The sequence below is a fragment of the Paenibacillus sp. sgz302191 genome (genome assembly GCF_057749925.1).
Window position 1 is genome coordinate 1 of record NZ_JBYLHY010000019.1, and the last position, 115343, is coordinate 115343.

86 protein-coding genes, 2 pseudogenes and 9 CRISPR repeat arrays (1 of these 97 running past the window's edge) are annotated in these 115343 nt (G+C 50.5%); of the genes and pseudogenes, 68 read left to right on the forward strand and 20 right to left on the reverse strand.

Features of this window, described 5'->3' with window-relative positions:
- The coding region (locus tag AC3G2T_RS24030) for a hypothetical protein (protein WP_488437156.1) at positions 1-180 on the forward strand (180 nt) is incomplete at its 5' end.
- Between the two features lie 162 nt (positions 181-342).
- On the opposite strand, the gene AC3G2T_RS24035 is transcribed toward AC3G2T_RS24030, so the two are convergent.
- Positions 343-666, reverse strand: a complete 324-nt coding sequence (locus tag AC3G2T_RS24035) for a transporter (protein WP_488437157.1) — start codon at positions 664-666, stop codon at positions 343-345.
- A gap of 201 nt (positions 667-867) precedes the next feature.
- A complete protein-coding gene (locus AC3G2T_RS24040) occupies positions 868-1665 on the reverse strand; it encodes a VCBS repeat-containing protein (RefSeq protein WP_488437158.1) in 798 nt (265 codons plus the stop codon).
- Between the two features lie 287 nt (positions 1666-1952).
- On the opposite strand from AC3G2T_RS24040, the pseudogene AC3G2T_RS24045 reads away from it, so the two are divergent.
- The 8 genes and pseudogenes from AC3G2T_RS24045 to AC3G2T_RS24080 all read left to right on the forward strand — a co-directional run.
- Positions 1953-2798: pseudogene (locus AC3G2T_RS24045) on the forward strand (aminotransferase class V-fold PLP-dependent enzyme); the annotation flags it as partial.
- A gap of 667 nt (positions 2799-3465) precedes the next feature.
- Positions 3466-4524 carry an ABC transporter substrate-binding protein gene (locus AC3G2T_RS24050; RefSeq protein WP_488437159.1) on the forward strand — a complete coding sequence of 353 codons (1059 nt, stop codon included), beginning with the start codon at positions 3466-3468 and terminating at the stop codon, positions 4522-4524.
- Complete coding sequence (locus tag AC3G2T_RS24055) at positions 4521-5297, forward strand: ABC transporter permease subunit (protein WP_488437160.1); 777 nt, start codon at positions 4521-4523, stop codon at positions 5295-5297. Before AC3G2T_RS24050 ends, AC3G2T_RS24055 begins: the two co-directional genes overlap by 4 nt.
- A gap of 22 nt (positions 5298-5319) precedes the next feature.
- Positions 5320-6102, forward strand: a complete 783-nt coding sequence (locus AC3G2T_RS24060; RefSeq protein ID WP_488437161.1) for an ATP-binding cassette domain-containing protein — start codon at positions 5320-5322, stop codon at positions 6100-6102.
- Between the two features lie 392 nt (positions 6103-6494).
- Positions 6495-8075 (forward strand): spore germination protein, encoded by a 1581-nt coding sequence (locus AC3G2T_RS24065; protein ID WP_488437162.1) that lies wholly within the window; start codon positions 6495-6497, stop codon positions 8073-8075.
- Positions 8072-9298: a Ger(x)C family spore germination protein gene (locus AC3G2T_RS24070; RefSeq protein ID WP_488437163.1), complete on the forward strand. Its 1227-nt coding sequence runs from the start codon at positions 8072-8074 to the stop codon at positions 9296-9298. The genes AC3G2T_RS24065 and AC3G2T_RS24070 overlap by 4 nt, the downstream gene beginning before the upstream one ends.
- Complete coding sequence (locus AC3G2T_RS24075) at positions 9295-9519, forward strand: hypothetical protein (RefSeq protein ID WP_474684744.1); 225 nt, start codon at positions 9295-9297, stop codon at positions 9517-9519. Before AC3G2T_RS24070 ends, AC3G2T_RS24075 begins: the two co-directional genes overlap by 4 nt.
- Before the next feature lie 14 nt (positions 9520-9533).
- The gene (locus AC3G2T_RS24080) at positions 9534-10613 is read left to right on the forward strand and encodes a GerAB/ArcD/ProY family transporter (RefSeq protein WP_474684745.1); all 1080 of its coding nucleotides are present in this window, start codon (positions 9534-9536) and stop codon (positions 10611-10613) included.
- Between the two features lie 256 nt (positions 10614-10869).
- On the opposite strand, the gene AC3G2T_RS24085 is transcribed toward AC3G2T_RS24080, so the two are convergent.
- Entirely contained in the window at positions 10870-11844 is a 975-nt protein-coding gene (locus AC3G2T_RS24085; RefSeq protein ID WP_488437164.1) for an aldo/keto reductase family protein, read from the reverse strand.
- Between the two features lie 251 nt (positions 11845-12095).
- Here AC3G2T_RS24085 and AC3G2T_RS24090 point away from each other — a divergent pair, with 251 nt between their 5' ends.
- From AC3G2T_RS24090 to AC3G2T_RS24115, 6 genes are all read left to right on the forward strand, one after another.
- Complete coding sequence (locus tag AC3G2T_RS24090) at positions 12096-13106, forward strand: endo-1,4-beta-xylanase (RefSeq protein WP_488437165.1); 1011 nt, start codon at positions 12096-12098, stop codon at positions 13104-13106.
- A 133-nt stretch (positions 13107-13239) separates the two neighbouring features.
- A complete protein-coding gene (locus AC3G2T_RS24095; protein ID WP_488437166.1) occupies positions 13240-14856 on the forward strand; it encodes a response regulator in 1617 nt (538 codons plus the stop codon).
- The gene (locus AC3G2T_RS24100) at positions 14831-16618 is read left to right on the forward strand and encodes a sensor histidine kinase (RefSeq protein ID WP_488437167.1); all 1788 of its coding nucleotides are present in this window, start codon (positions 14831-14833) and stop codon (positions 16616-16618) included. Before AC3G2T_RS24095 ends, AC3G2T_RS24100 begins: the two co-directional genes overlap by 26 nt.
- A gap of 96 nt (positions 16619-16714) precedes the next feature.
- Positions 16715-18406, forward strand: a complete 1692-nt coding sequence (locus tag AC3G2T_RS24105) for an ABC transporter substrate-binding protein (protein WP_488437168.1) — start codon at positions 16715-16717, stop codon at positions 18404-18406.
- Positions 18407-18526: 120 nt separating this feature from the next.
- Positions 18527-19477: an ABC transporter permease gene (locus tag AC3G2T_RS24110; protein WP_488437243.1), complete on the forward strand. Its 951-nt coding sequence runs from the start codon at positions 18527-18529 to the stop codon at positions 19475-19477.
- Between the two features lie 30 nt (positions 19478-19507).
- The gene (locus AC3G2T_RS24115) at positions 19508-20428 is read left to right on the forward strand and encodes a carbohydrate ABC transporter permease (RefSeq protein ID WP_474684765.1); all 921 of its coding nucleotides are present in this window, start codon (positions 19508-19510) and stop codon (positions 20426-20428) included.
- Between the two features lie 19 nt (positions 20429-20447).
- Here the strand turns inward: AC3G2T_RS24115 and AC3G2T_RS24120 are convergent, their stop codons facing one another.
- Entirely contained in the window at positions 20448-20960 is a 513-nt protein-coding gene (locus AC3G2T_RS24120; RefSeq protein WP_488437169.1) for a hypothetical protein, read from the reverse strand.
- 133 nt (positions 20961-21093) lie between these two features.
- Here AC3G2T_RS24120 and AC3G2T_RS24125 point away from each other — a divergent pair, with 133 nt between their 5' ends.
- The 5 genes from AC3G2T_RS24125 to AC3G2T_RS24145 all read left to right on the forward strand — a co-directional run bounded on the left by AC3G2T_RS24125 (position 21094) and on the right by AC3G2T_RS24145 (position 25152).
- Positions 21094-22251, forward strand: a complete 1158-nt coding sequence (locus AC3G2T_RS24125) for a type II asparaginase (protein ID WP_488437170.1) — start codon at positions 21094-21096, stop codon at positions 22249-22251.
- Positions 22252-22527: 276 nt separating this feature from the next.
- Complete coding sequence (locus tag AC3G2T_RS24130) at positions 22528-23373, forward strand: carbohydrate ABC transporter permease (RefSeq protein ID WP_488437171.1); 846 nt, start codon at positions 22528-22530, stop codon at positions 23371-23373.
- The gene (locus AC3G2T_RS24135; RefSeq protein WP_488437172.1) at positions 23370-24203 is read left to right on the forward strand and encodes a carbohydrate ABC transporter permease; all 834 of its coding nucleotides are present in this window, start codon (positions 23370-23372) and stop codon (positions 24201-24203) included. Before AC3G2T_RS24130 ends, AC3G2T_RS24135 begins: the two co-directional genes overlap by 4 nt.
- Before the next feature lie 213 nt (positions 24204-24416).
- The gene (locus AC3G2T_RS24140) at positions 24417-24974 is read left to right on the forward strand and encodes a hypothetical protein (RefSeq protein WP_474684755.1); all 558 of its coding nucleotides are present in this window, start codon (positions 24417-24419) and stop codon (positions 24972-24974) included.
- Complete coding sequence (locus AC3G2T_RS24145; RefSeq protein WP_474684756.1) at positions 24967-25152, forward strand: hypothetical protein; 186 nt, start codon at positions 24967-24969, stop codon at positions 25150-25152. The genes AC3G2T_RS24140 and AC3G2T_RS24145 overlap by 8 nt, the downstream gene beginning before the upstream one ends.
- 48 nt (positions 25153-25200) lie before the next feature.
- Here the strand turns inward: AC3G2T_RS24145 and AC3G2T_RS24150 are convergent, their stop codons facing one another.
- A complete protein-coding gene (locus tag AC3G2T_RS24150) occupies positions 25201-25824 on the reverse strand; it encodes a hypothetical protein (RefSeq protein ID WP_488437173.1) in 624 nt (207 codons plus the stop codon).
- A gap of 426 nt (positions 25825-26250) precedes the next feature.
- Between AC3G2T_RS24150 and AC3G2T_RS24155 the strand changes: the two genes are divergently transcribed.
- Genes AC3G2T_RS24155 through AC3G2T_RS24185 form a run of 7 tightly spaced genes read left to right on the forward strand, consistent with a single transcriptional unit; the run spans position 26251 to position 33737 of the window.
- Positions 26251-27246 carry a beta-ketoacyl-ACP synthase III gene (locus tag AC3G2T_RS24155; RefSeq protein ID WP_488437174.1) on the forward strand — a complete coding sequence of 332 codons (996 nt, stop codon included), beginning with the start codon at positions 26251-26253 and terminating at the stop codon, positions 27244-27246.
- Complete coding sequence (locus AC3G2T_RS24160) at positions 27236-28534, forward strand: ATP-grasp domain-containing protein (RefSeq protein ID WP_488437175.1); 1299 nt, start codon at positions 27236-27238, stop codon at positions 28532-28534. The genes AC3G2T_RS24155 and AC3G2T_RS24160 overlap by 11 nt, the downstream gene beginning before the upstream one ends.
- Positions 28531-29535 (forward strand): NAD-dependent epimerase/dehydratase family protein, encoded by a 1005-nt coding sequence (locus AC3G2T_RS24165; protein ID WP_488437176.1) that lies wholly within the window; start codon positions 28531-28533, stop codon positions 29533-29535. Before AC3G2T_RS24160 ends, AC3G2T_RS24165 begins: the two co-directional genes overlap by 4 nt.
- Positions 29525-30391 (forward strand): MBL fold metallo-hydrolase, encoded by an 867-nt coding sequence (locus AC3G2T_RS24170; RefSeq protein WP_488437177.1) that lies wholly within the window; start codon positions 29525-29527, stop codon positions 30389-30391. Before AC3G2T_RS24165 ends, AC3G2T_RS24170 begins: the two co-directional genes overlap by 11 nt.
- Positions 30391-31740, forward strand: a complete 1350-nt coding sequence (locus AC3G2T_RS24175) for a F390 synthetase-related protein (RefSeq protein ID WP_488437178.1) — start codon at positions 30391-30393, stop codon at positions 31738-31740. Before AC3G2T_RS24170 ends, AC3G2T_RS24175 begins: the two co-directional genes overlap by 1 nt.
- Complete coding sequence (locus AC3G2T_RS24180) at positions 31715-32875, forward strand: GNAT family N-acetyltransferase (RefSeq protein WP_488437179.1); 1161 nt, start codon at positions 31715-31717, stop codon at positions 32873-32875. Before AC3G2T_RS24175 ends, AC3G2T_RS24180 begins: the two co-directional genes overlap by 26 nt.
- A 16-nt stretch (positions 32876-32891) precedes the next feature.
- Positions 32892-33737 (forward strand): SDR family oxidoreductase, encoded by an 846-nt coding sequence (locus tag AC3G2T_RS24185; protein WP_488437180.1) that lies wholly within the window; start codon positions 32892-32894, stop codon positions 33735-33737.
- A 43-nt stretch (positions 33738-33780) separates the two neighbouring features.
- On the opposite strand, the gene AC3G2T_RS24190 is transcribed toward AC3G2T_RS24185, so the two are convergent.
- The gene (locus tag AC3G2T_RS24190; RefSeq protein WP_488437181.1) at positions 33781-34770 is read right to left on the reverse strand and encodes an ABC transporter substrate-binding protein; all 990 of its coding nucleotides are present in this window, start codon (positions 34768-34770) and stop codon (positions 33781-33783) included.
- Between the two features lie 153 nt (positions 34771-34923).
- On the opposite strand from AC3G2T_RS24190, the gene AC3G2T_RS24195 reads away from it, so the two are divergent.
- Positions 34924-36480, forward strand: a complete 1557-nt coding sequence (locus tag AC3G2T_RS24195; RefSeq protein WP_488437182.1) for an AraC family transcriptional regulator — start codon at positions 34924-34926, stop codon at positions 36478-36480.
- 524 nt (positions 36481-37004) lie between these two features.
- Positions 37005-38024, forward strand: a complete 1020-nt coding sequence (locus AC3G2T_RS24200) for an S-layer homology domain-containing protein (protein ID WP_488437183.1) — start codon at positions 37005-37007, stop codon at positions 38022-38024.
- Between the two features lie 1020 nt (positions 38025-39044).
- Here the strand turns inward: AC3G2T_RS24200 and AC3G2T_RS24205 are convergent.
- Positions 39045-40100, reverse strand: coding sequence for a glycoside hydrolase family 53 protein (locus tag AC3G2T_RS24205; protein WP_488437184.1), 1056 nt, complete (start codon positions 40098-40100; stop codon positions 39045-39047).
- Positions 40101-40347: 247 nt separating this feature from the next.
- On the opposite strand from AC3G2T_RS24205, the gene AC3G2T_RS24210 reads away from it, so the two are divergent.
- Together AC3G2T_RS24210 and AC3G2T_RS24215 are read left to right on the forward strand one after the other, a co-directional pair.
- The gene (locus tag AC3G2T_RS24210; protein WP_488437185.1) at positions 40348-43992 is read left to right on the forward strand and encodes a glycosyl hydrolase 53 family protein; all 3645 of its coding nucleotides are present in this window, start codon (positions 40348-40350) and stop codon (positions 43990-43992) included.
- 21 nt (positions 43993-44013) lie between these two features.
- Positions 44014-44982 carry an Ig-like domain-containing protein gene (locus tag AC3G2T_RS24215; protein ID WP_488437186.1) on the forward strand — a complete coding sequence of 323 codons (969 nt, stop codon included), beginning with the start codon at positions 44014-44016 and terminating at the stop codon, positions 44980-44982.
- 698 nt (positions 44983-45680) lie between these two features.
- Here the strand turns inward: AC3G2T_RS24215 and AC3G2T_RS24220 are convergent.
- Together AC3G2T_RS24220 and AC3G2T_RS24225 are read right to left on the reverse strand one after the other, a co-directional pair.
- Positions 45681-47492: a cache domain-containing sensor histidine kinase gene (locus tag AC3G2T_RS24220; RefSeq protein WP_488437187.1), complete on the reverse strand. Its 1812-nt coding sequence runs from the start codon at positions 47490-47492 to the stop codon at positions 45681-45683.
- Entirely contained in the window at positions 47489-49090 is a 1602-nt protein-coding gene (locus AC3G2T_RS24225; protein WP_488437188.1) for a response regulator, read from the reverse strand. The genes AC3G2T_RS24220 and AC3G2T_RS24225 overlap by 4 nt, the downstream gene beginning before the upstream one ends.
- A 207-nt stretch (positions 49091-49297) precedes the next feature.
- On the opposite strand from AC3G2T_RS24225, the gene AC3G2T_RS24230 reads away from it, so the two are divergent.
- The 7 genes and pseudogenes from AC3G2T_RS24230 (at position 49298) to AC3G2T_RS24260 (ending at position 57382) form a co-directional block, all read left to right on the forward strand.
- Positions 49298-50224, forward strand: coding sequence for an ABC transporter permease (locus AC3G2T_RS24230; protein WP_474683284.1), 927 nt, complete (start codon positions 49298-49300; stop codon positions 50222-50224).
- Positions 50225-50236: 12 nt separating this feature from the next.
- Complete coding sequence (locus tag AC3G2T_RS24235; RefSeq protein ID WP_488437189.1) at positions 50237-51121, forward strand: carbohydrate ABC transporter permease; 885 nt, start codon at positions 50237-50239, stop codon at positions 51119-51121.
- Between the two features lie 54 nt (positions 51122-51175).
- Positions 51176-52774, forward strand: a complete 1599-nt coding sequence (locus AC3G2T_RS24240) for an ABC transporter substrate-binding protein (RefSeq protein WP_488437190.1) — start codon at positions 51176-51178, stop codon at positions 52772-52774.
- 291 nt (positions 52775-53065) lie between these two features.
- Positions 53066-53866: pseudogene (locus AC3G2T_RS24245) on the forward strand (extracellular solute-binding protein); the annotation flags it as partial.
- A gap of 198 nt (positions 53867-54064) precedes the next feature.
- On the forward strand, positions 54065-54883 hold the full coding sequence (locus AC3G2T_RS24250; RefSeq protein WP_488437191.1) for a polysaccharide deacetylase family protein: 819 nt from the start codon (positions 54065-54067) through the stop codon (positions 54881-54883).
- Positions 54884-54906: 23 nt separating this feature from the next.
- Positions 54907-55959, forward strand: a complete 1053-nt coding sequence (bglB, locus tag AC3G2T_RS24255) for a beta-galactosidase BglB (protein ID WP_488437192.1) — start codon at positions 54907-54909, stop codon at positions 55957-55959.
- A gap of 316 nt (positions 55960-56275) precedes the next feature.
- Positions 56276-57382, forward strand: coding sequence for a helix-turn-helix domain-containing protein (locus AC3G2T_RS24260; protein ID WP_488437193.1), 1107 nt, complete (start codon positions 56276-56278; stop codon positions 57380-57382).
- A gap of 301 nt (positions 57383-57683) precedes the next feature.
- Here AC3G2T_RS24260 and AC3G2T_RS24265 read toward each other — a convergent pair whose 3' ends face one another.
- Together AC3G2T_RS24265 and AC3G2T_RS24270 are read right to left on the reverse strand one after the other, a co-directional pair.
- Positions 57684-58568: an IS1595 family transposase gene (locus AC3G2T_RS24265; RefSeq protein WP_488437194.1), complete on the reverse strand. Its 885-nt coding sequence runs from the start codon at positions 58566-58568 to the stop codon at positions 57684-57686.
- A 509-nt stretch (positions 58569-59077) separates the two neighbouring features.
- Positions 59078-59944, reverse strand: coding sequence for an RraA family protein (locus AC3G2T_RS24270; protein WP_474683291.1), 867 nt, complete (start codon positions 59942-59944; stop codon positions 59078-59080).
- 204 nt (positions 59945-60148) lie between these two features.
- Here AC3G2T_RS24270 and AC3G2T_RS24275 point away from each other — a divergent pair, with 204 nt between their 5' ends.
- Positions 60149-61123, forward strand: coding sequence for a mannonate dehydratase (locus AC3G2T_RS24275; protein WP_488437244.1), 975 nt, complete (start codon positions 60149-60151; stop codon positions 61121-61123).
- A 65-nt stretch (positions 61124-61188) separates the two neighbouring features.
- On the opposite strand, the gene AC3G2T_RS24280 is transcribed toward AC3G2T_RS24275, so the two are convergent.
- Positions 61189-62085, reverse strand: coding sequence for an AraC family transcriptional regulator (locus AC3G2T_RS24280; protein WP_474683292.1), 897 nt, complete (start codon positions 62083-62085; stop codon positions 61189-61191).
- A gap of 119 nt (positions 62086-62204) precedes the next feature.
- On the opposite strand from AC3G2T_RS24280, the gene AC3G2T_RS24285 reads away from it, so the two are divergent.
- From AC3G2T_RS24285 to AC3G2T_RS24345, 13 genes are all read left to right on the forward strand, one after another.
- Positions 62205-64130, forward strand: coding sequence for a glycoside hydrolase family 127 protein (locus AC3G2T_RS24285; protein ID WP_488437195.1), 1926 nt, complete (start codon positions 62205-62207; stop codon positions 64128-64130).
- Between the two features lie 88 nt (positions 64131-64218).
- The gene (locus tag AC3G2T_RS24290; protein ID WP_474683294.1) at positions 64219-65646 is read left to right on the forward strand and encodes an ABC transporter substrate-binding protein; all 1428 of its coding nucleotides are present in this window, start codon (positions 64219-64221) and stop codon (positions 65644-65646) included.
- Positions 65647-65781: 135 nt separating this feature from the next.
- The gene (locus tag AC3G2T_RS24295; protein ID WP_474683295.1) at positions 65782-66696 is read left to right on the forward strand and encodes a carbohydrate ABC transporter permease; all 915 of its coding nucleotides are present in this window, start codon (positions 65782-65784) and stop codon (positions 66694-66696) included.
- Positions 66696-67526: a carbohydrate ABC transporter permease gene (locus AC3G2T_RS24300; protein WP_488437196.1), complete on the forward strand. Its 831-nt coding sequence runs from the start codon at positions 66696-66698 to the stop codon at positions 67524-67526. Before AC3G2T_RS24295 ends, AC3G2T_RS24300 begins: the two co-directional genes overlap by 1 nt.
- Before the next feature lie 257 nt (positions 67527-67783).
- Positions 67784-68480: direct repeats of the CRISPR family, unit length 30 nt; unit sequence GTTTCAATTCCTCATAGGTACGATAAAAAC.
- Between the two features lie 437 nt (positions 68481-68917).
- A complete protein-coding gene (gene cas6 / locus AC3G2T_RS24305) occupies positions 68918-69595 on the forward strand; it encodes a CRISPR-associated endoribonuclease Cas6 (RefSeq protein WP_488437197.1) in 678 nt (225 codons plus the stop codon).
- 39 nt (positions 69596-69634) lie between these two features.
- Positions 69635-71458, forward strand: a complete 1824-nt coding sequence (locus AC3G2T_RS24310; protein WP_488437198.1) for a TIGR02556 family CRISPR-associated protein — start codon at positions 69635-69637, stop codon at positions 71456-71458.
- Entirely contained in the window at positions 71439-72419 is a 981-nt protein-coding gene (gene cas7b, locus AC3G2T_RS24315) for a type I-B CRISPR-associated protein Cas7/Csh2 (protein WP_488437199.1), read from the forward strand. The genes AC3G2T_RS24310 and cas7b overlap by 20 nt, the downstream gene beginning before the upstream one ends.
- Positions 72420-72431: 12 nt before the next feature.
- Positions 72432-73160, forward strand: coding sequence for a type I-B CRISPR-associated protein Cas5b (gene cas5b / locus AC3G2T_RS24320; protein ID WP_474683300.1), 729 nt, complete (start codon positions 72432-72434; stop codon positions 73158-73160).
- A gap of 27 nt (positions 73161-73187) precedes the next feature.
- On the forward strand, positions 73188-75614 hold the full coding sequence (gene cas3 / locus AC3G2T_RS24325) for a CRISPR-associated helicase Cas3' (RefSeq protein ID WP_488437200.1): 2427 nt from the start codon (positions 73188-73190) through the stop codon (positions 75612-75614).
- A gap of 13 nt (positions 75615-75627) precedes the next feature.
- Positions 75628-76152, forward strand: coding sequence for a CRISPR-associated protein Cas4 (gene cas4, locus AC3G2T_RS24330; RefSeq protein WP_488437201.1), 525 nt, complete (start codon positions 75628-75630; stop codon positions 76150-76152).
- 37 nt (positions 76153-76189) lie between these two features.
- Entirely contained in the window at positions 76190-77182 is a 993-nt protein-coding gene (gene cas1b / locus AC3G2T_RS24335; protein ID WP_474683303.1) for a type I-B CRISPR-associated endonuclease Cas1b, read from the forward strand.
- Positions 77183-77197: 15 nt separating this feature from the next.
- Complete coding sequence (gene cas2 / locus AC3G2T_RS24340) at positions 77198-77461, forward strand: CRISPR-associated endonuclease Cas2 (RefSeq protein ID WP_474683304.1); 264 nt, start codon at positions 77198-77200, stop codon at positions 77459-77461.
- Positions 77462-77643: 182 nt separating this feature from the next.
- A CRISPR array of direct repeats spans positions 77644-79481; the repeat unit is 30 nt; unit sequence GTTTATATCGTACCTATGAGGAATTGAAAC.
- A gap of 598 nt (positions 79482-80079) precedes the next feature.
- Positions 80080-80268 (forward strand): DUF4177 domain-containing protein, encoded by a 189-nt coding sequence (locus AC3G2T_RS24345; RefSeq protein ID WP_488437202.1) that lies wholly within the window; start codon positions 80080-80082, stop codon positions 80266-80268.
- A gap of 250 nt (positions 80269-80518) precedes the next feature.
- Positions 80519-81820: direct repeats of the CRISPR family, unit length 30 nt.
- Between the two features lie 494 nt (positions 81821-82314).
- Here AC3G2T_RS24345 and AC3G2T_RS24350 read toward each other — a convergent pair.
- Genes AC3G2T_RS24350 through AC3G2T_RS24360 form a run of 3 tightly spaced genes read right to left on the reverse strand, consistent with a single transcriptional unit; the run spans position 82315 to position 84501 of the window.
- On the reverse strand, positions 82315-82869 hold the full coding sequence (locus AC3G2T_RS24350) for a DedA family protein (RefSeq protein ID WP_488437245.1): 555 nt from the start codon (positions 82867-82869) through the stop codon (positions 82315-82317).
- A 59-nt stretch (positions 82870-82928) separates the two neighbouring features.
- The gene (gene pssA / locus AC3G2T_RS24355) at positions 82929-83459 is read right to left on the reverse strand and encodes a CDP-diacylglycerol--serine O-phosphatidyltransferase (protein ID WP_474683309.1); all 531 of its coding nucleotides are present in this window, start codon (positions 83457-83459) and stop codon (positions 82929-82931) included.
- Between the two features lie 16 nt (positions 83460-83475).
- Positions 83476-84501 carry an AI-2E family transporter gene (locus AC3G2T_RS24360; RefSeq protein ID WP_474683310.1) on the reverse strand — a complete coding sequence of 342 codons (1026 nt, stop codon included), beginning with the start codon at positions 84499-84501 and terminating at the stop codon, positions 83476-83478.
- Positions 84502-84691: 190 nt separating this feature from the next.
- Here AC3G2T_RS24360 and AC3G2T_RS24365 point away from each other — a divergent pair, with 190 nt between their 5' ends.
- Positions 84692-85372: a response regulator transcription factor gene (locus AC3G2T_RS24365; protein WP_474683311.1), complete on the forward strand. Its 681-nt coding sequence runs from the start codon at positions 84692-84694 to the stop codon at positions 85370-85372.
- Positions 85369-87120: a sensor histidine kinase gene (locus AC3G2T_RS24370; protein WP_488437203.1), complete on the forward strand. Its 1752-nt coding sequence runs from the start codon at positions 85369-85371 to the stop codon at positions 87118-87120. Before AC3G2T_RS24365 ends, AC3G2T_RS24370 begins: the two co-directional genes overlap by 4 nt.
- A 343-nt stretch (positions 87121-87463) precedes the next feature.
- Positions 87464-88435: a CRISPR direct-repeat array (repeat unit 30 nt).
- Between the two features lie 404 nt (positions 88436-88839).
- A CRISPR array of direct repeats spans positions 88840-89672; the repeat unit is 30 nt; unit sequence GTTTGTATCGTACCTATAAGGAATTGAAAC.
- A 420-nt stretch (positions 89673-90092) separates the two neighbouring features.
- Here AC3G2T_RS24370 and AC3G2T_RS24375 read toward each other — a convergent pair.
- From AC3G2T_RS24375 to AC3G2T_RS24385, 3 genes are all read right to left on the reverse strand, one after another.
- Positions 90093-90503, reverse strand: a complete 411-nt coding sequence (locus AC3G2T_RS24375) for a hypothetical protein (RefSeq protein ID WP_474683313.1) — start codon at positions 90501-90503, stop codon at positions 90093-90095.
- 567 nt (positions 90504-91070) lie between these two features.
- Positions 91071-92236: direct repeats of the CRISPR family, unit length 30 nt.
- A gap of 551 nt (positions 92237-92787) precedes the next feature.
- Positions 92788-93021, reverse strand: a complete 234-nt coding sequence (locus AC3G2T_RS24380) for a hypothetical protein (protein ID WP_474683314.1) — start codon at positions 93019-93021, stop codon at positions 92788-92790.
- A gap of 304 nt (positions 93022-93325) precedes the next feature.
- Positions 93326-93493 (reverse strand): hypothetical protein, encoded by a 168-nt coding sequence (locus AC3G2T_RS24385; protein WP_488437204.1) that lies wholly within the window; start codon positions 93491-93493, stop codon positions 93326-93328.
- 518 nt (positions 93494-94011) lie between these two features.
- Between AC3G2T_RS24385 and AC3G2T_RS24390 the strand changes: the two genes are divergently transcribed.
- On the forward strand, positions 94012-94257 hold the full coding sequence (locus AC3G2T_RS24390; RefSeq protein ID WP_474683316.1) for a hypothetical protein: 246 nt from the start codon (positions 94012-94014) through the stop codon (positions 94255-94257).
- A 227-nt stretch (positions 94258-94484) separates the two neighbouring features.
- The gene (locus tag AC3G2T_RS24395) at positions 94485-96089 is read left to right on the forward strand and encodes a cohesin domain-containing protein (protein WP_474683317.1); all 1605 of its coding nucleotides are present in this window, start codon (positions 94485-94487) and stop codon (positions 96087-96089) included.
- Positions 96090-96487: 398 nt separating this feature from the next.
- On the opposite strand, the gene AC3G2T_RS24400 is transcribed toward AC3G2T_RS24395, so the two are convergent.
- Positions 96488-96601 (reverse strand): putative holin-like toxin, encoded by a 114-nt coding sequence (locus AC3G2T_RS24400; RefSeq protein ID WP_474683459.1) that lies wholly within the window; start codon positions 96599-96601, stop codon positions 96488-96490.
- 694 nt (positions 96602-97295) lie between these two features.
- Positions 97296-99004: a CRISPR direct-repeat array (repeat unit 30 nt).
- Positions 99005-99045: 41 nt separating this feature from the next.
- On the opposite strand from AC3G2T_RS24400, the gene AC3G2T_RS24405 reads away from it, so the two are divergent.
- From AC3G2T_RS24405 to AC3G2T_RS24430, 6 genes are all read left to right on the forward strand, one after another.
- Positions 99046-99561 carry a hypothetical protein gene (locus AC3G2T_RS24405; protein ID WP_474683318.1) on the forward strand — a complete coding sequence of 172 codons (516 nt, stop codon included), beginning with the start codon at positions 99046-99048 and terminating at the stop codon, positions 99559-99561.
- Positions 99562-100142: 581 nt separating this feature from the next.
- Positions 100143-101432: direct repeats of the CRISPR family, unit length 30 nt; unit sequence GTTTATATCGTACCTATGAGGAATTGAAAC.
- A gap of 639 nt (positions 101433-102071) precedes the next feature.
- Positions 102072-102507: direct repeats of the CRISPR family, unit length 30 nt.
- A 237-nt stretch (positions 102508-102744) separates the two neighbouring features.
- Positions 102745-104403, forward strand: coding sequence for a hypothetical protein (locus AC3G2T_RS24410; RefSeq protein WP_488437205.1), 1659 nt, complete (start codon positions 102745-102747; stop codon positions 104401-104403).
- Positions 104404-104436: 33 nt separating this feature from the next.
- On the forward strand, positions 104437-105396 hold the full coding sequence (locus AC3G2T_RS24415) for an acetylxylan esterase (protein ID WP_488437206.1): 960 nt from the start codon (positions 104437-104439) through the stop codon (positions 105394-105396).
- Positions 105397-105414: 18 nt separating this feature from the next.
- Positions 105415-106371 (forward strand): acetylxylan esterase, encoded by a 957-nt coding sequence (locus AC3G2T_RS24420; protein WP_488437207.1) that lies wholly within the window; start codon positions 105415-105417, stop codon positions 106369-106371.
- 79 nt (positions 106372-106450) lie between these two features.
- The gene (locus tag AC3G2T_RS24425) at positions 106451-107368 is read left to right on the forward strand and encodes a hypothetical protein (protein ID WP_488437208.1); all 918 of its coding nucleotides are present in this window, start codon (positions 106451-106453) and stop codon (positions 107366-107368) included.
- A gap of 387 nt (positions 107369-107755) precedes the next feature.
- Positions 107756-108514, forward strand: a complete 759-nt coding sequence (locus AC3G2T_RS24430; RefSeq protein ID WP_488437209.1) for a hypothetical protein — start codon at positions 107756-107758, stop codon at positions 108512-108514.
- Between the two features lie 1099 nt (positions 108515-109613).
- Here the strand turns inward: AC3G2T_RS24430 and AC3G2T_RS24435 are convergent.
- On the reverse strand, positions 109614-110291 hold the full coding sequence (locus AC3G2T_RS24435) for a DUF1232 domain-containing protein (protein WP_488437210.1): 678 nt from the start codon (positions 110289-110291) through the stop codon (positions 109614-109616).
- A 123-nt stretch (positions 110292-110414) separates the two neighbouring features.
- Here AC3G2T_RS24435 and ytaF point away from each other — a divergent pair, with 123 nt between their 5' ends.
- From ytaF to AC3G2T_RS24465, 6 genes are all read left to right on the forward strand, one after another.
- Positions 110415-111056 carry a sporulation membrane protein YtaF gene (gene ytaF / locus AC3G2T_RS24440; protein WP_488437211.1) on the forward strand — a complete coding sequence of 214 codons (642 nt, stop codon included), beginning with the start codon at positions 110415-110417 and terminating at the stop codon, positions 111054-111056.
- A 232-nt stretch (positions 111057-111288) separates the two neighbouring features.
- Positions 111289-111996 carry a response regulator transcription factor gene (locus AC3G2T_RS24445; RefSeq protein ID WP_474683326.1) on the forward strand — a complete coding sequence of 236 codons (708 nt, stop codon included), beginning with the start codon at positions 111289-111291 and terminating at the stop codon, positions 111994-111996.
- A gap of 4 nt (positions 111997-112000) precedes the next feature.
- Positions 112001-113383, forward strand: coding sequence for a sensor histidine kinase (locus AC3G2T_RS24450; protein ID WP_488437212.1), 1383 nt, complete (start codon positions 112001-112003; stop codon positions 113381-113383).
- 90 nt (positions 113384-113473) lie between these two features.
- On the forward strand, positions 113474-114028 hold the full coding sequence (locus tag AC3G2T_RS24455) for a hypothetical protein (protein ID WP_474683328.1): 555 nt from the start codon (positions 113474-113476) through the stop codon (positions 114026-114028).
- A gap of 31 nt (positions 114029-114059) precedes the next feature.
- Positions 114060-115199 (forward strand): putative lipid II flippase FtsW, encoded by a 1140-nt coding sequence (ftsW, locus tag AC3G2T_RS24460; RefSeq protein WP_474683329.1) that lies wholly within the window; start codon positions 114060-114062, stop codon positions 115197-115199.
- A 23-nt stretch (positions 115200-115222) separates the two neighbouring features.
- Positions 115223-115343, forward strand: partial view of an undecaprenyl-diphosphate phosphatase gene (locus tag AC3G2T_RS24465; protein ID WP_474683330.1) — the 5' end (the start) only. Its footprint extends 701 nt past the window's final position; only the first 121 of its 822 coding nucleotides appear in the window; it begins with the start codon at positions 115223-115225; the stop codon falls past the right edge of the window.

The window sequence follows — 115343 nt, forward strand, 5'->3', positions numbered from 1 at the left end:
ATGTTTTCTGTTATAGTTGCCATGAGTAGGGTTCCTTTCTTGGTGACTTTAGCCATCCCGAGAATACCCTACTTTTTTGCTGTCTGGAAGACTCCAGATCTTGGTACACAAACTATTGTACGCCATCCTTCTGGGGCAGAAAGAGATGAAGCTGCTGGAGGAATAGCACATAAATGGTGAGTATGCGGATAGATGGTGACGACGAGGCGGTTGCAACTTGGGTGAAGCGTATGGGGACGGCAGTTTGAATAGGCAGGGGGAGGATATGCGCCTAACGGGCAGCGAAAATGTGCTCAAAAAAATGCCTTGTGATCATAACTGCAATCACAAGGCATTTTTACGTCAAAAACATGTAAATGAACTGATTCGGCGCAAATCAATACCGAAGAACATCCAAAACCTGCCGTTCCATCTAAACCCGGAAACCGATGTTCGTCCTACAAAGGTAGGGAAAAACCAGAATTGCTCTCCATTGTTGAGCCAGACGTACGTATTGCGAAACAGGCAACCGGAGATAGCTCCCGGGTCGACTGCAAAAGGCATAACCTGCGGCTCGAATGACGGGGGAGGGGCTGTCGGAGCCTGCATTCCCTGTGGGCTTTGCGGTCCTTGCGGTCCGAAAGGTCCGAATTGGCCCGGCGGTCCTGGAGGCGGCATAAATCCCATCGATATTCACTCCTTTTCATGTTTCTCCCACATAGTATGCTGAATTAGCGGAGAAGTGCCTGTTAAAGCGCAATTAGCTACTGTCAAATACCTACAGCGGGGCAATTTTCGCCAATGCCGTTGAATCGATGTCTGCATCGCCCCGAGCAGGCCGTAACGATGATTGCGACATCCGAACACGCATCCGGCCGACAAAGGCCGTCAAAGATGTACGGAACGATGAATTTCATCGTTCCAGTCAGCAGCGCCATCCGGCGGCCCGTCGCCGGCGCGATGGTTTAGCTTGGTGCCCGGAACCGATACGGATAGCGCTGCGGACACAAAGGACTGGCCTTTCCAGGACAAAAGATTTTCGACGTAGCCCAGCGTGTCCGCGTTCGTTGTGCCAATGATGCGCTGGAAGGCGAGCAGGTCGTAGCTCAAGCTTTTTTCGTTGGTCACGATCGGCTGTAAGGCGCCTATTGCCAACGCTTCGCCTTGGACAGGCATTTTCAATTTGCCGTGCCCGTCGTACATTTGCGACAAATAATCGGCGCTTTTGGTGCTGATGTCGATCATAAACTGCACGCCAAGGCGCGGGCTGGCCACGCTCACTTTGTACCCATCCTCGTAATTCACGCGGAACGCGTACTCCTCGTTGTAGCTTTCAAAATCGAACAGCTGGCGCAGCAGGCTGTGCCTGAACGAGTACACATAGAAGATGCCGTACCCGCCGCTTCCTCCCGAATCGATGCCGATCCAAATATCGGCGATCCGGTCCTGGTCAAAATCCCCGAGAAACAGTCTGGCGTTATAGCCGGCGCCGCTCGGAAGTTTCACTGCCGTCCGGTAATTCGTGTACCCGTCCTCGATGACGAGCGTGATGTGGTCGGCAAAAAGCTCCGACGACCCTTCTGGCCTATGGCCGAGCAAGTACACGGTATCGAGAATTCCGTCTCCGGTCACGTCGCTCTGCATCGAATCCAGCACAACCATGGCGGCATGGAAAGGTCCGTGCAAAATAAACCCCTCCTGTTCTAAAATCAATCCTGCTTTGGTCTATCTTATGTGGGCAAGAATCCATTTGCCTGTGCAGCGGCCCAGCCCATTCGGCCCAAACGGCGGGCCTTTTATGCTAGGGTCAGCGGGTTGAAAATAATATTTGACGCAGAAAAGATTTGCTGATATGATGGCTTATATAATTCCGATAGGAAAAGTAAGATTTGTTGATCGGTTCACCGAAAACACAGCTCCTCTTTTTGAGTTGTGTTTTTTTGCATTCATTTTATTTTAGGAGGTCATGCTTGATGACAGAAAGACAATTATCTCCGGAAACTTTGGCTATCCATGCGGGGCAGCAAATCGATCCCGCCACGCAATCGCGCGCCGTTCCGATTTACCAAACGACTTCGTACGGGTTCCGGGATACGGAGCATGCGGCCAATTTGTTCGCCCTCAAGGAATTCGGCAACATCTACTCGCGAATTATGAATCCGACGACGGACGTGTTCGAACAAAGGATTGCCGCCCTGGAAAACGGGGCCGGAGCGCTCGGCGTAGCTTCAGGCCAAGCTGCCATCACCTATTCGATTTTGAATATCGCGGGAGCGGGAGACGAGATCGTATCGGCAACGAGCCTGTACGGGGGCACTTTTAATTTGTTCGCCACCACTCTGCCTAAGCTTGGGATTACGGTGAAATTCGTCGATCCGGGCAATCCGGAAAATTTCCGCAAAGCGGTTACGGACAAAACGAAAGCTCTCTACGCCGAAACGATCGGCAACCCGAAAGGGGACGTCCTCGACATTGAAGCGGTCGCCGCCATCGCCCACGAGAACGGCATTCCGCTTATTGTGGATAATACGTTTCCGAGTCCGTTCCTGCTGCGTCCCATCGATTTTGGCGCGGATATCGTCGTCCATTCGGCCACGAAATTTATCGGCGGGCATGGCACGTCGATCGGCGGCGTCATCGTGGACGGCGGCAAGGCGCTGGATTTGTCCAAAGCGGTCGGCGACAAGCTCGACCTGCCTGTCGTGACGGTCCCGACCATTGCGGCCACCTGCGCCGCCTGGTCGGCGCTTACGGTGCTGTACGACGCGGAGGGCCGCTCCACAGGCTACTTGCCGCTCAGGCGCTCGCCGGCGTTGGTGCTGGCCGACACGCGCGTTTTGGCGCTCGCGCCCAAGCGCTACCTCGCATCGGGCATAGGCGACACGATCGTCAAATGGTACGAAGTCGGCGTCAACGTGAAGGACGCGCCTGAAGCACTGGACGTCCGGATCGGGACGCAGACGGCCAAGCTGGCGCTCGATCTGCTGCTGCAGCACGCGCCCCGGGCTTACGAAACGGCGGGCAGCGGAGAAGTGACTCCGGCATTCGTCGAAACGACGAACGCCGTGCTGCTGCTGGCCGGTCTGGTCGGCAGCTTGAGCGGGGGAGCGGCCCGGGCCGGAATCGCCCACGCGATCCACTCCAGCCTGACCTATTTGCCGGAAACGCGCGGTACGCTGCACGGAGAGAAAGTCGCCTACGGACTGCTCGCGCAAGTTATTCTCGAAGGGAAGCCCCGGGAAGAAATCGAGCGGTTAGGGGCATTGCTGCACGGCTTCGGACTGCCGATTACGCTGAAAGCGCTCGGCATCGGCAAGGACGCGGCTGAGGTGGCGGCCGAAGTTGCGGGAGGCGTGCAGCTTCCGGAGGCGGCGGTCAGCGGGCTGCCGTTTCGGGTAAACGAAGAAACGTTGGCTCAGGCCATTTATCGAACGAATGAGGTAGGACAACAAATTGAACTGGCATACGAAAGGGCGAATCCGAACTATGAAACGATCCAAACATAAATTGTTTTCCGGCACCGCATTTTTGCTTGTTCTCGCTCTGCTGGAGGGCTGCGCGAGCAGCGCCTCGACGGGAGGAACCGCGTCCCGAAGCTCCGCATCCCCGTCTGCAGCCGTTTCGGCGTCGGGAGCCAAAGTCGATTTGAGCAAAGTGACTTTGCGGATCGGCCAGACGGGATGGGCGAACCTGGATATCGGGTTCAAAGCCGCCGGGCTGCGCGATACCCCGTACAAAATCGAATTCAGCGTGTTCCAGGGCGGCAACCTGCAGCTGGAGGCGATGGCGGCCAGCCATCTGGACGTGGCGCTGACGAGCGAAATTCCGCCGATTTTTGCTTCGCAGGCTGCGGGCGGCGGCAATTTTAAAATTGTTGCGGTTCAGGAGGCGAACACTTTAAATCAGGAGCTGGTCGTGCCCAAGGGCTCGCCGATCAAAAGCGTCGCCGATCTGAAAGGCAAGCAGGTGGCCTATGTCGGCAGCACGACCGCGCATTATTTTCTGCTCAAAATGCTGCAGCAAAACGGCCTGAAATGGGAAGATATCAAGCCCGTTCAACTGTCGACTTCCGACGGATTGGGCGCGCTCGTCGGCGGCAAAGTCGATGCGCTGGCCAGCTACGGGAATGCGATTATCTCGGCCCGCCAGAATGGGGCCACGACTTTGGCCAGCGCGAAAGATATTTTATCCGGCAACTTCCTGATCGAAGCGCTCCCCGAGGCGATTGACGATCCTGGCCGGCATGCGGCGATTGTGGATTTTTTGCAGCGCCTGAACAAATTTTACGAGTGGACACGCAATAACCAGACGAAGTGGGCCGAAATTACGGCGGACAATACGAAGCAGGCCGTGGACCAGGCACTCGCTACTCTGAAAGAGGGCGAAGCGCATCGCCCGTCGCGCATCGTCGCGATTTCCGACAAGGCGATCGCTTCCGAACAAGACGTAGCCGACGTGCTTCAAAGCGTGAATCTGCTCAAACAAAAAGTGAATGTCAGCACAACCTGGAGTCATGCGTTTGACGGGGAGCTAAAGAACCCATGAAGCGAAACGGCTTGTTTGACAAAATCGCCCCGTGGATCGTTCCCGTCGTGATTTTGCTGGCGTGGCACGTGCTGACGACCGGCGGGGCGCTGGCGACGAATATTTTGCCGCAGCCGCTAAAGGTATTGAGTACCTTCTGGAAGCTCGTCCAGAGCGGCGACCTGCTGAAACATATCGGCGTCAGTTCCAAAAGAGCGCTTAGCGGCTTTGTGATCGGCGGCGGGATTGGTTTCCTGCTGGGGCTTGTTAACGCCGTTTTTTATACGGCGGACAAATTGGTCGATTCGTCGATCCAGATGGTCCGCAATATTCCCCACCTGGCGCTCATTCCGCTGGTCATCATCTGGTTCGGCATCGGTGAGGAAGTCAAGCTGGTGCTTGTGTCTCTGGGCGTATTTTTTCCGGTCTACTTGAATACGTTCCACGGCATCCGCTCCATTGACCCCGGGCTGATCGAAATGGGCAAAGTGTACGGGTTAAAACGGTTTTCGCTGTACGCGCACGTCATTTTGCCTGGCGCACTGCCGTCCATTCTCGTCGGCGTCCGTTATTCGCTGGGCATCACCTGGCTGACCCTGATCGTCGCCGAGACGGTCGCTGCGGATTCCGGCATCGGGTATATGGCGATGCAGGCGAGAGAGCATTTGCAGATGGACATCATCGTGCTCAGCATTTTGATCTATGCGCTCCTCGGAAAGCTGTCGGATACGATCGCCAAGCTGCTGGAGCGGAGGTTTTTACGGTGGAATCCAAATTTCCAAAAAGCATCCTGATGAAGATGGAAGGAGAAGCAGCATGAGCAAAATATCGACCGGAACGCGCATCCAGATCCAAAAGCTGCGTAAACAGTTCGGGAGCAAGCCGATCTTAAGCGATCTCGACATCGCGATCGGGCATGGCGAATTTATTGCGATCGTCGGCCGCAGCGGATGCGGCAAAAGCACGCTGCTGCGTCTGATCGCCGGGCTGGATCAACCGACGGGGGGCACGCTTCTGCTGAGCAATGACAGGGGCGCTGCGGCGCATTCCGATACGCGCTTCCTGTTCCAGGAAGCCCGGCTGCTGCCGTGGAGAACCGTGCTCGACAACGTGCGCGTCGGCGCTCCGCGCAAGGACAGGGCGCTGGCCGCCCAGGCGCTCGGGCAAGTCGGCCTGGCGGAACGCGCAGGCGAGTGGCCGAGCGTGCTCTCCGGCGGGCAAAAGCAGCGCGTCGCGTTGGCCCGCGCGCTCGCCAGTCATCCGCGCCTGCTGCTGCTGGATGAACCGCTCGGCGCGCTGGACGCCTTGACGCGCATCGAGATGCAGAGCCTGATCGAGCGGCTCTGGCTGGAGCAGGGCTTCACTGTCATCCTCGTTACACACGATGTCAGCGAAGCGGTGGCGCTGGCTGATCGGGTGCTCCTGATCGATCAGGGCAAAATCTCCCTCGACACGCGCATCACGCTAGCCCGGCCGAGGGAGCGGGACAGCGGTTTCGCTTATTTCGAAAACCTGATCCTCAACCGGGTCATGGACAGAGAAGAAAATTTGGCTGCCGCCCCCGTCCCCGAGGAGAAAAAGCTGGCTTATTCCATATAAGCCGAAACGGGCCGGCGAGTGCCGTGAAATAAATAAGCAATAGAATTAAATCATAATAGGCTCGGTTCTATTGAAATAGAATCAGGCCTATTTTTGTGGAAGATTTTACGATGGGTATTACGGATTTGGAAAAGTACATCTGCATGCTTCCGGAGTTCTTCACGAAGTGCATTTGCCCATTTCGGAATGTTGCCATGAATCACAATCCGGTCGTAGCAAGTACCCCGGCAAAATCCTATTGCTTGGGCAATGTTGAGTGGAGTTTCTTCGGAGGGAGCAGAGTCATAAATCCTTGCGGGGAATATTATCGTTGGATAATCGAACTGCGGATTGGGAATAAAATAGAAGTAAACGTGTGGATTAGATAACCAATCGAGGAAAGGGATGCGTGCATGACATTTCAAATTTCACGTCTTCTTAGACGTCCAAAACCGAAACGTACGCCCGACATCTCGTGGTTGGATGATCAATCGCTGTACGATCAGGGTCCGCTTCCCGTAAGCTTTGACGAAGCCTGCAGCTTGTTCCGGTCGATATGGGCAAACTGCGGCGATGTTGAATACCGCGAAATCCGCGTCGGCGAAACAAGAGTAACCGTCATTTGGATTGGCACGTTGATCGATAAGCAATTAGTGCAGTCAGGCATTGTGGAGCCGCTTGTCCATTGTCGGGAGCCTAGGCTCGACATGTCTACACTCGAGCAGCTATTGCCCGCACCCTCGTACCAGAGATTGGGGACGATTCAGGAGGTCAATCAAGCCATCGGGAACGGCATGGCAGCGGTTATCGCCGAAGGCATCGGGCAAGGATTGGTTATCGATGCCGCTGGATTTAATGAGCGTTCTCTCGGGAAGTCAGATCTGGAACCGGCTGTGATTGGACCTCAAGTGGCTTTTGCAGAACATTTGACAAAGAATATTGGGCTGATTCGCCGCAGGCTGAACAGTCCACGCGTCAAAATAGAGTTTATGACGATCGGAAAAGTTTCGCACACGCAAATTGCTATTCTTTACGTTGACGGTATTACGAAACCGGGCTTTGTAGAAGAAACGCGGAAGCGGCTAAAGCACATCCAAGTCGACGGCATTTTGGATGCAAATTATTTGGACGAGCTGATCAGGGACGCCCCTTTCTCCCTTTTCCCGACCGCACAGTCGACAGAGCGGCCTGACCGTATGGCAGCCGCTCTTTTGGAAGGGCGCGTCTCGATCATGACGGACGGAAGCCCGCTTGTCATGCTCGCACCGACAACATTTTTCAGCTTGCTACAGGCGGATGAAGATTATTACCAAAACTACATTACCGCATCGGCTATCAGAATGCTGCGGCATTGCGCGTTTTGGCTGTCCTTATTAACGCCGTCATTATACGTGGCATTGGTTACTTATCATCAGGAAATGGTTCCGACTGTCTTGCTCATTACGCTGGTCAAAAGTCGGGAGGGAGTTCCTTTTCCCGCTTTTGTCGAAATGCTGATTATGGAATTCTCGTTCGAAATTTTGCGCGAAGCCGGAATTCGGTTACCTCGCGGGATCGGTCAGTCCGTAAGTATCGTCGGAGCGCTCGTCGTGGGAGAGGCTGCTGTCAGCGCGGGGCTCGTGTCCCCGTTAGTGGTTATTGTCGAGGCATTAACCGGAATTGCCTCCTTTACCGTTCCTTCCTATTACCTCGGCACGTCTATCCGTTTCCTGCGATTCCCTTTTGTCGTGATGGCAAGCACATTCGGTTTGTATGGCATCGTTGTTTCTTTATTGATGCTGCTTACCCATTTGGTGTCGTTGCGTTCTTTCGGCGTGCCCTATTTGTCCCCCGTTGCGCCATATATCCGTGCTGACATGAAGGATGTGTTTATTCGTGCGCCGTGGTGGAAGATGAAAGAGAGACCGCAAATGTTCGAAACGAAGAACACAGTACGGGGACGAAGTCGCTCGATCATCCTCCAGGACACCGGCCAAGAGGATGATCGGGCATGAAGAAACTTTGGCTTCCACACAAGTTATTGCGTGGGATCATCATCGTATTGTCGTGCTTGATTGCCTCAGGCTGCTGGGATCGGATCGAATTGCAGGAAATGTCCATTATTATGGGCATGGGTATCGATCGGTCAGAGAACGGGGCAACGCGCGTTACAGTGCAAATCATCGATACCTCGGGTGCCGGCGCGGGAAAAGCGGGAAAAGTTCAAAAGGGCAAAGCGCAAGAGGGCGGAAATGGGTATTTAACACTCGAAGAGCAAGCCCCTTCCCTGGAAGAAGCAATGCAAAAGTTTTTTCAGAAATCGGGGCGGCGTATGTTTTTTTCCCATATCGCCATCATCGTGTTCGGCAACGGTTTTGCGGAACAAGGGATCGGACAAACCCTGGAATACTTTGAAAGAAGCCGCGATTTTCGCCGTATCCAGCTGCTTGCGGTTACAAGCGGAACAGCGGCCGAGGTGCTGAACGGTTTTACAGGGGTGGAACCGGTCACCGCAAAAGGAATTCAGGAGCTTATTTTCAACCAAATCAACACGTCGATTGCCTTGGAAAGCAGCGAGCTTCAGTTTGATCAACTGTTTCTTGCTTCCTCCCATTCGTCAATCCTTACCTGGGTAGATAACAATTCGACAGGCGAAGTGGTATTAAAAGGAATTGGGGTATTTCAAGGCGGGCGTTTGACCGGATTGATTCCGGGAACGAAATCCAGAGGGGTTCTCTGGTTTCTGAACAAAGTCAAGAGGGCGCAGTTGGAACTGCCGTGTGAGAAAGACAATGAACGTACCATGATCGAAGTACAGCAAGCAAAAGTCAAGGTAAAGCCTGTTCTTACGGAAGCAGCCCCCCTCTTTCAGGTGAGCGTCAAGGGAGAAGGGGTAATCAGAAAGCTTTGTACCCAGAAAGATTTGACGGCGGAGACCATACATTCGTTGGAGAAGAAATTATCGGAAGCGATTCAAAAGGAAATGGAAAGCTCGCTTTCTGTTCTTCGGAAAAATCAAACGGACGCCGTAGAGTTCGGCACGAAACTGTTTATAAAAGATCCGCGGGCGTGGCGGAAAATCGCCACCGAGTGGCCGAGTATTTTTCCGAATTGTAGGGTGGAATATTCGATTCTGATTGAGATTAAGCGGCCGGGTATGAATACAAAACCGGTTCAGAAAGTATTTACCCCGGGAAATAATCCGCCGACATTAAATTTGAAGGGATCCGGCGAATGATCTATTTCAGTATTCTCTTTATCTTGGGACTCTTATTCGAATGGCGTGTCCTGTGGCACACCGGGGAGCGGCGGGAATGGGTCATCCAATCATGCCTGATCGTGCTTGGATCGACTATGGCCGCTATGGTTCACTGGCGGTTGAATCAATTGTTTGACCCGTTAAGATGGATCAACGGCATCTTTCGACCTTTAACAAAGTGGCTGTATCAAATCTTGTAAAGGGAGGATCCGAGGTGCAGCAGCAAATTTCGCAAAGGCAGCTGGGTTTTATTCTTTATTTCCAGATCCTTGGCCTTGGCATTCTGATTTATCCATTTGCGATCGGCCAATCTGTTGTTCGAGACGCCTGGATGATCGGGCTTACTTTTATACTTAGCGTCGTTGCTATTACGGCGGTCATCGTTTGCTTCATGAAGACGTTTCCGAATCTAACCTTGATCGAAGGTCTCCACACGGCTTTCGGCCGGTGGTTGGGATCGACCATCGCGATGTGGATCCTATTTTGGATTTACATGATAACGTGCATTGATACGTTGGAAACGATGCTTTTTTTGAACAACACCCTTTTTCCGAATACCCCGAACTATGTCATTACGGCGTTGTTTATCTTTCCCGTCTCCTATGCCGTCTATATGGGGTTGGAAGTGCTTGGGCGGCTGGCGGAAATCGTGTCTCCCGTCACAGTCGCACTGACGATTTTTTTGTTTCTGATGGCCATGAGAAACGCGAATATCACCAATATCCAACCCGTACTTGCGGACGGATTAGGTCCTGTCCTGCGGGGATCCATGGTTCCATGGGCAGCGGGTATGAAGTTCATCGTGACCTTATTTTTAGCACCGTCTTTGCAAAAAGGGTTCCGGGTCGGGCGCACTCTCCTGATAATCGGGACGCTCGTCGGTTTAACGGGCTTATTCACCGAATTGTCAACGACTCTGATACTGGGACAAACCCGTACCTACTCGGGCTATCCCATTTTGGAAGTTGTTCGGACGATCCGGATCGGCACCTTTGTCGAACGGTTGGATACAATTTATGTAACGGTGCTGATCGCTACGACCTTTATCGATATCATCGTGCTGCATTACTGTATCGCCTCTGGGCTCAAACAGCTGTTCCAACTAAAACAGTACCGGCCGCTCGTATGGAGTACGGGAATGCTTATCTGGGCCGGCAGCATGTTTTTTTTACGCGATAGCCAAACAGAAAAAAACTTTGTTTTATTAACAGCCCCTTCGTATTTTTATTTTAACGGCATCGTCATCCCTGTGCTGGCTATCGCCATTCACCTCTTTCGACGAAGGAAGCCTTGACCGGAAGAGCACCGGAAAATCTGTGTTTTTTAATTGATTTATAGCGTGAATAAATGGCACCAAGATGCGTTCATTGGAAATTCCAGTTACAAATTCTTCGAGGGGCAACGATTATTTTCAGCATTAATCAGCATAGATAAAATAAAACCTAACTTCATACAGGTCATGCAGCATTAGGAGTGCGCGCCTGGCCTGATAAAAACAGGGACCTGACTCCCGGCAGATAATGCTGCTTGGAGCCGGTCCCTTGTTCGGTTTAGCGGGCCGGGGCGAAGCCCTCCACCTGCTTGAGAATCCGCTCGATGTGTTCGAGCGTCTCCGGTGCAAGCGTGATGTCCACGGCTTGTACGTTTTCCTCGATCTGCTGCGGATTGGTTGCGCCGATCAGGGCGGAGCTGACGCCCGGCTCTCTCAGCACCCATGCCAGCGCAAGCTGCGACAGCTTGATGCCGAGATCGCCGGCCAACCGCTCGAGCTCCTGCACGCAGCCCAGCACCTGATCGTTCAAATAGCTGCCGATGACGCCGTTGATCGAGCTGTTCGCCGCTCGGCTGTTCGCAGGGAGCGCTTGTCCGGGCTTGTATTTTCCGGTCAGAATGCCTTGGGCGAGCGGCGAAAAGACGATTTGCCCGATGCCTTCCCGAACGGACACGGGGATTACCTCGCGCTCGATATAGCGCTCGAACATGTTGTAAATCGGCTGGTTGGAAATGAGCGGCCGCAAGTTGAGTCTTTTGCCGATGCCTGCAGCATCCGCGATTTGGGCGGCGCTCCATTCGCTGACGGCGGCATATAGGATTTTGCCCTGCGCCGTCAAATCGTCCAGAGCGCGCAGTGTTTCTTCCGGAGGCGTGTTCGGATCGTACCTGTGGCAAAAATAAATGTCGATGTAGTCGGTGCCCAGCCGCTTTAAGCTGGCTTCGCATTGCTCCATGATGTGCTTGCGGGAAAGTCCGCGGTCGTTCGGGCCTGTACCCATCGGGAAATACACTTTGGTCGACAGCACGTAGCTGGACCTTTCATACGGCTTGAGCGCGGCTCCGATCGCTTTTTCGCCTTCGCCGGTGTTGTAGGCGTTGGCCGTATCGAAGAAGTTGATTCCGCTTTCAAACGCGTTGCGAACGCACGCGTCGGCAGCCTGCTGCTCGGCCGCAGTACCGTAAGTAAGCCAGCTGCCGAGGCCGATTTCGCTCACTTTGAGTCCGCTTTTTCCTACATTTCTATATTTCACTGGTGCTCATCCTTTCTTAAACCGGGTTGTGAAAATTATATATGCAAGCGGGCATTCTGCAAAGTACGCAAAAGGTTTTCATTAAGTATCCTTGATGAAAGTAACTCAACTAAACTTTTCAAAGCAAGGCATTTAATTTGTCGGGTAACCGGATGCGGCGCGCAGCGGTATACTTGAAGAAATGCAAGCGTTTTCCAAACGCGCGGAAGGCGCTGCCGGACATTTTGTACGTTTCAGGAGGAGTCAACCGTATGGATCATCGCAAGGAGCCAGTTCCGTCATTATACCGGCTGTTCGCAGGCAGCTTCGATATCGGGGCGGCCGTGAGCCCGCAGACGCTGCAGACGCAAGCCGATTTGCTTGTGACGCACTACAACAGTCTGACCGCAGAAAATCATATGAAATTTAGCGAGATTCATCCTGAGCCTGGCCGCTACACGTTTGAGCGTGCCGATGCGATTGTCGATTTTGCGGCGCAGCACGGCAAAAAGATGCGCGGCCATACGCTGGTCTGGCACAACCAGACGCCGGATTGGGTTTTTGCCGGCGCTGACGGGAAGCCCGCGGCTAGGGACGTGCTGCTGGAGCGGATGCGGGAGCACATCGACTGCGTCGTGAAGCGGTACCGCGGCGCGGTATACGCGTGGGACGTCGTCAACGAAGCGATTGACGACGGCGAGGGCGGGACGCTCCGCAAGTCCGGGTGGCTGGAGTCGATCGGCGAGGACTATATCGCGAAAGCGTTCGAATACGCGCATCGGGCGGACCCGGACGCGTTGTTGTTTTACAACGATTACAACGAGACCGACCCGGTGAAGCGGGAGAAAATATTTGGCCTGGTCCAGTCGCTGCTCCGTCAGGGCGTGCCGATCCACGGTGTCGGCCTGCAGGGGCACTGGAACATTTACGGCCCGCCGCTGGACGAAATCCGCGAAGCCATCGAGCGCTACGCGGCGCTCGGCTTGCAGCTGCAAATTACGGAGCTGGATTTGTCCGTTTTTGAATTTAACGACCGCCGCACGGACATCGTGCATCCGACGGAAGCGATGATGGAGCTGCAGCAGCGCCGGTACGAAGACATTTTCAGGTTGTTCAACGAATACAAGGGCGTCATAACAGCCGTGACGTTCTGGGGCGCAGCGGACGACTATACGTGGCTCGACAATTTTCCGGCGCAAGGCAGAAAAAATTGGCCTTTCCTGTTTGATGCCGGGCATGCCCCGAAAGGCTCGTTTTACCGGGTTGCGCAGCTGCGGGCGTAAAAATTCCTTTGCGAATCGGCCGATATCCCGTACAATATGAGCCAGACGCCGATACTTACATAACGAACGCGAGCCCGGTACATGCTGCCGGGCTCGCTTTGCCATCTTTTTCAGGAAAGGAACGGATGCTCCTATGTACAAAGTTTTGCTGGTTGACGATGAGCCTTACGTGCGCATGGGTCTGCTCGGCATGATCGACTGGGAAGGGCTCGGCTACAGCGTCTGCTATGAAGCGGACAACGGACAAGACGCCCTTGACATCATCGCCAAGGAACAGCCGGATGTGGTCATCACGGATATTCGAATGCCTGTTTTTGACGGCCTGCAGCTCATCGAGCAGGTGCAAACGCGCGGCATAAGCACTTGCAAGTTTATTATTTTAAGCGGTTACAACGATTTTGCGTATGCACAAACCGCGCTTCGGCACGGCGTAAGCGACTATATGCTGAAGCCGATCGAGGAAGAGGATCTGGAGGAAATGCTGCGCAAGCTGGCGCAGCAAATCGGCGCCGAGCGCCGGCGCCGCGAATTGCTGAGCCGGCAGGCCCTGGCAAGCCTGTTCGAGCAGCTGTCCTGCGGCAGCAATGCGGATGCCGCGCTGCGGGAGCTGGCGCCTCTTGTCTGCGTCCCCAAAGGCGCGCTCGTGCGCTGCGGCATTGTGGAAATCAACCGCGGCGTCGGCGCGGAGGGCGGGGTGCCCGCAGGCCGGGAGGCCGACGACCCGTTGACCGTTGCGGAAGCGCTTCGCTCGCTGACGGGGCGTTCCTCCGGGCTCGCGTATGCTCTGCGCCGCAACCACTGCGCTTTCATCGTCGGCAGCGACATGCTGCAGCAGCATGGAGGGAGCGCGGAGCGGTTCGCGGGAGCGCTGCAAAACGAGCTGGAGCGGCGTCTTCGCCACCCGGTCTGCGTGTACGTCGGCATCGGCGTGGAAGATTTACAGTCGCTCGGACAATCGGTCCGGACCGCCAATGAGGCGTTTCAGTACAAGTATGTGCAGAGCTTGAAAGGGGTGATCGTTCACGAGACGGCGAAGGTGGTTCCCCTTGTCTACGCAGAGCCGGATGACAGCTTGTTTCATGCGATCGTCGAAGCGGCCGAAGAGCGCGATACGGACCGGCTCAGCGCGGGGGTGCAGCGGCTGTTTGCGGAACTCGCGGCAAAGCCGATGGCCAAAGACGCGATTCGCGCGATTTTGAACCGTTACGTGCATAAAGCGGTCGGCATCCTGCAGAGCATGGAGGGCCCGGTTGAGCGGCTGGCTGCGTTAAGGCCGATGCTGGAGTGGGACCGCCACTCGCTTACCCTGCAGCAGCTTGGCGAGCTGTTCCGGGCGTTCATGCTGGAAAGCGCCGAATGGATGGACCGGCTGCGCGGCGAGCAGACGAAAGGCAGCATCCACAAAATCAAAGCTTACATCGAAAAGCATTATCAAGAAAACATCAATCTCAAAAGCATCGCCGCCGAATTTTTTATGAATCCCGTATATGTCGGCCAATTGTTCAAGAAGAAATACGGCATGTATTTCAACGAGTTTCTGCTGTCGATCCGCATCGGGGAGGCCAAGCAGCTGCTCAGGCAAACGGACCTGCGCATTTACGAAATTGCCGAAAAGGTCGGCTTCAACAATGCGGACTACTTCGTGACCCAATTCGAAAAAACTGAAGGACTCCCTCCATCCGAGTACCGGAAAAAACTTTTGACCAAACGAGGCGGCTGCTCAGATGAAAAAACGGTTCTTTCAACTTGACAATGTAAGGCTGCGGAACAAGCTGCTGATGCTGTATGTGCTGTGCGTGTTCATTCCGATTTTGCTGACAAATCTCATTTTTTACAGCATTACGACGCATAACGTGAAGAGGCAAAAAATGGAAGATATTTCATTGAATCTGGAAAAGCTGAGAAACGATTTCCGCGCCAAAATCGACAACGCCGTCGGGATATCGTCCGTTTTTTATACCGATAATTTGTTGAACGAGGCTTTGGAGCAAAAGTATACCGAGGCGATCGGCTTCGTCCGCCAGTACAATTCGCAGATCGCGGGAGTGCTCAGCAAATATACGCCGATTTACAAGGAAATCTCGTCGATTGAGCTGTATACCGACAATCCGACGATTATCGATTCGGGCGGCGTGCATCCGATTACGGACGTTACGCGGACGGAGGCGTGGTACCGCAGCTTGCAGCAATCGCTCCGCGCCGGGCAAACGTATCCGCTCGTCATTCGCGCCGGCTCTCGGGAGGACTCGTTCAGCGGGCTTACGCTCATCCGGTATATGAATTATTTTGCCTCCCAGAATACATACAACAAATATTTGAAAATCGACCTGAGCCCCGACGCCATCAAGCAGTTGTTCGGCAGCCAGACATTGCAGGGACGCCTCTACCTGCTGGACGACAGGGGGGACATCCAGTATTCGACCGATACGGGCCTGGACTGGAGCCGGGGGCAGATCAACTTCAATACGCTGCCAGTGCCGAAAGATGCGATCGTGCTGGAGGAAAAGTACACCGTCAATTACTTGAACGGGTGGCGCATCGTGCTCATCTCCGATTCGCACGTCCTCGACGCGGTGCGCAAGTCGCGGGAATTCGTCATTTACTTGGCGCTCGCCAACATTTTGCTGCCGACGCTCCTCATTATTTGGATCAGCCGCTCGCTGCACGTCCGCCTCGTCCGCATTGTGCAGCATATGAAAAAAGTGAAAAACCAACATTTCGAGCTGATCGGCGAAAATGAATCCAAGGACGAAATCGGCCAGCTGACGCGCGAATTCAACCGGATGACCGTCCAGATCAAAAGCCTGATCGATGACGTCTATATCGCCGATATCCAGAAGAAGGACCTGGAGCTGAAGCGACGCCAATCGCAGCTGCACGCCCTGCAAAGCCAGATCAACCCGCATTTTCTGTTCAACGCCCTTGAAACGATCCGCATGCGCAGCATCATCAAAGAGGAAAACGAAACGGCCAAAATTATTAAAAATATGGCGAAAATGTTCCGCCGTTCCCTGGAATGGGGCGGGGATTGGGTCACGTTCCGGGATGAGATGGACCTGATCCTGTGTTTTCTGGAAATTCAGCGGTACCGGTTCGGCGACAAGCTGAGCTACCGCTTCGATGTGGACGAATCGGTCTACGACTGCACGATTCCGAAAATGACGCTGCTGCCGTTCATCGAGAATGCCAGCATTCACGGCATCGAGCCGCAGCAGGGCGAGGGCATGATCGAGTTGAAGGCGCAGCGCAGCGCCGAACGGCTGCTGTTCACGCTGTCGGACAGCGGGATCGGCATGCCTCCGGAGAAGCTCGCTTCCTTGCACGCATACATGATGAGCGGCGAAGAGGTCAAGGAGCACGTCGGCATGAAGAACGCTTATTTGCGATTGAAGCTGTATTACGGCAGCAGCGCTCAAGTCGCTATTTCCAGCGAATACGGCCGTGGGACGGCCGTTACGATCTCGATTCCGGCTGACCGCGACTGCGCGGATGCGGCATCTATGCTTTCCTAAGAAGATGCTAAAGTTTGCCGGGTAATCAAAATAATAGCGATTCTTTATAATGAAAGTGCTTACAGCGAATCGTTTGAAAGGGGAGTTTCAACCAGGATGAAGAAGTTAAAATGGTTTACGGCCGGCTTGCTGCTGACGCTTTCGTTAAGCGCTTGCGGCAGTGCGGATACGGCCAAGCCCGGCGCTTCGGGCGCGGCGGCCGGCCCCGGCGGCACGGCTGCTTCGGCGGACGACAAGGCGCCGGTTACATTTTCGATGTTTATTTTTAATGCAGGCAAGAACATCAATACGAACGAGACGCCGATCGGCAAAGAGCTGGAGAAGCAGACGGGGGTCAATTTCAAGCTGGAGAAGCTGGTCGGCGAATCGAAGACCAAAGCCGGCGTCATGATCGCCAGCAACGAATACCCGGACGTTATTCAGCCGGAGGGCGAAATCGACAAGTTTTTAGACGCCGGAGCGTTCATAGCGCTGGACGACCTGATTGAGAAATACGGTCCGAACATCAAGCGCGTGTATGGCCCGTATTTTAACAAAATGAAGCAAAAAGACGGTAAAATTTATCATCTTCCTTTCAGCGCGAATCAGGGCTACATCGCCAACCCGAACGTCGATCAAGGGGCGTTCTGGATTCAGCGCGGCGTCCTCAAGGAAATGGGCTATCCGAAGGTGACGACGCTTGACGAATACTTCGATTTGATCAAGCAGTACAAGGACAAGCATCCGCAGGTCGACGGCAAGGATACGATCGGGTTCTCGATGCTGACCTATGACACGAACTTTTTTACGATTACGAATCCGCCGATGCATCTGGCCGGCTATCCGAACGACGGCGACGTGATCGTCGACATGAAGTCGCGCGAAGCGAAAGTGTACGCCGTGGACGACATCACCAAGCGTTGGGTGAAAAAGCTGAACGACATGAACGCCGCAGGCTTGTTCGACAAAGAGTCGTTCACGATGAATAAAGATCAATATTTGGCCAAATTGACTTCCGGCCGTGTGATCGGCTACTTCGCATACGACTGGCAGGTGGGCGACGCCCGCAACAATCTGAAAAGAGCCGGTATCGACGACAAGCGCTACATGCCGCTGCCGATCGTGTTCGATAAAGGCACGAAGGACCAGTACCTCGATCCCCCGGGCTTCGTGAACAACCGCGGCGTCGCGATTACCAAAAGCGCGAAGGACCCGGTTCGCATCGTCAAGTTTTGGGACAACCTACTGAAAGAAGACAACCAGGTGCTGATGCAGTGGGGCATCAAAGGCCAAACCTATGAAGTCGACGACAAAGGGAAGTTTTACCGCACGGACGAGCAAATCGCCAAAGTCGCCGATCCCAAGTTTTATGAGGATTTCGGGCTTAAGGATTTCGCCTGGAACTGGCCGCGCTACGGCAATTCCTCCGTGCTCAAGGACGGCAATGCGTTCGATCCGAACAAGCAGCCTTCGGTAGCCGAGAAAAATTTCACCGACGGCGACAAAACGATATTGAAAGCTTACAACGCGAAAGTGTTTACCGATTTGTTGAGCACGCCGGACGAACGCCCTTGGTATCCCGCATGGAGCATCAACAAAGGCCAGGGCACGCCGGAACAAATTTTCGGGCAAAAAAGCAGCGATGTCCAGAAAAAATATTACCCGGAAATGATTCTCGCCGCGCCTGACAAATTCGACAAATTGTGGGGCGATTACACGGCGCAAATGAACAAATTGGACGTAAAAGGATACGAAACGTTCGTCACCAAAATCGTGCAGGCCCGCGCGGCAGGCGATTGGTCCAAATAGCGTCACGGGGCGCCGGGCACGGGCGGGTGTGGCAAGTGCCCGGCGTCTTTTTACCGGAAAAAGACAAGCAAGTCTTGGAGGAGCGAGTGATTTTCTATGGAGAGCCCTACTGCAAATAAGATGGCTGGCCAAACAAAGCTGTCCGGGAAATCGACGGGAATTGCGCTGTTTTGGCACAAGCTCGGCAGGCAAAAAGCGTTGTTCGCCATGTCGGTTCCGTTTCTGATCTGGCTGTTCATGTTCAAATATGTCCCGCTGTGGGGCTGGACGATGGCGTTTCAAAACTACCGGCCGGCCAAAAAGTTCGCGGAGCAAACCTGGGTCGGGTTGGATCAGTTCAAGTTTTTGTTTCAGGATGAAGCATTTCTTCGCGTCCTGCGCAATACGTTTGCGATGAGTGTGATCAATCTTGTTCTCGGCTTCGCTACGGCGATCGCGCTGGCGATTTTGCTCAACGAGCTTCGGCAAGTTTTCTTTAAAAGAGTCGTGCAGACGATCAGCTATTTGCCTCACTTTATTTCCTGGGTTGTCGCGGCAAGTATTATTTCAGGCGCCTTGTCGACGGACGGCGGTATCATCAACGTGATCCTGCTGCAATTGCATCTGATTGACGAACCGATTCTGTGGCTTGGCAAAGGCGAATATTTCTGGGGCATTCTCGGAGCTTCCGAGGTATGGAAAAACGTCGGCTGGAACACGATCATTTATTTGGCGGCGATGACGACGATCGATCCGGCGCTTTACGAATCCGCGGAAATGGACGGAGCGGGCAGGCTCCAACGCATTTTGCACATTACGCTGCCAAGTTTAAAACCGGTTTTTATCATACTGCTCATTATGAATTTGGGAAACATTCTGGAGTCCGGCTTTGAGCCGCAATATTTGCTCGGCAACGGAATGACCGTCGACTATTCGGAAAACCTCGATATTTTCGTGCTGAAATACGGGATTTCGTTAGGGAATTTCTCGCTGGCGACGGCGGCGGGCATTTTCAAGACGGTGGTCAGCTTCGTGTTTTTGATCAGCGCCAATCAGATTGCCAAACGGGCCGGAGAAGCCCGGTTGTTCTAGACGGAAGGAGGGCGTTCGGCTTTGGAAACCGTGCGCGTTAAACGTTCGAACAGACGCTATTCTTCCCCGGGAGACCGTTTGTTCGACATATTCAATATCGGGTTTATGCTTTGTCTGGTCATCGTGACGCTGTATCCGTTTCTGAACACGTTGGCCGTAGCCTTGAACGATGCGAACGACGCGGTTCGCGGAGGCATTTATTTGTGGCCGAGAGTGTGGACCGGGAAAAATTTTCAATACGTATTCAGCGAGGCGCTCATTATTCATTCGACGTTCATTTCGATTCTGCGGACGGTGATCGGCACCGTCGTGACGGTGTTCTGCTCGGCGATGGTCGCCTACACGATTTCCCGCCGGGAGTACGTGCTGCGCAAATTCGTCTCGGTCGCTTTCATCTTCACGATGTATTTCAGCGGCGGCCTCATTCCGGGATATTTGCTTATCCGCGATCTCGGCATGGTCGGCAGCTTCTGGGTATACATCATTCCCGGCCTGATCGGCGTATTCAACCTGATCGTCATCCGCTCGTTTATCGACGGGCTGCCCGACGGCATTCTGGAAGCGGCGCGGATCGACGGAGCAGGGGACTTCGCGATGTTCATCCGGGTCGTACTGCCGCTCATCGTGCCGGTACTAGCTACCGTTGCACTGTTCAGCGCGGTCGGGCAGTGGAACTCGTGGTTCGACGTATTTTTGTACAACTCGTCCAAAGATAATCTAAGCACGCTGCAATACGAACTGATGAAAATATTGCAAAATACGAACACGACGACGTCCCAGTCGGCAGCCGACGTATTCGCCAGCAGCGGCAACACCGGCGCGCTGACCGTAACGCCGACGACGATCCGCGCGACGATGACGATTGTGGCCAGCGTCCCGATCATCCTCGTCTACCCGTTCCTGCAAAAGTACTTTGTCAAAGGAATGACTGTCGGCGGTGTGAAGGGCTGATGTGCCGGCGATGAGGCGGCTATTCGGGGAGTAAGCCTGCGCAAAAGTCAGGCTGCCCGGAAACCCCTGCGTCAGTGGCGATAGCTACAACCTGCCTGGCTGCACGAAGAAAACCTGCAAAAATACATGAATTTGCTTCCTTGATCGCTGGATACGGAGAATTCCTGCAATTGTGCAGGCTTTTCAGCGGGGACATAGGATCAGGTTCACTTTCAGCGAAAATTCCTGCACTTTTGCAGGTTTTTCGCCAAAACAAGCCGATTTCAGAGGGAAAACCTGCACATTTGCAGGTTTTTTCTGCATCCCGTGCAGCTCCCAGCGCGCGGTGCTGCGCTGCATGACGGCGGTCAGTCGACCGCATTCCTGCCAAGCTGTTTTCTGCCCAGTTGCGCAGTTCCACGGCCTGCGCCGGGTGAGGCGCAAGTTGGGAAAAAGCGGTCTCACGGGTTCCCCTAGCCCTGAATAGTGCCGCGACTTTCTCGGGCTGCCTGGAAAGTGCAAGCTTTTTTACCCCCAAAACAGCTTGCGTCAATTCGTGAGAAGTACTCGAACCGGTTTTGTAGGTTCGTGTAGATTTTTATAGTTGAGGGTTTAGACTGAATAATGTAAGCGGTTTAATATCAATCTAAAGTTGAGCCAAATGTCTTTAAGGGGGAATTTTTCAAGTGAAGAAATTAACCGGGAAGAAAGTCGCGGCTATCGCTGTACTGACATTATCTCTCATATCTTCAGGGTGTGCGGTGAAAAACCAAACGGAAGCACAAACAAAAAATACGGCCCCAAATGACCCGGCTCCCGTTACAAATTCGAGCAATGCCGTCAAATCCAATTTGCCCAACATTCAAATTTTGGCAATGGGCGGCACGATCGCCGGAACCGGCTCTGTTGCCACGCAAACTACCGGTTATCAAGCGGGGGTTCTGACTCCGGATCAGCTTATTGAAGCGGTGCCATCGCTAAAAGATATTGCCAACCTGTCCGCTGCCCAAGTGGCGAAAATCGATTCAGGCACATCCAATACCGATGCCATCATGATCAAGCTGGCGAAGGAAGTCCAAAAGACATTGGATGATCCGAAGTATGACGGCGTTGTCATCAGCCACGGTACCGATACATTGGAGGAGACTGCCTATTTCCTCGATTTGACCGTTCATTCCGACAAACCGGTCGTGATCGTCGGTTCCATGCGTCCCTCTACGGCCATATCGGCTGACGGCCCGTTAAACCTGTACAACGCTGTAGCGTTAGCCGGTTCTAAAGAAGCCCAGGGCAAGGGTGTCCTGATTTCCTTGAACGACAAGATCGGAAACGCTCGCGATACTTTTAAAACCAGCACTACCGGCGTTGATACTTTCAAAAATCCGGAACTGGGTTACCTTGGATATATGCAGGGAGGTAAACCTTACTTTTACAACTTGCCGGTTAAAAAACATACAAGCCAGTCCGAATTTGACATTCGCAACATGACTGAAGATAGTTTGAAGCGCGTAGATATCGTCTACTCTCATGCCAATGACGACCGTATATTGGTTGACGCCGCGGTTTCAGCCGGAGCAAAGGGCATTATCCACGCCGGTACAGGCGACGGCTCCATTCATGAGAAAACGCTTCCGGGTCTGCAGGATGCTGTAAAAAAAGGTGTTGCCGTTGTTCGCGGTACCCGCGTGCCTGAAGGTATAGTTACCAGAGAAAAAATGGATGACGACAATAAATTTATCACTTCCGACAATCTCAGCCCGCAAAAAGCACGCATCTTGTTGATGTTGGCGCTCGCCAAAACCCAAGATCCGCAAAAGATTCAAGCGTATTTCAACCAATACTGAGAGATTATTCGAGTGCGCCGCTCCGTTCAGGGGCGGCGTTTTTATTTGTGAAGCCAGGGGTGTGCATATGTTGGATTAGTGGACATTTATTAGAAAACCAAGTTTAGTCCACCAAAACAAAATCATTCGAATTTCCGTTTGAAAGCGCGAACATTATAATCGGTTTACATAGGCGCTGCGAATGTGCATCTGCGGCAAGGAGGCTGATATGTCATTGTTTTCGTAAAAAAGAGAGCAACCAGGGAGTGGATAGCCGGACTGTTATTTGCGTCGCCGGTGCTGCTGGGATTTCTGATTTTTGTAGTCGGACCGCTGGCGTATACGTTCATTTTGAGCTTTACCGAGTACAATGTAGTTTCGGCTCCCCGTTTTATCGGTTTGGTGAATTACAGGGACCTTTTGGGGGGCAAGGACACCTTTTTCTTTCCTGCCGTGCGGGCCACTGCGTACTATGTGCTGATCAGCGTGCCGGCCGGAGTCGTGTTTGCGTTTGCGATGGCGATTCTTTTGAACCGGCGGATTAAAGGCAGGAGTGTGTTTCGGGCGATTTTTTATTTGCCGGTCATCATTCCCGCTGCCGCCGCCTCCATGATTTGGCTGTGGCTGCTGCAGCCGGATTTTGGCGTCGTGAACTATGTGCTGGACAGTCTGCATCTGCCGACCTCGCTTTGGCTGTCGTCCGACAGCACGGTGATGCCGACGTTCATTTTGTTGAGCTTGTGGACGACGGGCAACATGATCGTCATTTTTTTGGCCGGACTGCAATATATTCCGTCCCACCTGTACGAAGCCATCGAGGTCGACGGCGGCAGCGCGCTGCATAAGCTTGCGTATATTACCGTTCCGATGAGCTCGCCGATTGTTTTTTTCAACACGGTTATCGGCTTTATCAACGGGTTTCAAACGTTCGTGCAGCCGCATGTCATGACGCAGGGCGGGCCGAACAAGGCCAGCTATTTGTACGTGTATTATTTGTTCAAGGAAAGCTTCCAGTTTTCCAGGTTCGGCACTTCAAGCGCCAGCGCGGTGCTGCTGTTTCTCGTCATGCTGCTGATCACCGGCGTATGCTTCAAGCTTTCCAACTCGCTCGTCTATTACGAAGACCAGGAGCGGCGCCAATGAAGACTAAACATATGCTTTCGCAGGCAGCGATTTATGCCATTTTGCTCATGGGCAGCATCATTTGTTTGTTTCCCATTTATTGGATTTTTCGTACGACTTTAATCGATATGGGCCAAATTTTTCAGAAACCGCCGCAGTTTATTCCGGCAGCTTTGCAATGGAGCAATTTTGCTACTGCTTTGGGCAATTATCCTTTCGGCACTTACTTTTTGAACAGTGTGCTGGTGACCGGGCTTTCCGTGCTGGGCGTGCTGCTGACCGCTTCCATGTGCGCCTACAGTTTCTCGAAAATTCAGTGGCCGGGGAGGAACCGCGTGTTCGGAGTCATTTTGACGGGGATGATGCTGCCTTTTTTCGCCGTCATGATCCCGCATTTCATCGGCTGGAAAATGCTTGGGCTCACCGACACGCTCGTGCCGCTTATTGCTCCGTCCTGGTTTGGATGCGGCGTGTTTCATATTTTTTTGCTCAGGCAGTTTTTCCTGTCGATTCCGCGCGATCTGGATGAAGCGGCCAAAATGGACGGCGCCGGGCACGCCCAAATTTATTGGACCATCATCGTGCCGCTCGGCAAGCAGGCGATGACCGTCGTCGGTTTGCTGGCGTTTTTGGCCAGTTGGAACGATTTTCTCGGTCCGCTCGTGTTCATCACGTCCGAGAAGCACTACACGCTTATGCTCGGCTTGACGCTGTTTCAAGGCTCGTACTCGGCGCAGTGGAATTACATGATGGCCGCCACTTCGATCATCGTGCTGCCGTCGCTGCTGCTGTTTTTGTTCGCGCAGAGGGCGCTGATAGAAGGCATCACCATGACCGGCATCAAAGGCTAGGCAAGGAGGTTAAAAAAGCCGACTTTGATAACGAAGCGAATCGGGGAAGCGTACTCGGCGTCGAATCTTGAGCGAGCCTGGGAAGTCCGGTACTCACGTAGCCACACCTACGCTCCGTTCCTCCTTCACCAGGCAGCGCCCAACCTTCTCGGTTCTGAAAGCCGGCTTTGATCATGTTGATTCTGCTCATAGACGAGCGCAAGGAGGTATGACATGCCAACCGATGCAAAGGGTTTCAAAAAAGTGCTTGCCGTTTTGACCGTTTGTATTCCCGTTCTGACGCTGCTTGCCAGTCCGAGTCCGGCGCTTGCGGCTAACGACCCGGGAATGCCCGTATTTGGCGGGGCGGCGAATCCGGTGCCTGCCGAACCTGTGTCTTATACCGTGAACAGCATGATGCAAGCGATGTACGATACGGAGAAGGGCGGGACCGATTTCTGGATGGACCGCATGCTGTCCAGACCCGGCAACGATCCGGAAGGCTCCGATTTGATGACGAGGGGCAGGAGCGCCTATATGAAGGTGCACAATCCGGGCGTCCTCGGCTTTGCGGGTTCTTTTGCGTATCAGGACAATTTGAACGATAGGGACGCCTACACCGTTGCCGTTTCACCGGGAAGCTTCAGCGAGAATGTGTCCAAACGGCTGCAGACGCCGAGTTACTGGCAGAGCGAATTCAATGCAAGCGGCGTGCAAATTACGCAAAAGAAATTCATTACGCAAAACAATGTTTTCGTCACTTTGCTGTACATAACAAATCTTCATGCATAACCTGCTGAACAACGGAAAAGCAAGCCCCGGATACTACCTGGTCAATTTCGGAAAAGTGACGGACATGAGCTTCTCGGCGCTGGACCCGGTCTGGCTCGGCAAAGAAACAGCCGAACAGGCCATGAAAGCACTAGCGCCCAAAATCCAGCCGGAAATCAAAGGAAGATACGGCAAGTAATAAACACCAACGATGCGTGCCGAAACCGCGCCCTCCTTCAATTGAACTTCATTGAAGGAGGACGGTTTCGGCGACTTCCGTCGGTCGCCGGATACAAACCAAAGCCGCCGTCGTCCGCTCGCCGCTGCATACAAAGCAGATCCGCCGCGCCCTGCCCGCCGTCCGCATACAAACCAGACCCGCCGCCATCCGTCTGCCGCCCGCGTACAAAGCAGATCCGCCGCGCCCTGCCAGCCGCCCGCGTACAAACCAGACCTGACGCCACCTGCCCGCCGCCTGCGAACAAACCAGACCTGCCGCGCCCTGCCAGCCGCCCGCGTACAAACCAGATCCGCCGCGCCCTGCTCGCCGCTCGCCGACAAACCAGTGCCGCCGCGCCCTGCTCGCCGCTCGCCGACAAACCAGATCCGCCGCGCCCTGCTCGCCGCTCGCCGACAAACCAGTGCCGCCGCGCCCTGCTCGCCGCTCGCCGACAAACCAGTGCCGCCGCGCCCTGCTCGCCGCTCGCATACAAACCAGACCTGCCGCGCCCTGCCCGCCGTCCGCCGACAAACCAGATCTACCGCCATCCGTATACCGCCCGCGTACAAACCAGATCTGCCGCCATCTGTCCGCCGTCCGCCGACAAACCAGATCTACCGTCGCCCATCCCCCACAATCCAGTGCTCTCATCTGTCCCCAGCCTAAAAAGCCTGCAAAAGTGCATCTTTTTCCCCGACAGTACGCCTGCAGCGCAATATTCCTGCAAAAATACAGGCTTTTCAGCGTATATATGAGCTCAAAGCGGTTTGAGCCGGGAATTCCTGCACAATTGCAGGCTTTTCCTCAAAACGAACCACATATGCGGAAAAAGCCTGCACTTTTGCAGGTTTTTGGCGCATGGCCGGTGACGTATTCGTCATCCGGCTTTTCTGCATCGCTTTTCCTGCAAGTGACTACTCCTGGCGATTATTGCTATGGTACCCGCGGAGGAATTGCCGCCGGTTTTGTCGAAATAAGTTTTGTCGAATTAAGGTACTAGTCGAACTTAGTACTATGAATTATGCTGCGTTCCCTTACAATAGGAACAAGGAGAACGTCACATCGTTGGAGGGCAGCATGATGCTAAAAGTGAAAATAACGGGAACAGGGGTCTATTTGCCGGGGCGCCGGATTACGGCTGCGGAAATGGACCGCAAATTGAACGTTGCACAGGGCTGGGTGAGCAAAAAGACGAATGTGCTGACCCGGCATTTTATCGATAAAGAGACTGCTTCCGAAATGGGAGCGAGGGCGGCGCAGCGGGCGCTTGAAGCTGCCGGACGGGATTTTGCGGAAATCGATTGCCTCGTTTGCGTCAGCGGCACGATGGAACAGCCGATCCCGTGTACGGCTGCTCTGATTCAGAGAGCGATGGGGCAGGAGCAATCGGGTGTGCCTTCGTTCGACATCAATTCCACCTGCCTCAGTTTTGTGGCCGGGCTGGATATCATGTCGTACATGGTTCACGCCGGGCGCTACAAAAGGGTGCTGTTGGTATCGACGGAAGTGGCGTCCAAAGGACTGAACTGGCAGCACAAGGAGAGCGCCGCCCTGTTCGGGGATGGGGCGGCAGCGGCTGTTATCGAACAGGCGGGGTCGGAAGAGCGCTCAGGCATCGTGTTTGCGGCGATGGAGACGTACAGCGGCGGTGCGCATTATTCGGAAATACGCGGCGGCGGAAGCGCCCGGCATGCCAAGGAGTACGGTGAAGAATCCGCAGCGGACTACTTGTTCGACATGAACGGAGAGGCGATTTTCTGGATGGCTTCGAGGCTGCTTCCGGACTTTTTGCGGCGGATTTTGTCCGCAAGCGGCAGCGATATCCGGGATTACCGGCTCGTCATCCCGCACCAGGGCAGCGCGATGGCGATGCGGCTGCTGCGCCGCAAGCTGGGCATATCGGAGGAGCAGCTGATGTACATTACCCCGGACCACGGCAATACGATCGCCGCCTCGATTCCGATGGGGCTGCACGAGGCAATCCGGCAGGGGCGGATCGGGCGCGGCGACCGGGTGCTTTTGCTCGGAACGTCGGCGGGCTTCTCGTTGGGAGGCGTCGATTTTGTGTACTGAAGGGACGCCGGGGCAGCGGCCGGTCCGCAGGGTGCTGATCACGGGGGGCCGGGCTCCGGCCGCCCTGGAACTGGCCCGCCTGCTCGCTGCGGCGGGCTGCGAAGTGTACGCAGCGGAGAGCGCTGCGCATCATTTGTGCCGCGTTTCATCGGCCGTGAAACGAAACTTTGCGGTGCCGAGTCCGGCCCGGCATACGGCCGATTTTATTTCCGCGCTGGAGGACATCGCCCGGCGCGAGGGCATTGATCTGCTGCTTCCGACCTGCGAGGAAGTGTTTTATGTGGCTTCGGCGCGGGAGCGGCTCAGCCGCAGCTGCCGCGTGTTTGCGCCTCCGCTCGGGCAGCTGCGCACCCTGCACAGCAAGTGGGCGTTCATCCGCCGGGCGGAAGCGCTGGGCTTCGCCGTGCCGGAGACACGGCTGCTGCGCACCGCCGGGGAGCTCTCCGATTACGCGGGAGCGGGCGGCGGTGGCGCAGCGGCGGCTTCCGCGTTCCCGGAAGGGTACGTGCTGAAGCCGGAATATTCGCGGTTCGCCGCCAAGGTTCGGATCGTGAAGCCGTCCGGTACCTTCGGCGGTCGTTCGACGTCGGAACAGGCGCAAGCGTCAGCTCGGGCGCAAGCGTCGGCACAAGCACAGATGCCGGCGGCAAACCCGGAGGCGTTCGGCTGCCCCTGGGTGGCGCAGCAGTATATTGCCGGCCGCAGCGTCTGCACGTACAGCGTCGCGCTCGAGGGGCGCCTGACCGCCCATGCGGCCTACGGCTCGCAGTACGCTTTCGGCGGCGGCGCGAGCATTTACTTCGAGCCGCTTGCTCATCAGGCGGCGCTGGAGTGGGTTCGCAAGTTTGTGAGCTTGGAAAATTTCAGCGGACAAATCGCTTTTGATTTTATAGAAACGGCGGACGGGCGGTTGTTTCCGATCGAATGCAACCCGCGGACGACCAGCGGCATTCATCTGCTTGCGGCGGAGCCCGGCATGGCGGATGCTTTTGTGCAGCCGGAAGCTTTGCAGGGCCGCATCGTCGAGCCGTCGCCTCACGTGCGGAGAATGCTCGGACTGCCGATGCTGGCTTACGGCTTGTCCGGGCAGAGCGCCTGGCGCAGCCTGCCGGAATGGCTGCGCAAGCTGGCGGCGGCCAAGGACGTCATTTTCAGACGGTCGGATCCGAGGCCGTATCTGGAGCAGCTGCCGATGCTGGCCGATATGCGAAAAATCGCCTCCGCGCAGGGCATTTCGCTCATCGAAGCATCGACATCCGATCTGGAATGGAACGGTGATGAGCTATGAGAGCTTTGGTAACCGGCGGGACCGGTTTTTTGGGGCGGCGTCTGGCTGTCCGGCTTTGCCGGTCGGGTTGGGACGTCACCGCCATGGGAAGAAGGGCGGATGCAGGCCGCGAGCTGGAAGCTCTCGGCATCCGGTTCGCGCAGGCCGATTTGCGCAGCGCAGAGCAGACGGCCACCGCTTGCGCCGGGCAGGACGCCGTGTTTCACTGCGGCGCTTTATCTGCATCGTGGGGGGCTTACGGGCTTTTTTACGACGCCAACGTCAAAGGGACGGAACATCTGCTTGCCGGCTGCTTCCGGCACGGGGTCGGCCGGTTCATCCACGTATCCACGCCGAGCGTGTACTTCGGCGCGGCGCACAGGATGAACGTCAGCGAGGCCGACCCGCTGCCGGCGCGCCAGGCGAGCGCCTATGCCGCGACGAAGCGGCTTGCGGAAGCCGCCGTGGAACGCGCCTGCGCTGCCGGTCTGCCGGCCGTGATCGTGCGGCCGAGGGCGATTTTCGGGCCCGGCGATGCGTCGATCCTGCCCCGGATTATTGCGGCGAACGCCACGAGGGGCGTTCCGATGATTGACGGCGGCCGGGCGCTGATCGACCTCACTTACGTAGACAACGTCGTCGATGCGCTCCTTTTGTGCCAGAGCGCTCCAGCCGCCGATGTATTGGGCCGCGTCTACAACATCACGAACGGGGAGCCCCTGCCGTTCGCGGAGGCGGCCGCAAGGCTGTTCGCCAAGCTTGGCGTGCCGCTGCGACCGAAAAAGCTGCCGTTCGCAGCCGCCTATGCGGCAGCGGCGGCGATGGAGCTGGCGGCGCTGTGGCTGCCGGGATCGCGCGAGCCGCTGCTGACGCGGGCGATGGCGGGGATGCTCGGCCGCAGCCAGACGCTCGACATCAGCGCGGCGCGCCGCGATTTGGGCTATGTGCCCCGCATCGGCGTGGACGAGGGGCTGGACGCTTTTGCAGCCTGGTGGAAGGAGCGGGAAGGCTATGGCAAGTAAGCTGCCGACAACGGCAAAAGTGAAGCTGCAGCTGTTCGCTGCCGGCTACTGCAAACACCCGGAATGGGTAACGATTCGCGGAGGAAAGCCGGGCGTCTGCCGCATTCCGGCGCTGTTCGCGCTGATCGGACATCCGCAGGCCGGCTTCCTGCTGTGGGACACCGGCTATGCCGGGCGGTTTCTCGCGGAGACGGAGCGCCTGCCGAACCGGCTGTACCGGATGACGACGCCGGTCGTGTTTCGTGAGCCGGACAGCGCCGTCAGGCAGCTGCTTGCTTGCGGCGTCCGCCCGGAGCAGGTGAACGGCGTCATCATTTCGCATTTTCATGCCGACCATGTGGCAGGATTGAAAGATTTTCCGCACGCGGCATTTTGGTACGCGCCCGAAGCGTATGATGCCGTGCGGCATCTGCGCGGCATGGCCGCTCTGCGCAGAGCTTTTTTGCCGGGACTGCTGCCGGACGATTTCCTGCAGCGGTCCCGCTTTATCGAGCGCAGCTCGCAGGTCGCGCTGCCGCCCGAGTTCGGGTTCCCCTGCGCGATGGACGTGCTCGGCGACGGCAGCCTGCTGGCGGTTGAGCTGCCGGGCCACGCCGAGGGGCAGATCGGCCTGTTCCTGTCGACGGAACGGCACGATTATTTGCTCTGCGCGGATGCGGCCTGGTCGAGCCGGGCGTACCGGGAGAACCGCCCGCCGCACCCTTTGACCGGGCTGATCATGCCGGACAAGCGCCAATACGGCGAGAGCTTCGAGCGCTTGGTCCGCCTGCACCGGGAAATCCCCGAGCTTCGCATCGTTCCGTCGCACTGTCCCGAGATTTGGGATAACTGGATCCAGGGAGGCGTTCCGCTCTAATGCCGACCGATACTCTGCAAATCGCATATTGCTACGCGGCCGCCCGGATGAGACAGCGGTGGACCGACCGCGGCCAGCTCGAACGCTGGCAGGAGGAGAAAGTGCGCCGCCATCTGGAACGGGTGCGGCAAGCGTCGGCGTTTTACCGCGAGCTTTGGGGAGATGCGCCGGTGGCGGAGTGGCGCCGGTTTCCCGTCATCGACAAGCAGATGATGATGGATCATTTCGACGCGCTCAATACGGCGGGCATCCGCAAAGCTTCGGCGTTCGAGCTCGCTCTGGAGGCGGAGCGGACGCGGGAGTTTACGCCGATGATCGGCGGGATTACCGTCGGCCTGTCCTCCGGCACTTCGGGCAACCGCGGGCTCTTTCTGGTCAGCCGGCGGGAACGGCTTGCGTGGGCCGGAACCGTGCTGGCCAAAATCTTGCCCGGCTCGCTGCTCGGCCGTCACCGGATCGCCTTTTTTCTGCGGGCGAACAGCAATTTATACGGCTCGGTAGGCAGCCGCAGGCTGCAGTTCCGGTTTTATGATATGCTCGATTCCCCAGAAGAGCATTTGGAGCAGCTTAACATGCAAAAGCCTACGCTGCTCGTTGCCCCGCCGTCCATGCTGCGGCTGCTCGCCGACGCGAAGCGGGAGGGCCGCTTGCATATCGAGCCGAAGCGCATCGTCTCCGTCGCCGAGGTGCTCGACCCGCTGGACCGGCGAATCATGGAAGCGGCTTTCCGCCAGACGGCGCATCAGGTATACCAATGCACCGAGGGGTTTTTGGCCGCCACTTGTCCGCATGGAACGCTGCACCTCAACGAAGACGTCGTCTGCGTGCAAAAGGAGTACGTGGACCGCGGACTGCGCAAATTCGTGCCCATCGTGACCGACTTTTCCAGATTCACGCAGCCGATCGTCCGTTATCGTCTTAACGATTTGCTGACAGAGCGGGCGGAGCCGTGTCCTTGCGGCTCGCCCTTTACCGCGATCGAGCGGATTGAGGGCCGGTGCGACGATCTGTTTTATTTGCCCGCCTTGGAGGGGGGGCGGCTGGTGCCGGTATTTCCCGATTTTATTTCCCGATGCATCATCGGCGCATCTGAGCAAGTCAGCGCCTACCGCGCGATTCTCCATGCGCCGGAGCGGCTGGAAATTTCGCTGCAGGTGGACGATAGGCGGGGGGAGACCGGGGCTCGGGTTCAAGCCGCTGTCCGCAGCTCGCTTGAAGCTTTATGCTGCCGGATCGGCTGCCGGATGCCCGAAATCTTTTTTTCCAGCTTCCATCATGTACCCGGAGACCGCAAGCTGCGCCGCGTGGAAAGGAGATTTACGCATGTCGACGGACATTCGCTTTTATGACAAAAACACGATAAAAAGCATGAATTGGCCGAAAACGGAAGACGGCTTGTATGCGAAACGGTTTTTGCTCCCGTTCTTCGAGCAGCCGGCTGAAACGCTTATTCCCAACGTGCGGACGAAGCTGCATGCGCTGAAGTTGGACGAACACGTGCTGCCCGTTACCGAGAACGACGGCGAATACGGGAACTCTTACGTCTGCTCGCCTTATACGCACTATATCAGCTACGCCAGACAGGAATTGTATTTGCTCAAATCGCGCGCCGCCCGGCTGCTGCTTCCGGCGCTGCTCGGCGGTCTGGGGCTGCTGCTGAAAGCAGGTAGTTTCAACCGGACCGTTCATGTCAACAATTGGCTGCTGTCGACGAACTTATATCCCAACCTGTCCGACAGGCATATCGACGAAGCGGTTGCGCTATTGCTGGACACATTTCCTCGGCATACGCTGGTGTTCCGCTCTTTGAACCGCACGACGAACGGCGCACTGATGGACGCTTTGCAGCGGCGCGGATTCCGCCTTGTGCCAAGCAGGCAAATTTATTTTCTCCGGCCTTCGGAGGAAGCGGGAACGAACGCGAAAGCGCGCTGGCTCCTGAAGCGGGACTACGGGCTTCTGGAGGCGCACCGCTACGAGGTGTTGGGTCCCGAGCAGCTGTCGGAAAAGGACGTTCCGCGGCTGTCCGCCCTGTACAAGTCGCTTTACCTGGATAAATATTCGTATCATAATCCGCAGTTCGGCGACCGTTTTTTTGCGCTTGCGCTGAAGGAAAAGCTCCTGCAGTTCCATGCGCTGCGCAGCCGGAATACGGGGAGCATCGATGCGGTTTTGGGCTATTTTTGCCGCAATGGCGTCATGACGACTCCGGTGTTCGGCTACGATACGTCGCTGCCGCAGGAGCTCGGGCTGTACCGTATGCTCTCGGCGGTGCTGCTTGACATTGCCCGCCGCAGCGGGCATCTGCTTCATGAAAGCTCCGGCGCGGCGCAGTTCAAACGCAATCGCGGAGCCGTCTCCGATATGGAGTACAGCGCGGTATACGGCGCGCATCTCCCGGCCTACAGGCAGGCCGGATGGGCGTTTCTCCAGAACGTCCTGGACAAAATCGGCGTACCGCTAATGCGAAAATATAAGCTGTAAAAGGAGGCTCTGTCCGATGGGAAACGAACCGAAGGTCGCGCTGGTTACCGGAGCGTCAGGGGGCTTCGGGCTGCGAACGTCCGTCGCTCTGGCGGGCAGCGGATACCGCGTCATCGCGGCCATGCGCAATTTGCAGAAGCGGGAACTGGTGCTTAAGCACGCAGAGCAGGCGGGCGTTTCGGCGGAAAATCTTGAAATCGTTCGCATGGATGTAACCGATCATGTTGCGGTAGAGGCGGTTGTGGCGGACATTATGCGCACCTATGGGCGAATCGATGTGCTGGTCAACAATGCGGGCTTTGCCGCGGGCGGATTTGTCGAGGATGTGCCGATGGACGTGTGGAGGGCGCAAATGGAGACGAATCTGTTCGGCGTCATCGCCGTCGCCAAGTCGGTTCTCCCTTACATGCGGAAACAGCGCTCCGGCGTTATCATCAACGTGAGCAGCGTGAGCGGACGCTCGGGATATCCGGGCTACGGGCCTTACTGCACGTCCAAATTCGCCGTGGAGGGCTTCAGCGAGTCGCTGCGGCTGGAAATGAAGCCTTACGGAGTCGACGTCGTGCTCGTCGAACCGGGGGCGTACCGGACTGACATTTGGCAAAAAGGGTTTGATGCCATCAGCGCCCCGGAGCAGTCGGCATACCGGAAACCGCTGCATAAAGTGCTCGAATTTTCGCGCCGGACGGCCGCAACCGCTTCCGACCCGGAGGAAGTGGCCGATACGATCGTGAAAATCGCCGGCTCGGCCAAACCGCGGCTGCGGTATCCTCTGGGACGCGGCGTCATCGCCGGCTTGTGGGGCAAAGCGCTGCTGCCGTGGAAATGGTACGAAGCCGTCCTGCTGCGCTTCCTCAAATAAAAAACGCGACAGCTGCGCATATCCGCATAGCTGCCGCGTTTCCTCATTTAACCAAATATTTGACGAGATCGTCGAGCATGAGATTGGCCGAAATGATGCCGCCGGACGAGTTCCAAATGCCGTCATTCACTTTGTGCACGTTGCCCGCTTTGACCACGTTCAAATTTTTCCAGAGCGCTTCCTCCTGCCATGCTTTCTCGTTCTTCGTCGTTTCGCCCTTGTCGTCTTCCAGCGTGAAGTAGAACAGGACGTCGCCTTCCAGCTCGGGGATGCGCTCTTTCGGAATAATGTCGGCGAACGTATCTTTGTTTTGAACGGCAGGTCGCTTCAGGCCAACGGTTTTCAAAATATTGCCGGCAAACGTATCGTTATAATAAATACGGACTTTATCCCCTACGTAAAAGCGGGCGAGCGAGACTTGCGAGTTCACCTTGTCTCCGAGCTTTTGCTTGACTTCGGCGAGATGCTTGTCAAATTCGGCCAGCTTTTTGCCGCCTTCCTCTTTTTTGTTCAAAGCTTCGGCAAACAGCATGAAGTTGATTTTCCAGTCTGCCTGCAGACGCTCGGACAAGACGGTCGGAGCAATCGCAGACAACTGATCGTAAATTTTTTCCTGGCGGATCTTGTTGCCGATAATCAGGTCGGGCTTCAGCGATGTGATAAGCTCCAGATTCGGCTGCTGCTCGTCTCCGACGATTTGCACGCCTTGCAGATCGTTTTTCAGGTGCGGGTAGTAGGGCTCAACGCCCCATGCCCGGACCATGCCGACAGGCTTGACGCCGAGAGCCAAAATGTCCTCGACACCGTCGTTGACCAGGACGACGACGCGTTCCGGCTGCTTTTTGATCGTTGTCGTGCCCATGGCATGCTTGACGGTGTATTCCACCGCAGCTGCCGGAGCGGCAGTGGCCGGCGCTGTGGCGGGAGGCGGCGAGCCTGCGGCGGGTTTGCCGCTGCCGCAGCCTGAGAGCGCGAGGGCCAGCGAAAGCAGCAAAGTTGCTGCGATAAATGCAAATTTTGTACGTTGAAACATGGTGTCTGTTCTCCCCTTTTACAATGATAATGAGAATTGTTATCATAAAATAGTGTAAAGTTTGCATGCCGATTCGTCCATGCCTTCAAGTATCCCGGTTTTGCCCGATTGTCACATCGGCTGCCGGATGAATAGAGGAGTTAGCTGCCTGCTATGGAACATACGCTGTATTTGTTTTCATCCGTGCGTACTTACAAAAGGACCGGAGAAGCCGTGGTTCGCCTTCGCCGTGTGCCGTTTCCGATGCTTTGCCTTGTCGTGAGAGGAAAGGCGGAAGTGCTGCTGGACGGCGCCGTCTATGAGGCGGAGCCGTACCGGCTGTTTTTCCTGCATCCGGGCATGTCGGTTGACGTTGCCGTGCTGTCCGACGAGCTGGAGTGCCAGATCGTCTTCATGCGCGCCGTTACGGTTTCCAGGCATAGAGGCGCATGGAATTTAAGCGGCGGCGATGGCGCGGGGCCGCCGGAGCATATGCCGCAGGGCTGCATCCCGATCGGCGACGAGCGGCTGCTGCCGGAGCGGTTTCAGCGGCTGGCCCAATCGGCCATGGAGCGCCCCGGGCTGCGCGATCCGAACATGCAGCTGCAGGAGCTGCTGCATGTCATCGCGAGGGAAGCGGCGGCGCAGAGCGAGGTGCGCACGGGGAACGAAGCAATCGATCGAAGCATCGCTTATATGCACAAGCAATATGAGCGGAAGCTGAGCCGCGATATGCTGGCCCAAATAGCCCGGCTGTCGCCGAATTCCTTTTGCCGCAGCTTCAAAAAAGCGACCGGCGTGTCGCCGACCGACTACGTGAACCAAATCCGGCTGCAGCATGCGAAGCAGCGGCTTAGTTCGGGTGGCTCCGTCAAGGAGGTGTCGGCGTCCGTCGGTTTTGACAGCGAGTATTACTTCAGCCGTCTGTTTAAGCGGCATTCCGGCATTCCGCCTGCCCTTTACATAAAGCGGCATCAGTTGAGAGTCGCCTCCGCTTCACGTTTTGGCTACCATGACAACTTGGCTGCGATTGGCGTCGAACCTGTTGCGACGATCGATTGCCATCCATATCCAGGGATGAGCGATGCCGAGCACAGGCGCTTGTGCAGCGTGCAGCTGGAGGAGTTGAAGCGTTCGAAGCCGGATCTGATCGTGGCGGATTTTTCGCATCAGGCTTTGTACGATACATTCAAAAGCATCGCGCCGACGGTGCTGATGAAGTTCCATATGGATTGGCGCGTCACGCTCCTGAAGCTGGGGGAAATGTTCGACAGGGACAGCGAGGCCCGGCGGACGGTGCGGCAGTTGGAAGAGCGGACCGCCAAGGTGCGGAAAATGCTTGCTCCCGCCTTCCGGGACGAGGGCGTGACCTACATGCAGGTCATTCACTCGCAGTTTCGCGTTCAAGGGACGACGAACCATCCGCTGAACGATTTGCTGTATGCGGAGCTCGGCTTCAACCCGGGAAGCGGCGTGCCCCGCGAGGCGATGAGGGAGCATTTTACGCCGGAGCAATTTCCCGACCTTGACGCCGATCATTTGTTCATTGAAAAGTTTTCCAGCCACCCGGAGATCGAGGAGACTTTCTCACAAATCCAGCGCCAGCGCCGCTGGCAATCGATCCGCGCTGTCCGGAACGGCCAGGCCCGGATTATTCCGAATTGGCTGACGATGAGCTGGACGCCGCAGGGCCGGCACCGGATTATCGACGAGCTCGTCTCGGTTTTCTGAAAAAGGTTTGGCCCGGCGTCGCCCGCCGAGAGTCATGATTCGTTCCCTGCGAAAAGCAGGGAATTGTTTTTTTACAATTATGATGATACAATTTGTATCGTAAGAGGCGGTTGTGCTGCATCGCGGCAAAAGCAGCACCCAACGCGCGCGAATCCCGGGCGTGCGTTGTGTCGCCGACGCATGGCGGCGGTCAGAACCCCGGCGTTGTTAGGAGCCGCGGAATTAGGAGCTTCGCGCGCGAGGGGCTTCGCGGGTGGGGAGCTTCGCAGGTAAGGAGCCGCATTCGCAAGGAGCTTCGGATGCGAGGAGCTTGGCAAGTAAGGAGCTGCACTCGCGAGGAGCTTAGCATGTGGGGAGCTATACTCGCGAGGAGATTCGCATACCGGGAGCTGTGCGCACGGCTGCCGGCCAGGCGCCGACCGGCCTTTTTGAAAGCGTGTTCAAATCGGACGGACGCAGCGGGCCTCGCGCGATTTTGATCCGGCAGTATATTTACTTTTACACTCGAAAGGACGGACTAGTACATGTTGAAAAGACTGCTTGTTGTTTGCACCACGTTGTTTGTATGCATCGCTTTGCTGCCGTTTGCGATTGCAGCCGCAGAAAGTCCCGCGTATTCTTTATCGGTCAGCGGCGATCAGGCCGGTTCCGATATTCGCGTCACGGTTAAAGGGGAGCACATCGAGGATATGTACAGCTATGAAATCAATATAACATACGATACGAGCAAGCTCCGCTTCAAAAAAGCGGTCAGCTCGGTTACGGGATTTTCCGTTCCGGCGATTGTGAAGGACGGTAAAGTGACTTTTGCGCACACGAAAGTGGGGCCGAAATCGGGCGAAAACGGCTCGGTCGAGTTGGCCGTTTTGACGTTTGAGAGCATCGGCGAGGGGGAAGCGGCCATCAAGCTGACGAGCGTCAAGAACGTCAACAGCCAATTGGCGGCAGCCGACTACACGCCGAATGTGCAGCTGAATGTGAAGCCGCACGTCAGCAACAAGCCGGTCACGTTCGCCGACATTGCCGGCCATTGGGCAAAGAGCGGCATCGAACGAGCTGCAGGCCTCGGCATTGTGAACGGCTATGCGGACGGCACGTTCCGTCCGGAAGGGCAAGTGACGAGAGCGGAGTTTACGGCGATGCTGGTCAGAGCCGTCGACGTTCCGGTGAACGGCGGGGTAACGCTGGCTTTCGCCGACGTGGACAGCATTCCCGAATGGGGCAAGTCATTCGTGTCGGAAGCGGTGTCGGCGGGCATTGTGGCCGGCTACGACGACAACACGTTCCGCTCGGACAAGCTGATTTCCCGCGCCGAAATGGCCGTGATGGTCATGCGCGCAGCCGGCATCCGGGTGCCGGAAGGGGCGAAGTCCTCCTTCGCGGACGCCGATCAAATACCGGATTGGGCCCACGCCTACGTTGCGTCGGCTTTCAAAGAAGGGCTTGTTCACGGCCGTGACGGCAATGCGTTCGTGCCTTTCGATAACGCCACCCGCGCGGAAGCCGTGACGATGATCATCGCGCTGCTCGATCATAAAAAGTAGCCGCGCACCGGCTTCCGCTCCCTGGGGCGTTGCCGACCGGTGCAAAAACCGGCTGCGCCTTCGCACCGCGCGCAGCTCCCAGCGCTGCGCTGCATGACGGCGGTCGGTCAGCCAAGCCGGAACGTGAGCGGCCTAGGAGTCTGGCGGGTGACCCACGTAGAAGGTATATGGATGCAAAATGACAGTCATTATGCCGCGTAAGCGGCAATATATGCAGTCATAATTCACCCGGTATGCACAAAAGTATCTCCGCTCGCCAGACTCCAAGTGCAAAAAACCTGCAAAAGTGCAGTTTTTGCCCGATGGATACGCTAGCCACGACAAATTCCTGCAATTGTGCAGGCTTTACGCCGCAAACATAGGCTCAGACTCATTTTCTCCGAAAATTCCTGCACTTCCGCAGGCTTTTCGCTTAAATGAACCATTTTTAAGGAAGAAGCCTGCACTTTTGCAGGTTTTTTCCTTGCCAAGCCGCCTTGTCCCCCACTTCAACTCCCCAATCCGTGTAGGAGAGGCATAGGTCGGGGAAGAGTGGCTGGCTGTGCCCTACGGTTCCTCTAACCCGGCACTTTATCATTTTTTCGCAGGTTTTCCCACTTCAGCTCCCAAACCAATGTAGGAGAGACATCGATAGGGGAAGAGTAGCTGACTGTGCCTCTCTTGTTCCTCTAACCCGGTACTTTATCAATTTTTCGCAGGTTTCCCCACTTCAGCTCCCCAATCCGATGTAGGAGAGGCATCGGTCGGGGAAGAGCGGCTACGACTCTCCAATGCACGTTGTCTCCACAGCCTGACTTTTGCCGGTTTTTGCGCAGCACGGCCTCGCAACAGCGTAACGCGCGCCGGGGATACGCTCGCGCGTACCACCGAAGCGCCTGAGATACGCTCGCGCGCAGTCGAAGCGCTCGGGGTACGCTTGCATGTACAGCCGAAGCGCCCGAGATACGCTCGCGCTTGGGCAGCAGAAGCGTGCAAAAAGACTACCCGAAGCGGGAAACTACGGAGTAGTCTTTTTGCCGTTCAGTTCTGGAGGAAGCCTTCCAGAGCGGCGGTCGGCTTGCCGTCGCTGCCCCATGCGCCCAATTTGTAGCCGCCGTTGTAATTCGGGAACGCTTCCGGTTCCCAGTAAAAGACGCCCAGCCCTTTGCCGTTTGGCAGCGATTTCGTTTTGCTGACCATATCGGCGACAAAGCTTTTGGCCTCGGCGGGACGGTCGTAGCTCATGCCGATTTCGGAGACCATGATTTCTTTGCCGAATTTGGCAATCATGTCGTTCATGGTCGTCAGCGTCTTGCTAGTTTGGGTCGACCAGTCGCTGTAAGAAGGATAAAGTGACATCGCGATCACGTCAAAGTTGGCGCCATTGTTGATAAGCCCGCTGATGTTCCACTGAAAGACGGCGTTGTCGGCGCCGTTCGCCAGATGGACGACCGTTTTCGTCGAGCTGCTGACGGATTTTACCGCATTGTGGCCGGTGTTGACCAGCCATGCGTAATTTTTCATGTTTTTGGACGCTCTGCCGTCCTCCCACAGCATCCCGTCATTCGTTTCGTTGCCCACCTGCACCCATTCCGGCGTGACGCCTTTGGCTTGCATCGCGAACATCACATCGCGGGTATAGCTGTACACGTTGTCCATCAACTGCTGAAACGTGAAATTTTTCCAGGCGGCAGGTTTGCTCTGCGCTCCGGGGTCCGCCCAGGTGTCGCTGTAGTGCAGGGTCAGCATGATCCGGAATCCCAGCTTTTTGGCGCGCTCGGCGAGCAGGGCGGCCCGTTCCTTGTTCATGTAACCGTTGCCATAATCGGACGACGGATTGACGAACACGCGGATGCGGACGGAATTGATTTGGTAGTCATCTTTCAAAATTTGTAAAATGTCGCGCTGGACGCCTTTTTTATCCTTCCATACGTAACCTTGGGCTTCCATGCCCGGAACCCAGCTGATGTCCGCGCCTTTTGCGAAGGCGGCAGCCGCCTCCACACGGGCCGGCCCGGCGAAGTTCCCCGAACCAGCCGCAAGCAAAGTCAGGCAAATGGCCCAGATGAACATGAGACGAAAGCTTTTTCTCAACATTGCGATTCTCCTCCATTTTGTTCAAATGCAATTCATATCCAAACCGCAAGCGCTTGCAAAACTGTGAGCCTCCTTTCCGCGACCGGGATAGTATACATCCTACTTTTTTCCTGGAGAGATAAAACCGTAGAAAACTATAATATCAGGGAAAATACTATCCACTTCGCCGAAATGGATTGAATTCTGTCATGAAGCGCTTACAATGAGGGGGAGTTTGCACAAAGCCGACAAAAAGGAGGAGAAGATCGTGAAAATCAGAAAGAGGCTGGCCATTGTGCTGATGGCGGCGGCTTTGTTCCAGGCGATGCCGGTTCCCGGTTCATATGCCGCGGTTCAGCCGGAGACGCCGATCCGGGTGAATCCGATCCCGGGGATCAGCCCTGATTTTATCAAGGGTGCGGATATTTCGATGTTAAAGCAGATTGAGGATCACGGGGGCGTCTATTACGACAACGGCGTGCGCAAAGACGCTTTGCAAATTTTCAAAGACCATGGGGTGAACTGGGTTCGCCTGCGCATTTGGAACAATCCGGATGACGCCGTCCGCATCGATAGCGGGGGCGGGGAGGCGATCACGCCGGCCGGAGGCCGCAACGACGAAGCGACGACCATAGCGCTTGCCAAAAGAGCGAAAGAACTGGGCCTCAAGGTGCTGCTCGATTTCCATTACAGCGATTATTGGGCTGATCCCGGCAAGCAGTACAAGCCATATGCGTGGAGGGATTTGTCGGGAAAGGTTCTAGAGCAGGCCGTATACGATTATACGAATCAGGTGATGAGCGATCTCACCGCGCAAAATGCGGCGCCGGACATGGTCCAGATCGGCAATGAGACGAACGGCGGCATGATTTGGCCGGACGGGAAGACGTGGCGGCAAAATGCCGGCGAAACGATCGGCGGCTATGACGGTTTTGCCCGCTTGCTGGAGCAGGGGGCGAAAGCGGTGCGGGACAACGATCCGAACCGGAACGATGCCGACCGGAAGATCAAAATCATGATCCATCTCGCCGACGGCGGGGACAATGAGCTGTACCACCGGGTCTTCGACCAGTTGAAGCAAAGAAATGTCGATTATGACGTCATCGGGTTTTCTTTTTATCCTTATTGGCACGGAACGATGGAGCAGCTGCAAAAAAACATGAACGACATTAGCGCCACGTACAACAAGGAAGTGCTTGTCGCCGAAACGGCTTACGCGTACACGCTGGACAATGCCGACAGCCAGAACAACAATTTTGGCGAAAACGAGGAAAATACCGGCGGCTACAAAGCTACTGTGCAGGGACAAGCCTCGGCCGTCCGCGACGTCATGAACGTTGTGGCGCAGGTGCCTGGCGGCAAAGGACTCGGCGTTTTTTATTGGGAGCCGGACTGGATTCCGGTGAAGGGTGCGGGCTGGACGGAAGGAGCGGACAGCGGCTGGGAAAACCAGGCGATGTTCGATTTTCAGGGCAACGTTTTGCTTTCTCTGGACGTGTTCAACCGCGTTTCCGCCGGCGGCGCAGTCGTTCCGCCTGTGTTAACAGGGCTTCGCCCGGTGAATATGACCGTGACTGTAGGCTCCTCCGCAGCGCTTCCGCTGACGGTAAAAGCCGATTATTCGGACGACTCGGTCAGGAAGCTTCCCGTCGAATGGGAAGCCGTAGATGCGGAGCTGCTGAACAAGCCGGGAACTTTCACCGTGTACGGAACGATTGCGGGTGTTTCCGAAAAAGCGTCTGCCATCGTCACGGTAGAAGGCTTAACCAACTATGTGAGCAATCCCGGCTTTGAAACGGGGAATTTTGACGGTTGGACGATTGCCGGAGATACGTCCAAATTCAGAGTGAAGAACGAGCCGTCCAACGCCCACAGCGGCGATTACTCCGTTCATTACTATGCCGATCAAGCATTTCAATTTACCGTCTCGCAGACGATTACGGGCTTGAAGAACGGAACTTACACGTTGAGCGCCAGAACGCAGGGCGGCGGCGGGGAAAAAAGCATGCGCCTGTTCGCCTCGGACTTCGGCGGCTCGACGATGACGGCGGACATTCACAATACGAAATGGCACGATTGGCAGGAGCCTGTTTTGTCCGGAATCGAGGTTACGAACGGGCAAATCACGATCGGTATCGAGGCTGATGCCGAGACGGGAAATTGGGGCAATATCGACGATTTTGTCCTTGTGACGGACCATTCGGCGGCAGCTTTGACGGCACCGGCCCAGGTGACGCCGGGTGCCGAATTTACGGTGCAAGCCGGCGTCAGCGGCCTGGCCTACAAGGTGTACGCACAGGATCTGACGATCAACTACGACAGCGACCGGTTCGAATTCGTGAAGGCGGAAGCTGCGGCCGAGGGCACATCGCTTGTCGACATCGACAGCAGCACGCCGGGCGTGATCAAGCTGTTGGCGGCGTCCGGCAGCGGGCTCGCGGAGCCTGCGAATGTGGCGAAGCTCACTTTTAAGGCGAAAGCGGAGGGAGCGGGCAAAATTGCCATCGGGCACGCGGAGTGGGGCACGGCCCCTCAAGGGCTCGTCATCGTGCCGGCCGCGCTCGGAAGCGCGCTGGTCACCGCAAAGAGCGGGGATACCGGAGGTTCCCCGGGGGACGGCGGCAGCAATGGAGGCAGCGGTGGCAATAGCGGTGGTAACGGTAGCGACAATGGCAGCAACGGTAACAACGACGGCAGTAGCGGTAGCGCTGGAAGCAGCAGTAGCGGCGGCTCGGCGAGTTCGGATAAGCCGGAGCGACGCGCCGACGGCTCGATCAAGCTGAAGCAAACGGCGGTGTATGACGCCGTTCAAAAGAAAGCGGCCGCGTCACTGGACCGCGAAACGATGAAGCAGCTGCTGAGCGAAGCCAAGAGCGTCAGCGGCAAGAAGCGTATTGCGCTGGAAATTTCCCAAGCGGAGGGCGCACAGACATACGCGCAGGAACTTCCTGCGGAGCTGTTGACGTCGGCCGCAGCCGACGTATCGGTCGAGCTGGCAACTCCGCTCGGCAGGATGACCTTGCCGGGCAGCATGCTCCAAGGAGCCGGCGTCGGAAGCGGCAATGTCACCGTCCGGATCGGCCTTGCGGACGCTGCAAAATTCGGCGGCAAGCCCGTATGGGAGCTGACGCTGCTGTCCGCGGACGGGAAAATCGTCCCGTGGCACAATCCTGATGCGCCGGTTGCCGTGTCGCTTCCGTATAAGCCGAGCGCTGAGGAAGCCGGCAGCACGGAACATCTGGTCGTCCGGTATTTGAACGCAGACGGCGAGGCGGTTCCCGTGCCGAATGCGAGATACAACCCCAAAACGCAGGAAATCTCATTTACGACAGCTCATTTCAGTCTTTACACCGTGGCACACGTCCGCCAAACTTTCGCCGATCTGGATAGCGTACAATGGGCAAGACCGGCGATCGACGTTCTCGCGTCCAAAGGCGTCGTCACAGGCACGGGCGCGCAGAGTTTCTCTCCGCAAGCGCAAGTAACCCGGGCGGATTTCCTCATGATGCTCGTCTGCGCGCTCGGTCTTTCGGCGAAAGCGGACGCCAATTTCAGCGACGTGCGCCAAGCCGATTACTACTTTGAGGCCGTCAGCATCGCCAAAAAACTCGGAATCGCCGGCGGGGCGGGCGATAACGCATTTCATCCCGGTGAGCTTATTACGCGGCAGGACATGATGACGCTGACGCAGAGAGCGCTTCATGCGGCTAGAGCCGTGCAGGCCGGAACATCCGATGCCGCCGTTTTAAGCAAATTCGAAGATCGCTCATCGATCTCCGCGTATGCCGAGGCGCCGATAGCCGAATTGCTGCGGCAGGGCATCGTGCAAGGCGGCGGTGACCGGATAGCGCCGCAGGACGCGGCAACAAGAGCGGAAGCGGCGGTTCTCATATACCGCGCTATGCACCAATAAAACGAAGAGGAGGAAACCATCGTGCAGGTTCATAAAATGATCGGCGCAGCGGCATTGTTCGCAAGCCTGCTGTTCTCCGCCTTCATGCCGGGCTCGGCGGCTTTGGCCGATGCCCCGGCCAACCTCGTGCAAAACCCCGGCTTTGAAGCCGGGTGGAGCCCGGACCCTTGGGAAGTTGCAGGCGATGCGTCCGCCGTATCCGTAAGTGATGAAGGATCGGGCAATGCGCACACAGGTTCCAAATATTTGAAATATTACAAAGGAACCGGCTTTTCTTTTTCCGTTACGCAAACGGTGTACGGCGTGCCTGACGGCATTTATACGCTGACGGCGGCGGTGCAGGGCAACGCAGGGGCCAGCCTGTCGCAAATTTTTGCCAAAGATTACGGAGATATCGAGCTGACGCAAAACTTTGCGAATACCGGATGGGGACACTGGTCCGAGCCGGCCATCGCGAATTTCAAAGTAACCGGCGGCAAAGTGACAATCGGGATGAGAATCCAGTCCCCCGGCGAACTGTGGGGCGTGCTGGACGATGTCGCGCTGGTCAAAGTCGGGGACATCTCCGCGGAGGCGCCTGTGGTCGCTGCGATCACTCCGGTTCAGGTCACCTCCATCGTCCATGATTTGCCGCTATTGCCGACCGTCGTCACCGCCGTGTACAGCGACAAAACGGCCAAAAGCCTCCCGGTCGTCTGGGAGCCGGTCGATCCGGCCAAGCTTCAACAGCCGGGCAGCTTTGAAGTGCGCGGTTCGGTGCAGGGCACGGACGTTCCTGCAACAGCATCGATTACCGTGACGTACAAATCGATCGATGTAAACAACGATCAAGCCATGAACGTCGGCGACCTTGCAGTAGCCGTGTACTATAAAGGCTTCCGTTCGGACAATGCCGGCTGGGCCCAGGCCAAAGCGGCCGATGTGAACAACGACGGAACAGTCGATGCGGCGGACATCCAACTGATCGCCCGCAAAATCCGCAATCCGTAAGCATCGCACGGATGCGAAAATAAGCCAAGCGAAGAAGCCTCCAAACCCACTGTTAAAGCGGGGTTGGAGGCTTCAGTCTGCCCGGGAAAGCGGCGGCACTCTGCTGGGCTTGGAGGAACTAGAGGACGCGCTTAAAGTAACCGCGTCCTAACGCGCGCGCTTCTCCTGGCGCGGATAACGCCTCGACCGACCGCCATAATGCAGCGCAACACCACGCGCAGGGAGCTGAGCGTGGTGTTGCGCTGCATGCCGTGCGATCAAGAGCCGGTTTGGCAAGACAGGACAGGAGAAAACCTGCAAAAGTGCAGTTTTTTTCTGCGGAAATGGTTCATTTTGGCGAAAAACCTGCGAAAGTGCAGGAATTTTCGGCGATAATGAACCTGAGCCCCTGTGTGCGGCGAAAAGCCTGCACAATTGCAGGAATTGTTCGCGGCCAGCGCATCAAGGGCACAAATTCATGTATTTTTGCAGGTTTTCTTCGCACCCGCCACCACCCCCTGACAGATTATGGCTATCGGCTCAGGTGTGGCGTGGTGCGGCGCGGGGGGCAACAGTTGGTCAGCCTCCAAACCACTGCTAAAGTGGAGTTGAGGAACAGCTTGCTAAGCTGTTTTCCCGCCACTTGCGGGAAATGCCTGAGCCGCTTCTTGCTCCGGCAAAAGGATCGCCCCTTAGCTGCCAAGCCAGGGGCGATCCTTTTATTTCACCGGCATCGCTTGCGCCTCGTCTTGGGCGAGCGGCATGATCGGCAGCCGAATCTCGACGGTTGTGCCTTGGCCCGGGCTGCTGCGGTAATGGAGGCCGTATTGCTCGCCGTAGTACAGCTTAATGCGGCGGTTAATGTTTTTGATGCCGTAGCCGTCTTTTTTATCGTGAACATCGTTCGCGTTCAGGCGGCTCACAAGCTCGTCCGGCATGCCGACGCCATTGTCCTCGACGCACAGCACCATATCCCCATTGTCCGTATAGGAGTGGATGACAATTTCCCCATGCCGTGAATCGCCCTCCATAATCCCGTGCAAAATGGCGTTTTCCACGATAGGCTGTAGCGTGATCTTGAGCATCGTGCAGTCGTACAAGCTTTCGTCGACATCAATGTGGAACGTAATCGCGTTGCCGTAGCGCTTGTTTTGAATCTCGACGTAAAGCTGCACGTGCTTCAGCTCGTTTTCCACCGAAATGATCTCGTCGCCCTTGTTCAGGCTGATTTTGTAAAACTGGCTGAGCGCCTGCACAATTTCCGGAATATCGGGCACGTTGTGGCGGATCGCCGTCCAATTGATCAAATCGAGCGTGTTGTACAAAAAGTGCGGATTGATTTGCGACTGCAGCGCCTTCAGCTCGGCATTTTTCGCCTCCTGCCCCAGCTTGTACTGCTCGCTTATAAAAAACTTCATCCGCCCGACCATAAAGTTGAAGTTCTCCACAAGCTCCCCGACCTCGTCGCGGGTCGTCTCCACTTTGACGGTGTCCAGCTCGCCGCTCTGCACTTTGCGCATTTTGCGGATCACGATGCCGATGCGGTTCGTAATGGAACTGGAGATGAAATACAAACAAATGTTGGCTACTATGACCAGCACGGACATGACGATGATCGTCTGCTGCCGCAGCTTCTTGCTGGTCGAGTACATCTCTTCCAGGGGAACGACGGTGACGAGCTGCCAGTCGGTGCCTTTGATCGTTTTCGCCCCGACGAGCACGCTCTCGCCGCTGCGGGTCAGCGTCTGCCAAGGGTCGTCCTGATTGGCGATGCTTTGGGTGACGGGGGCTTCGAGCAGCCACCGCTTCAACTGCCGCTCGTTGGAGCTGACGATTATGGAGCCGCTGGAATTTTGCAAATAAGCGACCCCATTTTGCGTCGTATTCGCCCGTTTCACGATATCTTTCAGCATTTCCTCGCGGATATCGATGCTCAGCACGCCGACATTGTCGTCCAGGGCGCTGAAATTTTTGATGTAGCGGATCGAATGAATCGCTTTCTGCTCGGGATCTCGGAGCGCCGGAACCGCTTCCTCGTCGGAAATCCACTTCATTTTGCCCGTAGCTTGTTTAAGCAGCTGTTCCGTCGGGGAGCCGGCAAACAAGCTGATCGGATAAAACATCGTCTGCTCGTTCGAATAAATCAGCCCGTCTTTAATAAAAAGCCGGATTTTGACGATATCGTCCACCTTTTGAAAGGAGGAAAGATTCAGCGACAAGTTCTGAAAATCGCGCAGCTGATCGGATAGCGTATACGTCGCGACCGGGCGCGACAGCATGTCGTTCATATGGCTGTCGACTACGATGCTGTCGGAAATTTCGATAATTTTGCCTAACTTGTAGTTGAGGAACGAATCGGTTTGCTCCAGCACCTGTTTGGTCGAGAACAGCACTTCCGAATTGACGGTTTCCGAGCTTTGCTTGTAGGACATATAGGATAAAATGCTGAGCGTGATCATGATGAGCAGCGAATTGAAAATCATCAATTTTTGCTTGAGCTTCAAGTTGCGCAGCAGCTGCCACATGCTCATGAGTATTTCTCCTTATATTCCGTCGGCGTCATACCCGTCAGTTTTTTGAACGTTTTGGCAAAATAATTGGCATCCTGGAAGCCGACGAGGGCGGCGATTTCATAAAGCTTGCGCTTGCGGTCGCGCAGCAGCTCCTGCGCCCGCTCGATGCGCAATTCGGTTATATACTGGTTGATGGTCGAGCCCGTCTCTTTTTTAAATTGCAGGCTCAAATAGTTCGGCGTCAAATACAGCGCATCGGAAATCGATTTAATCGACAAATCCGGCTCGTCGACATGTTTGAGCACATGCTTTTGAATGCTGAGCGCGATGGAGCCGCCCTGTTCTCTTTGCTCCAAATACCCGAAAAACCGCTCCAGCTTGCCCAAGACGTACTGCTCTACCTCAGCCAACGTATGGAGCTGGACGATGATGTTCCACAAAAACTGCTCCCCGGCGCCCTCCTCCGACAGCGGCACATTTTTTTTGTCCCCTGCCCGGTAAATGGCCAACAGCATTTTGAAGAAAAAGTTTTTGGCGCTGTTGACCAGCGTGTCTTCGTTGTCGGCGATTTCTCCGGCTGCCTGCTTGACAACGGACATCGCCTGTTCCTTCTGCTCGGCCGCAAGGTGGGCGGAGAACTGTTCGATCCAGTGATCGTCGAGCGGGTGGGAGCGCTTGTGCGATTCAAACTCGCGGTAAACGGTCACCTGGTTGTAGCCCAGAAAAAATTGGCGCTGCACCGCGACGATCGCCGTTTGGTAAGACTCCAGCGCGCGGTGGGCGCGGTATACGATTTGCCCGATCCCGATGAACGTCTTCACGGGTTCGTTCAACAAGGCCTGCAGCTCTCCGCGGATGCGGCCCAGCGGAATGACGAGCTGGTTGGCGTCGGCCAGCCGCTTGCTGTACGCGTGAATGACGATATGCTGCAAGTCCTTGAAGCCGCAAAAGCATTCCAGCTCGTAGTCCGCGCACACCGCTTCGATCCGCTCGAAGAGCGTCTTCTTGCTGGCCTGAAGCAGGTGCAGGGCGGCGTCCTCCAGCCCGAGCAGCTTGACGACGACCGAGGTGAGTGCCGCACCGGGCGGAATGTCCTTGCCGGTGAGCAGCAGGGCTTCGGCCAGTTCCTCCGGGGTGAGCGGCTTGCTGGCGAGCTGCAGGGCGAACTCCTCCCGGAGCAAAGTCATGCTCATGCTCAGCTTGTGCTCCATCGTCGATTCCTTCAAGCGGCGGGACTGCTCTTCCTGCAGCAGCGCTGCGGCTTCGCGGATATGCTTTTTGATCTCTTCCAGGTTGACCGGCTTTTCCAAATAATCAAGCGCTTGCAGTTGTATCGCCGATTTTAAATACGCTTTGTCCGCGTAGCTGCTCAAAAAGATGATTTTGCAATGAGGAAGCGCCTCTCTAAGCTTCGTCGCGAACTGAATGCCGTCCATCCGCGGCATCTTCACATCGGTAAGCACGATGTCGGGCTTGTACTGCATGCTGAGCTGGAGCGCTTGCAGGCCGTCCTCGGCGTCTTTGACCATATCGATGCCGAGCTCGCGCCAAGGAATGAAATGCATAAGCCCGTCACGAGTCATCTTTTCATCATCGACAATAAGTAATTTTAACAACGGTGATGCCCCCTAAAACTGCAGAAAATTTCAGATGATGGTATTCATCATATAGGCTGGTTCTTGTTAAATCAAGCCCGTGTGCGTCCGGCAAACCGTGTTGAATATTCCTTACTTTTATAGTTTTATTCTATTTTTTTCGCGTTCCCGCAGCCCTATGATAGAACTATGAAAAGCACAGACAGCCAGAAAGAGGGGACAATAAGGATGAACGCAATCGGACGGGGATTTTTCGGAGAAATACGCAAAAACAAAGTGAAGTTTTTGATGATTTTGCCCGCTGTCCTGTTTTTCTTTGTCATGGCGTACCTGCCGATGGCGGGGATTGTCATTGCATTTAAACAGTATAACTACACGGAAGGCATTTTCGGCAGCCCCTGGGTCGGGCTGGACAATTTCAAGTACTTTTTCGAATCGGGCCAGCTTTACCGGGTGACGATCAACACGGTTTTGTATAATACGGCCTTTATCATCATCAACAACGGGCTGGAGATTTTGTTTGCGATTATTCTCGCGGAGATGGCCGGCAAGCGCCTCCGCAAATTGCTGCAGTCGGCCGTATTTTTGCCTTACTTCATCTCGTGGGTTGTGGTAGGCGCGTTTGTCTACAACTTCTTCAACTACGAATTCGGCTCGGTGAACACGTTTCTCAAATCCATCGGCATGGAACCGATCGACGTGTACTCGAACCCGACGGCCTGGGTGTTTATTCTGATCTTCTTCTCAGCGTGGAAATCCGTCGGATACGGCACCGTCTTTTACCTGGCGGCGATTATGAACATCGACAATGAGACGTACGAAGCCGCCGAGATTGACGGCGCGAACATTTTTCAACGCATCCGCCTTATTACGCTGCCTGCGCTTGTGCCGACGATCATTATTTTGCTGCTGCTTTCGGTCGGCAATATCGTCAGAGGAGACTTCCAGCTGTTCTTCCAGGTTGTCGGCGACAACGGGCTCGTTTTTGACGCAACGGATGTGATCGACACGTTCGTCGTCCGCTCGCTCCTCAACATTCAGGAATTCGGGATGTCGTCTGCTGCAGGCGTATATCAATCCGTCATCTCGTTCATCATCATTATGACAGTCAATACCATCGTGCGAAAAGTGGAAAAAGATTACGCTTTATTTTAGGGGGGGAAACCGATGCGAAAAATACAAGCAGACAGACTATGGTTTAACCTTGTCGGTTATGTGCTCATTGGCAGTTTTGCCATTCTCTGTATTCTGCCGTTTATCATGGTGGTGACGGGCTCGTTCACGCCGCAGGAATTGATCGTGACCGACGGATACCGGCTCATTCCGCGATCGTTCTCGCTGGCCGCCTACGATATTTTATTCGAGTCGTCGGGCAAATTGTTCAGAGCCTACGGGGTTACGATCTTCGTCACGGCCGTCGGAACGGCTGTCGGGCTCTTATTGACCGCGATGACCGCCTACGTGCTGAACTGCCAGGATTTCAAGTACCGGAACCATTTCGCGTTTTACTTTTATTTCACGACGTTGTTCAGCGGCGGACTCGTTCCGTGGTATATTCTGATCGTCAAATATTTGCATTTGAAAAATAATCTGCTAGCATTAATTATTCCGCTCCTGCTGAACGTGTTCTATATCCTGATCATGCGCAGTTTCGTCAGCGCGATTCCGGAGGCGATCAAGGAATCCGCCAAAATCGACGGCGCCGGCGATTTCACCATTTTCACGCGGCTTATTTTGCCGCTTCTGCAATCGGCGCTGGCGACCATCGGTCTGTTCATCGCGCTGAATTACTGGAACGACTGGTTCAACTCGATGCTTTTCATCGACAACGAAAAACTGTACAACCTGCAATATTTCCTGTACCAAATTTTGAGCAAGCTCGATTTCGTCAGCGCGGCGATGACGCAAGCGGGAATCTCTTTGCCTACGATGCCGACCGATTCCTACAAAATGGCGATGACGCTCGTAGCGACAGGCCCGATCGTGCTGCTGTACCCGTTCGTGCAGCGGTATTTCGTCAAAGGCATTACGATCGGCGCGGTCAAAGGATAAAATCGGCTTGCCCGATTTATCATATATACACATAATTGAAAGGGGAAAACAAACATGATAAAGAGCTTGAAATGGAAAGGCCTCGTTGCTGTACCGATGGCACTGTCGCTTGCCCTGGCCGGCTGCTCGTCGTCGAAGACGGCGGAGCCTGGCAAATCGCCGGAGGCCAGCGCGGCGCCGACTGCGGCTTCCGCGACAGGCTCCCAAAAAGCCGATACGTCCAAAGAAGTGAAGCTGAAAATGTATCTGCTCGGGGACAAGCCCAAAGATTTCGATCTCGTCTACGGCGAAGTCAACAAAATGTTGAAGCAGGACATTAACGCTACGGTGGACGTCAGCTTCCTGTCCTGGGGAGACTGGCAGCAAAAATACCCGCTGCTGTTCGCATCCGGGGAAGATTTCGACCTGATTTATACCGCCAACTGGGCGCAGTACAACACCCAGGCGACGAAAGGCGGATTTTTGGAAATTACGCAGGATATGCTGAAACAATATGCCCCCAAAACCGCGGCAAGCATTTACCCGGAAGCTTGGGAGCAGTCGAAGCTGAACGGCAAAGTGCACATGCTGCCGATGAATTTTAAAGAAATTCAGGGCGTTATCTCGCTGTTCCGCGGTGACCTGGCCGAGAAATACAACGTGGACGTCAAAGACGCGGCGTCGAGCTCGATCAATATGGCGAAGTATTACGAGCCAGTCGCAAAAGGCGAAAAAGGGCTGCTGCCGATCAACGGAGCCGGTTTGCAATGGGTTGGTTATCCGATCTACTTGCCTAAGGACAAGATGAAAAACTGGTTCGAAATCGGCGGCACCGGCAACTTCTCCATGTGGTACAATGCTTCGGACAAAGATGTGAAGGCGGTTTCTTTATACGACACGGACTTCTTCACGGAAGGCGTCAAAGTATCTTCCGATTGGGCGGGCAAAGGCTACTGGTCCAAAAGCGCGATGGTCAGCAAAACGACCGACAACGACGCGTTCAAAAACGGCAAAGCGGCAATCGTCAGCGGCAACCTCTCCACAATGAACTCTTTGTACACAACTGTGAACAAAGAACATCCGGACTGGAAAGTCATTGCGGCAGACACCAACTACGGCAATCCGGTCGATTTGAAGCCGTACATCCAGAACGGCGTTGCGATCAACAAAAACTCGAAAAATCCGGAGCGCGCTCTGATGATGCTCGATTTGTTCCGCAACGATCCGCGGTATTTCGACCTGACGTTCTACGGCATCAAAGGCAAGCACTATGACATAGGCGCGGACGGCAAAAGCATCAAGCTGCTGGCCGACAGCCCGAACTATGCTCCTGAGGGCGCATGCCCTTGGGGATGGCGCGAAGACAAGCTCGTCCGCCCGATCGAAGGCGGCATTCCGAACTACAACGAGCTGCGCGACAACATGCTCAAAACAGCTGTAACGGCGCCGCTCCAAGCGTTCAACTTCGACGACAGCAAAGTGAAAAACGAGCTTGCGGCCGTGAACAACATTTTGACGCAATACGTGAAACCGCTGACTTTCGGCGTTGTGAAATCCGATGCGGACGCCGAGATCAAAGACGTCAGAAAACGTCTGGAAGATGCGGGAAGCAAAAAAATCGTAGACGAATTCAATCGTCAAATCGGCGAGTTTTTAGCGGCTCAAAAGAAATAGAAATTTGAGGCTATGACCTTATGCGCGGCGGGTGCCGCTTGCGGGATATGTTTGATCCGCGGGCGGCACCCGCCGTTTTTTTTCGCGCAATAAACACTGTTTTTTTAACAAAAATAACCGATTTCTGAATTCTTTACGCTTCCCAAAAGATGGATAATAAAAATGTAAGCGCTATCTGTTTGCATTTAAACAGAACCAGGGGAGGAAATAGAGATGAAAAAAACGTTCACCTGCGCCTTGCTGTTGTCGATGATGTTTGCAGCGGCAGCCTGAAGCTTGAATATCGACCTGCCGGGTAAAGACTGGACTTGGGACGATTTTGAGGCGTTAGCCGCCAAGGCAAAAGCAGGAGGCAAGCAGGTCGGAGGATTTGCGCAGCGCTACGAAGTTTATTTCCCTTATTATTTGAGATCGCTCGATCAAAAAATGTACAATGCCGACGGAACCGCGCTCGGCTACGCGGATGACAAGCCTTTTATCGATTTCTTCAAACGATATCAAAAATGGTATGACGCCGGATACGTGCTCTCGCTCGACAAGGAATCGCAAAAGAAAGGCGTAGCGGAGGAAGATGAAATCCTGCTCGGCCACGCCGTCTCGGGCCACGGCTGGTCCAACCAGTTCCTGGCGGTTGCCAACCTCATCAAGGACCGCCCGCTCGAGCTGTACCCGATGCCCGGACGCAACGGCAGCAAAGCGCTGTACCTGAAGCCGAGCATGTATTTCTCCGTGACAAACAGTTCGAAGCAAAAGGAGGAAGCAGCCAAATTCATCAGCTTCTTCGTCAACGATATCGAAGCGAACAAATTGATCAAAGGCGACCGGGGCGTACCGGTATCTTCGAAAGTGAAGGACGCGCTCAAACCGCTTTTAAGCGCCAATGAAGTGAAAATCTTTGATTATGTCGCCTGGACCGAGCAAAACAGCAGCCCGATGGACCCTCCGAGCCCCGTAGGCTCGATTGAAGTCGAGAAACTGCTAAAAGCCGCAGGGGAGCAAATCTTGTACAAAAAAATATCCGTCGAAGAGGCGGCGACCAAGTTCCGCAAAGACGCAAACGCCATTTTGGAGAAAAACAAAAGTTCTAAATAAAGCCACCACGGTATGAAGCATACGGCTTACCCCTGCTCCCCTGTTCCCCTAAGAACAGGCGGGGTGCGGGGGCTTTTGCCATCATGCGAAAGCCCGCATCCCTGCACTATTCGGCAATCCGGTCTTGCGCGAAAGCCGAATCAATGGAATAATTTGCAGGAGAAGCAATCTTTTTAATAAGAAATGAGGCGGTGCGAGATGCCCAAAATATTGTTATGTTATCCGAACGGAAAACATAAAGCGCTTACGATGAGCTACGATGACGGCAGAGCGGCCGACCGGAGGCTGGTCGGCATATTTAACCGGAACGGGATCAAGGGGACGTTCCACTTGAATTCGGGGATGTTCGGCGAAGGCGACCGCCTCACGGAGGCCGAGGCTCCTTCGCTGTATCAGGGGCACGAGGTTTCCGCCCATACGCTGACCCATCCGACCATTGCGCGCTGCCCCAAAGAGCAGCTCGTCCATGAAATCATGGAAGACCGCAAAAGACTGGAGCAAACTTTCGGATATACGGTGAGAGGCATGTCTTATCCGAACGGTTCGTTCAACAAGCAAATCAAAGACATGCTCCCGCACCTCGGAATCGAATACGCCCGAGTCGTGCAAACGACGAAAGACTTTGGCATTCCCGACGATTGGCTGGAGTGGAAGCCGACCTGTCACCATAAAGACAACCTGCTGCCGCTTGCCGAAAGCTTCATAGCTCTGCACAAACAGCAGTATCTGTATTTAATGTACGTATGGGGGCACAGCTATGAATTCGATACGGACAACAACTGGGAGCTGATTGAGCAATTTTGCGAGCTTGCCGGCGGCAGAGACGATATTTGGTACGCGACGAACATGGAAATCGTGGATTACTTTCAAGCGTTTCATCGGCTTAAGTTTTCGGCTGCACAGGATTTTGTGTACAATCCGTCCTCGTCATCCGTATGGCTCAGCGTCGATCAACATATTATGGAAGTGAAGGGCGGCAGTCAAACAAGACTTACGGCAATACCGGTACAAACTTAACGAATAGAGGAGGCACCAAACCTATGCAAACCTTGCAGGCGGAAGAACTGCTCAAGCGAGTATTTGAACGAATGATTTCAGCCAATAAAGACAATTCGAACGACCACATGAATTTCGATACTTGGGAATGGCCTGTCGGCGTGGCTCTGTTCGGGCTGTACAAATATTACCGGCGCACCGGACGCGAAGCGTATTTGACTTTCATGACCGATTGGTTCGACCGTCACATGCAGGAGGGCCTGCCCAGCAAAAATGTGAACACCGTAGCCCCCTTGCTGACGATGGCGCATATTTACGAAATAAGCCACAATGAATCATACCTGAATACTTGCCTGGAGTGGACGGATTGGATCATGAACGGCATGCCGAGGACGGAAGAAGGCGGCCTTCAGCATATTACGATACTCGATGCGAACGACAGGCAGCTTTGGGACGATACGCTGTTCATGACCGTGCTGTTTTTAGCGAAAATGGGACAAATCACCGGCAAAAAAGAACTGCAGGAAGAAGCCGAATATCAGTTTTTGCTACATATCAAATACTTGTATGATACGCCGACAGGCCTCTGGTATCACGGCTGGAACTTTATCGGCAGGCACGCGTACGGCAAGTCGCTGTGGGCCCGCGGGAACTGCTGGTTCACATCCAGCGTTGTGGAGTTCCTTGAGCTGACAGGGCTTGAAGGGGCGCTGAAACGATACTTACTGGAAACGCTGCACGCCCAGGTCGAGCGGCTGAGCGAGCTGCAGGAGCCGGACGGCATGTGGCATACGCTGCTCATGGACCCGGGTTCCTACGTCGAAACCTCGGCCACAGCCGGTTTTGGTTATGGCATTCTTAAGGGGATCCGCCTCGGCTACCTCCCTGAACGCTTTAAAGAAACGGGACGCAAAGCGCTCGAAGCCGTCGTTAACCGGATCGGCGAAGACGGAACCGTCACCGGAGTATCATATGGCACAGCGATCGGCATGAACGACGATCATTACAAAGCAATTCCGCTTACACCCACAGCGTATGGCCAGGCACTGGCAATCATGCTGCTGTCCGAAGCGATGGAGCTCTCTCCCCAATCATAAGTTTACAAAATTACATGGCTGACGCCCGATTGAATTTAGTGAAATCGGTTGCGATCAGCCATGATGCGTTGTACACAGTTCAGCTTCGAATATCAAACCCCGCTATCAAACCCCCCGCCCCGATTTCTTCGGATTCCTCTAAAGTAACAATCAATTTTCTTTGAAGAGTAAACATAACTATAAAAAGTAAACATAACAAAACCTATAATTAAGTTGACTGAATTTCAATTCCATAATAAAATAAATCAGAGAGTAACTGAAAACGGTTTCTTTCTCGTTCGTAAAAATCCAGTTTTTTCGAAAGAGGGATTGGGAGATGTTCGTCTATTCAGACTCCATGAGTGAACGCAGCTTGAATGAAAAACTTTCCGCTCGGGATTTGAGCCATTCTTATATATTTCCCGCCATTGCTTTAGTTGAACTGTCAGAACTCCATAACGTCGAGAACGGTTTGTACAAGGAACTGGAGAAGCTTGCACATTTTCTCAAACTAACCTTGTCTGACAGTAACGACGTTTTTGTTTTTATGGACGGCTTGGACCGGATAGGTATACTATTTTCGTGGCATTCAAAGGGAATGGCCGAACTGCTTCAGGAAAAAATCGTTCAATATCCTACCTGCAAGGTAAATATCGGAGTCGGCAAACCGTCCGATCATCTGGATTGCATCTATGAATCTTATCGGCAAGCTTCGCGCGCCCTGCAGCACATGTTCTACCTCGGGCATGGGAAAGTCGCGTATTACGACGACATCAAAGAGAACCGGCAAGCCTGTGAATACCCGGACGCTCTGGAGAAGGCGCTGTTCACTGCGCTGATGTCCGGGTGCAAAAACGCGGAGCTGCATCAAGAAATCGAAGCTTTTTACAAAACCATCCTTCAAAACGGCACCGTTGCAGTCAATGAAATTTACGAAATATCAATTCGCTTATTAATCGGAATCGAAAAGAGAGCCGCATCGGAATTCGGCAGCGATCTTGACTGCCGCCAATTCGATATCGTTTCAATTGTACGGATGAACACGCTTCAGGAAGTAATCACCCATGTCCGAAAATGCCTCGAACAACTCGGCCATGCCATCTCGCAAAAATACAACAGCGCACACTCCAGCATCATTCAAAAAACGATTCAGAACATGGAAAAATACTGCGAACACGCAACCCTGCACAATATGGCGCAAAAAGTCTACATGACGCCAACTTACCTGAGCCTGCTGTTCAAAATGAACACAGGCAAAACCTTTATCGAACAACTGACAGAAATCCGAATGAACAAAGCCAAACAACTGCTCCGCAACACTTACCTCAAAAACTATGAAGTCGCCGAAAAAGTAGGCTATCAAGACTCCCGTTACTTTAGCCAAATCTTCAAAAAGAAAGTCGGCCTATCCCCAAGCGACTACAGAGAATCGTACCACCGATAAATATTTGCCAAAGCAGCCGACGAAACGGCACAAGAAACACAGCACAAACAGCAAGATCAGACCAGGTTAAGAACCTAAGAAACTTAAAAGCATGGTATGTGGAGGGGAGGAGTGAGACGAGATGATATACTTTCAACCACTGCTTATGACCACTATCCCATCAACTCAGATACAACGCACAAACCAATATTAAAAAACACTACCATGATAGTTGACCCATGATAACTGACTCTCGGATTTTGAATCTCTCTTGAAGCTACTCTAAACCAGTCATTAATCCAATCTAAACTCCCTGTAGGGACTATGATGCGATTTTCGCAACTTGTGAAACTGATGGAGAAGTAGCGAAACATATTCGTGTTAAATGGGGGAATGGCGGCTCGGTACGAATGGAGAGATTCAAACGGTAGCTGAATTCGTCCAGATAGTTTTGCAAGTATTTATGTCCAATTCCATGAAAATTTTTATTGATCCACTTGCCGGCTTGAGCGGCAATGGCTAATAAGGAGCGGAAGCGTTTGGGGCTATAGCGGCCGGTTATGATTTGGACATCGCTAGTTTGAGGTTCTACATGCTTCTTAATAAATGTGGCGTCTTCAGACCGTAAAATAACGCTGTTGTGAATGTTTGCCTCTGAAATCAGCTTCATTTTCAAGTAATTGGATTCTCCGTGCTCGTTAAGCGAAGAGCCGATGAGAAAATAGTGCTCCTGCGGATGCTTCCGAATAGAGGGATTGTACGGTTTTCCGTAGATGGCGGAATTAATCCTTACAATGCCGGACAACAGAGCGGATTGGTCGGCCTCACTAATCATTTTGCGTATTTTGTGGAGGATCAGCCAGGCTGTTTTATATGTAACTTGAATGATTTTTGAGAGTTCTACTGCGTTAATGCCCTGATCGGCGGGGCGGGAAACTAGGAACATAGCAATCAACCATTTGCGCAAATCCGTCCGGCTACCTTCCAGGATCGTGCCTGCAGTAAGCGACGTTTGGTGGCGGCAATGCCGGCATTCGTAAAGCGGGAGCCGCCGTGTGCCTGTCACATAGGCATGTTGGTGTCCGCATCGAGGGCAAACAAACCCGATAGGCCATTTCGTCTGAAACAAATACTCCACACATGCTTCTTCAGTAGCAAAATGCTGACAAAACTGCTCTAAAGACACACTACAGTTCATTTCATCCATCGATTTGCCCCCTCCCAACGCCAAAAAGCAAACATATGTTCTTTTTACATGTTACCAAACATTTGTTCTTGTTTCAAGTGGTTTGGTGAAAATTTTTAAAAAGTAAAGTTGCGCCACTGAGCAAAAGGGATAGTGGTCGGAAGGGGCATCGTTGAGATACGGCATCCTGCGTTTGAATAATTGGGGTTAGTGTCTGATAGGTAAGTCTCCAGGATACAGCCTCTTACGTCTGAGTAATTGGGATAGTGACTGAAAGGAAGAACAGCGGGATACGGCCTTCTATATCTGAGTAAAGGGGATAGTGTTAAGAGGGATGACTATTGGGATATAAGCAAGCCGAATCTGAGTAGTAGGAAAGCGGTCGAAAGGGGATGCCACCGGGGAAAGCGTCTTGTATCTGAGCAAAGGGGATAGCGAAGTATTTTGTCTCTGTAGGAGGATGGATAAAAGGTGCGCTCGGGGACATCTAAGAAGGACTGGAGGCTTGAACCTCCGGTCCTTTGTTTGTATTATCTGGCTTCCTCCAGTTCGTTGGTCCACTCTAAGTGCCGGTAGGGGGCGGCGTCTTCGGTTGTTTCGAACCATGTGAGAAAGTCGTTCCAAATGGCGGTTGTCCAGGGGGAGTCGATTTGGGCTGTTGTGTAGGCTCCTTCTTTCAGGCGGACGAAGCCGAATATGTCGCGGACCTGGGATTTTTCCGCTTGGATGAGCGCAGGTTCGGCCAGATGCGGCGGAATAAAGATGACCCCGGACGGAGTGCCCAGCACAACGTCGCCGGGCATGCAGATGGCTCGTCCGATTCTGCAAGGCGTATTTAGGCCGACTAACGATACATCGCCAATGGCCGTAGGATCGCTGCCACGGTAATAGACGTTGATGCCTTCTATTTTTTCGACCTGTTGATTGTCGCGAATGCCTCCCCAAATGACGGCGCCGCCTGTTTTGGTTTTCGCCGCGATTGCCGTGGACAGGTTGCCGCCTACGAATGTTCCTTCGTACACTTTATCGAACATGTCGACGACTGCCACATCGCCTTCCTCCAAAATATCGATGACCCACTGATTGAAAAAACCGCTTCTGCCTTCCTGTTGATGACCGTAGTTCAGCAATGTTTCGTGGAGGTCGGGGCGTTTTGGCACGAGTACGGCTGTTACCGCTCTGCCCGCCATTATTTTGTTCGGATGGATGATTTTAAAATCGCCTTCAAACTGGTAGCGGTAGCCGGCGTTCCAAAGGGGCCCCCATGCTTCCTCCAATGTAATTCTTGTCATCCTGTGCAAAATGTCGTCCGGAACCCGCGGCCGTCCGTTCGGAAATCTGTCGCCTTGCCATAGCGGAGTAAGCTGTTTGATGGTTTCAGGATCGTCGTATTTCATGTTCGCATCCCTCTTTTCTCACGGTTATTATGTCTTATGGTAAAGAAAAATAAGGGATTGTCGACAGTGAATTTTTTACGATCCGGGGGAGTATTTTACAGCGATGAAAAATATCAAACATTATCATAAAATCGTCGCCTGTGCAGGCAAAATCCGCTTTGCTAAAATGGCTGTAGAATTTCATTTGGAAGGGTGCGTGCGGTGATGCAATTAGCGGAGTTTTTTACTTCAAAGCCGAATCGGCTGTGGCATTTGGCTAAACAGATGGGCGTCAATTATGCGGTGGGGCCGCTTCCTGAAGCGGAGCACGGTACGAAACCGTGGGATTTTGTCAATCTTATGCATATGAAAAAGCGGTTCGAGGATTTTGGCATTGAACTGCTCGTGATCGAGTCAGCGCCTCCGACGAATAAAATTAAACTGGGGCTGCCGGGCAGAGACGAGGAAATTGAGGTCATGCAGCAGTTGATTACCCATATGGGCGCGTTGGGTATCCCGGTTCTCTGCTATAATTTTATGGCTCAATTCGGCTGGTTTCGCACTTCGACAACGACCCGCACGCGGGGAGGGGCGCTTGTGTCGAGCTATGATCACGCTTTGATGAAGGACGCTCCGCTTACGGAAGCGGGGATCGTCAGCGAGGAGAAGCTGTGGGACAACCTGAAGTATTATCTGGAGCGGATTGTCCCGGTAGCTGAAAAGGCGAAGGTCAAGCTGGCTCTGCATCCGGACGATCCGCCGATCTCCCCGATCCGCGGCGTATCGCGGATATTGACGAGCGCCGATGCTTTGCAGCGCGCTATCGACCTCGTGCCGAGCGATTATAGCGGGATTACGCTGTGTCAAGGCACGCTGGCTACGGCCGGTGAGGATATTCCCGCTGTTATCCGCCGATTTTCGGCGCAGGGTAAAGTATTCTTCGTTCATTTTCGCGATGTGCGGGGCAGCGCGGAGCGGTTCGAAGAAACGTTCCATGACGACGGCAAAACGAACATGCTGGAAGCGATGAAGCTGTACTACGAGCTGGGTTACGACGGCCCGGCGAGACCCGATCATGTTCCAACGATGGAAGGGGAGGACAACGCCAATCCCGGTTACGAACTGTTAGGCCGTTTGTATGGCGTAGGCTATATCAAAGGCCTCATGGAAGCGGCGGCTTGCCATGCGCGTCGGAACTAAAATTCACCGGCATCTGCGATTAGGCGGATGCCGGTTTTCTTTTGCCTGAAGGGCCGCCGCTTTTTTCATTCCGCGGGCTGCCCGGTGCATTTTTTTCGATAGTTGAGCGGGGACATGCCTTCTTTGCTGGAAAAGCAGTAGGAAAAGTAAGAGCCATGCTGAAATCCGACTTCTTCCGCGATGCGCGTCATGGACCATTTGGTTTGAATCAGCAGCTTCTTGGCTTGCTCGATGCGATACTGCTGCAAGTAATCCATGGGCGTCATTCCGTATACTTTTAGCATGCATTTGGCCAAATAGTTGGGATGGTAGTTCAAATCTTTTTGCAGTTGGGAATTTGTAATTTTTTGCGTATAGTTTTGGCGGAGATAGAGCTCCACTTTTTCGGCCAGATGGAATGCGGTCACATCCGAAGCTGCGGCAAAATCCCTGTCGATGTGCTGAAAAAAAAGCTGAAAAGCCGTCTGTCTTTTCCAGTTTCTCAAAGACCTCGGTTCTTCGTCGAGCTGGAAAAATTGCTCCAGAATGTCCATCGCTTTCGATGACAGTTTCATAAATTTAGGAATGAAAATCGAACAAACCTCGCTGTGGTTCAAATAAGCCATCTTCTTATGATTGTCGATGAGGGCGGCCTGATTTTCCAGGCAAACGTCCATGCAGCTGCATTCGCTCCAGGCTCCGAATGTCTGAAAATGAATCCAGATGATCTCCGTATCGCTCTCGCACGGCAGCGTGCCGTAATGGCTCGAATCGGGTCTGAGAATGAAAGCTTCCCCTTGCCCGATCGCCCATTCGGTATCCCTTTCTCCCAGATGCAAAGTGCCTTTGGTGACCACGATCAAGTCGAACACTCCGATTTGTTTTCTGCTTATATGGTACTCTCCCTTATGGTAAGAAGCTCTGCCGCAATCGATGAAATAGGGGACCGGCGGTGAGATGAAATGAAGAATCGGTGAGCTCATAGCATACCTCCAAAAGGTTGAAATATTTAAAAATATAGTTGTAAAAGGATATATAAATACTATGTTACTACATGTATCATGATAATAAAAGCGCTTACTTAAAAGGTGGTATTTATAAAATGATTAACGTGCAGATTGCGGACGCATTTTGGTCCGAATATATTCGATTGGTTCGGGAAGTTGTCGTCCCTTATCAGTGGGAAGCGTTGAATGACCGGGTGGAGGGGGCGGAGCCCAGCCATGCGATTCAGAATTTCAAAATAGCCGCCGGACTTGAGCATGGGGAGTACTATGGCATGGTTTTTCAGGACAGCGACGTAGCCAAATGGCTGGAAGCCGTCAGCTACTTGCTGGAAACCGGAAAGGACCCGGAATTGGAGCGCTTGGCGGATGAAGTGATCGATCTGATCGCCAGCGCCCAGCAGAAGGACGGGTACTTGAACACCTACTTTACGTTGAAAGAGCCTGACGGCAGGTGGACGAACCTGGCGGAATGCCACGAGCTGTACTGTGCAGGGCACATGATCGAGGCGGCGGTCGCTTATTATCAGGCGACAGGGAAACGAAAAATTTTGGACGTCGCCTGCCGGCTGGCCGACTACATCGATGAAGCGTTCGGTCCGGGGGAAGATCAGATCCATGGCTATGACGGCCATGAAGAAATCGAGCTGGCGCTTGTCAAGCTGTATCGCGTGACAGGGAATGAGAAATATTTGACGCTCAGCAAATATTTTTTGGATGAGCGGGGCCGGGAGCCCGGCTTCTACGCGTGGGAGTTCGAGCGCCGGGGCGGCCAGGTGCATTTTCCGCAGCTGGATATGGCGCACGATCTGTCTTACAGCCAGGCCCATCTGCCGGTCAGGCAGCAAACAACGGCGGAAGGCCACGCTGTCCGCGTCGCGTATTTATGCGCCGGGATGGCGGACGTGGCGGCGGAAACCGGGGACCGGGAGCTGCTGCAGGCATGCCTCACTCTTTGGAACAACATCGTAACGAAGCGCATGTACGTTACGGGAGGGATCGGCTCCATGGCGCACGGGGAGTCTTTTACGCTCGACTACGACTTGCCCGGCGATACGGCTTATGCGGAAACATGCGCCTCGATCGGACTCATTTTTTTCGCGCAAAGAATGCTTGCGATCGAACCGAAAAGCGAATACGCCGATGTGATGGAGCTGGCTTTGTACAATACGGTTCTCGGCGGCATGTCCCGCGACGGGAGGCATTTTTTCTACGTCAATCCGCTTGAAGTGTGGCCTGACGCTTGTGACAAGAACCACAACATGCACCATGTAAAACCGGAGCGCCAGGGCTGGTTCGGATGCGCTTGCTGCCCGCCGAATATCGCGAGATTGCTCGCTTCGCTGGGGCGCTACATTTACTCGGCCAAAGACAAGACGATTTATACGCATCTTTATATAGGTAGCGAAGCGGAAACCGAAATCGACGGTCAACCGGTCCGCTTGACGCAAACGTCCAAGTTTCCTTGGGACGGAGAGATCCGGTTTGACATCCGGACGGAACGGCCGGTTCATTTTGACCTGGCCTGCAGGGTGCCTCGTTGGTGCAAAGAAGCGAAGCTTCGAATCAACGGGGAGGAGATTCAAACGGGCGGCCGGCTCGCGGACGGATATTTGCACATAAGCCGGGAGTGGCGCCCGGACGATGTGTTGGAGCTAAGCCTGCCGATGTCCGTCAGCCGGGTGAAAGGCCATCCGCTCATTCGGGATACGATGGGCAAAACGGCTCTGCAGCGCGGTCCGATGGTCTACTGCCTGGAAGAAGCCGATAACGGAGCGAATTTGCACCAGATTGTGCTGAACAGCGGCTCCGGTGAAGAGGTGCATTTTGACCGGAATTTGCTTGGCGGCGTTCAAACGATTCAAGTGCCCGCATACAGAGTGCAAGCTGAAAATTGGGGCGGATCGTTGTATGGATACGACGTAAATTTTCAAAAGCAGTCTGTCACCGCAGCGTTCATCCCTTATTTTGCCTGGGCGAACCGGGGGCGGGGGGAGATGGCCGTGTGGGTCCGCGAGCAATAAGTCCGGAATCCTGCCGGAGAAGAGGGATTGTGGCTTCAACCTGAAAAGGTTAAGTATATTCATGGAAACTAATAATGGAGGGGTTCATGTGAAATTCAAAGGATTCATGAAAGCGGGAACCGTAACCTTATTGGCGGCTTCCGTCGCCGCCGGCTGCAGCTCGACGACGAATACGCCGTCGGCTTCAGGAACGGGGGCGTCGGCGGCGCCGTCCGCAGGAGCGCAGACGAAAGCGCCCGACAGCGGCGGGGACAAAGTCACCATCCGCTTTACGGACTGGGCCAACAACGAGGAGGCCAAATCAACGCGGGTCAGCCTGGACGCATTCGAGAAAGCGCATCCAAACATCAAAGTCGACTACCAGAACGTGGCGCTGAGCGAATTTGGCGCCAAATTAAGCGCCATGGCTGCTTCGAATACGCTTCCCGACGTCAGCACGATGTTGGAAGCGCAGGCGCTGAAATATGCCGAGTCCGGCATTTTGATGGATTTGTCCCCGTACTACAAGGACGGGTCGGTTACGCCGAAGATCGAAAGCAACAAATTCGTATCGCCCGACGGCAAGCTGCTTGGCTACAGCGTAGCTAACGAAGTTATTATTTTGCACTATAACAAAGATATGTTCGATGAGGCCAAAATCCCTTATCCTCCGGCAGAGACAGAGAAGGCGTGGACCTGGGATCAAATGCTCGACGTCGCGAAAAAATTGACGAAGGACAAAAACGGGAAGCATCCGGGCGAAGCGGGATTTGACCCGAAAAACATCGTTCAATACGGCATCAACATCAGCAAAAGCGCGGACTTTTTCTGGACACCGTTCGCCATCAGCAACGGCGGCGGCGAAGTGAGCCAGGACGGCAAGGAACTGCTGCTCGACAAGCCGGAAACGATCGAGGCTATACAAAAAATCGCCGATCTGTCCAACGTGGAGCACGTCTCCCCGACAGCGGCCCAATCTTCCGGGCTTCCCGGCGACGTAGGCCAACTGCTGCTGTCCAAAAAAGTAGCCATGGTCACGTCCGGCCAATGGGAGCTGGTCAACATCAATCCGCAGCTGAAAAACGGCTTGAAAAACGGCGTCGGCGTGCTTCCGATCTTTAAAAAGCCGGCGACGACCAATACCGGAACGCCGATCGTCATCTACAAAAACACGAAGCATGCGAAAGAAGCGATCGAGCTGTACAAATGGCTGATGGATACGGAGAAAAACTTGGCGAACATCGACAGCGGCGTATGGATGCCGACGGAGATGAGCTGGTATACCGACCCGGACAAAATCAAGCGCTGGACGCAGTCGCCGGTTCATCCGCCGGAGTACAAAACAGCGGTTATCGACTACGCGCTCAAGGCGACTTATCCGACGCCATGGTTCTTCCTGCCGACGTACAGCCGCATCAGCGATGTGCTGAATCCGGGGCTTGATCCGGTATGGCTGGGCACCAAATCGGCGAAGGACGCGATCGCTGAAATGATGCCGAAAATCAAGCCGATCTTCGAAAGCGGCAAAGCGAACTGATCGCAGCCGGAGCTGGTTATATAAAAAAGCGCCTACAGAGGCAGCGGCAGCCCGATTGCCTCTGTAAGCGATTACGTTGACGGCCCGCAATCGTCAGGCTTTACAGTTGCGGGGGAGAAAGAGGAGGTACCCGGAATGTCTACAGTGAAGTCATCCAGTTTCTGGAGTCTTAAGCGGCAGCAGGCGCTTATCGGTTATGTTTGCATACTGCCCGCCATACTTGGGCTGCTGATTTTTACGTTAGGACCGCTGCTGTACAGCTTGTATTTAAGCTTTACCGACTGGACGATCTTGAAGCCGAAGGAATGGGTCGGCTTGGCCAATTACCGCAACATTTTCACAGAAGATTTGTTTTTCTACGACTCGCTCAAAGCGACAGCCTACTATTCTATCGGTTCCGTCATTGCGTCGATCGTTTTTTGCTTCATCATCGCTCTGTTTTTGAACCAGAATATACGGGGAAGAGCTGCTTTTCGGGCTATTTTCTATTTGCCTTCGATTATTCCGGTTTTGGCCAGCAGCATTATTTGGCTGTGGTTGTACAATCCGGATTTCGGGATTATCAATCATATTTTGAGTTTTGCCGGCATTGAGAAACAGATGTGGGTGAACAGCCCGGATACATCCGTTCTTTCGATGATTATTATTGCAGTGTGGGGTTCCGGGAACGTCATCGTCATCTTTCTCGCCGGATTGCAGGATGTTCCTTCGCACTTGCTCGAGGCTGTGGAAATCGATGGTGGGGGCTGGTGGCACAAGCTCAAATCGGTCACAATTCCGCTCATGTCGCCCATTATTTTCTATAATGTGATTCTCGGTTTCGTGAATTCGATCACGGCGTTCACCCAGGCGTACTCGATGACGCAGGGCGGACCGGAAAATACGACGCTGTTCTATGCGTTCTATATTTACCGTGAGGCGTTTCAACGCCAAAATATGGGCTATGCGTGCGCCTTGGCCTGGGTGCTGTTCGTCATTGTCGCCTTCTTCACGTACCTGCTCTTCAGAACCTCGTCCGGTTGGGTGCACTACGAAGGAGGTAAAAAATAATGACTTACCGCTTGCGAGGAAAAATCGTCACTTACTTCATTCTGGGCCTGCTGTCGTTGATCGTCTTTTTCCCGATGTACTGGATTCTTCGCTCTTCGTTATTGAATTTGCAGGAAATTTTGGAATTTCCGCCGATTTGGGTTCCGCATGCATTCCGCATTGAAAACTATTCCGAGGTGATGGACCGGATTAATTTCGGCCAATATTTTTTAAATACGCTGATCATCATCGTGCCCGTTCTCATCGGGGTCGGCTTGACCAGCAGCATTGCGGCTTTCGGCTTTGCCAGACTGGAATTCCCGCTCAAAAACTTCTGGTTCGGCCTCATCGTCATGACGATTTTGCTGCCCAACATCGTTACGCTGGTGCCGACCTACATCGGCTGGTCCAAGCTGCAGCTGACCAATTCGTATTGGCCCCTGATCATACCCGCGTTTTTCGGCGGTGGCGCTTTCAACATATTTTTGCTCCGGCAGTTTTTGATGACGATTCCGAAGGAACTGGACGAATCCGCGGTCATTGACGGAGCGGGGTATTTTACCATCTACTCGAAAATCATTCTTCCGCTGATCAAGCCCGCTATCGTCGTTGTCCTGCTGTTCACTTTCGTCGGCGTATGGAACGACTTTTTGGGACAGCTCGTCTATTTGAACGATTCCAACAAATACACGGTGTCTCTGGGCTTATCCACCCTGCGGGGAGCGAACAATACGCCTATGAACCTACTCATGGCAGGAACCGCGATCATGGTCATGCCGGCGATTATCGTGTACCTGCTCGGACAGCGGTATTTTATCGAAGGCATTGCGACTACGGGAATCAAGGGGTGAGGAGATGGGAGGGGGCTGCTGCGGCAGCTTCTTTTTTTGTTGGCTTGAATTTTCGGAAACGATAGCATAACGACGATGAAATTGGGCTGCGATGTGTTCGCGTAAAAGTTGCTGGTTGATACGGTGGCGGAGTGCCGGGAAGTCATTCGGACAGCCGGTGAAACGGGCCGCACTTCGGTGGATTCCGGGATGTGAAGGAGAAAACGTAGCTGCTCGATATGGCGATCCATATGTTCTCTGGATCTCGATATGCCGAAGATTCAATTCCTCATAGGTACGATAAAAACGCCGACAAATGCCATCGGATTCCAAGTGAAAGAAGGGTTTCAATTCCTCATAGGTACGATAAAAACTCACCATTTTGCGGGTAATTAGCATTAGTCGTGACCGGTTCCAATTCCTCGTAGGTACGATAAAAACTCCAAAATAGAGGCTTGGGCAAAGGGCGGGAAGAGCAAGTTTCAATTCCTCATAGGTACGATAAAAACCTTCACTTCCACTTCAACGCGCAAAATGTCTGTAGCGTTTCAATTCCTCATAGGTACGATAAAAACTCGGTGAATTTTTTGTTCCATCCGTCCCGAAAACGTGTTTCAATTCCTCATAGGTACGATAAAAACAGTACAGACAAAACCGTGGCCAGCTCGAAATTGTTTGTTTCAATTCCTCATAGGTACGATAAAAACTAAGAGCCAACGAAGTTCTCGTTCAGGATATTTAGAAAGTTTCAATTCCTCATAGGTACGATAAAAACTGATAAAAGAAATAGAAAAGCCCTTCAAGTGCGTAAGTTTCAATTCCTCATAGGTACGATAAAAACTCGCTCCTTCCGCCCAACAAGCCTATAATTTTCTTGAGTTTCAATTCCTCATAGGTACGATAAAAACTTTGTGTTGCTCACCATGATGATATTTCCGAAGAGAAGTTTCAATTCCTCATAGGTACGATAAAAACCCATAAAACCCCAGTGGAATCAGCATTGCTGGATTGTATCTTAGCCAAGATTGAACTTCGTCACTTTAATTTGAATTACTTAATTCCTTGAAAACATTAAGTTTGTATTCGGAGCATCTGTCGTCGATCCCCGGGCTTTTTTACGCTACTCATGGTCGACGACAACTTTGTACATTAAAATTATACATCTTTCTCTAAATGGAAAAAACATTTTTTGAACAAATCGAGAAAAGCTCTTATTTGAAAAAAATGTTGAATAATTACAAAGATTATATTATTTTAGAAGTGGAAGAAGGAAAAAATAAGGTTCTATAGAACTATTTGTATAATAATGAGGTTATAAAGACCTGAGACTTAAGGGTGGTGCCATGCGAGTCACTTTAACATTTACTTCCGACTGTCACTTACAGTTGAACTTTCATTATCAGAGCGCGATTATGGGTTTGCTGTATCGGCACATTTCGGATCGTGAATTCCAACAGTTCATCCATGATGAAGGCTATGCTCATCAAGGGAGAGTCTATAAGCAATTCTGTTTTTCGAGAATACAAGGCGCTTTTCGTATTCACAAAGAGACCAAGAAGATTGCTTTTGCCTCTCCTTTTTCTTTTGTCGTGTGTTCGCCGGTAGAACAGTTTTTGCACGATTTAATCAGGACTATTATTCAGACGGAATCGCTTCAACTTGCAGGACAGGAGATCCGTTTTGAATCCGCCAATATTTTGCCAGAGCCGAGGATTGGAAATCAACTTCACATTCGCATGCTCAGCCCTCTCGTCACATACAGTACGTTAACGCATCCGAATGGTTTGAAGCATACGCATTATTACAAACCGACGGAATCGCTTTTTTCAAAAATGGTGGGAGACAATTTGAAAAGAAAGTATTTTTCATACCATGGCATGAATGAGGAGATCAATGAATCTCCTTTCTCGATTCAGGCAGCTCATGTTACGGAAAAAGATAAGACGATATCATATTTTCGCGACACGGTTATCGAGGGCTGGATGGGGACGTATAAATTGGAGGGTCATCCTACATTGCTGCAATGGGCCTATGATACCGGACTCGGATCAAAGAATTCGATGGGATACGGTTGTGTGGAGGTTGTGTAAAATAGGTGAACTTTGACGAGAAGGCAGGTGATTGGCCATATGATTACAGCAATTCAGACCATTGGCGCTGAACTGTTGGCAAAAGGTTCCAATGGAGTCGATCCGGCTCTTTTATTGGCACAAGACCCGAATTCGGGCGGGAATTACCCGCAGATGCTGATTATTGAACTGGAATCTGAAGATTCTCAGCCAAACCGCTTTCAATTTAAAAGGGTTGATTTGGAAGATACCCGATCACAAGGCTATGAGGCTTATTTGTACCGGAGACGGGCAGCCCAAGGAGCCAATTACACCCCAACATGCTTGATCACAGAATTGGAAAAAACATGGCGAGGGCGTGTTGTCGCGTGGTTCAAGTGGATTGAAAGCTTGGAAGGCAAAATATCTCCCGAATCCTATGCCTTTTTTCAAGGTATTCGGACTGAACTGGAGAATGCCAGTGAACAAATTTTACAGCAGGCGGCAAAGATTCAGATCAGTTCCAAAACAGGATTTGGCCTGACGCTAACTGTAGACCATCAACAAATAGGGGAGATCGCCCACTTCAAAAATACCCTTATTTCTTTAGTGAATGAAAAGGATCTGCAAGTATCGGCTACTGGCAAAACATGCTCTGTATGTGGCGCACAGGGTGTGTCTGTGATCGGCAATCTAAATGTCTTTAAGTTTTATACCCTGGACAAGCCGGGATTTATAAGCGGTAAATTTAGAGAAGATCTGGCTTGGCGCAACTATCCGGTATGCCTGAACTGCAAAAGCTCGATTGAAGAAGGTAAGCACTATTTGGAGAAGCGTATGCGTTTCAGCTTTTATGGGCTTAGTTACTTGCTGATTCCCAAATTTCTCTTTGCCGGGGAAAGCAACACCTATATCGCGAAAATAATCGAGAAGTGGCATCATTCGATTTCTATTGCAGATAAAGAGATTAGTAAACGGCTGACGAATGATGAAAATGAGATTCTGGAGCTATTAGCCGATGAAACCAATCAGCTGCAATTCGACTTGCTGTTTCTGTTTTCTCCCCCAGGCAGCAGCGCCGAACGAATCTTGCTGCATTTGGAAGATGTATCAACGTTTCGTCTAAAAGCGCTGTTTGATGCAAAGCAAGAGGTAGAGCGATTATTTTCGTTGTCGGATAAGAGCTTTTACAGTTTTGCTAAAATTCGCAGTTTTTTTTCGAAATCCGATGAAGGCAAGCGGAATTATGATCTGGATAAATATTTTCTTGAGATCGTCAGCCATTGTTTTATGCGGCGCGAAATTGATATTCGCTTTTTCTTTCCTTTTTTTATGAAAAAAATTCGCAGTGTCATGTACGAGGAAGGGCTCACGTTTTCCTATACAGTGCGTGATGCATTGATGAATTTGCATTTTTTTAAACAACTTGGCTTATTCAAGCCGATGAGGGAGGCTGTCATGGTTGAAGATCACTATGCGGACTTAGTGGGGAAATATGGAGGCTTGGATTCAAATGTTAAACAAGGCATTTTCCTGTTGGGTGGATTGACCCAGAAGTTGTTGGACATGCAAAATGATCGAATTAATCCAAATAATCGAAGCGTACAAAGGAAAGCGGCACCGTTCATTAAGCAGCTTCGCGGATTTAAAATGAATCAAACTGAGTTGCTTGGACTTTTACCCAAAATAATTGAAAAGCTGAATGCCTATGACAGCTACAGTCCTCGCATGAAGGAACTTGCTGAAAGCATTTCCGTACGATTGCTTCAAAAATCGGGGCACTGGAAAATGAGCATTGATGAAATGAACTTTTACTTTGTTTCAGGTATGGCGCTTTCTAAAGAATTTGAAGACATTATTTACAGGAAAAAGGAGGAGCTTACTCATGCTCAACAACCGGTCTGAAATTGTTTTTCTGTACGATGCCAGTTGGATTAACCCGAACGGGGATCCCGTCGATGAAAATAAACCGAGATTCGATGAAGAATCCGGACGCAATTTGGTTACTGATGTTCGCATCAAACGGACCATTCGGGACTATTTGAATCAAGTGGAGGGCAAAGAGATCTTTGTTCGGGAAATTGCCAATGAGGAGGGAAATATTCAGGATGGCAAAACGCGCGCATTGGATTTTCTTGTTGATGAAAATGGGGTTAAGCTCGCCAAGACTGCCAAGAAGGACAAAAAAAGCAAGGATTCCAGCGAATTAAGTGATAAGGCGATTATTCAGCGCAATGTGCTCAAAGATTGCATTGATGTTCGTTTATTCGGCGCAACGATTCCGCTGGAAGGGGATTCCATTACGTTAACAGGCCCTGTGCAGTTTAAAATGGCCTCTTCGCTACATCGGGCGAAGCTTGAGTATTTAAAGGGTACAGGAGCATTCGCATCCAAAGAAGGAAGCTTGCAAAAGACGTTCAGGGAAGAATACGTTGTGGCTTATTCGCTTCTGAACGTGTATGGCATCATTAATGAGAATTGCGCTAAGGAAACGAACCTTCAGGAAGAGGATGTTCAATTGCTGCTTCGAGGGTTGTGGAACGGAACCAAGAGCCTCCATTCCCGATCCAAGATAGGGCAAATGCCCCGAGTGCTGTTCAAGGTGGAATATGCTAAGCAGCATTTCCATATCGGCGAGTTGGATAAGGGAATCAAGTTGCTCGCTGACGAGGGAAAGCTGGATGAAGAAATCCGCGATGTGGAAGAGTACAAGCTGGATTTCACAAGCTGGTTGGACAGAGTAGGCAAATATAAGGAGCACATAGCTAAAATCTCATTTGCTATAGATGATCGTGTGCAATTTGTACATAATCCGGTTGAAGAATTACAAAAAAGAGGAATTACCGTTGAGCCTTTGAGCCTGTAGGGAGGCTATTTCATGGACATTTTATCGTTTGATGTGTATGGGGATTACGGACACTTCAGAAAATTTTATACGACATCCTCACCATTAACCTTCTCTACAATTCCGCCTACGGCTGTATACGGGATGCTGGGAGCTATACTTGGATTGTCCAAAGAGGACAACCACTATTTATCAGTCATCAACAACACGACGACCCGACTTGCCATTCAAGTGTTAAATCCGGTAAAAAAAGTCCACATAGGCATTAACCATATAAATACGAAAAATCATTTTTGGGCGCCCAAAGCAGGAGTAAATGGAGTAAGGACACAAATTCGTACGGAATTTTTAAAAGCGGCTTCTTTTCGTATCTATGTTCAGATGGAATCCGCGAGCTTATTTGGACAACTCGTTGATATGGTTCGCGAGCATCAGAGTGTGTACACGATTTGCTTGGGACTTAGTGAACTTCTGGCGGATTTTTCCTATCATCGTATGCAGCGGGGGATTTTTAAGCGTGAACCGGAGAAGATTACAACCCATACTGTGCTTCCTGTGTCTCTCATACATAATCAACAAATCAGTATAGAAGCCGGATTGCAAATTTTGAAAGAAAAACAACCTATTCATATGAACGTCAACAGGGAGGTAAGTCAGTATGAAAATTTGTTGTTTGATGCTTCCGGCAAGCCGATTTCAGTTGTCGTCCGGGAACACGTGCTGCTAGCGGAAACGGGAGAACAGATTGTGTTTTGCAACTAAAAAGAGCAGCGAGAGGACTGGAAGACCATGGTTGAAAACGAATGGTTATCCCACCCGGATCAAGCTTGGGAGGACCATATTTCCGGTGTCATGAATTTATGTCACACCTTCGCGGGAGGAATAAGCGCCAACTTAATTCCTCCCGATTTGTTAGCAGGGCTCAGCGCTATAGCGGCGGGATTTCATGATCTAGCCAAAACAACAACTTATTTTCAGCATTATATAAGGGCAAGCGATGCCGAAAAAAGAAAGCTCAGAGGCAAGCCGTTGTATCGGCATTCCATGTTGTCCGCAGTGTGCGCTTTTTATGTGACTGAGCACTACTTGCAGCGAATAGGACAAGCGAATGAATGGTACGCTTCCCTTGTTTTTGTTAGCATTCGCAGGCATCATGGCGATCTTGTCAACCTATACAGCGAATATGAAAAAGACGATGACGAACTGCAGCAAATTAGCGCCCAAGCGGATTCCATAAACTGGGGTCAGCTTGAAGCAGCTATTATACAATTGTTCCGCGATTTGAATAAGCAGGAATTACTGGGCGAAGATTTCAGATTATCTGGCAAACTGGTAAAGGAATGGATACGTGATCTGCCTCGGAAATTTCAGGATAAGCGCCGGCGTTTGACGTGTGAACAGCTGTTACCTGCCAACTTTGAAGCGTTTTTGACTGCGCAAACGCTTTTTTCGTTGTTGATCGACTCAGATAAAAGCCAAGTGGGCATTAATAAGCCTGAATTGTTCTTACAGCGCCACCTGCTTCCGGTCGATGGAGTGGAGCGCTATTTGGCTTCGCTCGATCGTTCGCCATCATCCATGAACGACTTGCGTGATCAAGCATCTCAGGAAGTACTGAGTTGCAAAGTGGATTTGCAAGACCGCATTTATATGCTTACGCTCCCCACAGGACTTGGAAAGACGTTACATTCCTTCATGTTCGCGCTCAAACTGAGAGACCGCATATATACGGAATCTTCCGGCAAAATACTGCCGAGAATTATTTACTCGCTTCCCTTTTTATCGATTATTGATCAAAATTTCAGGGAATTTGAAAAAGTCCTACAACAGTCCGGGCTTATTCTGGATTCCTCCATTTTGCTCAAACATCATCATCTCTCCGAAGTGCTCTACGAGAAGAACACGAAGGCTGCGGAGGATCAGGAATGGAATTTCGACGTTTCAGCAGCTAAATTGCTCATAGAAGGCTGGAATTCGGAAGTAATTGTGACTACGTTCATTCAACTGTTCCACACCCTGATCTCGCATAAAAACGGTGCCCTGCGCAAGTTTCACAGGCTAGCTCATTCGATCGTGCTCATTGATGAATTTCAACATATTCCAGCCAAATACTGGACTTTGCTCAGAGACTTATTTAAATCATTGGCTGAGAAGCTGGACTGCAGATTCGTATTTTTAACGGCGACCAACCCGGAGATTTTCGAATCCCAGGATGTTCGTTATCTTTGCGATCCCAAACGCTATTTTACGAATCTAAATCGTGTGACCCTGACCTCCATGCTGGACCGACCCATGACAATCGAAGCTTTTGCGGGTCAGTTGGACTTACAGCCGGATCGTAGTTACTTGTTCATTGTCAATACCATAAATTGTGCCCAACATCTGTACAACGAGCTTCTGGAGTTTGTTGAGGAGCACGAGATCACGTATCTTTCCACTCATATTTTGCCGTTTGAGCGGTTGAAAAGAATTGACGATATCCGCAAGAAAAAGTATCGGATTGTCGTCAGCACGCAAATGGTGGAAGCAGGCGTAGATATTGATTTTGATGTGGTTTACCGGGACTGGGCTCCAATGGATTCGATTAATCAATCTGCCGGACGCTGTAATCGTAACGGTCTTCATGCGGGCCAAGTCTTCGTGATGCGTCTTGTAAATAATTCCAATCGTCCTTATGCGCCATTGGTATATGGTGGCAACGTTAAAAGAGGTGATCCAAGGTTGCACATCACAGAGCAATTACTTACTGAGAAACCGGTTCTTAGTGAAGAGGATTTTTGGGCCGTTATTACGGATTACTACTGTATGGTGAAAAATAAAGTCGATTCCGGCGAATCGCTGAGACATGTGAAAGCGATTATGAATCTGGAGTATACGGGTCAGCCGAGCGATGAAAGTATTCCTATTGAGCATTTTCGATTAATTGAAGAGGATCAACCCAGATTCGACGTGTTTTTTGAATACGATGACGGTGAATCTACCAGGATTTGGGGAGAGTTTGTAAGGATCAATGCCATTCGCGATCCCATCGTTCGCAGAAACGAATTTTTGGGCATTCGCTCTACCTTTTACAAGTATGTTATTCCTTTGCCTCGTCATATGAAAAATCCACCGCCCGAGGTTGAGGGAATTTTGTTTGTAGGGAAATCGCAAATGAAAGAATATTACCATCCTGTTACGGGTTATCGCAATGAGGATGTCACAATGATCTTCTAAGGGATGTGATCCAATGTCCGAAACTGCTTCCGACGAACAACTCATCCAAGGCATTACCGGCACTCTTATCTGGTATTACTACATTTGTCGCCGGGAAGTGTGGTTGATGTCGCGGCAGATTGTGGCCGACCAGCAGGATGAGAACATGGAATGGGGGCGTTATCTGCATGAGCACGCATACGCTCGGGATAAAAAAGAGATTGCATGGGATTCCATCAAAATGGATACTTTGTCCAAAAAGCAAGGGGAGCTCGTTGTCGCGGAAGTGAAGAAAACGTCCTCCTATTTGACAAGCGCCAAGATGCAGGTGCTGTTCTATTTATTCAATCTTAAGCTTGCAGGTGTTGATGCAGTTGGCGAACTGCGTTTTCCGGAAGAAAAACGGAGAGAGGCCGTTGAACTGGACGAATCGGCGGAAGCTGAAATTCGTAAAGCGCTTGTACATATTCGAAAAATTATGGATCAAGATAGACCGCCTGCAGCCGAAAAAATCAAATTTTGCCGAAAATGCGCTTATCAGGAATTTTGCTGGGCGTAGTGATGGAGGTTCGTTCTGAGAAAGGGGGATTCGACCATTGAAGAAAACTATTTATATTTTTCAGTCGGGAGAGCTGAAACGCAAAGATAATACGCTCTTTTTCGAAAATGATGAAGGCCGGAAATTTATTCCGGTGGAAGATACGCAGGAACTGATGATTTTTGGCGAAATGGATTTGAATAAATCGCTCCTGGAATTTTGCGCTCAGAAGGAGATCACGCTACACTTTTTCAATCATTACGGATACTATTCGGGCAGTTTCTACCCGCGGGAGCATTTGAATTCGGGTTACATGATTCTGAAACAGTCCGAGCACTACATGGACGACGCCAAAAGATATGCCATTGCTTACCAGTTCGTGAAAGGCGCTGCTTCGAATATTTTGCGTGTCTTGAAATATTATCGCGGCCGGGGCAAGGATGTACAGGGGATGATCGATACGATAGAAGCGCTTGTGGCTGGTTCCGTGCAGGCGACGACGATACCGGAATTGATGGCTTACGAAGGCAATATTCGTGAGAGTTACTACAAGAGCTTCGATCTGATTTTGGACAACCCAGACTTCAAATTCAACCAACGGAGCAAGAGGCCGCCTAAAAACGAGTTGAATGCGTTGATCAGCTTTGGAAATTCCATTTTGTATACGCAGGTTTTGAGCGAAACGTATCGGACACATCTAGACCCCAGGATCGGGTATTTGCACACAACGAATTTTCGCCGGTTTACTTTGAATCTGGATGTAGCTGAAATTTTTAAACCTGTACTGGTCGATCGCTTGATTTTTTCGCTTATCGGCAAGAAGCAGTTGACCAAAGCTCATTTTGAAAAGGATACGGGAGGGATATTGTTAACGGAAAAAGGCCGCAAAATTTTTATCGAAGCATGGGATGAAAAATTGAAAACGACGATCAAACATCGTGCTCTCAATAAAGAAGTCAGTTACCGCCGCTTAATGCGCATGGAACTGTACAAATTGCAAAAACATCTGATGGGAGAACAAGACTATGAGCCGTTCGAAGCGCTATGGTAAAGGAGGGGGCCCGATTTGTTCGTTATCATCGTATACGATGTTGGTGAAAAGCGTGTCGCCAAAGCTTTGAAAACATGCCGGAAATATTTGAACTGGGTGCAGAATTCCGTATTGGAAGGAGAAATTTCCGATGTCAACTTGAAAAAGTTAAAAGCCGAGATGGAAAAGCTCATTGATGAAACGGAAGACTCCGTCATCCTTTACACATGGCGAACGCAGAAGTATTCAGACCGCGAAATCATAGGTTTGGAAAAAGGCGGGATTAGTAATATTATATAGAGAAGCGAGAGTCATTTTGTCGTCGACCCTGGATAGCGTAAAAAAGCCGGGGGATCGACGACAAACACGTTTTGCGAAACTCCAGTGTTTATAAAGGTTTTGGGGCTCGGGTCGTAAGATTAGGTAATTTAACCTTGTGGCAAGACATTGCAAAAAGTGGCTATTTTGCTGGGTTTTTGCGGGTTTATATCGTACCTATGAGGAATTGAAACTATGTCGCGGCTCCATAAGCCATCAATATCATAAATAGTTTATATCGTACCTATGAGGAATTGAAACTGTGGAGTTCAAAATTGATGGTCTGCTGCGAGGGGATGCGTTTATATCGTACCTATGAGGAATTGAAACACGGATTTCAAAAGCCGTTCCGACGTGGACGCGGCAGGTTTATATCGTACCTATGAGGAATTGAAACATGATCAACTGGCCGGCGAGCGTCGATGGATTCACCAAGTTTATATCGTACCTATGAGGAATTGAAACCCGATTTTTTCGAGCTTCATCTTACCAAGTTCGGAGTTTATATCGTACCTATGAGGAATTGAAACCATGTATACTACTCGTCTAGAAGCGAAGGCTGCGGGGTTTATATCGTACCTATGAGGAATTGAAACCACAGAAGCATAACCGTGTGGACGGATGAGCTTATGGTTTATATCGTACCTATGAGGAATTGAAACAATAACAGCCTATTTCCTTGTACCTTGAGTATTCCGCGTTTATATCGTACCTATGAGGAATTGAAACTGTGCTTCAATTGCCACTTTCTTTCCCTCCCATGTAGTTTATATCGTACCTATGAGGAATTGAAACGATGTCCAGTACGTGTTTAACAAGAAGGATAAAACCGTGTTTATATCGTACCTATGAGGAATTGAAACTTCGGCCGAAACGGTGGCCTCCGGCCTATGAGTTACGTGTTTATATCGTACCTATGAGGAATTGAAACGTCGTTCTATTTCCTTTGCCTGCTTCTCGTTCTCTTCGTTTATATCGTACCTATGAGGAATTGAAACTCGGTTTTTCATACGAGGCGTGCTCGTGCTGCTGCGTTTATATCGTACCTATGAGGAATTGAAACTTATCGAGAGCAACTCTGCCGGTCCTGAGATGATAAACGTTTATATCGTACCTATGAGGAATTGAAACCCGCTTGCAATCCATTTCTCAAATCTGTTTGGTTTACGTTTATATCGTACCTATGAGGAATTGAAACACTGAAGAAGAGTTACAACAAGCGTTGCAAAAGGCCCAGTTTATATCGTACCTATGAGGAATTGAAACTAGAGCGTGGGATGAGAAACGCAAAACTATGATGCAGTTTATATCGTACCTATGAGGAATTGAAACTCTGATACAAAGAAAGCGGAAAAATTGAAGGAGATAGTTTATATCGTACCTATGAGGAATTGAAACAAGGTTGATGCAACAGTCACCAAGAAGCTGGAGGAAGTTTATATCGTACCTATGAGGAATTGAAACATTGCATCACGCCCTCGATGCCTCGGAAGCAGCGACGTTTATATCGTACCTATGAGGAATTGAAACAAGTCCTCTGTAAGTGATGGAAAAACTAAGATCGCGTTTATATCGTACCTATGAGGAATTGAAACGACGTTGGATCACAGGCGGCACCTCTCCAACTCCAGAGTTTATATCGTACCTATGAGGAATTGAAACCCACCCGTTACATCCAATCCAGTAGGTGCAACAGGCGGTTTATATCGTACCTATGAGGAATTGAAACCGTGAATCTTCACGCCGTTCTTCTCTATGATGTCACCTGGTTTATATCGTACCTATGAGGAATTGAAACCCCCTCAAGCCGCCGTATTTGGCGGTCGTGATCAGCGGTTTGTATCGTACCTATGAGGAATTGAAACCAATACATTACAAAGGAGTGATTTTACAATGGCAATTGTTTGTATCGTACCTATGAGGAATTGAAACTACCTATGATGCAATCAGCGCACAGTTTTTTTCCGTTGAGTTTATATCGTACCTATGAGGAGTTGAAATGAAACACGATATTTGAACGCCAGAAAAATAATTCTTTGAATGTGGGTCCAGGCGGAAATCACGGATTGGGGACATTTTTACAGGATTTACCGCTGCGCGTCGGCAGAGCATCAGGAGAGAGGCCCTCTTTCATACGTTTTGGAAAAAAAGCGGGACTGGTAGTATGATATAGATAACTGAGACATTTTTTGTCGTCGACCTACTGTAGCGCAAAAAAGCCCGGGGATCGACGACAAAATATGCTTTGATGAGGCATTTCAAAAAGTAGCTAAATAGCTGGGGTTTTGCGGGTTTGTATCTTACCTATAAGGAATTGAAACTTGTAAAGATTGTCTGCTCCATAAAGGGCCGTTAATAATTGTACTTATGAGTAATTGAAGCCCCGATCCAGCTTGTGAGATTCTTATTTCACCATTTGTTTAAGGAATTGAAATATGAAAATTGAAACATAGCGAAACATGCTGTTTCTATAGGTATCATCGAGGTTTTTACGTTTTTGGTAGTTTCATCAAAAAAATAGATATAGTACAATTGATTTTAATTGGGGATAAATATAGACGTATTTAAGCAGTCACAAATTCTTATAACCGAGGTGCAACATGAGAGAGTATCGTGTGATACAAGTCAAGAAAAAGGGAGCTTTTATGGGTGGTTTAGACGCGAACAAACTTACGAATATTCTGAATGAACATGCACAACATGGATGGATTTTTGATAAGGCACTTGATGGGCAAACGTTGTATATGGAAAATGATATCTTTATGCTAATCTTCTATAAAGAGACGTAATTTTGATGTCGGAAAAACTGTGTATTTTAACAAATTAAATAAAAGGACATTATGGTAGAATGAACAGATAGAACATCAAAAAGTTGTCGTCGACCTACAATTGTGAAAAAAAGCCGGGGGATCGACGACAAACATGTTTTGTGAAATTCCAGTATTTATAAGGATATTGGGGCTTATACCGTAAGGTAAGGTAAAATTAACCTTGTGATGAGACGTTGCAAAAAGTGGCTGTATCGCTGGGTTTTTGTGGGTTTGTATCGTACCTATAAGGAATTGAAACTCTGAAACGTTTGGCTGCGTACCAGTACAACTGTATCGTTTGTATCGTACCTATAAGGAATTGAAACCGTTCAGTTGTATTCATTTCGCGGACACCTCTTCTTAGTTTGTATCGTACCTATAAGGAATTGAAACCAGAACCGTGCTACGATCTCGAATTCCATCACCATAGTTTGTATCGTACCTATAAGAAATTGAAACCCGAAATATAAAGCCGGTCAACCTTCTCGCCGTTGTGTTTGTATCGTACCTATAAGGAATTGAAACAAATTTTAGCGCTTCCGCCGCGGCAGACGCGCCCGGGTTTGTATCGTACCTATAAGGAATTGAAACTAGTCATAAACAGCGCCAGTAGCTTCCAAATCTAAGTTTGTATCGTACCTATAAGGAATTGAAACATAGCTGAACTACCCATAGCTCCAAACCAATAACCGGTTTGTATCGTACCTATAAGGAATTGAAACTTGGCGGGTAATCCAGCTTCTTCACGGACGCCATCGGCGTTTGTATCGTACCTATAAGGAATTGAAACTATTTGATGTGCTCTAAAGGATTGATCACGCCTATCAGTTTGTATCGTACCTATAAGGAATTGAAACTGGTCTTCCCAGTGCTGATAATCTGGGCAGCTACACAGTTTGTATCGTACCTATGAGGAATTGAAACAAAGATTTCGCACCGTTGAAAAGTGGGATAAGGGTTCTAGTTTTTATTGTACCTATGAGGAATTGAAACTCGGGTTCAACACCGCGCACAATCTTGCTCGTCACAAGTTTTTATTGTACCTATGAGGAATTGAAACAATGCCTGCTGAACCTCGTGTATCACTTTGTACGCCGCTGTTTTTATTGTACCTATGAGGAATTGAAACAGTTCTGCCTAGCAAGTAATCGCCTGAGACACCAAGGTTTTTATTGTACCTATGAGGAATTGAAACCATCAAAATTCGCAGCAGCTAGGCGCGACAACTTCAAAGTTTTTATTGTACCTATGAGGAATTGAAACATTACTTCCTTTGCGCTATCAGCAACTTTTTTCTCGTGTTTTTATTGTACCTATGAGGAATTGAAACTAAATCTTGATCCCCTGCTCCCGCAGCAGTTTCTTCGTTTTTATTGTACCTATGAGGAATTGAAACCCCACGCAAGCCCGCGTATGTTCTTGTTGACCGGAGTCGTTTTTATTGTACCTATGAGGAATTGAAACTCGCCTAGTCTAGACTTATCAATTGTTCTAATTTGCGTTTTTATTGTACCTATGAGGAATTGAAACTCGTGAAATAATCGTCCGGGTAGAACTGGCGCGTGCTGGTTTTTATTGTACCTTATAAGTAATTGAAACAAGTCTGGTTCCGTGCGATTTTTTTCATAGTGGATAGTTTATACCGTACTACCTATAAGGAATTGAAACTCTTATCGGTTCACGACGTGTAGGGGCTTGCTCGACTTGTTTCTATCGTACCTATAAGGAATTGAAACCGCACAGGCCGGATGCCACACGAAATCTACAACGCTCGTTTGTATCGTACCTATAAGGAATTGAAACAAGTAAGATCATGACCATTCGCCTTTTCCCTGCGGAGTTTGTATCGTACCTATAAGGAATTGAAACTGTTCTACGGGTTGTAGTTTGGATGGCTTTTTCTATCGTTTGTATCGTACCTATGAGGAATTGAAACAGGCGATAAATGAGCGCCGCGGCTTCGGCACGGTTCAAGTTTATGTCGTCCCTATAAAAGACTTCTCCCCTTATAGCTTCCCCCAATCCCTACCCAGCCCCGGAAGCGGGCACGGTATCTCGAAACAATCGCAGCAGCGAAGAATGAAAGTTGGAAAAATCGATGGAGGCTCCGACGAAGTAGCCGATTGAGATGAAAATCAGGCACCAGCACAGGGCTCCTGCCCCTGCGTAGAGCATGTATTTTCGCATGCTCATGGCGCTTACTCCTGCCAGGTAGCAGGTTAGGTGGCGGAGGCCGGGAATGTAGTAGCCGATGCAAATAGCCCATGGTCCGTAGCGCTCGAACCAGGTCTCGGTTTTTTCCAGCCTTTTGGTCGTAAGTTTGATCCACTTTCCGTATTTCCATAGCAGCGGTTTGCCGAATTTTCGCCCGAGGGCGTAGCTGAACAGCATGCCGGACATGGTTCCGATGAAACTGACCGCCACGGACACTGGGAAATGAAGCAGCCCGGCGGAGGCGAGATAACCGACTAAGGTCATCAGAATTTCGTCGGGGACCGGCAAGCCTATGATACCCAGAGCCAAACAGAAGAAAATGGCGATGTATCCGTATTGTGTGATCATGTCTTGTAGGAAGTCTATGACGTTCACGCTCCGTTTCTTCGGATAGGCTGCTGATTTGCCGCGGCTGCTTCGTATTTTTACTGATAGGAACTTTTTTGGCTGATTGCGGGTATTTTGATTCGGCTGACCATCAGGCAGCACAGAACGATAACCAGAATCACGGTCATTTCAAGGTGATACAGGGGCGGAGACCAAAGCGCGAATACGGCTAAAATGCAGCCGGCGACCTGGATCGGCAATCCTGTATGATAGCTGCTTGCACAAGCTGAAATGTTGAACCGGGCCAGCCGCAGCGCGCCGCAAATAATAAAGAGAGAAGCGAGCAGCAGTCCGGTGACGGGCATTTTGTGCAAGGTGGCAAGATAAACGGTCAAAGCCGGGGCCGCGCCGAAGGAAATCAGCTCTGCGAGCGAGCGGAATTCTTTGCCGAATTCGTTGGCCAGGCGCAGTCTGTTCACGATGTAACCGTCGAGTCCGGCCAGCGCCGCCGCGAGAATAATGCTGAGCACTGCCTCGGAAGATTTGTCGTGAAACGAGAACAGCATGGACATCATGCCTGCGCTGAGGACGGTCATCGTAAGCAGCGTGGGAATCATTTGGACCGGCATGGAAAATCACTCCTTTTCAATGAAGGCTGGGCGTTGGAAGCGCAGGCTGCCCGGATTTTTGCACATCCAAAATATCAAGCAGAAAAACGAAGGTCGGAATGCCGACGATCAATCCCCAAATTCCGAAAAAATGTTCGGAAAAGAGCAGAACGAGAAAGGTGTAAAATACAGGAAGATGCGTTTTGGACGCCATCAGCCGGGGATTGAGCACGTAAGCTTCCAAAGCATGAATGACCGTGACGGCGATAATCAGGTACAGCACATACGTGAACCCGCCCAGACTGAAAGCAATCATGCTCAGCGGAAAGAGCGATATAAATACGCCGGCCACCGGTATAAGCCCAAGAACAAAAATAAGCAGCGAGAGACCGATCAAATTCGGAAAACCCATCAGCCATAGCGCGAAAGTCGTCAGCAGGCAGTTGAACAGGGCGATCAGCAGTTGGGCTTCGATCACTTTACCGAACGTTTGCACGAGTTTTTTGCCGAAAAATTCAATCTCCTTGGCGAACCAGCCCAGCTTGCTGGTGTGAAATTGCGCGGTAAAGCGAATGACGTTCTCTTTGCCCAGCAGCAGAAAAAGGCTCATCATCAAAGCCAAAAAGATTTGAAATCCGACATTTCCGATTTTCACCACGATATCGAAGCCTGGCTTAACTATGCTCGGAATGTCGATGCTGTCCAGCCATGTTTTTACGTAGCCGGCCACTTCGTTATCAGGGTTGTAGTACGCATGTTTGACAAGTTCGAACAATTGGGTGATCTGGTGGGCCAGAGCGGGAAAAAATTTGGCGCCTGCAAAAGCCAGAACCGACAGAAGGGCGGCGTATATGACCGCAAGCAGCAATTTGGAGTTGACGGGAACGACTTTGTCGATCCAATACTTGCTGAATTGATGCAGCCGGTTCATCAGGAACGTCAGCAGGAAGGTCAATAAAATAAGGTTCAGCATGCTGCGGATAAAAAATAGAAGAAGGCAAAACAACGCCAATACCGCAAAGCGCTGCACATCTTTTTTTTGCAAAATTGCTATAATATTCATGCGCGACATCCTTTCAGCGTCTCCGTTTCGATCTGTACAAATTCGATTATAGAGATGCGGTGTGTACTTCATGTGTTTTGTAGCAGGCGATTTTTTGTATAATAGTACTGACTGAAAACACACGAAAAACACAACAATCGGTTATTCTTGCTCTATACCGTTTTTTTTGCGCGAAGGAGGCTGCGGCTGCATGGATCGCAAAGTTTTGCTAATCGAAGATGAAAGTTTGATCCGCGAAATCGTGGCCGATTATTTCAAGCGGGAGCAGTGGAGCGTTTATGAGGCCGAGAATGGGCTCCAGGCGCTGGACATATTGGAAAAACTGGATGCCGATCTCGTCATTCTGGATATTCTTATGCCTGAGCTGGACGGCTGGACCGTATGCAAACGGATTCGCGCGCGATCGGCCGTGCCGATCATTATGCTGACCGCCAAATCCGAGGACGACGATAAGATGCTTGGTTTTGAGCTGGGCGCAGACGATTACGTAACGAAACCGTTCAGCCCCAAGGTGCTGGTCGCCCGGGCAGTCAGTCTAATGAAGCGCGTCGAGGGGACTGTCGGAAAAGAAGACCATCTTCTGAGCTTTGGCCGGATTTCGATTAATAGAAGATCGCGTCGCGTCGAGGTGGATGGGCAGGAAATCGAGCTGACGCCCAAAGAATACGAGCTGCTTCTGTATTTGACGAAAAACGAAGGCATCGTGCTTTCCCGCGAAACGATTCTCGATCATATATGGGGCTTCGATTATTTTGGCGACCTGCGCGTCGTCGATACGCATATCAAAAAGCTGCGCGGCAAGCTCGGCGACGAAGCCCGCCATATCCGCACGGTCATTCGGTCCGGGTACAAATTCGAGGAGGAACGATGATAAAACGCGGGGTTACTATGAAGCTGTTTGCCATCACAGCTTTCTTTTTTCTGTTGTTTTATGCCATTGTTTTGCTGGGGCAGCTTAATTTATTTGAAACCTTTTACCAGCATCAGAAAACCGCCACACTGGAAAAAAGGCTCCAGACATTCACCGACAGCTACGCCAAAAAACGCTGGGACGACGACCGCATCTCCCGCGAAATGGCCCTGTTCATCAGCCAAAATAAAGCGCAGCTTGCGATTCTCGGGCCAGAAGGCAATGTGAAGCATGACAATCTGTTCCGCATCGTCATCAAGGACGATCATGGAAATCCGGTTCGGATAGCCCTCTCTTTTTTGCTCAATTCCAATTTGCGGAAGCTGCTGGAGGCGAACTTTCAGCGCGGCGATCGGATCGAGGTGGAGGGATATTATGAGGATACGGTGGAAAAAGATCTTTTTTACCCGGTCATTATCCATAAAGCCGGCTTCAAGGAAATCGGGAGTGTAGATCTAGGCACGAACGAGCCCCTGGAGAAGATTTCCGGCGTTATCACGGACGCGGTGCTGCCCGCTTCCAATCAATGGAATTCGCGGCAGGGCATTTTGTATCTGGCGCTGGAGGACTGGTTCCCGCTTTCGGATGAGCGGAAAGCCGTTTTGCAGAACGGGGGTACGATCCAGGAGGAATGGACGGATACGATCAGCGGCACGCGCAGCGTTGTGGCGATTCAGCCGATTTTGCGCGATGGGAAGGTAAACGAACTGGTTTTTGTGCTCGCCTCCCTGCAGCAGATCAGCGAAGCGTATGATGCCCTGCGTCTGTTTTACATTTACATCGGAATCGGGGGCATCGTGCTCATCCTGCTGCTCTCGCTCGTCTTTACCAAAATTGTGTCCAAACCGCTGCTCTCGCTGAACCAAATCGCGTTGCGTATGGCGAAGCTTGATTTTTCGGTGAAATCGCCAATCCGCAACAACGATGAGATCGGGAGCTTGTCCCACAGCTTGAACAGCTTGTCCGAGAAATTGGACGATACGTTAAAGGAACTGTACGACGCCAATGAGCAGCTGCGGGCGGATATGGAACAAAAACAGCGCATGGAGCAGCTGCAAAAAGAGTTTATTTCCAACGTTTCCCACGAATTAAAAACGCCGCTCAGCATCGTGAAAGGGTACGTGGAGGGCATCCGGGATGGAATCAGCGAAACGAAGCGGGACCGGTATCTTGAAGTGATCTTGGGCGAAACCGATAAGATGGAAGCACTCATCAAAGACATGCTGGAGCTGGCCAAACTGGAATCGAAAACGATCAAGCTGAAAAAGAGCCATTTTTTGCTGAGCGAACAAGTGGAAGATATCGTCGAGAAGCTGTCGAACCACCTTCATGAAAAAGAGCTTAAGGTGGTCACCGTCACCGTAGGCGAACACGAAGTGCAGGCGGATCAGGTCAAAATGGAGCAGGTGCTGGTCAACCTGCTGATGAACGCGATTCGCCATGCGACAGCCGGCAGCGAGATCGCCGTCCGCATCGAAAGCGAAGGCGAGCACATCCGCATGGCGATCGAAAACGAAGGCGAAGCTATCCCGGAAGATCAGCTGGAAACGATATGGGAACGTTTCTACCGGGTCGAACGGTCGCGAAACCGCAAAACCGGCGGAACCGGCCTCGGCCTTGCCATCGTCAAGCAAGTGCTGGACCTCCACGAAAGCCGGTACGGAGCGGAAAACACGGAGCGGGGCGTTCGTTTTTATTTTTATGTGTAGGCTTTGCACACTTGTGGTCGCCGCGGCAGGAGTTCCTCGCGACAAAAAAACGGGGGGGACGTTTGCTGCCGTGCGGCGGCAAACATCATAAAGGGAAGTCATGCGGGGAAAGTTTCCCCTAAGGACTTGGAAAAAAGCGGAACTGGTACTATGATAGAGATACCCGGACATTTTTTTTTGTCGTCGACCTGCAATAGCGTAAAAAAGCCGGGGGATCGACGACAGGGACGATTTGGGGAATCCCAGTGTTTACAAGGGATTTGCCGCCTGAGGCGTGAGGCCAGCCAGGTCAACTTGTGGATGAGGTATTACGAAAAGTGGCTGTGCTGCTGGGTTTTTGTGGGTTTTTATCGTACCTATGAGGAATTGAAACGCAGGCCACCTGCTCTAAATACTGCAGAAGCTGCCGGCGTTTTTATCGTACCTATGAGGAATTGAAACCAAATTCCGAGCACAAGGAATCCAGGAGGCTTAATTGTTTTTATCGTACCTATGAGGAATTGAAACTACTTTTGGGAATGCATAAAAATATGAATGGTGGTGGAGTTTTTATCGTACCTATGAGGAATTGAAACATAATATGCACTTCATGAAGCGTGCGAAGCTTAAAGGTTTTTATCGTACCTATGAGGAATTGAAACCCGTAGAAGGATTAAGCATGCGCGAATTGTGCGGCGGTTTTTATCGTACCTATGAGGAATTGAAACTCGATCTGCATTGAATCCCGACTTGTTACTACTCCCACGTTTTTATCGTACCTATGAGGAATTGAAACAAATACGTTTTTGAGCAGCCATGGAATTCGCGTTAAGTTTTTATCGTACCTATGAGGAATTGAAACGATAGAAGCTCATATACCCAAGATGTGTTCTTCCTCGTTTTTATCGTACCTATGAGGAATTGAAACACTAGCAATTTTGGTGTAAGTGTTGTTGTCCAACCAGAGTTTTTATCGTACCTATGAGGAATTGAAACCGGGCAAGATCGAGCTAATTAGCCGTAGGTGGACGCTTGTTTTTATCGTGCCTATGAGGAATTGAAACACGATCTCGACCCAGAGAATCGCCCGAATCAATGGCAAGTTTTTATCGTACCTATGAGGAATTGAAACGGCTGCTGCACAGAATAGACGGCCCGATCCGCACGTTCGTTTTTATCGTACCTATGAGGAATTGAAACATGTATCTTTGGTAGGAAAAACCCCCTGCGCGTTTAAGTTTGTATTGTACCTATGAGGAATTGAAACTCTACTATGGTAATAGGTACGTATTACGGTGGGCGAAGATTTGTATCGTACCTATGAGGAATTGAAACAGCATTTGCACAATCTTGTCGTGCAGGCTATTTTTACAATAGAGAGAGTACTCGATCTTGCCATCGTCAAGCGAAACATGGATCTTCACGAAAGCCGAGTGGGGAGGAAACATGGGGCGGAATTTCTATTGTTATTTGTGAATTTTTCCCGCCATACGGTTGCAAAGCTTCGTTGAAAAGTTCCTCACATGGACTTGGAAAAAAGCGGGACTAGTAATATGATAGAGGTAACAAAGAGCATTTTTGTCGTCGACCTGCAATAGCGTAAAAAAGCCGGGGGATCGACGACAAACATGTTTTGTGGGGATCCAGTGTTAATAAGGGATTTACAGCCTGGGTCGTGAAATCATGGGAATTAACTTTATGATGTGGATTCGTAAAAATGGCTCTATTGGGTTTTTATGGGTTTGTATCGTACCTATAAGGAATTGAAACCGCCATAAACGTTGCTCGGGCTTCGTTGCATCCTCGTTTGTATCGTACCTATAAGGAATTGAAACCTGAACTTCATCAAGGGTAATAATTCCGCTACGCAGTTTGTATCGTACCTATAAGGAATTGAAACAAAAACTGGCTGACGAAGATATGACAGCACTCGGCTGTTTGTATCGTACCTATAAGGAATTGAAACTGAAGTTCTCAACGTCACATCAGTTCTTGATAGCAAAGTTTGTATCGTACCTATAAGGAATTGAAACTCAATCCATTTTTTCCAGACTGACCAATAAATAAGTGTTTGTATCGTACCTATAAGGAATTGAAACCTCAACTTCGCATTGCCCTTGATCCTATCCGCAAGCGGTTTGTATCATACCTATAAGGAATTGAAACCAGAAGCAGCAAGATTCGTAGGAACCTGCGGAGGAGGTTTGTATCGTACCTATAAGGAATTGAAACCAGGATTCAGCACTCGTAATTCTTCAAGTACGTTTGCAGTTTGTATCGTACCTATAAGGAATTGAAACTTTATTGTCCAGTATGTAAGCAAACTCATAATTTACCAAGTTTGTATCGTACCTATAAGGAATTGAAACTTGAATACCGTGCTATCGACGAACCCGGCCGCCTTTTCGTTTGTATCGTACCTATAAGGAATTGAAACTACTTCCCTTCTTTCATTAAGTGAGTAATCGCTTTAGTTTGTATCGTACCTATAAGGAATTGAAACCGAATGTGAGTACGTCCTGAAAGATGAGTTGCCAAGAGCGTTTGTATCGTACCTATAAGGAATTGAAACTCGGAAGACTTCGTAGCTTCAGCAGCGATCATGTTCGGTTTGTATCGTACCTATAAGGATCGTTCATTCTTCGATGAGGAGGGCAGCCTAGTGGAGTTTGTAACGTACCTATAAGGAATTGAAACCTGAATCAAGATAGTCCATGTCGGACAGATTCACCTGTTTGTATCGTACCTATAAGGAATTGAAACACCGCCGTTGTTTTGATCTACTCCCATGAATCCGATAGGTTTGTATTGTATCTTACCTAAGAAGAATTGAAACCATCATATTCGATGCACTTGTTTATCGTCTTTGGTATAAATCGGGGCCTATGCGGCTTCCGGTGTTTCAAGAGTTCGTCATTTAAAGAAGTACTAAAGACTCGGAAACAAAAAGAGGAACTGCCATGAGGCAAGTTCCTTTTAACCGTTCCGTTTCGTTATTCTTCATGCTCTCGTTCGCAGATTACTTCTGTAAACAAGTTTAGTGGAAATAGGGTGGGCACGTCCTTCCCAGGGATCCTCACAAACTCAACAAAATCTTTTCCTACAAGGATTAGTTTCCCTTTTAGGGTTCCGATGTCCTCCGCAGAGGCTGTCAAGTCAAAAGGCTTTGTGATTGTCACGTGATTTCTCAGATCAATAAAAAAGGATGTTTTAAAAACAACATTTGTGGATCCTACCATAAAGGAAGTCGAAGTAATATTTGTTAGCTTTCCTATTGTTTTGGTCAATTGTGGAAATCCCGGTTGGAAAACGGTCACTGTACGACCTACAAGCGGTTGTAGGCGTTGAATCAAAGTAATGTTTTGAGGCGCAGGACAGCCAATAATGCTTATGTCATCAGCCATAAAGAAAATTCTCCTTTCTCTTCATTTTATATCCTATACGGAATTTTCATTTTTTGTGTGGGCTGTTGTTGAGTTATAGGGCAAAATACAAAGAAACAGGGTAGGCCGCGGATCATTCGAGGCTGGGAGCGAGAGGCGCCAAGGTGGATTTTGGGATCGAGTGAGGACGTATTTCACCGATATTCACCTGGATTATGAACGGATACTAGCAGGAAAAAACCTTGATTATCATACGTCACAAAATGTATTTCGTTTGTATAATACCTATAAGGAATTGAAGTTCTAGCGTCCTTGCACAAATGTCGGTAGGGCCTTCGGCTTTTATCATATCTAAGAGGAAAATTTCTCTTTGTACTTGGAAAAAAGCGGAACTGGTACTATGATAGAGATACCCGGGTATTTTTGTCGTCGACCTGCAATAGTGCAAAAAAGCCTGGGGATCGACGACAAATAAGTTTTGTGGAGATTCAGTATTAATAAGGAATTTGCGGCATGGGTCGTGAAACCATGGGAATTAACTTTTTGACGAGGCTTTTTAAAAATGGCTGTATTGCTGGGTTTTTATGGGTATGTATCGTACCTATAAGGAATTGAAACCCGATTTGGATATTTTCAAGGCCGTTCTGGATATCTTCGTATGTATCGTACCTATAAGGAATTGAAACCTAATTGATGAAGAATAAATAGATGTTGTAAGTATAAGTATGTATCGTACCTATAAGGAATTGAAACCTTTGACCGGAACGGCAATGTGGTGAAGGACTACAGAGTATGTATCGTACCTATAAGGAATTGAAACTGGGGCATAGGGTGAGCGCATGAATATCGATCCACAGTATGTATCGTACCTATAAGGAATTGAAACACTGAAGAAGAGTTACAACAAGCGTTGCAAAAGGCGTATGTATCGTACCTATAAGGAATTGAAACTTATTCGCGCCTCTGCCGCCGTGAGTCGTTTCCACGAGTATGTATCGTACCTATAAGGAATTGAAACAGCTCTATACCGTCGCGAAAGCATGCAGGTTTTTCGTAGGTATGTATCGTACCTATAAGGAATTGAAACTAAACTCAAGGGCTTTAGTTTGGCGCTTTGTTAGCCGTATGTATCGTACCTATAAGGAATTGAAACATCAAATGAATATCGAAGCTACAGAAGAAGTGCAGCAGTATGTATCGTACCTATAAGGAATTGAAACCTATCTGGTTTCAATCGGAAATCAATGTCATAAAGCCCGTATGTATCGTACCTATAAGGAATTGAAACTTTTCCGAAAGAGGATGCAACGAAGCCGGAGCAACGGTATGTATCGTACCTATAAGGAATTGAAACCAGCGTCGCGCATGGGTGAACATTGGAGACTGACAGTATGTATCGTACCTATAAGGAATTGAAACTTCGGTTCGCCGCGTAGTTACTTGTCATAATCGTGAGTATGTATCGTATCTATAAGGAATTGAAACCCATGCGACTGCACTTGGTCTGGAATGGTTCAACAGGGTATGTATCGTACCTATAAGGAATTGAAACTTGCATGGAAAAGCCCCAATGTCCAAAATGTAAAGGTGTATGTATCGTACCTATAAGGAATTGAAACCAGCCGAACAGATGCAGCCTGCCGACCTTCTCCAGCTTGTATGTATCGTACCTATAAGGAATTGAAACACCAAATATTTCTCTTCATGCGGAAATCTTCGCGTTTGTATGTATCGTACCTATAAGGAATTGAAACTCTAAATCTTGAGGCAGAAAGGAGGGAAGGAACCGAAACGAGTAAAGGCATCAATGGAATCGGAATAGATTTGGAGCACGACAAATTATGAGGTTCTAGTCATCATCAATGATGAGACGGCGGCAAAGACGTTTGCGGAGCAGTTTGAGCATATGTGGTCGAGTGCAAAAGGGTTTGAGCCCATAGATAAAAAAATAGCTCAGTAGAAAAATCCCTCCGTCGGCCAATCAACGCCAGCGGAGGGATGCTTTGCTTAAAAGACAGTTATCGATCAATTTTCCCGGGAGGTATCCATTTCACAACAATGATACCGAAAACTATAAGAATTGAGATAAGCGAAATGACGCCTTTGTAAGTACCATTTATCAGTAACCAAATACATAAGCCTAAAATCAAAACAATTGCAATTAAATACCAGTAACCAATATACTTTTTGTTATTATTTGTTTTCTTTTTTATTATTAGTGTGATTATAAAAAAGACTGCAACGTAAAAAAACAAGAATAAATAAATAAGTATATTTGCCAATAGCATTTTGCCTCAACAACTTTCTAGTTTGGAGTAGATTCAAAGTAAGTAATTGGAAGCCAATGTAAATTCAATGTTACCCCGTTTCCTCTATCATTGCGTGACATTGAATTTGCAATCATAAATGATCCAACAGACGTAATTACTGCAGCCGCTGAAACAGCAGCACCAGCAGGCGCAGCAACAACGGCTATAGCTGCACCGACAACTGCTACAAGTTGCCATACTTGCCCAGACTGGTTTAAATAATAAATCATATCCTGGGTTTCTTGTTCATTAAATGTTACCGCGACTCCCCACCAATAGGGGTTTGCATAAACATTTGTATGCACTCCTGAGGTAGATGATTTTGTGGATACATTAGCAACAGGTAAACCATTTTCGATTTTTTCAATAATTTTTGTTGAAGTGCTTGGTTTACACTGTCAACAGCATTGGAATAAGACTGATATACCTCGCTACTATACAATGATTTTACTATAGGATCAATGTGATATAAATTGTCTTGACCTAGCTGGATGTACTTCGTAATTGAATCGCCTGTTTTTAAAATATCCTTAGTTAGGCATCATTTGTGATTGTTATTTTGGGATACTGATTCGGTGAAATACTTTGTTCATCACCTTGCTGATCAGGTATTGTAGATTCAGCGAAAGCAGAAATGGGCAAAACGCTTGCAAACAACATTGCGGCAGAAGATAAAGCAATAATTGATTTTTTAAGCATCATACTTTAAGGTCACTCTCCTAAACACTGCCGTAATAAATGGAATTACGATCGCCGCGAGCAAATCAACCTAATAACATTTTACAGTAATTGTAAATGGGAGTAAATGAATAAATTTAATTGCAATGTGGTTCAAAACCGAATCAGCGCTTATCTAAAGTTTTCCTGGCAGATTTTTGCCTGTAATTTGTGGACGGATTGGGGACGTAATTCACCCGGAACCTCAATAATTCACTCGGATTGTATAGGGACATGTTTCAATTTATGAGGAATTTGAAACTTCTAGGAATGATGTCCGATCCAAATGAGAACGCGTGTTTGTATTTTATCTATGAGGAGTAGTAACATTGTGGTATAATGTTTTGCGAAGCCTTGGTATATAAGGGTTTTTATGATAGGGGTGCCCGTCCCGTTTTCGTTTTGGGGACGAATGGGGACGGTTCCTATATACCTGAAGATGGGCGGCGTTCGGCTACAGCTTTTGTCGTCATTCCTTGTTCCAAGAGGAACGTTGCAGACGTGTGACGCAGTATGCCGCCAAGCTGATTCAGATCATAGAGGCAAGCGAGCTGCAAAAATACGATATCTCGGAGGATGAGGAGACGATGAAATTCGAAGACGATTGGCAATGGAAGCATCGGAGATGCCCTGGACGGTTGTACAAGAAAGGTCTCATTTCCGATTACACCTGGGCGGAAAAGGCGTATAAACGGAAATTGACGCAATCAGAACTTGCATGGCTGAATACAATCATCGTAGCTCGGTAACATGGCGTGGAGGTTTAACCAAGAAAAAATTCCTGAACGTCAAAATCCCCCGTTGGCCTTTTGTGGCTGATGGGGGATTTTTTTTATTTTCATGCAAAAATGTAATTATAATAAAATTATTGGTTATTAACAAACAATAAATACAATATATTCCATGATATGTTTAGACAAGATATGACAATAACTGTATGATCATAATCGAAAATACATTTTAAGGAGAGATCGATTTGAAAAAGCTTTTATCTGTATTACTTTTAGCAATGATAATTTCATTAGCAATTCCTGTTACTTCAGCATTTGCTTATTCAGGCGGTTTGTTAGACGGGAAGGCGCTTAATGTGTCCAATGCGATGAATGATTTTCGTGTGGTACGTACCACCACAGCTCTTACTGATAATGATGAGACCAACTCTTTCCATTTTGATGCAACTTGTTCTAATGGTACATTCGTATGGTATGACTTTCAAAATCCAATAACAATTTCATCTTATAAACTTAAAGGTAGCAAACTTGCGCTTAATTACTACACTCAAGGCAGTACAAGCCGTCAAGGCTTTGTCTACCTAGATGGAACAGGTGTTCAAACAAATATTACACCAATAACGAACGTTTCAAGAGTGGGTTTTGTAATTGCTGGATGTAGTGGTGGAGATGCAAATGAAGTTGATATTTTCGGAAGCCCAGTTCCTTCATCTCCTTCAAATCCAAGCGCTCTAACAGCAATTGACGATGTATCAAAGGTAACACTTAACTGGACTGCAGTTTCCGGCGCAACAACCTACAATGTGAAGCGTTCCACAACACCTGGTGGTCCTTATACAACGATTGCCACAAATGTAACAGGTACCACCTTTACTGACAGCACAGTAACAAACGGAACAACTTACTATTATGTTGTAACAGCTGTAAACGCTGGTGGTGAAAGCAATAATTCTTCTGAAGCATCCGCGACACCTCGAGTTCTAGCTCCAACAGCACCAACAAATCTGACAGCTACTTCCGTACAATCAAGTGTTTATTTGACATGGAGTAAGGTAACCAATGCGACGTATTATATTGTTGAGAGGTCTACTAATGCTGGCGGTCCTTATACTACTATTGCTAGTACTGTAACTAATGCTGTATATTTAGACACAAACTTAAGTAACGGAACATATTATTACGTAGTACAAGCTGTAAATGCAGGTGGTGTAAGTGGCATCTCAAACGAAGTATCCGCAACTATTCAGCTTGATCCGCAGCTTAATATGACCGTTGCTGAAGACAAAGTTAAAGTTGGGCAAGAAGTTATAGCAAATGTGTCTTTGAAAAATGTTAGCAACATATACGCAGAGGATTTTACTATAAAGTACGATAACACTTTGTTCGATTATATTGGATTTGAAGAGATTCCAGGCTATAAAGTGTACAACCAGCCGTCTGATCAAAATGGTACCCTTCGCTTTATTGTATCAAGCCAAGGAAAAAATTACGGCATCAGCAGTGAAACAACGTTCTTTAAGCTAAAATTAAAAGCCAAGGCTGCCGGAACGGGGAAAGTAGACGCAGTCAAATGCAGGATCGCAGACACAACAAGCGAATTTGATTTAGGTGCGGCGAACTGCGGTGAGGATTCGGTAACTGTTGAAGGAGTTAAGGACGTAAACAGAACGGGTGAATATACGCTTCTTGATCTAGCCATTGATGCTGCACACTACGGAGAACTGGCAGCTAACGTAGATCCAACTAAATATGATGCCCAACAGGCAGGCAACGAATATGTAAATGACGATGACCTTGTATTTATCGTGAATCAAATGCTGAACAATTCAAACTACGGACCGAATAAATAATCGAATGCTTCCTTACATGTTGTCGTCTGTTTTAAAGAAGTTCTCTTTTTCATTCACGACCCGTTCATAGTGGTTCCAGCATTGCGAAGTTCCCTACTGGCTATCATTTGATGTAGCGGGATGTGGGGCGGAAGTTCGAAGTCGCTCTCGCCTGGTCAAATCGGGAACGTTTCTAATCTAGCATATATATTAATATATTATGGTATTGATTAATATATTAGTATTGAGTAAAATGGAGTAAAGTAATATTACCTTTGGTATTACCTTCTGATTTCAAGCGTATACTAAAAAAGAGCCGTGTTGCTGCACGGCTCCAAGTGCACAATAGGCCGCTTCAAAGGCGATAAGCTTTTAAAGTAGTCAGTCAGTGAAATAGACCGCCCCCGATAAGGTATGGTCTATTTCTTTTTGTTTTGAGTAAGTGCTATGACGATGGTCACAACTAGCGTCAGAAACGTAATAAGAAGCGAACTAAAGCCAATCGTAATCGTCAGAGCGTCTTTAACCTCCACAGGCATCACCTCCCTTCCGAGAGGCCAGCCGACTGCCCTTGCAAGCCGTTCCATTGTACAGAGATATTATATATCATACATCCCTAACAATCTACTGTTTTTCCTATTATATGAAGAAGAGGTGTTAAGGTGGGTTTTAGGGACGGATTGGGGACGCGATTCACTCGGAACCTCAATAATTCACTCGGATTATGAACGGATACGAACAGGAAAAAAACTTGAAAGTCAAGGGTTTCAAAGATTCATTCGGATTGTATAGGGACATATTTCAATTTATGAGGAATTGAAACATTATTTGTAAAATCTTGTCGTGCAGGCTATTTTTACAATAAGAAAGTACCGATCTTGTCATCGTCAAGCGAAATATGGATCTTCACGAAAGAAGAATGGGTAGGAAACGCGGGGCGGTGTGAAATTTTATTGCTATTTTTAAATTTTGCTGCCATACGGTAGCAAAGCTTCATTGAAAAGTTTCTCACATAGACTTGGAAAAAAACGGGACTAGTAATATGATAGAGTAGAGCATTTTTTGTCGTCGACCTGCAATAGCGTAAAAAAGCCGGGGGATCGACGACAAACATGTTTTGTGGGAATTCAGTGTTAATAAGGGATTTGCGGCTTGGGTCGGGAAACCATGGTAATTAATTTTGCGCTGTGGCTTTGTAAAAATGGCTGTATTGCTGGGTTTTTATGGGTTTGTATCGTACCTATAAGGAATTGAAACTCTGTGACAAACTCCTTAAGGCTCGTCTCGAAGTCCTGCCGTTTGTATCGTACCTATAAGGAATTGAAACTCAGATGGGTTTTCCCCGATCCGGTCATCCCGGGGACGTTTGTATCGTACCTATAAGGAATTGAAACCGTAATATCCGTTTATCTTAGCCATGTTCAACCTCCGTTTGTATCGTACCTATAAGGAATTGAAACTCCTCCGAAAAATGCAACTGGCGCTTTTATAAAACCGAGTTTGTATCGTACCTATAAGGAATTGAAACTCTGAAACTCGCTTCCGAATATGGCCAGAGTAGCGGCAGTTTGTATCGTACCTATAAGGAATTGAAACTCGGTGGTTCAGCGCGGTGACCATGTTGATGATCGAAGTTTGTATCGTACCTATAAGGAATTGAAACCTGTTAAAAGCCCGGGAGTCATAAACAATATTGCCTCGTTTGTATCGTACCTATAAGGAATTGAAACCCCGCCGTGCTGGACCCGAGAATCAGCGGCTTGCCGGTTTGTATCGTACCTATAAGGAATTGAAACCTCTTAGGGCTGCTGCTAGGAGATCGACTGCCCGGCGGTTTGTATCGTACCTATAAGGAATTGAAACCGTCAGGCGATCCGTCTTTCTTCACAATGGCGCCGGTTTGTATCGTACCTATAAGGAATTGAAACCTGGATCAGGGCAAGCGGCTTGAAAAGTTTATCACGCGTTTGTATCGTACCTATAAGGAATTGAAACCCAAATGCAAATCAACAAAGCTATGAAAGGTGATGTGAGTTTGTATCGTACCTATAAGGAATTGAAACTCTTGTTCAAACAGTTTATGATTGAAGTCGTTGTTTTGGTTTGTATCGTACCTATAAGGAATTGAAACTTTCATCTATATCTGCAAGATTAAAAAATAATGTTAAATGTTTGTATCGTACCTATAAGGAATTGAAACTTGCTTTCCAGAACGGTTTTAGCGCTCTCTGTAAGCTGTTTGTATCGTACCTATAAGGAATTGAAACTATCAGGTTATAATAGTGGTACTTTGAAAGTTTCTCAGTTTGTATCGTACCTATAAGGAATTGAAACTTTAGCTGGCACAAAACGATACTATATTACAAAGACAGTTTGTATCGTACCTATAAGGAATTGAAACTCGAGCGCGTCATTTATTTTATGGAGATATCAATAAGTTTGTATCGTACCTATAAGGAATTGAAACGAAGGCCGCTTGTTGAAGAACACCGCTCCACTGCCGTTTGTATCGTACCTATAAGGAATTGAAACTTTTCAGTGCGGGTTGCAGGTTCAGGAATCGCAATTGGGTTTGTATCGTACCTATAAGGAATTGAAACCACTCAACAATCCAATGGGCCTGATCCCGGATCGTTTTCTGTTTGTATCGTACCTATAAGGAATTGAAACCTCGATGCTACTCCATTTAGGAGACAAATGATCATGTTTGTATCGTACCTATAAGGAATTGAAACTGCTGCGGCAGCATCATGCGACTACTTTCCCAAAGTCGTTTGTATCGTACCTATAAGGAATTGAAACTGAGTGCCGTTCGCTTGAGTCCATCCCGGACACGCTGGTTAGTATCGTACCTATAAGGAATTAATCCCGTCCCTGGAATCCCCATCCGCCAGCCCCATCAATCGTTTGTATCGTACCTATAAGGAATTAATCCATATGGTACTTGGCATTTCTGGCAATAATGGAGGAATAAAATGTGAACAGAAAAAAATGGGTGATTGTAGCTGCCAGTGCAGTATTGGGATTGGTGTTATTTGCTGTTGTAAATAATACGTTTGCTTCGTCAGATGCGTCCGCGAATAAGTATGAACTGATGTCAACATCAACTCACGATAGTGAAAAAATTAAAGAGTTTGGAATGACTTTCAAGGAGGCAATAGTCAAACCTAAGCAGGATGCCAGCCAAGCGGTTAGTTCTGCAAAAGAGCACGCACCAGAATATGCAAAAGAAGCAAAGAAAATTGAAGTGGAATACCATTTGATTACCAATCCCGATTTCAAACTTTTTACTAAAGAAGCTGCTGAAAGCAACCCCAAGTTAGAGAAAGACGGTTATTTATTGGATACACCTTGTTATGTTGTGACCTTTAAAGGAATCAGTAAGCCAGCCAAGTCTTACATAAAAGATCAAACTCCCAAAACTTTCACTGAGTATAGCGTTGTAGTCGATGCAAATACAAATCAAGTATTATATGGTTTTTCATATAGGTAGAAAGTTTGTAGTGAGCGGGGGCGTAGAAACTTCGCTTTTTTTGTTTTGATAAGCTCCCTGTTTTATCAATTCTGTTGTGGGTAGAAGAATCGTAACAACGAGTTTTAGTGCTTTTTGTAGTAAGTCAAAGATGTTTTCGTTGAACCCAATCGCACTGTACATAACAAGGCTCAATTTTTTCAGTGAATCGTACATACGTAACAACGATGAAATCAGGAAGTTGTCTTGTAACTTGAAAGATTTTGGGTGAGATGGATAATGTGGAAGTATTTGTGAAATGCATGCTGGAGTTGCCCTAGTGGGAATCTAAAAAAGGTACCGCCGCGCTTGCTCAAAAGCTTCGATGAAAAAGACCGCCTTAGGGGCTTGGAAAAAAGCGGGGCTAGTAATATGATAGAGGTAGCCAGAGTATTTTTTGTCGTCGACCTACAATAGTGCAAAAAAGCCGGGGGATCGACGACAAACATATTTTGTAAAACTCTCAGTGTTATAAGGGATTTGCGGCTTGGACCGCGAGGCCAGCCGAGTTTACTTTATCATGTGGCATTACAAAAAGTGGCTGTTCTGCTGGGTTTTTATGGGTTTATATCGTACCTATGAGGAATTGAAACATGACGTGTCATATTCGCCTAGATTGTCGGCTCCTGTTTATATCGTACCTATGAGGAATTGAAACTTCGTAGATCGTTTTCCCATTCCTCAAAGGATGAGGAAGTTTATATCGTACCTATGAGGAATTGAAACTTTTGAACGAGAATGGCCTATCTGATCTATCCAATTACGTTTATATCGTACCTATGAGGAATTGAAACCAAAAAGGATGACCCAAAAGGGAAATACAAGGCAGGAGGTTTATATCGTACCTATGAGGAATTGAAACTAGGTACCGGTATTCACGGCAATGTCTGTGGCCGCAGTTTATATCGTACCTATGAGGAATTGAAACTTGGCTCTCGCGCGACGCCCGCAGCCGTTCAAGTGGTTTATATCGTACCTATGAGGAATTGAAACGTATTGTCCATGCCGAGTGAGTACGTACCATTCAGTTTATATCGTACCTATGAGGAATTGAAACCCTCGTGAATATTCTGAAGATGATATCTATGAAGAGGTTTATATCGTACCTATGAGGAATTGAAACGTAGATAATTGCTCAAATTCCCTACATCCCTGACCCGGTTTATATCGTACCTATGAGGAATTGAAACCTTTTGTTCCAGAAGCTCGTATCCCCGATATTCTGGTTTATATCGTACCTATGAGGAATTGAAACATGCCCTCCTAAAATAAGTACCGAAAATATTCAGTTAGTTTATATCGTACCTATGAGGAATTGAAACATCGTATCGATAAGCGCGGAGCCTATTTTCACACTACGTTTATATCGTACCTATGAGGAATTGAAACACCGGATTGGAATATTCTTTCAATTGCTAGACTGTGTTTATATCGTACCTATGAGGAATTGAAACAATCATCATCAATAAAAGATTTTTTAAAAGAACTTAGTTTATATCGTACCTATGAGGAATTGAAACTTGGTATCGAGCTTCTTTTTCTTTCTCCTTTTTTTGGGTTTATATCGTACCTATGAGGAATTGAAACACGCCCATGTTACGAATGATCGGGTTTATGGCCTTTGGTTTATATCGTACCTATGAGGAATTGAAACTGTGATATGATTCATCCGACGTTCCCCGGCACTTCGTTTATATCGTACCTATGAGGAATTGAAACACATCATAAACAGTACGTTTTGCTCGGTCCTCAGCTTGTTTATATCGTACCTATGAGGAATTGAAACTCAATCGACTTGCTGCTTTGGAAAGTGCACTTCCTGGTTTATATCGTACCTATGAGGAATTGAAACTACATATGTCCCCCGGCCGTCGGGCCTCTCCCCCCGGTTTGTATCGTGAGGAATTGAAACTCAGGATGGTACTCCGATCGCGGAGAACATGGCCTTCGTTTGTATCGTACCTATGAGGAATTGAAACTTTCGATGAGCACTCAGGTTTCCGGCATCCTGGATACGTTTGTATCGTACCTATGAGGAATTGAAACAAAATCGAAACGTCATACCTTTGTGAGTGGGATTTTAGGGTTAAAAAAACTGAAAGACGAGATGGTGATTGTGATGAGTATGAACCGGGAGAGTTCCGATTCACTGCAATTGGATATCGCAATGCTTGTGGAGGATACTGATCTCATTCGACAAGTTGGACAGAGCCGTGATGATCATGAGCGTGGACGTATATACGCAAAAAAACGGGACTTGATTATTTACGTACCAAGATCAAGGATTTTGAGCAGGGACAAAACTTATAGTGTTATTGGACCTAAACGGTTTTGGATTAGCTTATGAAATTTATTTATGAGAAGGAGAATGGAGAGGGTGAATGATAAGCGCCCCAAATGGATGATTGAACGACGGTCGAAGGGAAAGAGACGCTGACACGCTTCTGCTAAGAGGCATTTGCAAGGTAATTAAAAGGTAGTTAATGAAGAGGGTTTCTATCGTACCTATAAGGAATTGAAATTTCCAAATCGAAATGGATCAAAAGAAATTTGACGAGGACGTTTCTATCGTACCTATAAGGAATTGAAATCTTTCAAATTTGTCCAGCAGCGCCTTGATCGCCTTCGTTTATATCGTACCTATAAGGAATTGAAATATCTCCAGCTCATTCATGGAAGCCTTTTGGTATGTAAGTTTATATCGTACCTATAAGGAATTGAAACTCTCGCATGATGAGATGGGTATGCGTAATCGCGAGCTCGTTTGTACCGTACCTATAAGGAATTGAAACTCGGTGAGATCGTCGATACCTTTCCCAAGTGACTTGTCCGTTTGCATCGTACCTATAAGGAATTGAAATCACTCCGTTCATGTACGGAGGGAGCACGTTAGCGCGTGCTTATATCGTACCTATAAGGAATTGAAACTCAATTAGATATGTCTTTCTCGTGTGAGTAACCCCGCTTCTGTCCTACCTATAAGGAAACAGTTCCCAAAAAACAAAAAATCGGCCCTGCGGCCCGCCACGCATTTTGCTCATTGACGCTCGTTTTAATTCCAGATAAGATGAATTTAAACGTTTCAACGAGGCTCGAGGCGAGTAGCAGGGCCTTTTTATTTTGGTTGTTTGACCTTTTTTTGTATGGATCGAAGGAGTGACGAGGATGTCGCATTATGAGCAGCGAAGAAAAGAGATTATAAGCCGAGTGGCGAAAAAAGCATACGAGCTCCCTGTTTTGGAGAGCGGTTTGTGGTTTCATCATGACGTCCGCGACAATTTTTATTTTGCTTCGTATTTGTTTGCGGCGGCTGCGGATGCGGGAGTTCCGGCTGTTTTTGAGCGGGAAGCCGCTAAGGCCAAGGCGGGCCGCGTTTTGCAGGAGGTTCTACAGCTGCAGGACCGGGATCCGCTCAGCGAGACTTACGGGCACTGGCCGCTCAATCTTGATCCTGTTCCCCGGGAAGCGGGAATGAATTCTCTTCCGGTCGAGCTGATGGGCAGTTTGCTCGTTTATTTTTACAAACGGTACGGCCCGGAGTTGCCGCAAGCTTTGCGGACCCAATTGGAGCAGGCTTTGGAGCATGTTTACCGCAGTCATTTTTACCGGAAGCCGCTTGAGCATTATCATCATCATGAGGCGAAGTATACGGCGGCGAAGCTTATTTTTGGCCAGTTGTACGGGGATCGGGAGCTGCTTGAGGATGGTTTCCGCAGTTTGCGGGCGACTTTGGAGCGCATTACGGGCATGGGGATGTCCGAGTACGGCTGTCTTCCCTGGTTTTGGCATTGGGTGCAGGCGTTTACATGTGCGTGGGAGCTAGCCGAAGACGCTGAGATCAAAAAGCAGCTGGCAGCTATGCTCGATTATTTATGGCATGTCCGGTCGCTCTATTACTTGCGGGGGGCCTGGGTCGGGCCGCATTCCCGGGGGCTCGCTCACGATATTCCGCAGGACCGGAACGTGCTGATGGATTATGTGCAGTTTGGGGATTTTGAGCTTCCGGAGGATATGCCGCGGACGGAGTATGCGGGATTTCTTTTTTACGAGGCGCCTTCGCAGGCCCGCAGTACAGCTTTGCAGCGCGGCAATCCGGTTGAAGTGAAGCAAATCGTTCCCCGTCCGGCGGCAGTTGGCGGAAATCCGCTGCACAGTTACGTGTACATAACGGAATATTACGCGGTGGGCGGCATGTGGGAACGGGCCGAGGAGTTCGATAATGAACAGCACCGCTGGGATGCCGCGTTTCCTTTGCAGGCTGTGGAAGGTGTCAACCGCGCCTATTTTTTCCTTGCGGGCGACGCCGATTCTGAGGAAAGCTTGCGGCACCAAAGCGGGCATACGGAAGTGCTGTTTCATCAAAATACAGCGGCCGTCCTGTACACCATCCCCGATGGCCAAACCGGTCAAGTTATTGGCTGTTTGCCAAAAGGAGAATGGCTCCAGGCGGCGAATTCGTTATATGGATTGTGCGGAAATGTATACCTGGCCGTGCATATCCGGCAGTCCTTCGACAGAATCGAGTTGGCGGACCGCTGGACGGTCACAAGTTCGGCCGGAGCGAACGGGGTCGTGCTGGAGTGTGTGGACGCAGTCGAAGCCAAAAGCCTGGGCATTATGGATGTGACTCATTTTGCTGAAGCGGCGGGCAGGAACAAGCCGGATTTTGCTCATGCCGGGCTGGATGGTGCGTTTGCCGGCAATTCGGTCACGTACGTGACGATGAGGGGAGACCGTCTGGAGCTTGCGGTCGGCGCCGATTCGCAAATAACGAGACGGGTCAACGGGGTATTTGTAAATTTTACGGATTATACGGTTATGTGAAGTTGAACAACGATCCAGGAAAAGGGGAAGAATATGCCAGTTTTCGATCTACCTGTAGAAAAACTTTTCACCTATGAAGGACGCAATCCGCGGCCTGACGATTTCGATGCTTACTGGGACAGGGCGATTGCCGAAATGAAAGCGGTTGATCCGCAGGTTGAATTGCGCCCCAGCGAGTTTCAAACTCCTTTTGCAGATTGTTTCGAATTGTACTTCACGGGTGTAAGAGGGGCGCGGGTTCATGCCAAATATATTCGGCCCAAGTTTGTGGAGTCCCCGCATCCGGCTATTTTGCAATTCCACGGATATTGGGGCTCTTCAGGCGATTGGACGGAAAAGCTGGCGTACGCTGCGCTCGGGTTCTCCGTATTCGCTTTGGACTGCCGCGGACAGGGCGGTATTTCGGAGGATGCGGGCGGCGTGAAGGGCACGACGATCGGCGGGCATATTATCCGTGGAATTGACGATTCGCCTGACGATATGCTGTTCCGTCATATTTTTCTTGATACGGCGCAGCTCGCCGGAATCGCGATGGGGATGCCGGAGGTCGATCCGGATCGCGTAGGCGCCAGAGGCGGCTCGCAGGGCGGCGCGCTTACGATCGCTTGCGCGGCGCTGGAACCCCGCATTAAGCGGCTGACGCCGGTGTACCCTTTTCTCAGCGATTACCAGCGGGTGTGGGAAATGGATCTGGCCAAGGATGCGTATGCCGAGCTGAAGGATTACTTCCGCAGGCATGATCCGCAGCATAAGCGCGAGAATGAGATGTTTGCCAAGCTCGGCTATATCGATATTCAGCATCTCGCGAGCCGCATTCAGGGAGAGGTGCTTATGGGCGTCGGTCTCAGCGACACGGTCTGCCCGCCTTCCACACAGTTTGCGGCTTACAACAAAATAAAAGCGCCGAAGCAAATCGAGCTGTTCCCGGATTTTGGGCATGAGCATTTGCCGGGTTTTAACGATTTGGCGTTTGAATTTATGCAAAAGCTGTAAACCGGAGGCACATTCGCCATGAATGCGATTCAAAAAAGAATAGACGAACTCTATAGTTATGTGCCCGATAGGCAGCTCGCTCCTGCGGATTTGGCCGATTTTTGGGAGCGAACGTTGTCCGGCGAAACGGCTCGGGTGCCGTATACGCGAACGGTTGTCCGAACCCCGATGCAGGACGTGGAGGCGTATAAGGTCATTTACGAAGGCGATGCGCATACGCCGATTCATGCCTGGCATCTTGTTCCGTCGAAGGCGCTCGCCGAGCCGGCCCCCTGCTTGGTTATGTTCCACGGATACGGCGGATCGAAAGGCGAGCCCGAGGACTATGCGGCCTGGGTGCTGATGGGCTTCGCGGTGTTTGCCGTCGATGTGCGCGGGCAGAGCGGGGAAACCGGGAATGCACTGGCCAATACATACGGCATGGCAAAAGGGTGGATCACGCAGGGGATTATGGACCCGCATACCTGCTATTACAAAGCGCTGGCTATCGACGGAATCCGCGCAGTGCGCTGCGCCCGGGAGCAGCCCGGCGTCGATCCGGCCAGGATCATCGCGATGGGCGCCAGCCAGGGCGGCGGTCTGGCTTTGCTGACGGCTGCGCTGGAGCCGGGCGTCCATATGGCGGTTGCCGACATACCGAACATGTGCCGCTTCGATTTCGGGCTGCTCAACTCCACAGGATCGCTTACCGAAGCCGCCCAATTCGTCAGCCATAACCCGGAGCGGCTCGCGCCCGTGCTGGCGACGCTCAGCTATTTCGACATCGTTCATCTTGCCGACCGGATCACCGTTCCCGTATGGATGTCCGTCGGATTAAAAGATACCGTCTGCATGCCGGAAACGGTATTCGCCGCCTACAACGCGCTGGCCTCGGCCCACAAGCATTTGCATATCAATCCGTTTCTCGGGCATGAGCTGCCACGCGGCCATACTCGCCTTGTATATGATTTTATCCTTTCATTTATGACAAATTAATCTAAATATGACAATATGCATAACTAATAATTCAAGATTTGTGGTAAAATCCTCCTATCAAGCATAGGAGGATAAAACTATGGATTTACTTTACAATATCATCACATGGGTATTCAGTGGCATTGGTATAGCTATATTTGGTAGTAAAAGTAAAATCAAATTGGTATTCAATCCGTTTTCGATTATTACTAAACCGAAAGAAGAAGACTTATTTATTAGCAGTACAATAAAAACATTTAGACAAATCTTCTTACACATTTTCTTTGTCTTTTTTGCAACATGTTACTTCATGCTAATTACTGACATAGATAAATCGGAGAATTCTTCAAATATTCCCTTGCACATTGTGTTTAAATGGTGGTCTTATACTTTCTTCCTCGCATTTTTAGTCTTTCTTCTTATGCTCATTCTCATAAAAAAATTTAGAAATTTCTATTTTAAAAAACTAACGATTTCAATTAAGAGAAATAAAAATATTGCTCTCTACCTTTTTTTAGTAATAGTTGTATCTATGTTAGGTTATTTTATTTTACTTTCACTAATGTATGGAGTTCTTATTAATTCTTTTATTTTGGGTTTTGGTGAATCTCACAATCTAACGTCAGCATCCTCAATTAATTTAATATGGAGTTTGCCAAAAGAAGGATATAAAGAATTAGGTTTAATTATTCTCGCACTTTCGGTTGTATATTATTTGTTGTTGTTACCTTTGATTATACTGTTAAAACTGATATCAAGTTCAAAGGTAACTGCAACTATTAAGATGAAAAATGGTACTGTTTATTATGATAAGTATATTATCAATGGGGATATTGATGGTTTCTTATTGATAGCAGATGAAGATAATCCTTCTGCATATGGCAAACAGATGATTCCAAGGAAAAACATTGATGAGATTAAGTTTACAACTATATCAACAGCTTTTGGAAAAACAACAGTTCTTTCTTCTAAAGATTCATCTTTGATTTTGCTTCCACCCACATACAAAAAACGGTAATGATCGATTAACTGCCATTTTTGAATATTCGAATGCAAATCCATTTTCCATAGTTCACATAATTCATATGCTCGTTTGAACACTTTTTCTTTACTGGCATTAGTATCCGGTAATTCAATAGTTGGGAGCAAAGTATCTTCAAAAACAGTCTCGATGATTACACTAAAGCTATTGTCATGCTTGATAAGTGATAGTTGGTAAGCATATCCGATCCAATTTATAGATTAGACAAGATCCCGCTGCTGAAGCGGGTTCTTTTTTTTCAGTAACCTTTCAGGGAACATTCAAGGGAGATTAAGCTGCAGTTTCTTTATTGTTCATAAAAGAGGATTATTATTGCAGTTGTAACAGAAAATGAAACAGTGGATTGGAAAGGCGGAGAGTATCATGAAAGCAACAAACAACCATAACGGACTGACTAAGGACGCGAAAAAGAAACGGAAGCAAATCATCGGCTCACTGTTGCTTATAACGGCTTTGCTGAGCGGCTGCTCGACGGCGCAAACGGCGAACTCCAGCTCGGCCCAAGAGGCGGGCGGCAATCAATCGCAGGCTCAATCGACGCAAGCCCCATCGTCTACGCAGACGCCGGATCAGACAGCGCAAAATCAGGTATCGCAAGGCCAGACGCAGAATGCGGCGAAATCGGGCGCGAATCAAAAAGATTTTCAAATGATGAGGACGTTCCGTTCCCTGATCATGATGGATAAGGCGGATGGATTGACCATCACCAAAGATCAGGCGGTGCAAATGATCCCCGTCGTGCAGGAGAGTATTTCGAGCGGCGAATTAACGTCGGATAACAAAACGAAACTGCTCAGCGGGCTTACCGATGCCCAGAAAAAATATTTGGATGACGCCGCTGCAAAAGAGCCTATGAGACAAGGCGGCAATGGAGGGGGAAGCGGAAACGATGGCAAGGGCGGCTCCGGTACGCGTCCTTCATCTGCTCCGGACGCTGCAGGTTCTGCTGCAGGCTCACCTCCTGCTTCGCCTCCGGTTGCGCCATCCGGAGATCAAAAGCCAATGGACGGCGGCGGTCAAATGCCTCAAGGCCAAGGCGGACCGGGAGGAGCAGGCGGCGGCCAAGGCATGCAGCAATCCGGTCAGCAATTACTCGAACTGCTGCAATCGAAAACAAAGTAACCGACGCGATTCCAGCAAAACGAATCGCATTACCGATGAGACCAAATGGTCTCATTTTTAGGTACGCCCGGCTAATGAGGTGCAGCCGGTCGACCGCCGCCATGCAGCTTGCGGTGCGCGTATGTATGCGGTGAGGGACTGCATGACTAGTCGGCTGCATGGCTCGCACGACCCCGTCCTCCGACTGGCCGCCTGCACTCACATGCGAAAGCCCCCCATGCCGCTGGGCGGCACCCATGAAGCCGAAATTAGTACATCGCTAGTTATTTTAAGGTTTAGTGCAGGCTGTCGAGAAAAACGTACATGATTGGAGAAGCACATCCTTATTAACGTGTAGAAAACTTGCATAAATCAAACTGTTGATAGAGTGACGGGGGAGAGGAACCGGAGGGGGCAGGCGCCCTTTTTAAACCCATGCCTCTTCTGACGAGTTTAGTAGCTGAAGTAGTTGACACCTCCTGAACGGGATGAGTAGCTGAAGTAAGTGACACCTCCAACACGGGATTAGTAGCTGAAGTAGTTGACACCTCTCCTGTTTGGGATGAGTAGCTGAAGTAGGTGACACCTCCTCTACGGGTTGAGTAGCTGAAAAAGGTCACGCCGCTCCTGTGCGGGTTGAGTAGCTGAAGTGGGGGACACAAGGCGACTTGGTAGGGAAAAACCTGCGAAAGTGCAGGCTTTTTCTGTAATAATGGTTCATTTTGGCGAAAAGCCTGCGATTGTGCAGGAATTTTCGAAGAAATTGAGCCAGAGCCCATGTTCGCGGCGAAAAGCCTGCACAATTGCAGGAATATTGCGCAGCCGGCGTATCAACCGAGGAAAACCTGCACTTTTGCAGGTTTTCTTCGCGCAATCAGGCAAATTGTACGCCAGGTTCCGGCAAGTGGGTTTCTGCGCAGCCTGCAAAAGTGTAGCATTCTTGGCGGTAGCGGCCGGTTCAGAGTGAAAGCCTGCACAAGTACAGGAATGCCCCGCGCGCGGGCATCCGGGAGCGGCTTTCTGCGCGGGGGCCCGTGCCGCACCGCGCGCAGCTCCCGGCGCGCGGTGTTTTCGCTGCATGACGGCGGTCGGTCGCAAGCAAGCGACCGCGCCGTTCGGCTCATTCGTCGGAGTGGCGCTCGCTTTTGGAGTCGTTGAGCCGGTCGAGCACTAATTGCACCGCGATGGCGTCGTCCAAATAGCCCAGAGGAAAGACGTAGTCCGGGATAATGTCGGCCGACAAAACGAAATAAAGCAAGGCGCTGCCGACGATAGCGCGCTTTTCCGGCAAAGTCTCTTCCTCGCAAAAGAGGCGGTACATCTGCTTCAGCTCGTCGATGAACGGTCCGGCGCCGTTGACGCTTGCAACCTTTTCGGGGAAATCTTCGACGATGATTTGTCTTCCTTCCTCCGTCAGGGCATATTTCTCGTATTTGCTCAGCTCTTTGCGGACGAGCTCTTCGGTAAACTGGGTGTCGATTAAATTGGACGACTGCAAAATTTTTTGAATATTGCTTACGGATGCAAAAATATCCGAATGCCGCTCGACCTGCGGGATGCCGATATCGAACCCGGCAGCTTGAAAAAGCTCCGCAGTCGGCACGCCGAGATGGAAAGCGAACGTTTCCAGATGGTCGAGCTTCGCCTTTTGTTTTCCGTTAATAATCCGCGAAATGGTGGCCGTATCGATCCCGGTCAGCGCGCTCAGCTTGCGCATGGAATAGGAACGCGCCTTCAGCAAAGAGGTGAGTGTGCTGCCCAGAGACGGCTCCGGTCGTTCCAAATGGTTATCAGTCATCCGATATCCTCACTCCTTTTGAGCGATGTTGAAATAATCTCAACACATTTTGATTTGGAAAAGCACTTTTTTGCAGGTTGATCAATACGCTAACTGTAAACAGTGTTGAGGAGTGGAACGACTATGACAGCAGGGCTTTTGATCTTGGGTTTTGCGATTTCATCGAGTCTGGACAATTTGGGCGTCGGCATTTCTTACGGGGTTCGCGGCATCCGCATCCGGTATATGGCGAACACCGTTATAGCCGTCATTTGTTTTTTGTTCAGTATGACCGGAATTTTGGCCGGCCACTGGCTTTCCCGAATTCTTCCCGGGCTGCTGCCGGTTCTGGTTGGCGCATTTCTTATGATCATTATCGGAATTCGCATCATTTTGCTGGCGGTACCGCGTAAAGGGCAGCGCCTGTCCGAGGATTCCGATGAGGAAGTTTCCGGCGCAAGCTCGATACAAACGATTTTGAAAAATCCCGAAAAGGCGGACATCGATCGATCCGGCGAAATCGGCATCGGCGAGGCAGTGATTCTGGGGGTGGCGCTCTCCGCGAATGCCGTTACGAACGGATTGGGAGCAGGGCTGCTGGGCCTATCTCCGCTGGCTATTTCCATAACGGCCGCAATCGGCAGCTTCGTTACGGTCTGGTTCGGCGTCGCGCTTGGCCGAAAAGTGGCCGGGATTCGCATCGGCAAGTTCACCGTCGGCCAGTTCGGCACGATTTTGAGCGGATTCTTGCTGCTGCTGATTGCTTTCGGCTCCTTTTTTGGCTGATGCGCATAAGAGTGCCCGTATTTATTTATTGTACGTGAGCCCATGCCGGATATGACAGAAGCGCCGCCGAATCTCCGGATTTTCCAAGTGAATATTGACAACGCCAAGTATCGATAGTAATATCCAAGTGTGGTGCATAATGCTCTAATGATAGCTGCCCGGAGCTCTCTCTTTTCAGGGAGAGCTTTTTTGTGTTTGTATAGTCCATTTATCGGGTTTGGAGGAGACAGTGATGGAAGCCGTATACCGAAACGAAGTGCTTATCGTTGAAGACGATGACCATATCCGGCGTTTTGTGGCGATTCATTTGGACAGATCCGGGTTTCAGGTCGCCGAAGCCGCATCGGGAGAAATGGCTATGAGAAGCCTTGCCGCAAGCCGGCCCGACGTCGTCGTGCTGGACATCATGCTGCCGGATACGGACGGTTTTGAGTTTTGCAAAAAACTAAGAGAAATCGACCCGGACATCGCCATCGTTTTTTTGACTGCCAGGACGCAGGATTTGGACAAGATCAAAGGTCTTGAACTGGGGGCCGACGATTACGTCGTCAAACCTTTTAATCCGCTGGAGCTTGCAGCAAGAATCAAAACCGTATTGCGCCGCACCCGAAAATCGGCGGGACCGCCGCATAGAAAAATACTCCAATCAGGCTCGATCCGGCTTGATCTGGATGCCAACAAGTTATTCAAAGACGGCTGTCCCATTGAAGCGACACCGAAGGAATTTCAAATGCTCAAAGCGTTTTTGCAAAATCCTGATAAAGCATTGTCCAGAAATGAGCTGTTGAACCTGATTTGGGGAGAAGATTTTGTGGGCGATACGAAAACTGTTGATGTCCACGTCCGAAAGCTCAGGGAAAAAATTGAAGACGATTGCTCCAGCCCCCGGCTGATCGAAACGGTGTGGGGCCTCGGGTACAGGTGGCGAAAGGAGGTTTGAACGGTTGGGCATCCAAAAAAGGCTTGTAGGCAGTTACCTCGCCGTCATTTTGATTACAGTTGCAATTCTGGAATTTTTTCTGATTGCTTTGGTCAATTATTACTATTATCACAATGTGGAACGCATCCTGTCGAAGCAAGCGGAACTGTCCGCTTCTTTTTTTCATCAATATTTTGCAGGCGAGGATTTAGCGCAGCAATCGGAAAGGCTGCTCAGCGGATTTGCCCACCATTCATCCGCTCAAGTCCAGATTATCGGTTCGTCCGGCCAACTGCTGCAAGACTCAACGGGACAACACATAGGCGAAAATATAATCGGGTACCCGGATGTGAAAGAAGCGTGCAGCGGAAAGGAAGGAACCTGGAGGGGATACGAGCCGTCCACGCATGAAGCGATACTAGCCGTATCGTACCCTTTGCAGACGAAGGATGCTACCGTAGGGGCGGTCAGGTTCGTGACCTCTTTAACCGAAACGGCGGAAGCGGTCAAGCAAATTTCCGCCGTCTTTATTTCCGTCGGTTTTATCGTCGTAGCCATTGTCGCCTTTCTGGGCATCCCCCTGTCGAGAACCATTACCGGCTCCATAACCGAGCTGAAGCTGGCGGCCGAACAAATGGCCGAAGGCGATTTTACCGTCCGGGCCCGCAAACGGTACCGGGACGAGCTGGGGACGCTGGCGGACACATTCAATTCGATGGCGGCAAAAATAGGGCAAAACGAGCAGCTCAAAAACGACTTCATTTCATCGGTATCGCATGAGCTTCGAACGCCGCTGACGTCCATCAAAGGCTGGGTCGTCATCTTGAATTCGACGCCAGGTGAAGACAGGAACATGCTTCAAGAAGGGCTCGAAATTATCGAGACGGAGACGGACAGGTTAACTCGGCTTGTCGACGAATTGCTTGATTTTTCCAAATTGGATAACGGACGAATTTTGCTGCACTGTACCCCGCTCCATATCCCGGAACTGCTGCGTCATTTAGGAAAACAGCTCGCCCCAAGAGCCGCCAGGCAGAGCATTTCGCTGGAAGTGCATGCCAACGATACGCTTCCGCTCATTCAAGCCGACGAAAATCGGTTGAAGCAAGTGCTGATCAACTTGTTGGACAACTCGCTGAAATTTACGGAGCCCGGCGGCGTCATTACAATGCGAGCTTCCTCAGCCCAGGAACAGATCGTCATTACTGTGGAAGATACGGGGGTGGGTATTGCGGAGCACGATTTGGCGAATGTTTTCCAAAAGTTTTACAAAGGAAACCGGCATGCTGCCGGAAGCGGTCTGGGATTATCGATTGCCGATCAGATCGTCCGATTGCATCGCGGGGAAATGAAAATAAGCAGCAGGCCGGGAATGGGAACGAAAGTCGACATTTATCTCCCAAAGTGAAAAGGAAAAATTTTAACTTTTTCATAACCTTTTATATTCCGCAAAAATATAAAATAAAGTCGTACAATGACAGGCAGGGAGCCAAATAAGATGATGTTTAGCAGACGGATTTGTACATTGCTTGCTGCAGCTTCGCTGTTGTGGATCAGCGGATGCGGGATGCCTGCCGCTCCCGTGGATGTCATTCAATCCCCGGTCTCGGAAGCGAATGCCGCAAAAGACAGTTTCAGTGCGATGCTCCGAACGTTGCTGCCTGACGGAGCCCGGCTGTTAGCCTCGGAACACCCGAATGACCGCGAACGCGTTACATTCGGAGATGTGGACGGAGACGGGATCGATGAAGCTGTGGTCGTATACGAAGAGAACGTCGTTAACGACAAAATACTAAAGGCGGCGCTGTTGAAACAGCGCAATAATGAGTGGCGCATCGTCTGGGATACGAAAGGGTTCGGTTACGGCCTGGATTATGTCGGGTTTTCGGACGTTACGAAAGACGGCCGCCCCGAGATTATGCTCGGATGGTCCATGGGCGCAGGCGAGAATGGGCTTGATATTTATGAATGGAAAAACAATACATTGGAATTGTGGAGCAAGCAGCGGTATCAGGGAAAGTTGCAATTGGATAAAATCCCCGGAAACATGTGACATATGCCCGGTGAATTAGGGGGTTTGCGAATTGAAAGGCACATTGCGGGGGCGTCCGGATTTTCTGCTTCTATTTTCAACCGTCGTGCTGGTCGGCTTCGGTCTTGTTATGATATTCAGCGCCAGTTCGCCCAAAGCTGCCTTGATGCAAGAGAGCGCCTGGTACTACGCTTCGAAACAAGGTATTTTCGCCGCCGCAGGATTATTCATCATGCTTGTTTGTATGAGCCTTCCTTTTTCAATATGGAAAAAAGCCGGACCTTATATGCTGCTTGTTTCGTTGATCCTGCTTGTGCTCGTATTAATCGGGGGAACGAACATTAACGGCGCGAAAAGATGGTTCGTTATGGGAGGTCTTAATTTTCAACCGACTGAATTTACCAAATTGGCCGTCTGCGTGTACGTATCGGCTTTAATCAGCAGAAAGGGAGAGAAGGTCAAGTCGTTCATAAAAGGGCTGCTCCCCATACTCATTATGGTTAGTCTGGTTCTGATTCTTGTCATGAAGCAGCCTGATTTCGGCACCGCGCTAATTTTGGCTTCTATTGCAGGTACGATTATTGTGGCCGGCGGCATCGCATTGCGCCATCTTTTTGTGCTTGCTCTGGGGCTCGTGCCGGTCTTTGTTTACCTGGCCGGCAGCAAAAGCTATCGGCTGAAGCGGCTCAACTCTTTCTTAAATCCGTTCGATAACCAGTCCGATTCCGGGTATCAGCTCATTCAGTCGCTTTACGCTTTAGGTCATGGCGGGCTTACGGGAACGGGACTCGGGCTAAGCATCCAGAAGCAGTTCTATTTGCCGGAAGCGCACACGGATTTTATTTTTGCCGTTATCGGCGAGGAATTGGGGCTTGTCGGCACGACGCTGCTTTTGATCGTATTTTTTATTTTTTTCTGGCGCTGTTTTATTACCGCAGTTCAAAGCGACGATCCGTTTGGAATTTTGCTGGGTATAGGATTGGTAGCGATGATATTTATTCAATTTTGTCTCAATCTTGGGGCCGTTACGGGCAGTCTGCCGGTTACGGGCGTTCCGCTTCCCTTTATCAGCTATGGCGGCTCGTCCCTGATTTTGTGCATGGCAAGCGTCGGCATTTTGCTAAGCATATCCCGGGATAACAATCGAAGGCGAAGAGAAGCCGGCATGCATTCGCAGGTGACCGCAAGTTAAATACGGGTAAGAGGAGAGGAAGCATGGATTTTTTTCAAACCGTCATTTTTGCTATTATTCAAGGAATTACCGAACTGTTTCCGGTCAGCAGCGTAGCGCATGGAGTCTTGACCCCGTATGTGTTTCGCTGGAATCTGGATCCCG

What these genes read in the sequence shown, in the direction of transcription:
- AC3G2T_RS24165 (WP_488437176.1), top strand. Translation starts at nt 28,531, where the DNA reads ATGAGAGCTTTGGTAACCGGCGGGACCGGTTTTTTGGGGCGGCGTCTG.
- AC3G2T_RS24385 (WP_488437204.1), bottom strand. Translation starts at nt 93,493, where the DNA reads ATGATGCTTAAAAAATCAATTATTGCTTTATCTTCTGCCGCAATGTTG.
- cas5b (WP_474683300.1), top strand. Translation starts at nt 72,432, where the DNA reads ATGGACATTTTATCGTTTGATGTGTATGGGGATTACGGACACTTCAGA.
- AC3G2T_RS24230 (WP_474683284.1), top strand. Translation starts at nt 49,298, where the DNA reads ATGAACGCAATCGGACGGGGATTTTTCGGAGAAATACGCAAAAACAAA.
- AC3G2T_RS24415 (WP_488437206.1), top strand. Translation starts at nt 104,437, where the DNA reads ATGCCAGTTTTCGATCTACCTGTAGAAAAACTTTTCACCTATGAAGGA.
- AC3G2T_RS24370 (WP_488437203.1), top strand. Translation starts at nt 85,369, where the DNA reads ATGATAAAACGCGGGGTTACTATGAAGCTGTTTGCCATCACAGCTTTC.
- AC3G2T_RS24345 (WP_488437202.1), top strand. Translation starts at nt 80,080, where the DNA reads ATGAGAGAGTATCGTGTGATACAAGTCAAGAAAAAGGGAGCTTTTATG.
- AC3G2T_RS24190 (WP_488437181.1), bottom strand. Translation starts at nt 34,770, where the DNA reads ATGTTTCAACGTACAAAATTTGCATTTATCGCAGCAACTTTGCTGCTT.
- AC3G2T_RS24065 (WP_488437162.1), top strand. Translation starts at nt 6,495, where the DNA reads ATGACATTTCAAATTTCACGTCTTCTTAGACGTCCAAAACCGAAACGT.
- AC3G2T_RS24220 (WP_488437187.1), bottom strand. Translation starts at nt 47,492, where the DNA reads ATGAGCATGTGGCAGCTGCTGCGCAACTTGAAGCTCAAGCAAAAATTG.
- AC3G2T_RS24295 (WP_474683295.1), top strand. Translation starts at nt 65,782, where the DNA reads ATGTCTACAGTGAAGTCATCCAGTTTCTGGAGTCTTAAGCGGCAGCAG.
- AC3G2T_RS24150 (WP_488437173.1), bottom strand. Translation starts at nt 25,824, where the DNA reads ATGAGAGCACTGGATTGTGGGGGATGGGCGACGGTAGATCTGGTTTGT.
- AC3G2T_RS24100 (WP_488437167.1), top strand. Translation starts at nt 14,831, where the DNA reads ATGAAAAAACGGTTCTTTCAACTTGACAATGTAAGGCTGCGGAACAAG.
- AC3G2T_RS24300 (WP_488437196.1), top strand. Translation starts at nt 66,696, where the DNA reads ATGACTTACCGCTTGCGAGGAAAAATCGTCACTTACTTCATTCTGGGC.
- cas4 (WP_488437201.1), top strand. Translation starts at nt 75,628, where the DNA reads ATGTCCGAAACTGCTTCCGACGAACAACTCATCCAAGGCATTACCGGC.
- AC3G2T_RS24185 (WP_488437180.1), top strand. Translation starts at nt 32,892, where the DNA reads ATGGGAAACGAACCGAAGGTCGCGCTGGTTACCGGAGCGTCAGGGGGC.
- AC3G2T_RS24250 (WP_488437191.1), top strand. Translation starts at nt 54,065, where the DNA reads ATGCCCAAAATATTGTTATGTTATCCGAACGGAAAACATAAAGCGCTT.
- AC3G2T_RS24050 (WP_488437159.1), top strand. Translation starts at nt 3,466, where the DNA reads ATGAAACGATCCAAACATAAATTGTTTTCCGGCACCGCATTTTTGCTT.
- AC3G2T_RS24270 (WP_474683291.1), bottom strand. Translation starts at nt 59,944, where the DNA reads ATGAAATACGACGATCCTGAAACCATCAAACAGCTTACTCCGCTATGG.
- AC3G2T_RS24375 (WP_474683313.1), bottom strand. Translation starts at nt 90,503, where the DNA reads ATGGCTGATGACATAAGCATTATTGGCTGTCCTGCGCCTCAAAACATT.
- AC3G2T_RS24360 (WP_474683310.1), bottom strand. Translation starts at nt 84,501, where the DNA reads ATGAATATTATAGCAATTTTGCAAAAAAAAGATGTGCAGCGCTTTGCG.
- AC3G2T_RS24410 (WP_488437205.1), top strand. Translation starts at nt 102,745, where the DNA reads ATGTCGCATTATGAGCAGCGAAGAAAAGAGATTATAAGCCGAGTGGCG.
- AC3G2T_RS24075 (WP_474684744.1), top strand. Translation starts at nt 9,295, where the DNA reads ATGATCTATTTCAGTATTCTCTTTATCTTGGGACTCTTATTCGAATGG.
- cas6 (WP_488437197.1), top strand. Translation starts at nt 68,918, where the DNA reads ATGGGTTTGCTGTATCGGCACATTTCGGATCGTGAATTCCAACAGTTC.
- AC3G2T_RS24420 (WP_488437207.1), top strand. Translation starts at nt 105,415, where the DNA reads ATGAATGCGATTCAAAAAAGAATAGACGAACTCTATAGTTATGTGCCC.
- AC3G2T_RS24110 (WP_488437243.1), top strand. Translation starts at nt 18,527, where the DNA reads ATGGCTGGCCAAACAAAGCTGTCCGGGAAATCGACGGGAATTGCGCTG.
- AC3G2T_RS24240 (WP_488437190.1), top strand. Translation starts at nt 51,176, where the DNA reads ATGATAAAGAGCTTGAAATGGAAAGGCCTCGTTGCTGTACCGATGGCA.
- AC3G2T_RS24195 (WP_488437182.1), top strand. Translation starts at nt 34,924, where the DNA reads ATGGAACATACGCTGTATTTGTTTTCATCCGTGCGTACTTACAAAAGG.
- AC3G2T_RS24055 (WP_488437160.1), top strand. Translation starts at nt 4,521, where the DNA reads ATGAAGCGAAACGGCTTGTTTGACAAAATCGCCCCGTGGATCGTTCCC.
- AC3G2T_RS24285 (WP_488437195.1), top strand. Translation starts at nt 62,205, where the DNA reads ATGATTAACGTGCAGATTGCGGACGCATTTTGGTCCGAATATATTCGA.
- AC3G2T_RS24145 (WP_474684756.1), top strand. Translation starts at nt 24,967, where the DNA reads ATGCATAACCTGCTGAACAACGGAAAAGCAAGCCCCGGATACTACCTG.
- AC3G2T_RS24280 (WP_474683292.1), bottom strand. Translation starts at nt 62,085, where the DNA reads ATGAGCTCACCGATTCTTCATTTCATCTCACCGCCGGTCCCCTATTTC.
- AC3G2T_RS24170 (WP_488437177.1), top strand. Translation starts at nt 29,525, where the DNA reads ATGGCAAGTAAGCTGCCGACAACGGCAAAAGTGAAGCTGCAGCTGTTC.
- AC3G2T_RS24060 (WP_488437161.1), top strand. Translation starts at nt 5,320, where the DNA reads ATGAGCAAAATATCGACCGGAACGCGCATCCAGATCCAAAAGCTGCGT.
- AC3G2T_RS24090 (WP_488437165.1), top strand. Translation starts at nt 12,096, where the DNA reads ATGGATCATCGCAAGGAGCCAGTTCCGTCATTATACCGGCTGTTCGCA.
- AC3G2T_RS24260 (WP_488437193.1), top strand. Translation starts at nt 56,276, where the DNA reads ATGTTCGTCTATTCAGACTCCATGAGTGAACGCAGCTTGAATGAAAAA.
- AC3G2T_RS24035 (WP_488437157.1), bottom strand. Translation starts at nt 666, where the DNA reads ATGGGATTTATGCCGCCTCCAGGACCGCCGGGCCAATTCGGACCTTTC.
- ytaF (WP_488437211.1), top strand. Translation starts at nt 110,415, where the DNA reads ATGACAGCAGGGCTTTTGATCTTGGGTTTTGCGATTTCATCGAGTCTG.
- AC3G2T_RS24175 (WP_488437178.1), top strand. Translation starts at nt 30,391, where the DNA reads ATGCCGACCGATACTCTGCAAATCGCATATTGCTACGCGGCCGCCCGG.
- AC3G2T_RS24435 (WP_488437210.1), bottom strand. Translation starts at nt 110,291, where the DNA reads ATGACTGATAACCATTTGGAACGACCGGAGCCGTCTCTGGGCAGCACA.
- AC3G2T_RS24365 (WP_474683311.1), top strand. Translation starts at nt 84,692, where the DNA reads ATGGATCGCAAAGTTTTGCTAATCGAAGATGAAAGTTTGATCCGCGAA.
- AC3G2T_RS24070 (WP_488437163.1), top strand. Translation starts at nt 8,072, where the DNA reads ATGAAGAAACTTTGGCTTCCACACAAGTTATTGCGTGGGATCATCATC.
- AC3G2T_RS24430 (WP_488437209.1), top strand. Translation starts at nt 107,756, where the DNA reads ATGAAAGCAACAAACAACCATAACGGACTGACTAAGGACGCGAAAAAG.
- AC3G2T_RS24425 (WP_488437208.1), top strand. Translation starts at nt 106,451, where the DNA reads ATGGATTTACTTTACAATATCATCACATGGGTATTCAGTGGCATTGGT.
- AC3G2T_RS24445 (WP_474683326.1), top strand. Translation starts at nt 111,289, where the DNA reads ATGGAAGCCGTATACCGAAACGAAGTGCTTATCGTTGAAGACGATGAC.
- AC3G2T_RS24235 (WP_488437189.1), top strand. Translation starts at nt 50,237, where the DNA reads ATGCGAAAAATACAAGCAGACAGACTATGGTTTAACCTTGTCGGTTAT.
- AC3G2T_RS24310 (WP_488437198.1), top strand. Translation starts at nt 69,635, where the DNA reads ATGATTACAGCAATTCAGACCATTGGCGCTGAACTGTTGGCAAAAGGT.
- AC3G2T_RS24455 (WP_474683328.1), top strand. Translation starts at nt 113,474, where the DNA reads ATGATGTTTAGCAGACGGATTTGTACATTGCTTGCTGCAGCTTCGCTG.
- cas3 (WP_488437200.1), top strand. Translation starts at nt 73,188, where the DNA reads ATGGTTGAAAACGAATGGTTATCCCACCCGGATCAAGCTTGGGAGGAC.
- pssA (WP_474683309.1), bottom strand. Translation starts at nt 83,459, where the DNA reads ATGCCGGTCCAAATGATTCCCACGCTGCTTACGATGACCGTCCTCAGC.
- AC3G2T_RS24265 (WP_488437194.1), bottom strand. Translation starts at nt 58,568, where the DNA reads ATGGATGAAATGAACTGTAGTGTGTCTTTAGAGCAGTTTTGTCAGCAT.
- AC3G2T_RS24205 (WP_488437184.1), bottom strand. Translation starts at nt 40,100, where the DNA reads ATGTTGAGAAAAAGCTTTCGTCTCATGTTCATCTGGGCCATTTGCCTG.
- AC3G2T_RS24155 (WP_488437174.1), top strand. Translation starts at nt 26,251, where the DNA reads ATGATGCTAAAAGTGAAAATAACGGGAACAGGGGTCTATTTGCCGGGG.
- AC3G2T_RS24180 (WP_488437179.1), top strand. Translation starts at nt 31,715, where the DNA reads ATGTCGACGGACATTCGCTTTTATGACAAAAACACGATAAAAAGCATG.
- AC3G2T_RS24275 (WP_488437244.1), top strand. Translation starts at nt 60,149, where the DNA reads ATGCAATTAGCGGAGTTTTTTACTTCAAAGCCGAATCGGCTGTGGCAT.
- AC3G2T_RS24140 (WP_474684755.1), top strand. Translation starts at nt 24,417, where the DNA reads ATGCCAACCGATGCAAAGGGTTTCAAAAAAGTGCTTGCCGTTTTGACC.
- AC3G2T_RS24380 (WP_474683314.1), bottom strand. Translation starts at nt 93,021, where the DNA reads ATGATTTATTATTTAAACCAGTCTGGGCAAGTATGGCAACTTGTAGCA.
- cas7b (WP_488437199.1), top strand. Translation starts at nt 71,439, where the DNA reads ATGCTCAACAACCGGTCTGAAATTGTTTTTCTGTACGATGCCAGTTGG.
- AC3G2T_RS24200 (WP_488437183.1), top strand. Translation starts at nt 37,005, where the DNA reads ATGTTGAAAAGACTGCTTGTTGTTTGCACCACGTTGTTTGTATGCATC.
- AC3G2T_RS24095 (WP_488437166.1), top strand. Translation starts at nt 13,240, where the DNA reads ATGTACAAAGTTTTGCTGGTTGACGATGAGCCTTACGTGCGCATGGGT.
- AC3G2T_RS24135 (WP_488437172.1), top strand. Translation starts at nt 23,370, where the DNA reads ATGAAGACTAAACATATGCTTTCGCAGGCAGCGATTTATGCCATTTTG.
- bglB (WP_488437192.1), top strand. Translation starts at nt 54,907, where the DNA reads ATGCAAACCTTGCAGGCGGAAGAACTGCTCAAGCGAGTATTTGAACGA.
- AC3G2T_RS24105 (WP_488437168.1), top strand. Translation starts at nt 16,715, where the DNA reads ATGAAGAAGTTAAAATGGTTTACGGCCGGCTTGCTGCTGACGCTTTCG.